At 39.2% G+C, this 105,819-nt stretch carries 83 protein-coding genes (1 of these 83 only partly in view); 50 read left to right on the plus strand and 33 right to left on the minus strand.

The window, feature by feature from the left end; all coding sequences use genetic code 11:
- The 3 genes in view from B3E00_RS05940 to B3E00_RS05950 are tightly spaced (at most 31 nt apart) and all read left to right on the plus strand, a layout consistent with a single transcriptional unit that may run on beyond the window.
- Positions 1 to 91, plus strand: partial view of an RluA family pseudouridine synthase gene (locus tag B3E00_RS05940; RefSeq protein WP_293937649.1) — the 3' end only. 611 nt of this gene lie to the left of the window's left edge; 91 of the gene's 702 nt are visible here — the last part of the coding sequence; its start codon lies beyond the left edge, outside the window; the stop codon is at positions 89 to 91.
- Positions 92 to 118: 27 nt separating this feature from the next.
- Positions 119 to 382 (plus strand): hypothetical protein, encoded by a 264-nt coding sequence (locus tag B3E00_RS05945; protein ID WP_293937652.1) that lies wholly within the window; start codon positions 119 to 121, stop codon positions 380 to 382.
- 31 nt (positions 383 to 413) lie between these two features.
- Entirely contained in the window at positions 414 to 842 is a 429-nt protein-coding gene (locus B3E00_RS05950; protein WP_310080943.1) for a DUF983 domain-containing protein, read from the plus strand.
- Between the two features lie 20 nt (positions 843 to 862).
- Here B3E00_RS05950 and B3E00_RS05955 read toward each other — a convergent pair whose 3' ends face one another.
- Entirely contained in the window at positions 863 to 1,153 is a 291-nt protein-coding gene (locus tag B3E00_RS05955) for a DUF4286 family protein (protein ID WP_209579067.1), read from the minus strand.
- Between the two features lie 171 nt (positions 1,154 to 1,324).
- Here B3E00_RS05955 and B3E00_RS05960 point away from each other — a divergent pair, with 171 nt between their 5' ends.
- From B3E00_RS05960 to B3E00_RS06000, 9 genes are all read left to right on the plus strand, one after another.
- The gene (locus B3E00_RS05960) at positions 1,325 to 3,211 is read left to right on the plus strand and encodes an alpha/beta hydrolase family protein (RefSeq protein ID WP_293937657.1); all 1,887 of its coding nucleotides are present in this window, start codon (positions 1,325 to 1,327) and stop codon (positions 3,209 to 3,211) included.
- Between the two features lie 12 nt (positions 3,212 to 3,223).
- A complete protein-coding gene (locus B3E00_RS05965) occupies positions 3,224 to 4,882 on the plus strand; it encodes a sensor histidine kinase (protein ID WP_209579069.1) in 1,659 nt (552 codons plus the stop codon).
- Between the two features lie 102 nt (positions 4,883 to 4,984).
- A complete protein-coding gene (locus B3E00_RS05970) occupies positions 4,985 to 5,683 on the plus strand; it encodes a response regulator transcription factor (RefSeq protein WP_046674214.1) in 699 nt (232 codons plus the stop codon).
- 144 nt (positions 5,684 to 5,827) lie between these two features.
- Positions 5,828 to 6,301 (plus strand): transcription elongation factor GreA, encoded by a 474-nt coding sequence (greA, locus tag B3E00_RS05975; protein ID WP_209579070.1) that lies wholly within the window; start codon positions 5,828 to 5,830, stop codon positions 6,299 to 6,301.
- Positions 6,302 to 6,541: 240 nt separating this feature from the next.
- Positions 6,542 to 6,958, plus strand: coding sequence for an HIT family protein (locus tag B3E00_RS05980; RefSeq protein WP_209579071.1), 417 nt, complete (start codon positions 6,542 to 6,544; stop codon positions 6,956 to 6,958).
- 142 nt (positions 6,959 to 7,100) lie between these two features.
- Complete coding sequence (locus B3E00_RS05985; RefSeq protein ID WP_209579072.1) at positions 7,101 to 7,751, plus strand: DedA family protein; 651 nt, start codon at positions 7,101 to 7,103, stop codon at positions 7,749 to 7,751.
- A gap of 7 nt (positions 7,752 to 7,758) precedes the next feature.
- Positions 7,759 to 8,301 (plus strand): inorganic diphosphatase, encoded by a 543-nt coding sequence (locus B3E00_RS05990; protein WP_209579073.1) that lies wholly within the window; start codon positions 7,759 to 7,761, stop codon positions 8,299 to 8,301.
- A gap of 8 nt (positions 8,302 to 8,309) precedes the next feature.
- Positions 8,310 to 9,623: a hemolysin family protein gene (locus B3E00_RS05995; RefSeq protein WP_209579074.1), complete on the plus strand. Its 1,314-nt coding sequence runs from the start codon at positions 8,310 to 8,312 to the stop codon at positions 9,621 to 9,623.
- A 17-nt stretch (positions 9,624 to 9,640) separates the two neighbouring features.
- Positions 9,641 to 10,357, plus strand: a complete 717-nt coding sequence (locus B3E00_RS06000; protein ID WP_209579075.1) for a 16S rRNA (uracil(1498)-N(3))-methyltransferase — start codon at positions 9,641 to 9,643, stop codon at positions 10,355 to 10,357.
- Positions 10,358 to 10,442: 85 nt separating this feature from the next.
- Here the strand turns inward: B3E00_RS06000 and B3E00_RS06005 are convergent, their stop codons facing one another.
- The 3 genes from B3E00_RS06005 to B3E00_RS06015 form a co-directional block, all read right to left on the minus strand.
- Positions 10,443 to 10,919 (minus strand): hypothetical protein, encoded by a 477-nt coding sequence (locus B3E00_RS06005; protein ID WP_293882459.1) that lies wholly within the window; start codon positions 10,917 to 10,919, stop codon positions 10,443 to 10,445.
- 176 nt (positions 10,920 to 11,095) lie between these two features.
- Positions 11,096 to 12,496, minus strand: a complete 1,401-nt coding sequence (locus B3E00_RS06010; protein ID WP_293886627.1) for an ABC transporter permease — start codon at positions 12,494 to 12,496, stop codon at positions 11,096 to 11,098.
- Positions 12,497 to 12,542: 46 nt separating this feature from the next.
- The gene (locus B3E00_RS06015) at positions 12,543 to 13,184 is read right to left on the minus strand and encodes an ABC transporter ATP-binding protein (protein ID WP_293886626.1); all 642 of its coding nucleotides are present in this window, start codon (positions 13,182 to 13,184) and stop codon (positions 12,543 to 12,545) included.
- A 437-nt stretch (positions 13,185 to 13,621) separates the two neighbouring features.
- Between B3E00_RS06015 and B3E00_RS06020 the strand changes: the two genes are divergently transcribed.
- The 4 genes from B3E00_RS06020 to B3E00_RS06035 all read left to right on the plus strand — a co-directional run bounded on the left by B3E00_RS06020 (position 13,622) and on the right by B3E00_RS06035 (position 20,350).
- Entirely contained in the window at positions 13,622 to 16,414 is a 2,793-nt protein-coding gene (locus B3E00_RS06020; RefSeq protein WP_209579079.1) for a TonB-dependent receptor, read from the plus strand.
- An 85-nt stretch (positions 16,415 to 16,499) separates the two neighbouring features.
- Entirely contained in the window at positions 16,500 to 17,888 is a 1,389-nt protein-coding gene (locus B3E00_RS06025) for a hypothetical protein (RefSeq protein ID WP_293937661.1), read from the plus strand.
- A 60-nt stretch (positions 17,889 to 17,948) separates the two neighbouring features.
- Entirely contained in the window at positions 17,949 to 19,814 is a 1,866-nt protein-coding gene (locus B3E00_RS06030) for a hypothetical protein (RefSeq protein ID WP_293937663.1), read from the plus strand.
- A 98-nt stretch (positions 19,815 to 19,912) separates the two neighbouring features.
- Positions 19,913 to 20,350, plus strand: a complete 438-nt coding sequence (locus B3E00_RS06035) for a hypothetical protein (RefSeq protein WP_209579081.1) — start codon at positions 19,913 to 19,915, stop codon at positions 20,348 to 20,350.
- A gap of 107 nt (positions 20,351 to 20,457) precedes the next feature.
- On the opposite strand, the gene B3E00_RS06040 is transcribed toward B3E00_RS06035, so the two are convergent.
- Together B3E00_RS06040 and B3E00_RS06045 are read right to left on the minus strand one after the other, a co-directional pair.
- Entirely contained in the window at positions 20,458 to 21,657 is a 1,200-nt protein-coding gene (locus B3E00_RS06040) for a hypothetical protein (protein ID WP_293937665.1), read from the minus strand.
- A 382-nt stretch (positions 21,658 to 22,039) separates the two neighbouring features.
- Positions 22,040 to 22,735: a hypothetical protein gene (locus B3E00_RS06045; protein WP_209579083.1), complete on the minus strand. Its 696-nt coding sequence runs from the start codon at positions 22,733 to 22,735 to the stop codon at positions 22,040 to 22,042.
- A 101-nt stretch (positions 22,736 to 22,836) separates the two neighbouring features.
- Here B3E00_RS06045 and B3E00_RS06050 point away from each other — a divergent pair, with 101 nt between their 5' ends.
- Together B3E00_RS06050 and rlmB are read left to right on the plus strand one after the other, a co-directional pair.
- Complete coding sequence (locus B3E00_RS06050; RefSeq protein WP_209579084.1) at positions 22,837 to 24,687, plus strand: DNA polymerase III subunit gamma/tau; 1,851 nt, start codon at positions 22,837 to 22,839, stop codon at positions 24,685 to 24,687.
- A 77-nt stretch (positions 24,688 to 24,764) separates the two neighbouring features.
- A complete protein-coding gene (rlmB, locus tag B3E00_RS06055; protein ID WP_209579085.1) occupies positions 24,765 to 25,553 on the plus strand; it encodes a 23S rRNA (guanosine(2251)-2'-O)-methyltransferase RlmB in 789 nt (262 codons plus the stop codon).
- Positions 25,554 to 25,613: 60 nt separating this feature from the next.
- Here rlmB and B3E00_RS06060 read toward each other — a convergent pair whose 3' ends face one another.
- Together B3E00_RS06060 and B3E00_RS06065 are read right to left on the minus strand one after the other, a co-directional pair.
- Complete coding sequence (locus B3E00_RS06060) at positions 25,614 to 27,377, minus strand: AMP-dependent synthetase/ligase (protein ID WP_293937668.1); 1,764 nt, start codon at positions 27,375 to 27,377, stop codon at positions 25,614 to 25,616.
- A 180-nt stretch (positions 27,378 to 27,557) separates the two neighbouring features.
- Entirely contained in the window at positions 27,558 to 29,429 is a 1,872-nt protein-coding gene (locus tag B3E00_RS06065) for a DEAD/DEAH box helicase (RefSeq protein WP_209579087.1), read from the minus strand.
- 263 nt (positions 29,430 to 29,692) lie between these two features.
- On the opposite strand from B3E00_RS06065, the gene B3E00_RS06070 reads away from it, so the two are divergent.
- The 6 genes from B3E00_RS06070 (at position 29,693) to B3E00_RS06095 (ending at position 37,591) form a co-directional block, all read left to right on the plus strand.
- A complete protein-coding gene (locus B3E00_RS06070) occupies positions 29,693 to 30,307 on the plus strand; it encodes an RNA polymerase sigma factor (RefSeq protein WP_209579088.1) in 615 nt (204 codons plus the stop codon).
- Positions 30,308 to 30,435: 128 nt separating this feature from the next.
- Positions 30,436 to 31,398: a FecR family protein gene (locus B3E00_RS06075; RefSeq protein WP_209579089.1), complete on the plus strand. Its 963-nt coding sequence runs from the start codon at positions 30,436 to 30,438 to the stop codon at positions 31,396 to 31,398.
- A gap of 120 nt (positions 31,399 to 31,518) precedes the next feature.
- Positions 31,519 to 34,914, plus strand: a complete 3,396-nt coding sequence (locus B3E00_RS06080) for a TonB-dependent receptor (protein WP_209579090.1) — start codon at positions 31,519 to 31,521, stop codon at positions 34,912 to 34,914.
- A 215-nt stretch (positions 34,915 to 35,129) separates the two neighbouring features.
- A complete protein-coding gene (locus B3E00_RS06085) occupies positions 35,130 to 36,485 on the plus strand; it encodes a hypothetical protein (RefSeq protein WP_209579091.1) in 1,356 nt (451 codons plus the stop codon).
- Positions 36,486 to 36,540: 55 nt separating this feature from the next.
- On the plus strand, positions 36,541 to 37,344 hold the full coding sequence (locus B3E00_RS06090; RefSeq protein WP_209579092.1) for a hypothetical protein: 804 nt from the start codon (positions 36,541 to 36,543) through the stop codon (positions 37,342 to 37,344).
- Positions 37,345 to 37,411: 67 nt separating this feature from the next.
- Entirely contained in the window at positions 37,412 to 37,591 is a 180-nt protein-coding gene (locus B3E00_RS06095; RefSeq protein ID WP_209579093.1) for a hypothetical protein, read from the plus strand.
- Between the two features lie 48 nt (positions 37,592 to 37,639).
- Here the strand turns inward: B3E00_RS06095 and B3E00_RS06100 are convergent, their stop codons facing one another.
- The 5 genes from B3E00_RS06100 to B3E00_RS06120 form a co-directional block, all read right to left on the minus strand.
- Positions 37,640 to 38,998 (minus strand): S41 family peptidase, encoded by a 1,359-nt coding sequence (locus tag B3E00_RS06100; protein ID WP_293882429.1) that lies wholly within the window; start codon positions 38,996 to 38,998, stop codon positions 37,640 to 37,642.
- A gap of 181 nt (positions 38,999 to 39,179) precedes the next feature.
- Complete coding sequence (locus B3E00_RS06105) at positions 39,180 to 40,505, minus strand: OmpA family protein (protein WP_293937672.1); 1,326 nt, start codon at positions 40,503 to 40,505, stop codon at positions 39,180 to 39,182.
- 134 nt (positions 40,506 to 40,639) lie between these two features.
- Positions 40,640 to 41,989, minus strand: a complete 1,350-nt coding sequence (locus tag B3E00_RS06110; RefSeq protein ID WP_209579096.1) for an OmpA family protein — start codon at positions 41,987 to 41,989, stop codon at positions 40,640 to 40,642.
- Positions 41,990 to 42,079: 90 nt separating this feature from the next.
- On the minus strand, positions 42,080 to 42,922 hold the full coding sequence (locus B3E00_RS06115) for a universal stress protein (RefSeq protein ID WP_209579097.1): 843 nt from the start codon (positions 42,920 to 42,922) through the stop codon (positions 42,080 to 42,082).
- Between the two features lie 12 nt (positions 42,923 to 42,934).
- The gene (locus B3E00_RS06120; protein WP_209579098.1) at positions 42,935 to 43,783 is read right to left on the minus strand and encodes a universal stress protein; all 849 of its coding nucleotides are present in this window, start codon (positions 43,781 to 43,783) and stop codon (positions 42,935 to 42,937) included.
- A 421-nt stretch (positions 43,784 to 44,204) separates the two neighbouring features.
- Here B3E00_RS06120 and alaS point away from each other — a divergent pair, with 421 nt between their 5' ends.
- The 6 genes from alaS (at position 44,205) to B3E00_RS06150 (ending at position 52,840) form a co-directional block, all read left to right on the plus strand.
- A complete protein-coding gene (alaS, locus tag B3E00_RS06125) occupies positions 44,205 to 46,820 on the plus strand; it encodes an alanine--tRNA ligase (protein ID WP_293882421.1) in 2,616 nt (871 codons plus the stop codon).
- Between the two features lie 59 nt (positions 46,821 to 46,879).
- Complete coding sequence (locus B3E00_RS06130; protein ID WP_293882419.1) at positions 46,880 to 47,977, plus strand: TlpA family protein disulfide reductase; 1,098 nt, start codon at positions 46,880 to 46,882, stop codon at positions 47,975 to 47,977.
- Between the two features lie 103 nt (positions 47,978 to 48,080).
- Positions 48,081 to 48,776: a response regulator transcription factor gene (locus tag B3E00_RS06135; protein WP_209579101.1), complete on the plus strand. Its 696-nt coding sequence runs from the start codon at positions 48,081 to 48,083 to the stop codon at positions 48,774 to 48,776.
- A gap of 254 nt (positions 48,777 to 49,030) precedes the next feature.
- Positions 49,031 to 50,368, plus strand: coding sequence for a dihydroorotase (locus tag B3E00_RS06140; RefSeq protein ID WP_293882417.1), 1,338 nt, complete (start codon positions 49,031 to 49,033; stop codon positions 50,366 to 50,368).
- Positions 50,369 to 50,376: 8 nt separating this feature from the next.
- Positions 50,377 to 51,435, plus strand: coding sequence for a S66 peptidase family protein (locus B3E00_RS06145; RefSeq protein ID WP_293882415.1), 1,059 nt, complete (start codon positions 50,377 to 50,379; stop codon positions 51,433 to 51,435).
- Between the two features lies 1 nt (position 51,436).
- Entirely contained in the window at positions 51,437 to 52,840 is a 1,404-nt protein-coding gene (locus B3E00_RS06150; RefSeq protein ID WP_209579104.1) for a M14 family zinc carboxypeptidase, read from the plus strand.
- A gap of 71 nt (positions 52,841 to 52,911) precedes the next feature.
- Here B3E00_RS06150 and B3E00_RS06155 read toward each other — a convergent pair whose 3' ends face one another.
- The 4 genes from B3E00_RS06155 to B3E00_RS06170 form a co-directional block, all read right to left on the minus strand.
- Positions 52,912 to 54,381, minus strand: coding sequence for a RagB/SusD family nutrient uptake outer membrane protein (locus tag B3E00_RS06155; protein WP_293882412.1), 1,470 nt, complete (start codon positions 54,379 to 54,381; stop codon positions 52,912 to 52,914).
- 17 nt (positions 54,382 to 54,398) lie between these two features.
- The gene (locus tag B3E00_RS06160) at positions 54,399 to 57,605 is read right to left on the minus strand and encodes a SusC/RagA family TonB-linked outer membrane protein (RefSeq protein ID WP_209579106.1); all 3,207 of its coding nucleotides are present in this window, start codon (positions 57,603 to 57,605) and stop codon (positions 54,399 to 54,401) included.
- A gap of 123 nt (positions 57,606 to 57,728) precedes the next feature.
- Positions 57,729 to 58,784, minus strand: coding sequence for a dipeptide epimerase (locus tag B3E00_RS06165; protein ID WP_293882409.1), 1,056 nt, complete (start codon positions 58,782 to 58,784; stop codon positions 57,729 to 57,731).
- A 7-nt stretch (positions 58,785 to 58,791) separates the two neighbouring features.
- Positions 58,792 to 60,018 (minus strand): NlpC/P60 family protein, encoded by a 1,227-nt coding sequence (locus B3E00_RS06170; protein WP_209579108.1) that lies wholly within the window; start codon positions 60,016 to 60,018, stop codon positions 58,792 to 58,794.
- 389 nt (positions 60,019 to 60,407) lie between these two features.
- Here B3E00_RS06170 and B3E00_RS06175 point away from each other — a divergent pair, with 389 nt between their 5' ends.
- Together B3E00_RS06175 and msrA are read left to right on the plus strand one after the other, a co-directional pair.
- Entirely contained in the window at positions 60,408 to 61,448 is a 1,041-nt protein-coding gene (locus B3E00_RS06175; protein ID WP_409050312.1) for a N(4)-(beta-N-acetylglucosaminyl)-L-asparaginase, read from the plus strand.
- Between the two features lie 148 nt (positions 61,449 to 61,596).
- A complete protein-coding gene (gene msrA, locus B3E00_RS06180) occupies positions 61,597 to 62,112 on the plus strand; it encodes a peptide-methionine (S)-S-oxide reductase MsrA (RefSeq protein WP_209579109.1) in 516 nt (171 codons plus the stop codon).
- 163 nt (positions 62,113 to 62,275) lie between these two features.
- On the opposite strand, the gene B3E00_RS06185 is transcribed toward msrA, so the two are convergent.
- The 6 genes from B3E00_RS06185 to B3E00_RS06210 form a co-directional block, all read right to left on the minus strand.
- Positions 62,276 to 65,017, minus strand: a complete 2,742-nt coding sequence (locus B3E00_RS06185; RefSeq protein WP_209579110.1) for a DNA gyrase/topoisomerase IV subunit A — start codon at positions 65,015 to 65,017, stop codon at positions 62,276 to 62,278.
- 149 nt (positions 65,018 to 65,166) lie between these two features.
- A complete protein-coding gene (locus B3E00_RS06190) occupies positions 65,167 to 65,709 on the minus strand; it encodes a GNAT family N-acetyltransferase (protein WP_209579111.1) in 543 nt (180 codons plus the stop codon).
- A 35-nt stretch (positions 65,710 to 65,744) separates the two neighbouring features.
- A complete protein-coding gene (locus B3E00_RS06195; RefSeq protein ID WP_209579112.1) occupies positions 65,745 to 66,422 on the minus strand; it encodes an ATP-binding cassette domain-containing protein in 678 nt (225 codons plus the stop codon).
- Positions 66,419 to 67,333, minus strand: a complete 915-nt coding sequence (locus tag B3E00_RS06200) for a hypothetical protein (RefSeq protein ID WP_293882405.1) — start codon at positions 67,331 to 67,333, stop codon at positions 66,419 to 66,421. Before B3E00_RS06200 ends, B3E00_RS06195 begins: the two co-directional genes overlap by 4 nt.
- A 199-nt stretch (positions 67,334 to 67,532) precedes the next feature.
- Positions 67,533 to 68,705, minus strand: coding sequence for an MFS transporter (locus B3E00_RS06205; RefSeq protein WP_209579114.1), 1,173 nt, complete (start codon positions 68,703 to 68,705; stop codon positions 67,533 to 67,535).
- 59 nt (positions 68,706 to 68,764) lie between these two features.
- The gene (locus B3E00_RS06210) at positions 68,765 to 69,514 is read right to left on the minus strand and encodes a TrmH family RNA methyltransferase (RefSeq protein WP_209579115.1); all 750 of its coding nucleotides are present in this window, start codon (positions 69,512 to 69,514) and stop codon (positions 68,765 to 68,767) included.
- Positions 69,515 to 69,522: 8 nt separating this feature from the next.
- Between B3E00_RS06210 and B3E00_RS06215 the strand changes: the two genes are divergently transcribed.
- The gene (locus tag B3E00_RS06215) at positions 69,523 to 71,874 is read left to right on the plus strand and encodes a BamA/TamA family outer membrane protein (protein ID WP_293937675.1); all 2,352 of its coding nucleotides are present in this window, start codon (positions 69,523 to 69,525) and stop codon (positions 71,872 to 71,874) included.
- 63 nt (positions 71,875 to 71,937) lie between these two features.
- On the opposite strand, the gene B3E00_RS06220 is transcribed toward B3E00_RS06215, so the two are convergent.
- Complete coding sequence (locus B3E00_RS06220) at positions 71,938 to 72,465, minus strand: hypothetical protein (protein WP_209579117.1); 528 nt, start codon at positions 72,463 to 72,465, stop codon at positions 71,938 to 71,940.
- A 323-nt stretch (positions 72,466 to 72,788) separates the two neighbouring features.
- Between B3E00_RS06220 and B3E00_RS06225 the strand changes: the two genes are divergently transcribed.
- From B3E00_RS06225 to B3E00_RS06250, 6 genes are all read left to right on the plus strand, one after another.
- Complete coding sequence (locus tag B3E00_RS06225) at positions 72,789 to 74,993, plus strand: TlpA family protein disulfide reductase (protein WP_209579118.1); 2,205 nt, start codon at positions 72,789 to 72,791, stop codon at positions 74,991 to 74,993.
- 144 nt (positions 74,994 to 75,137) lie between these two features.
- A complete protein-coding gene (locus B3E00_RS06230; RefSeq protein WP_209579119.1) occupies positions 75,138 to 78,248 on the plus strand; it encodes a DUF6493 family protein in 3,111 nt (1,036 codons plus the stop codon).
- A gap of 2 nt (positions 78,249 to 78,250) precedes the next feature.
- Positions 78,251 to 79,585 carry an SWIM zinc finger family protein gene (locus B3E00_RS06235; protein ID WP_209579120.1) on the plus strand — a complete coding sequence of 445 codons (1,335 nt, stop codon included), beginning with the start codon at positions 78,251 to 78,253 and terminating at the stop codon, positions 79,583 to 79,585.
- Between the two features lie 170 nt (positions 79,586 to 79,755).
- A complete protein-coding gene (locus B3E00_RS06240) occupies positions 79,756 to 81,936 on the plus strand; it encodes a S41 family peptidase (RefSeq protein WP_293937677.1) in 2,181 nt (726 codons plus the stop codon).
- Between the two features lie 162 nt (positions 81,937 to 82,098).
- Entirely contained in the window at positions 82,099 to 82,638 is a 540-nt protein-coding gene (locus B3E00_RS06245; protein ID WP_293937679.1) for a DUF1016 N-terminal domain-containing protein, read from the plus strand.
- A 2-nt stretch (positions 82,639 to 82,640) separates the two neighbouring features.
- Positions 82,641 to 83,111, plus strand: a complete 471-nt coding sequence (locus B3E00_RS06250) for a PDDEXK nuclease domain-containing protein (protein ID WP_293937681.1) — start codon at positions 82,641 to 82,643, stop codon at positions 83,109 to 83,111.
- 37 nt (positions 83,112 to 83,148) lie between these two features.
- Here the strand turns inward: B3E00_RS06250 and B3E00_RS06255 are convergent, their stop codons facing one another.
- From B3E00_RS06255 to B3E00_RS06270, 4 genes are all read right to left on the minus strand, one after another.
- A complete protein-coding gene (locus tag B3E00_RS06255; RefSeq protein ID WP_293937683.1) occupies positions 83,149 to 83,709 on the minus strand; it encodes a plasmid pRiA4b ORF-3 family protein in 561 nt (186 codons plus the stop codon).
- A 95-nt stretch (positions 83,710 to 83,804) separates the two neighbouring features.
- The gene (locus B3E00_RS06260; RefSeq protein ID WP_293937685.1) at positions 83,805 to 85,073 is read right to left on the minus strand and encodes a MutS-related protein; all 1,269 of its coding nucleotides are present in this window, start codon (positions 85,071 to 85,073) and stop codon (positions 83,805 to 83,807) included.
- A 38-nt stretch (positions 85,074 to 85,111) separates the two neighbouring features.
- On the minus strand, positions 85,112 to 85,987 hold the full coding sequence (locus B3E00_RS06265) for a hypothetical protein (protein ID WP_293937687.1): 876 nt from the start codon (positions 85,985 to 85,987) through the stop codon (positions 85,112 to 85,114).
- Positions 85,988 to 86,107: 120 nt separating this feature from the next.
- A complete protein-coding gene (locus B3E00_RS06270; protein ID WP_293937689.1) occupies positions 86,108 to 86,515 on the minus strand; it encodes a hypothetical protein in 408 nt (135 codons plus the stop codon).
- A gap of 277 nt (positions 86,516 to 86,792) precedes the next feature.
- On the opposite strand from B3E00_RS06270, the gene B3E00_RS06275 reads away from it, so the two are divergent.
- Positions 86,793 to 87,053, plus strand: a complete 261-nt coding sequence (locus B3E00_RS06275) for a hypothetical protein (protein WP_209579127.1) — start codon at positions 86,793 to 86,795, stop codon at positions 87,051 to 87,053.
- A gap of 172 nt (positions 87,054 to 87,225) precedes the next feature.
- Here B3E00_RS06275 and B3E00_RS06280 read toward each other — a convergent pair whose 3' ends face one another.
- Entirely contained in the window at positions 87,226 to 87,639 is a 414-nt protein-coding gene (locus B3E00_RS06280; RefSeq protein WP_209579128.1) for a hypothetical protein, read from the minus strand.
- A gap of 67 nt (positions 87,640 to 87,706) precedes the next feature.
- Positions 87,707 to 88,321 (minus strand): sprT domain-containing protein, encoded by a 615-nt coding sequence (locus B3E00_RS06285; protein ID WP_293937691.1) that lies wholly within the window; start codon positions 88,319 to 88,321, stop codon positions 87,707 to 87,709.
- Between the two features lie 300 nt (positions 88,322 to 88,621).
- Between B3E00_RS06285 and recN the strand changes: the two genes are divergently transcribed.
- Complete coding sequence (gene recN / locus B3E00_RS06290; RefSeq protein ID WP_293937693.1) at positions 88,622 to 90,283, plus strand: DNA repair protein RecN; 1,662 nt, start codon at positions 88,622 to 88,624, stop codon at positions 90,281 to 90,283.
- Between the two features lie 63 nt (positions 90,284 to 90,346).
- Here the strand turns inward: recN and B3E00_RS06295 are convergent, their stop codons facing one another.
- Together B3E00_RS06295 and B3E00_RS06300 are read right to left on the minus strand one after the other, a co-directional pair.
- Positions 90,347 to 90,754: a hypothetical protein gene (locus B3E00_RS06295; RefSeq protein ID WP_293882375.1), complete on the minus strand. Its 408-nt coding sequence runs from the start codon at positions 90,752 to 90,754 to the stop codon at positions 90,347 to 90,349.
- A 137-nt stretch (positions 90,755 to 90,891) separates the two neighbouring features.
- Positions 90,892 to 93,417 carry an ATP-dependent Clp protease ATP-binding subunit gene (locus B3E00_RS06300; RefSeq protein ID WP_293937695.1) on the minus strand — a complete coding sequence of 842 codons (2,526 nt, stop codon included), beginning with the start codon at positions 93,415 to 93,417 and terminating at the stop codon, positions 90,892 to 90,894.
- 185 nt (positions 93,418 to 93,602) lie between these two features.
- Here B3E00_RS06300 and ettA point away from each other — a divergent pair, with 185 nt between their 5' ends.
- From ettA to uxuA, 9 genes are all read left to right on the plus strand, one after another.
- Positions 93,603 to 95,285, plus strand: coding sequence for an energy-dependent translational throttle protein EttA (gene ettA / locus B3E00_RS06305; protein WP_209579133.1), 1,683 nt, complete (start codon positions 93,603 to 93,605; stop codon positions 95,283 to 95,285).
- A gap of 9 nt (positions 95,286 to 95,294) precedes the next feature.
- On the plus strand, positions 95,295 to 96,479 hold the full coding sequence (locus B3E00_RS06310; protein WP_293886580.1) for a PAS domain-containing sensor histidine kinase: 1,185 nt from the start codon (positions 95,295 to 95,297) through the stop codon (positions 96,477 to 96,479).
- A gap of 68 nt (positions 96,480 to 96,547) precedes the next feature.
- The gene (locus B3E00_RS06315) at positions 96,548 to 97,615 is read left to right on the plus strand and encodes a response regulator (protein WP_293882368.1); all 1,068 of its coding nucleotides are present in this window, start codon (positions 96,548 to 96,550) and stop codon (positions 97,613 to 97,615) included.
- 245 nt (positions 97,616 to 97,860) lie between these two features.
- Positions 97,861 to 98,277, plus strand: coding sequence for a lactate dehydrogenase (locus tag B3E00_RS06320; protein ID WP_293886579.1), 417 nt, complete (start codon positions 97,861 to 97,863; stop codon positions 98,275 to 98,277).
- 1 nt (position 98,278) lies between these two features.
- On the plus strand, positions 98,279 to 99,649 hold the full coding sequence (gene hemN / locus B3E00_RS06325; protein ID WP_293937697.1) for an oxygen-independent coproporphyrinogen III oxidase: 1,371 nt from the start codon (positions 98,279 to 98,281) through the stop codon (positions 99,647 to 99,649).
- A 9-nt stretch (positions 99,650 to 99,658) separates the two neighbouring features.
- The gene (locus B3E00_RS06330; RefSeq protein ID WP_293937699.1) at positions 99,659 to 102,052 is read left to right on the plus strand and encodes a heavy metal translocating P-type ATPase; all 2,394 of its coding nucleotides are present in this window, start codon (positions 99,659 to 99,661) and stop codon (positions 102,050 to 102,052) included.
- 5 nt (positions 102,053 to 102,057) lie between these two features.
- Complete coding sequence (ccoS, locus tag B3E00_RS06335; RefSeq protein WP_209579138.1) at positions 102,058 to 102,219, plus strand: cbb3-type cytochrome oxidase assembly protein CcoS; 162 nt, start codon at positions 102,058 to 102,060, stop codon at positions 102,217 to 102,219.
- Between the two features lie 105 nt (positions 102,220 to 102,324).
- Entirely contained in the window at positions 102,325 to 103,143 is an 819-nt protein-coding gene (locus B3E00_RS06340) for an SDR family oxidoreductase (protein WP_293886576.1), read from the plus strand.
- Between the two features lie 12 nt (positions 103,144 to 103,155).
- Positions 103,156 to 104,316 (plus strand): mannonate dehydratase, encoded by a 1,161-nt coding sequence (gene uxuA, locus B3E00_RS06345; RefSeq protein ID WP_293937701.1) that lies wholly within the window; start codon positions 103,156 to 103,158, stop codon positions 104,314 to 104,316.
- A 140-nt stretch (positions 104,317 to 104,456) separates the two neighbouring features.
- Here the strand turns inward: uxuA and B3E00_RS06350 are convergent, their stop codons facing one another.
- The gene (locus B3E00_RS06350) at positions 104,457 to 105,479 is read right to left on the minus strand and encodes a LacI family DNA-binding transcriptional regulator (RefSeq protein ID WP_293886574.1); all 1,023 of its coding nucleotides are present in this window, start codon (positions 105,477 to 105,479) and stop codon (positions 104,457 to 104,459) included.
- Between the last annotated feature and the right edge of the window lie 340 nt (positions 105,480 to 105,819).

Raw genomic sequence — 105,819 nt, forward strand, 5'->3', positions numbered from 1 at the left:
TACGCATCCAATCAAGAAAGATAAGATGGAATTGGTTGCTTCATTGCCTAAAGATGGCTTTTGGGATAAATTTGAATCTTTGGCGGGGTAGTGGTTAAAATTTCAGTATCTTTGTACTATGAAATGGTTTAAATATTTACTCCTGATATTTACCTTAAGCTGCTCAGCTGCATCTGTTTCTTATGGACAATGTGCCATGTGTACGTTGAACGCTGAGAACGGAACGAAGGAAGGAAATATGCAAGGAAAGGGGCTGAATGATGGTATTTTGTTTCTGCTGGTCATACCTTATCTGGCAGCTGCAGGACTTGGCTATTTATGGTATAAAAAATACCGCAAGAAGAATCCTGTAACAAAAAAATTTTTAAACGAAATAAAATAGATTTTTAATGCCTACATCTAAATTCCATGCAATGATACATTCCAAATGTCCTAAGTGTCATATTGGTGATGTATTTGTAGGAAAGGTATACAGCTTGCGCAAGCAGCACATGAATGATATATGCCCCTATTGTGGTGTTAAATACGAGGTCGAGCCTGGTTATTTTTATGCTGCAATGTATGTGAGCTATGCTTTATCAGTCGCTGAGATTGTTACTGTATCGGTTGCTATTGCAATTCTGACAGGAAGCGAATCTCCCTGGTTTTATCTGATTGGCCTTGCGGTAACCATTTTGATCTTTGCACCTTTTAATTTTAGATATGCGCGCTTAATTTTGCTTCATTTTTTAACGCCAAAAATTAGTTATGACCCGAGATATGAATTGGAGCTGGAGATACGTGAAAGGAATGAAGCGAACCTCGGTGAAGATGGTCATGGTGTTAACGAAGAAAAAAAATAAAAGAGCTCGCAAGAGCTCTTTTATTTTTTTAGGTATTTCATCGTACTATCGAAAAGGAAAACCTTGTCTTTATATACTTCCGAAATAAGGTGTTGCAATGGGATGAGATGCACTTGCTGGAAGTTTACTATGTGTTCTTCTGTTGGGAGTACAACCTGTATACAGTAGGTCATACCTTCGTGTGGAGACTGAAGCATTTCCAGAAAATGCACTTCAAATTTTTGGGATTGCACGATATTATCCTGAATCCATGAAACAACCTCCTGATGGATTGTTTCTTCTGCTATAACAGAGACATTGTATAAAAACATAGACAAAAATACGCTATTTTTCTACTATAAAAAAGATTCTTAGCGGAGGAAGCGCGAGAAGTTTGAAAATTACATTTAATTGGTATATCTTGTAAAAATAAGGTTGCATTGAATGAAAATTCGTATTTAATTGCAATATTTGGAATATATGATAAGGATGCATTTGGGATTATGAGGATGAAATTTTGGATAGGTTTACTTTTTTCCACCATGATCATGTTGGGGTGTCAACACCATAATGTTGAGCCTATTCCAATAAATCAATTTTTTTCTAAGCCTGAAAAATCAAACTTTAAGATTTCTCCAAATGGTCGCTTTATAGCCTATATCGGTCTCGACAATCATTGCAAAAATATTTACTTGATAGATTTGATTCATCAGGATAGCTCGAAGCAGCTTACTTATCAAAATGATATTAATGTAAAATCTTTTGCATGGAACGATAACTCTAAAATTTCGTTTTTGACAGAGCAATCCGCACAGGACAGTTTACGTTTGTATGCGGTCGATATCAATACAGAGAAGATTTGGCCATTGATCAAGCCGATTCGTGGTCGGTTTCGATGGATTCATGCCATGACTACCGGGGGCAATAGTTTTATAGGGGCGATGAATGATCGAGATTCTTCATTTTTTGATCTTTATCGGATTTATTTAGACGGAAGACCCCGGGAGTTGATTTTGCAAAATCCAGGAAATATGAGTTCTTGGGTGGTATCTAATGATGGTCAGGTACGAATGGCTGTAGCCAACGATTCTGTTCAACAGTCGCTACTGTACCGAAGCTCCGATAACGAACCATTTAAGGAGATTATACGCTGTGATGTTGAAAGTAGTTTTACACCATTGGGTTATAAGGATAATTCGAATGCTATCATCTATGCGTTATCGAATGTCGACCGCGATAAACTGGCTTTGATAAGCTATGATTTGGCAAATCACAAAGAATTAGGTGAACTTTTTAGCCACAAGGATGTTGACGTGAGCTCTGGGGGATATTTTACTGAACAGAATAAGCTGTTGTTTGTAAATTATACCACTTCGAGACAGCACAGACATTTCTTCGATGAGACTACCAAACAAAAGTACGATCAATTAGCGAAGCAGATTGATGGCTTTGAATATCAGGTATTGAGTACTGACAGTTCAGGCAATAAGATTATCATTAAAACCTACACCGATGTCAACCCTGGAGGGATTTACTTTTATGATTTTTCGACACAAAAGTTGACAAAGTTAGCGGATAATAATTCTGATTTAAAAGATAAGGAGCTCTCTCCAAATGAATATATCACTTATACTGCGAGGGACGGTATTCAGATTTCGGGTTATTTAACTTATCCTATACATTCCAATCGCAAAAACCTGCCTATGGTTGTCCTTCCTCATGATGGGCCTAACGGACGTGAAGTTTGGGGCTTCGATAATGAGGCACAGTTTTTAGCGAATAGGGGCTATTTGGTTTTTCAAATGAACTATAGGGGATCCACAGGTTTCGGTAAGAAGTTTTGGACTGCTGGATTTAAAGAATGGGGGGGGAAGATTCAGGATGATATTACCGATGGGGTGAAATGGTTAATTAAGGAGGGGATTGCTGATCGCGAACGTGTCGCTATCGTAGGGAAAGGTTTTGGAGGTTATTCGGCGTTGCATGCCGCTTGCTTTAATTCTGATTTATATAAATGCGCCGTGTCTTATTCGGGTTATACCAATCTATTTACGTACTTCAGAGATATACCGCCCTATTTTAAATCTTATGTACAGAAAATGTATCAAATCGTTGGAAATCCGATCCGGGAGGCTGAATTATTCAAAAATATATCACCCGTCTTTCATTCAGACAAAGTAAAGATACCGGTACTATTGGTACAAGGAGGAAAGGACAGGTTTAGTTCGGTGACAGATGCAAATCAATTTGTACAGAAATTAAAGAATAATAACATTCCAGTGCAATACATCCTGAAAGAGGATGAAGATAGAACTTTTAAGCGCGATGAGAATGTCTTTGGTTATTATAATGAGTTGGAGCGATTTTTGGCGAAAAATCTTGTGGACTAAAGGCTGGCGATTATGAAAGCAGAGAAATATAGCTATCGAAAGAACTACGGATTACTGTTGATGTTTTTCATCGTAATCAGTGGCTTGTATATATTTGCCTTATTTCTTTCTCGTAGCTATACAGAATCGCATATCAAAAACGAATTTACGAATAGAAAATCGGAGATATTTGATCAGACTTTGGTTCCTTTCAATGATTTTTTTCAAAATAGAATTCCTGAAGTTTCTTTTTATCAAGGTTTTTTGGACTCTGTTCAGGCGGGTAAATATGCTTACAGCATATTAAGTTCTTATCCGTTTGTCAGAGAGATTGGTTTTTTTGATTTACAATTCAATAATGATCATAATTTAAATTATGGCTTTATCGTTAATAACCTCAGAATTCAACCGAAAACGATTACTTTTTTTACTGTTTCCAGATCTGGGCTGCATAAAAATACCATACGAGATCGCGGTCAAATGGGGTTACATTCTGAAGAGATCAATAATATCGGCGTAAAGTTGGCAACGTATATTGATAAATTGCAACCGAATGCCAAACTTTCTGATAAAGATATCTTAAAGGTTTTTTATACCATAAGACCTGGTCAGATTACCTATCTCAATATTCCGAGGGTCAACGATTTAATTGTCTATAAGTCAATTATGGAAGGTAATTTGGATCATACCGTTGGCTACGAACAGGATATGTTTAATTTTCAGATCGATCCAATGTTCCTGGAGGTGAAAAATAGCTATTCTAATCTTTATGAGAAAGTGGAGATTGTTCCTTTGGTAGGTGCACCTATCACACCTGAAAATGACGAGATTTCAACAGAGATGCCTTTACCTGGAGCACTGGCCGACTATAAGCTCCTTTTTAGATCGAGCAAGAACTTTCTTTCCAAAGAAATAAATCGTAGTTTTTGGCCTGTTTTAGGTGGCGTATCGTTGATTTACATCATTTTAATTGCTATACTATATTTAATTTATAGAAATTTAGAAATTAACGGAAGACTTTTTAAATTGCAATACGATTTCATCAATAATCTTACCCACGAGTTTAAGACACCAGTGAGTGTGATTAAGATTGCTGGAAATAACATTAAGAGTGCGCAGGTGCTCTCTGATGAAGAACGTAAAATGTATGGAAATATACTGGATCAGGAGGCAGATCGTTTAAATAACTTGATGAATAAGCTATTATCTTTTAGCCAGATCGAAAATAAAACGATAAAATTAAATAAAGAAGAGGTTGACTTGAAGATGTTTACGGAAAATCTAGTAGCTTCGTCAAGAATAAAATATCCAGATTTCAAGATTAGCACAAAAATTGATGTAAGGACATCAATGCTTGCTGATCCGGTGTTATTAAGTAGTGTGTTTCAAAATATGATTGATAATGCCTATAAATATTCTAAAGCGGGGCATAAAATATTGGATATTGCGATACAACAAAATAAGAAGAATTTTGTTATCACTTTTAAGGATGAAGGAATAGGAATAGAGAAGGCGGAGTTTAACAACATCTTCAAAAAGTTTTATAGAATAAAAAGTCAATATAATCAGCAAGGAAGTATTGGTTTGGGATTGGCTTTCTGTAAAGAGATTACTGAATTTATAGGCGGTGATATTACAGTAAAAAGCCAATTGGGACAGGGAACCACCTTTACCTTGGTATTTCCGGTTTAAAAAATAAATTTAAATATGAAATATCCATGTTTAGAAAGCATGAAAACTTATCGTTATAAACTGGATATTACATAAGACATTTAAAAGACAAATTATTTACTTATGAATAAAGACATCACTGTTGCTGTTATTGAAGATGATGAGAACTTACGGTTCTTGGTAAAACATCGATTGGAATCCGAAGGCTATCAGGTCATTCAAAGCGGAAATGGGAATGAAGCTGAAAGTTTGATTTTGGAAAAAAGGCCCGATGTTGTTTTGCTGGACTGGATGCTTCCAGGAAAAGAAGGCAACGAGATCTGTGAAGATGTGCGCAAAGCGGGGTTTGAGAATATTATCATCATGATGACAGCTAAATCTCAAGATGTGGACAAAATTGAAGCTTACAGTTTTGGCGTGACTGATTACATTAGTAAGCCTTTCAATATGGATGTGCTTATTGCGATGATCGATAACAAGGTGAAATTTTTCTTACCGAAAAACAGTCCCGAAGTGTACAAGTTTGGTCAGACGGAACATCATCCGAATATTCATTCCTTGATACGTGACGGAAGGAAAGTTGAATTGACCATTTTGGAAAACCGCATTTTACTTCATTTCCTACAGAATTTAGGGCGGGAGATTACACGTGAAGAATTAATGGAGGTTGTGTGGGGGTATAGCTCAAATGTCAACACGCGTACTTTAGATATGCATGTGGTTCGTTTACGGAAAAAGATCGAGACAAATCCGGACAAGCCACATTATCTACAGACTGTGCGTGGACTCGGCTATAAATTTGTTGACGAGGAGGAGATTTGATTATAATTAGCGGGTAAGAGTTTGTTTTGTTAAAAACAATTATTATCTTCGTATAGATTCGAAACAAGACCATGTTTCCCGAAGAGGGAAATATGGTCTTGTTTCTTTTTTAAAAAGTATAAAATAAGAAAAAAAAATAAAATTATGGCAGAAGTAACTTATTTTACGGAAGAAGGATTGCGTAAGCTTAAAGAGGAATTGGCTTATCTGAAGACGGAAGGAAGATCAAAAATTGCCAATGCTATTGCAGAGGCAAGAGACAAGGGGGATTTGTCTGAAAATGCAGAGTATGATGCGGCCAAAGAGGCTCAGGGGCTTCATGAGGCTAAAATTGCCAATTTAGAGAATACATTGGCTACGGCACGTTTAATTGATGAGTCCAAATTGGATACATCTAAAGTTTTGGCCTTATCGATTGTTAAGATAAAGAACAAAAAGAATGGTGCTGAAATGACTTATCAATTGGTCGCAGAGTCAGAGGCAGATCTGAAGTCAGGTAAGATTTCTGTTAAATCTCCTATTGCCCAAGGTTTGTTGGGTAAATCTAAAGGCGATACAGCTGTTATAGAAGTACCAGCGGGTAAAATTGAATTCGAAATCGTAGATATTTCAAGGTAATATATGTCGGTTATGTGCGGTATGCCATAACCGCACATCTACAAATTAACTTTATATTAAGAAGGTCGTGATGTAGCAATCGCGACCTTTTTTGTTTATATTTGTTGAACAGTGGAATTACAGGGTGTGAAAAAGCGGTAGTTAGATTTCTTTAATCGCCGACATACCAAGGGCTTAGTAGATTAAGTCTGTTGTTTGCTGATTGTTTTTTAAAAAGATTTATTCCAAGATTAGAATAATATGTCGACAATTTTTTCAAAAATCGTTTCCGGAGAGATCCCAGCTTACAAAGTTGCTGAGAGTAATGATTTTCTAGCTTTTTTGGATATCAGCCCATTAGCTAAAGGGCATGTATTAGTGATACCCAAGAAAGAGACAGATTACATTTTTGATATCGAAGATGACGAATACATGGCGCTTTGGGTCTTTGCTAAGATTGTTGCTCAAGGTATTAAAAAAGTAATTCCATGTGTAAAAGTTGGTGTAGCTGTCGTGGGTTTAGAGGTAGCTCATGCACACATACATTTGGTTCCTATTAATAAAATTAGTGATTTAAACTTTGCTGGACCTAAATTGAGCTTAACTGAGGACGAACTCCATCAGATTGCGACCACTATCCGCGAGTCTATCGTGAGTATAACTGCTCAAAATCAATAATTAGAAAGATTATATTACACTTGATTTACGTTGGTTTTTTAGAAGAATGCTATATTTGTACTTTGTTGTTTCAAAATTGTGCAGAAATAAGCGTGGGATTTGTTCTAAATAATGAACGCAACATTGATTTTTACTAAAGGTTATGCATGAACTTTTGTTGTCATTTCAACAATTATTGAACCCAGAGGAGCTATTGAGTTCAGGAGGGTTTTATTTAGTTATCCTCATTGTATTTGCTGAGACTGGTCTATTTTTTGGATTTTTTCTACCTGGTGATTATTTATTATTTCTTGCTGGATTATTCTGCGCGCTGAATAAAATTGACGTGAATATATTCACGCTTTGTTTGGGCTTGTTTACCGCTGGGGTATTAGGTAATTTTACAGGATATTGGTTTGGCTATCGAGCGGGACCGATGTTATTTAAGCGAAAGGATAGTTTCATCTTTAAGCGCAAATATGTGGTCATGGCTGAGGAATTTTACCACAAATATGGTGGAACCGCTTTAATTATAGGAAGATTTGTTCCAATAGTTCGTACTTTTGCGCCTATCTTTGCCGGTGTCGTAAAATTAGATTTTAAAAAATTTGTGCTATATAATGTTTCAGGGGCTGCCATCTGGGTGGTAGTTTTGACGCTTTCAGGTTATTTCCTAGGTATCGAATTCCCTGGTATTATTCATTATGTAGAATATGTGATAGTTGGTATGATTGTCATTGCATTTTTGCCAATTGCCATAACGTTATTGAAAAAACGTATTAAGGATAAAAGAAACAAACAAAATATACAGTAAATAAAAAATGAGTAAACAAAATCCTTGGCACATGGTTTCTCCAGGTGAGAATGTGCCAAATGCCGTAAATGCTATCATTGAGATTACAAACGGATCCAAAGGAAAGTATGAATTAGACAAAGAAACTGGTTTGTTGCTTTTGGACAGAGTGATGAGTTCTTCTGTCGTTTATCCTGCCAATTATGGTTTTATCCCACAAACTTATTGCGATGACAAAGATCCGTTGGATATTTTGGTCATCTGTTCGGTGGATATTTTACCATTGACATTAGTTGAGGCACAGGTTATTGGCGTAATGAATATGGTAGATGGTGGAGAGCAAGATGATAAAATTATTGCGGTAGCTAAAAATGATCCTATTTTTAATTACATTAAAGATATTGATCAGTTGCCTCCGCATACAATGAAAGAAATTGTACAATTCTTTGAGAGTTATAAAGCGCTTGAAAAGAAGCATGTCGTTGTTGAGGGTGTGAAGGGACGTGATGAAGCGCAAAGAATCTTGATTGAGGCTATCGAATTGTACAAAACAGAATTTGTTAACAAATAACCCCCAGCATGGCGCTCGATTTATTTTGGACATTGTTTTTAGTACTTGCAAACGGCTTTTTTGTCGCCGCAGAGTTTGCTATTGTCAAGGTCCGAGTCTCCCAAATTGAAGTTCAGGCAAAAACAGGTAGCAAAGTTGCTACCATAGCCAAGAGTATAACGGAACATTTGGATGGTTATTTGGCTGCTACACAATTGGGTATTACACTCTCGTCATTAGCTTTAGGCTGGGTTGGCGAGGCTGTAATGACCCAAATTGTGCAGGGTGCACTGGGTTTTTTCGGTGTTGAATTGACTGGGTCGATTGCTACCAATGCAGGACATGTGTTGGCTTTTTCGATTATTACTGTGTTACACATTGTATTTGGAGAGCTTGCTCCTAAATCGATAGCGATTCAAAAACCTGTTGCAACAACGATGAAAATTGCGGTTCCGCTGCAATTTTTCTACTTTATCTTTCGACCAATTATTTGGGTTTTAAACGGTTTTGCTAATTTCCTGTTAAAGATTTTGGGATTTGAAGTTACCAAAGGAGAATCTGCCCACTCGTCGGAAGAATTACAGTATCTTTTAGATAAAGGTAAAGAATCGGGTGCTTTGGATATTTCCGAGCACGAATTGATTAAAAACGTATTCGATTTTAACGAACGTATCGTTAAGAATATTATGGTACCGCGTACTAGAATTGTGGCGGTGGAAGTGACCGCTGATGCTTCTGAATTGATTGAAACGATGACGGAAGAAGGGTACTCCCGTCTTCCAATCTATGATGATAATATTGACCAAATCGTGGGTATTGTTCATACAAAAGATATTCTACCGCTTTTAGCGAAAGGAAAAGAGGTTGTCATGAAAAATATTATGCGCAAACCCTATTTTATTCCTGAAACGAAGAAGATCAATGATTTGATGGCTGAATTTCAGCTGAAGCGGATTCAGTTGGCGATCGTATTGGATGAATTTGGTGGAACGGCAGGTATGGTTACATTGGAAGATATCGTAGAGGAGTTGGTGGGTGAAATCCAGGATGAATACGATGAAGAAACTCCGGTTGTGGAGCGTATTTCCGAAACAGAGTATATGGTGGATGCTGGAGCCAGTATTCATGATGTGAATGAGTTTCTTCCAATAGAGTTACCTGAGAGTCAGGATTACGATACGATGTCTGGTCTTGTGAGTGAAATCTTCGATAAGATACCGGAAGTCGGCGAGCGGAAAGAAGAGTATGGTTACATATTCACCATCATTCGAAAAGCGCAGCAGAATATCGAATTTGTCAAATTGGAATTGGTCGAGTCTGCTGAAGATGATACCGAAGAATAAATAGTAGCGAGTAGCACATGCAGTTATTTTTTACACCGGATTTAAATCCTTCATCAGAAAATTTTATCCTTAGTGAGGAAGAAAGTAAGCACGCTATTCGTGTGCTTCGTATGGATTCCGGAGATCGTTTACATCTTATAGATGGTCGCGGAGGTTTGTACGAAGCTCAAATTATTGACCCACATCCTAAACGCACAGTTCTTGCTATTTTAAATGTGGAGGAGGACTTTCAACATCCTCGCTACCATTTACATATTGCGGTGGGGCCAACAAAGAATATCGATCGTATCGAATGGTTTTTAGAGAAGGCAACGGAGGTAGGGATTCAGGAAATCACGCCCCTTATTTGCGAGCATTCTGAGCGAAAAGAGGTTAAATTAGATCGCTTAAACAAGGTGGTTGTTGCAGCGATGAAACAATCGTTGAAAGCTTATCTACCCAAACTTAATGCTGCTGTTTCGTTTAAACAGTTTTTGAAAAATATTCCAACTGAAGGCGTACAAAAAGCAATTGCACATTGTGTGGATGCGGAAAAGAAGTATTTAAACCAAATTTTTGAGCCAGCCAAACATTATATTATCCTTATCGGTCCAGAAGGTGATTTTTCGGACGAGGAAATAAAGCTGGCGATACAGATGGGTTTTCATCCAATCTCGCTAGGAGAGTCGCGTTTGAGGACCGAAACCGCTGCTTTAGCGGCCTGTATGGAAGTTTCCTTACTGAATAGACAGTAAAAATAATAGGGGATCCTGATCCATTAAATGGACTTTGATAGCTTTGTAAAGTCCATTTTTTAATTGTGTAGTAGTAAGCGTTAGTTTACTTTATCGGTTCAGCATCTACAATCTGAATTTCAGCATTTCCTTTCAGCGGATCCTTGGTAAAGATCATCTTTCCTTTTAATTTAATCGGATCTTCTGAGAACTTAATTGCACTACCCTTTAGGGTTACTTCGACCATAGGAGGGATACCATTAGAGCCACAGAATTGACATTGCATAACTGGCAATACCGACATCATAAAGTTTTTATGATTACGGCCACTATGAAGCGGAACCATGTAACCGGGCAGTTCTACTATTTTATTTTCAAGTGCTTTAAGTTCCTTCGGATAGAAAGGAGTATACACTTTCTTTGCACCGTTGTACGTGACTTTGTAGGCCATTTTATCAATCGCTTCCCACGTTTTGTTCATCATGGGCGTATGGTCGGGAATATCCGGATTGCTGCCAATCTGTGCCTGTAACTGTATGATGCCGAAGAATATGAAGAAGAATGCAGTGATAAGTTTTTTCATCTGTTTAATTTTTTCTTGTTGGGATGAAGCTATCCGATTTGTGCTGTTTGATGAATACATCTGATAGCTTCATCGCGGTTAATATTACATATATCGTATTGCTATTTTTTTATTGCAATTCCAGGAGTTACCAGCTCTGTACCCCTATTTTTCATTTTAGTTCAATTGCCATTATTCTATTTGTTTGACAAAGTACCGGCTATACTTGTCCGATACGCTTTCACAGCAGGAATTAATGCTGCGAGCACACCAATTAGACAAGCGACAGACAAAAATACCAATTCTTTTGGATGTAGCCTAAAAGCTTCGATAAAGTCGGCACTCTGGCTCGTTTGGTTGCTGATATAGTATAAGGCCAAATGTGCCAATAAAAGTCCCACCAATCCACCAATGATTGTTATTGTCAGGCCTTCTAATAAAACAATGTTGAATAACTTTCCTTTAGAGGCTCCGAGTGTACGCATAATGGCTAGATCATATTTACGTTGTTTCAACGCATTGTAGAGATTAATAAATACACTCAGGCCCGCAATGAGCATGATCACATACGCTAGGATAGCTAGAGAATCCATTCCTACTCCTAACAGTGAAAACAAGCGAGTACTTTCCATCGCTGGAGAAGCAGCTTGCATATCCGTTTGTTGGTCGATCATTTTAGGTAATATACCGATAGCTGCGGGAGATTGATATTTAATCAAAATAGCAGTTATTTCCAGTCCATTTTGCTTCACCATATCCGCGCCAATAGATTTTACAAATATACCTTCCTCTTCGTGTTGGTCTTGCTCATCGTGATCGTGGTCGTGATGATCTTTTCCGCTGGTTCCTAAAGCTGCGTTAGAGTTTTCTTCTAAATCTTCACCATGATGGTGGAGATGGGCTTTGACGGTTTCCTCCCTGTCTTCTTCGCGTTCACGGAGTTCTTTTTGTAGTGCAGTTTCTTCGTGATCATGTGCGTGTGCGATTCCATGGACATCCCAGACACTTTCTAAGTTGGTTAATATCAGGTTATCAGTAACATTGTTATTGTGCTTTAAAATGCCGACAATAGTAAAAGGATGTTCATCATGATGATGGCCATCTTTGCTCAAGCCGTGTGAACTATGTATTTGATCACCGATTTTCAGTTGCTGTTTTTTTGCAACCTGGTCACCAATGACTACTTCAAAATTATTTTGCCAAATGCGGCCTTCACGAATAGAAGTCTCATAGATGGACAGGAAAGAGGAATCGGTTCCAACGATGCGATGCCCTTTGAAGTTATCACCTAGCGATAAGGGAACTGCTAGCTGCACAAGCGGATTTTGGCGTAATGGGTCCAGTTCGTCCAATGGAATGTTACCTGTTGGATTGTCGATGTGATAAACACTCGATAAGATCAATTGCAGCGGACTTCCTTTAGCGCCAACGACTAAATCAATATTTTTGCTGTTATTGTCAAGCTGCTTTTCAAAAGATTCTCCAGTAATTGAAAGCACGGCAAGGATTGAAATTCCAAATGCCGTTAGCAAGATGCTTAGAAAGACCGAGCCAAACTGTCTACTTAAATTTTTCCAAACCAATTGTATCGTGTTCATAGCAAATTTTAATATCTAAAGGGTGACGCGTAAATAAAGTAAAAAATTATTTTAAAAGGTACATTTTGGAGAATTGATCTTTTATTCTCTTGTCGTGCGTAGTTATCAGTAGGGTCGATCCAGCAGTTTCAGCTATCGATAATAGGAGTTCTAATACCCTATGGGTATTGTTGTCATCCAATGCAGCTGTCGGTTCATCCGCAATCAATAGGGCTGGCTTATTGATAATGCTCCGCGCTATAGCGGCACGTTGCAGCTGTCCACGACTCAATTCGTTTGGGTAGGCATTACTTTTTTGATCTAATTGCAGCTGTTTTAGGATGAGTTCAATAGCGCTTATATCCACTTTTTTTCCGGCTAAAGACTGCGCCAATTTGATATTTTCAACTAACGTTAAATTTTTTAGGAGGTGGGCCTCTTGAAATATGAAACCAATATATTGAGACCTGAACTGATCCAGTTTGCTGTTGGATAACAACGATAAATTTTGACTATATATGTTGACCTGACCTGTTTCTGGTCGTGACAAACCACCTAATATATTTAATAGTGTTGTTTTTCCAGAACCTGAATCGCCTAACAATAGTGTATGTTGACCTTTTTCGATGTAAATATCTGGAAATTCAATTGGTGCTGAATTTGGATACTGGAATGATAACTGTGTAGTCGATACGATTGGAGTGTTCATGGGAATCAGATATTGAAATATATTCAAACTTAGATAAATTGCTTTTTATATGCAATNNTATTGCATATAAAAAGCAATTCGTATTAGCGGGCTTAGTATTTTCGATGGAAAGGCTACTGATCTATTGGTTATCCTATTGTATCATCGATCTTTAGGTGAACTCGCTAGGGGCTGTACAACGATGTCAAGGATAAAAAGAACCAATTGTGTTAATAAATGTAGTGCTTAATAATTTACTTACACTTCATTAATATCATTTCCTTATAACAGGCTCAAATATGACGCTAATTCGCTATAAAAGCTCTTTTTTACTGAAAATCGAAAAATAACAACGATAGGTAACATTAAATTAACAGCGGATTGATGTAATGGTAATTTGTTGTTAATGTTAACCTAATATTCTGCTAATAGATTTGCAGAAACAAAAAACAAATAAATTGGAACCACAATTACAACTTAAAAGAATCGCTGCTGTCGTAACGCTAGCAGTAGCTGCGTCAACAACAGTTTATGCACAGGGCAGTGGAAAGGTGGCGGGTAAAGTAACAAATGTCAAAACAGGTGAAACAATTACAGGGGTGACAGTTAAGGTGCTCGGGACGGCGAGAGTGGGAAGTTCGGATGTGACTGGTAATTATAATATTCCCGCAGTACCTGCGGGTAAGTATACATTAGAATTTAGCTATGTAGGATTTGCTACTAAGCAAATTACAGATGTAGAGATAAAAGATAAAGATGTTACGACACTAGATGTAGTACTTGATAATACTGGGGGAACAGTATTGGATCAGGTTGTCGTAACAGGAACTTTTAAAAGAGAGTCGATCAATGCTTTGTACTCCCAACAAAAGAATAGTGCTAGAATTTCCAGTGGTATTTCGACTGAACAAATTAAGAGAAGCCCAGATAGAAATACTTCTGAGGCCATTAAGCGCGTAAGTGGTGCTAGTATTCAAGATAATAAATATGTTATTGTAAGAGGGTTGAGCGATCGCTATAATTCAGCTATGTTGAATAATGCGATTTTACCTAATACCGAAGTAGATAAACGTGCATTTTCATTTGATATTATTCCTTCGAATTTAATTGAATCGATCATTATCAACAAAACTGCAACACCAGATATTCCTGCTGATTTCTCTGGGGGTGTGGTTCAGGTGAATACGAAAGATTTTCCGGAGAAAAATTTCCTTGATGCATCAATTGGAACATCTTATAACACGCAATCTACATTTAAAAATTTCACTTCAGCAAAAAGAGCTGGAGGCGAAGTTTTTGGTTTTGCGAGCAGTGATCGTGAAATTCCTAAGAGTTTCCCTTCAACAAAAGATTTTCAAGCTTTACAAAATAATTCAAATGAAATTTTTGAGTATTCTAAATTATTTAAAAACAATTGGGGATATGATACGAAGAAATCAACACTCACTCCGAATTTTCAGTTAAACTACGGTTCTACTAAAAATTTCAAAGATGATTCTAAATTCGGAACTATTCTTTCCTTGACTTATCGCTATGACCAACGAAAAAGAGAAGCCGATCAAAAAGCGTATGTTGGGCAATCATTGCCGGAAGTATTCCATGATGATCAATATAGTTACAATACAAATTTAGGTGCTCTTGCAAATTTCTCATATTCTTGGAAATCAAATAAGATTTCATTTAAAAATTTATACAATAGGATCTTAGAGAATCAATTTACATTCCGAGAAGGGAAAGATGATTCTGGTAGTGAATTTTATCGTACAGGGGATTATTTATTGCAACGTTCTATTTTAACCAATCAGTTGTCTGGTGAGCATGTTCTTTTAGAGAAGAGTAAATTGAAATTAGATTGGTCATTGAATTACGGACGTACAGATAGAGATGAACCTGGTTACAAACGTATGGAATATTCTAAAGATGGTATTGCATCGATTTCAGCTACAAGTTCCTCCACAGCGGACAGGGCTGGTAATTTCAACTCTACAATGACTGAGAATTCTTACGGAGGAGCTTTAAATTTGACCTTGCCAATACGTTTGTTCTCGGAAAATGACAAATTGAAAGCAGGCTATTTCAACCAGTTACGTGACAGAAATTTTAATGCCAGGGTGATTGGATTTATTCGAAATGGAAACTTCGACGCGAGCTTACTAAAACTTCCACAAGATAAAATTTTTGATCAAGCTAATATTCGTCCAAATGGATTTATACTGAATGAAATAACTAATGGCGGTGATCATTATGATGCGAAAGCATTTTTGAATGCTGGTTATTTGATGTATGATGGAATTGTAATGGAGAAATTAAGGGTAATAGCAGGCGCTCGTCTTGAATCATACAATCTAAAGTTGAATAGTGAGGACAATGGTAATCCAGTAGGTGTTGATACAACGACAATCTCTTTATTACCATCACTGAATTTGATCTATAATTTGGATAGCAAACAGAGTTTTCGTTTTGCGGCGTCACAGACAGTAGGTAGACAAGAGTTTAGAGAGATGGCTCCCTTTCCATTTTATGACTTTAATAAGAATATGAATGTTAGAGGAAATCCTAATCTGAAACAATCGAAGACGTCAAATTTTGATTTGGGGTATGCATATTATCCGACTGCTGGAGAAGTACTATCGATAGGGGCATTTTATAAGTATTTTGAAAACCCGATCGAGCAAGCATTACAGTTAGGTAATTCGGGCCGTTCATTCAATTATACCAATTCAAAATCTGCAGATGTATTTGGTGTGGAAGCTGAGATACGTAAGAATCTGAAATTTATTGATGAGCGATTGGATAATTTTGTTATCAACGCTAACGGGTCATATATATATTCGAAAGTTATCGTTCCAACTACTGTAAACTCGACCGGTAAACGAAAATTACAAGGACAATCGCCCTATTTAATCAATGCTGGACTGTCATATACGACCAAAAATCCAAACACTACAGCTATTACACTATTATATAATAGAGTAGGACCAAGAATATGGGCAATTGGTAATGCGGAAGATCCAGATATTTACGAATATTCTAGGAATATTCTTGATTTGCAGCTGGCGCAAAAATTTGCGAACTCTAGGGCCGAAGTAAAATTAAACTACAGTGATATTTTAAACAATAAAGCCTATTTCTATCAAAAGCCAAAAGGATCAGATCCGAACGCAGCATTCAATAAAAACACAGATAATATCAATAGAGCGGAGCAATATGGATCAACTGTTTCTCTTACTCTTTCTTATAAATTTTGGTAGTATATTGTTAATTCATAAATCCTTAACATAGTGTTAATTGTATCGTTAAATTAAATTATTCTTTTTGTATAAATAAAACATGAAAATGAAAACGAATTTAAACTTAAATCTTTTAGCTGTTTTAGCAGCAGGATTGACTGCATTTGCAAGCTGTAGAAAGAGTGATCCTGCAGTAATAGATCCTCCTGTTAAACCTGGTGATTCAAATGAATCACTTGCAGATTCATTCTTTGAGAAGGTAGCCTACAAAGGAGCGTTCGGTACTACTGACTGGACATCTTTATGGGTTAATTATGAGCCAAACAAAACGGCATATTCTACTGCTACAGAAGAGCTTTCAGGTGAAATAGCTACGGACAGAACTTTAGATGCTTCAAAAACATATTTGTTGAAAGGTTTTGTATATATTAAAAGTGGTGTTACATTAACAATTCCTGCAGGAACAGTTATTAGAGGCGATAAAAATACCAAAGCAACGCTGGTTGTCACGATGGGTGGTAAAATAAATGCTGAAGGAACTGCAGCAAAGCCAATTGTATTTACTTCAAATCAACCGGCTGGTACAAGAGCTCCCGGCGATTGGGGTGGGATAATTATCTTAGGTAAAGCTCCTAACAATATCCCTGGCGGCACGGGGCTGATCGAAGGTGGCTTGACAGCTCCATACGGAAACCACGGTGGGACTGCTGCGGACGATAACTCAGGTGTTCTTAAATATGTACGTGTAGAATTTCCTGGTATCGCTTATACGACCAATAATGAAATTAACGGAGTTACGTTTGGTTCAGTTGGTTCTAAGACAACCGTTGAATATGTTCAAGTTGCCTATTCTGGTGATGATTCTTTTGAGTGGTTTGGCGGTACAGTAAATGCTAAGCACCTTGTTTCTACAGCAAATATCGATGATATCTTTGATTTCGATAATGGTTACTCAGGAAAACTTCAATTCTTAGTAGGTCTTAGAGATCCGAAATTAGCGGATCAAGCGGGGCAATCAAATGGAATTGAATCCGATAATTCAGAGAAAGTTTTTGATTCTTCTCCAAGAACGCGTCCCGTAATTTCAAATATGACTTTGATAGGTCCAGGAAATACAGAGGTTGATGCAAAGCATGAGTACGCGAACTTGTGGAGAAGAGGAAGTAAGATGATCCTTGCTAACTCAATCTTTATCAACATGCGTTATGGAATTGATATACGTGATAAAGAAACTGGTGATGCATTGACAGATAAAACATCTTTGATCAAAAATAATATCTACCAATCATTTACGGCAGAAAGGGCTGTGATAGCCGATGGTTCAATACCTTCATTTGCTACCGTTGATTTATTAAAAACGTATTTGACAACAAATAACAATACATTCTTGGATGATGCGGCTGCTAAAAATCTTTTGGTTAACCCATATAGTTTAACAGCGCCAAACTTCATCCTGAAATCAGCATCAGTAGCTGCTACTGGAGCTTCTTTCTAAAAAGCAATTTTAAACTTAAGAGCCCATTTCTCAATGGGCTTTTTTTATCAATTATAAATTATGAGAAGAAAAATATTTAAAAATAGAAGTGGTTTTGTTAACTTTCAACGACCATTGCTATTAGTAGCTTTGTTTTTATGCTTATCGTGTTCAAAAAAAGATAAGCTTGAAAATTTACAAGAAATAAAAGAAGAAACCACGGTTCGAAAAACAAAAGCTACTGCGATTACAGATCTAAATGAGCAAAATGCTAATAAAAATTGGAAATGGGATGATCCAGCTTTAACAACAGTGAAATTATATTTTAAGCCAAAGATTAATAATCAACCTAGTCCATCTATTGAACGACCATTGCCTTGGTTTATCGCTGGTAATCCTATAAATAATAGTGATAAAGATTATCGTTCCGAACTTGGTTGGGTGTTATATTTGAAAGACTTTGGAACTCCTGATAGACCAGCTCAAACACCATTTTTTGCTTTATATAATAGATACTCAGGTGTTTTAAGATTCTTTGTTTACAATTATAGAACACAAGATCTTAATGAAGGATCAAAAACTTATTATATCGGAAAACTTAGCTATACTGATCCAGATAAACATAATGGGACATTGTCGTTTTTGGCTCCCCCTGAACAATTTGTTGTTGATAAGGAAAATAAAAATACATCGTTAATAAGTATTACAAAAAAAACCGCAAGTGATATTTGGATGAATTTTGATTTTCTACTTGCTAAACCTGCAGAACTGGCTGAACTTCCTGCTGAAAGTGTGAATTTGAATTTAAATATATTCGGAGCCAATGAGACGGAGTTAAATCTTGGGTCGGATTTTTCTAATATTACAGCAAAATCTGTCATTGGTGGTGCAGGTACAACATCGGATTTTTCCAAGTTTATCAATGGCGGAGTGGAATATACTACTTCTGGTGGCGCTTTGTTGGAGTCGATAAATAAACTACAAACATTGACTGCTACAAAAGTCCAATCTAAAGCTGATTTATCAGTAAAAGCAGGAAATGGTTTAGAAACTCCTAAGGTTCGAGCTGCAATCCCCGTTGCAACTATTGCCGCAGCAGTTAGTGTAGTTAAAGGAGTATTTGGATTTGTTAAGTCTTTTGTAGGCGGATCAAAATCTGGAACCAATACGCAAAGTTCTTTACAATATAATGGCATTGTCAACACAACGGGAACTGCGATTCTATCCAATAATTTGTATAATATTCAATTTAGCCTAGATAACCGTAGCCCTATTTCTCCAAGTTATTATATTCCTCTATATGAATATCCAATTGGAATTTTGAGGGCTCTTCCTCCAATTTCGGATACATATGGAACGGGAATTTATTTTGAAGAAAACCAATACTATTGTGGCAAGCCAATGCCGATGGATGTTTTAAAACAAGCTACATATGCCATTAAGCGTACCGCCATGCAGAATATCTATAGAGATTTTACAAATGAGTATCGGGGACTGGAGCCATATATCCGACTAGATAGTATAAACTTAACTTTGATAAATCGTAAGTATTCAGGGGATGGAGTATTACCGAATTCATTTGAATATTTTCCGAAGGGGTCTACTCCTATAGAGCCAAGAAATTTTGATGTGATGAATGAATTTACATTTCCAGATAGTAGGAATTCTGGTTGGAGACAATATTATCCATTCACTCAGTTAGGACAAGAATACTTTTACGTAAAAAAATGGTATTATCCCAATTCCCAGTTTGCATTTAATATATTTAATGATCCGTATCAATTCCATAAACCTTCATTAGGAATATATATAAAATTTACAATTACTGATCCTAATTATCCAAATAATGAGTCAAGAGAAAGGGTCATTTTTAAAGTTGTGGATTTATACAGATCTACCAAACAAAATTTGAATATTAGAGGATGTCCTGTTACCGATTATAATTGACAATCTTAATAACTGAAAATCCTGCCTTGAGCAGGATTTTTTTGTAGCATATGTATGAGCTAATTCGTTGTAAAGAGAAATAAAATAAATCTTAAAATATGAAAAATGCGATCTACTTGGTTTTAATGGGTATTTTACTCCTTTTGGGCTGTAAGAAATCTGATAATACAACTGATTCAGAAACGACAGGGCTGAAAGTCGAAATAAAAGGAATTTCTGGCTGGGGTGAGTTTGTAAATATCAGTGTAGATCAAATTAATACAGCGGTAAAGTATCCTGCAGAGACTAATGGAAGTCCTCAAACGGCAAGAGATAAAAGCTATAGAACCAGTGAAGAAACTTTTAGAAAGCTGTCGTCATATGTCGAAACTTACGACTTATTGGATGCTAAAATCCAAGAGTGTGCACGTTGTGTAGACGGGATGGATTATGTAATCACAGTAAGATCTGGAAGCGTGGAAAACACCGTAACAATAGCCGTAAACCGTACGGATGGTAAATATGCTGATGTGCTTGATTTTATAAGTAAGCTTTAGAAAGCGCAAAAGCGCTGTCGAGAATCATTTATTGTTCAGCAAAATATTGATTTTAGCTAAATCATATACTATAAAGCCAATATCGAACTGCGATTTAAAAAGTAATATTATCTGGGCTCATAATGATAGACAATCTGATAAGACTGATTTTTAAGCTCCTCAGACAGTTGACCTATATCTAGTGTTTGCGCTTGTGGTGTAGGCTCACAGACCGAATAATATTTTCCATTGTACAAAATAGCGTCACCAATAGGATGTTCAAATTGAACGGCCATCGTCACATGTGTGGGATATAACAGGGTAATCATGGGTAGATTGTAAATTTCCTTCACCAGATAAAAAAATAAGGCTACCCGATCATCACAGTCACTGTATTTATTTAATAGGGTTTGTTCAGCCGAAAGACGTTTTTCAGCTCCAAAATTCTCTTCATCATTTTCATACAAAAAGGCATACCGGGTAAACCGCATTAAATAATCCACTCCTTCCTGTTGGCTCTTTCCACTTAAATTGTCCTTAAGCGCCGGAATAAGCGATTGATAGGTTTCTTTGCTTAGCGGAATATTGAAATAAGTTTCAAAATCCACACCAGGATAGTTTTTAAAAAGGTCACTGATATCGTCATTCAACTTGATGTTAAAATGGTAGGCTTTATGGCCATAATTGAACGCGATCTGCTTTTCTTTATAGTTTGCGGGTACAAAATCAGGCAATTTTGTGATTTTATAACTGAAATCTTCGATAGCTTCCGGAATCTTTATGTTGACTGGAATGTAGGTGTCAGCTCGTTGAAACAATTTTCCGTAGTCATGGAAATTTAGACAGGTATATTTCTTGCCGTCAATTTCAAAAAATGGAATATCAGAAATATCTTCTTTGTTCTGGATGAAAAATATGATTTGATTATTACCAACAGCCAAGCGGGCGTCATAACCAGATTTACACATTAAAAACCATTTGTATAACGTGTAGCGTGTATAATTTTCAGCTTTCGGAGCAATCTGTTGCGCGGTACGGCGAATCAACTGATAATATACCCAATCATTCAAATGATGTTCATCCTTGTATTCAAGCAAACTGTTTACAAGTTGTATATAATCTGTCTGATCCGCTGTTTGATAGAATTTTTGTACATGCGCTATCGTCAAGCTGTCTTTGAATGGAATGTTAAAGGAAGTCGGAACATCAATGGATACCTTTCCGTCATAAAAATCGAAATCATGATGTTGCGCCCACAGCTGTTGTGAAGCGCAGGTCAACCATACGATGATGGTGAATAACACCCGATATATTTTTCTTGATCTCAATTCTTAACAATTTGATAACATTAGTGTAATATAAATTTAACAAATTGTAATTGCTTTTAGAAAAAATTGTAGAAAATATTTTTAGCCTACCGCAAATTGATAGTATATGTAAACTTATTTCAGTGTAAGACATAATCGTTTGCCAGTGCATGTTAGGGAGACTTTGTTCGCTAGTTTTTCGGGACTGATTCGTACCATCTTCGGAGTTCCCCCACTGCCTGCCCACTGATTCTCCACCTCGGGCCCACATAAACAGTGGGGAAAGAGTGGGGGATCAGTGGAGCGCGAGTGGACGCACGGCGAACAAAGGGCGAATCAAGGGCGAAGGAATTGCGAAGAAGCTATAGTTTAAAGACTCAGCTTTTCGATATAAATTACGCGATTAGTAGGTGACTTTAGGTTTATTATTTTCACAAATTACACCCTTAGCTGGTTTGTCATTTGTCGTACTGCAATTTAAGTTTTTATCCAGCGTTCTTTTGGCATTGTCCAAATGGTTATATTGTTCTGCCATATTCCCAAACTCAGCAAAGTTCTCTTTGTCTGTATACAATATGGAAATAAACTCGCAGTCTTTACGAAAGGGGGCAATGTGCCATTTACTGGGGTCGTTGCAGGGAATGTCATCAAAAAAGGTCTGTAGCTTGGGGAGCAGATCTGCCAGTCGTTGGTTGATCTCTGATAGTTCCAAATCTCTAGCTGAGGCGACTTTCAGTTTGCCGGCGATGCAACGTATTCCAAAATGAGGAGGAAGATAGTTGGGCGAAACACTGGTGTCGTAAACAATAGGTCCTTTATATACTTTCTGTGCCCTTTCTCTGAGCGCTGCAGCTTCGGTAATTAATTTATTATAGGCTTGTTCAAAGCTCGGGTGTACGGGTACATAGGTGTAATAAAGCGTGTCAACTCGGCATTCCTTTAAATCACTGCAGGAAATATTTTCGGTTAGTTTAACCGCTTGTTGGATTTTAGCTGCTGCCAGACTTGTGAGTTCGTCGTAGCTGTCTTCTTTTTTACAGCCTACAAATAGAAGTGTACTACATAAAAAAGCGTAGAATAGGTGTTTTAAGTGCTTCATAAATTGGTTTTTTTAAGCTTAACGAAAGCTTTCAGCTATCCGCTACAGTTGCAAATCAATGTGACGTGGAAAAATAGTATTAAAATTCGTATCTTCGTGCAATGGATAATTTTATTGTTTCTGCACGTAAATACCGCCCGATTACCTTTGATTCGGTTGTAGGTCAGCAACACATTACGGGTACCTTAAAGAATGCGATACACAACAACCAGTTGGCGCAGGCATTTTTGTTTTGTGGTCCTCGTGGTGTGGGTAAAACTACCTGTGCACGCATTTTAGCTAAAACAATAAATTGTGAAAATATCTTAGAGGGTACTGAGCCATGTGGCGAATGCGACAGCTGTAAATCTTTCCAAAACGGTAATTCATTTAGTATTCATGAACTGGATGCTGCATCGAATAACTCGGTCGATGATATCCGTAATCTTATTGAGCAAGTGCGGATACCTCCACAGGCAGGAAAATATAAAATCTATATCATAGACGAGGTACATATGTTGTCTCAGGCGGCTTTCAATGCATTTTTGAAGACCCTCGAGGAACCGCCTTCTTATGCAATATTTATTCTGGCAACGACAGAGAAACATAAGATTTTACCGACGATACTTTCGCGTTGTCAGATTTTCGATTTTAACCGCATCAAAGTGGAAGATATGGCTAACCATTTGGCTAGTATCGCAGATCGGGAAAGTATCGCTTATGATCAGGATGGATTGCATATCATTGCACAAAAGGCAGACGGTGGGCTTCGAGATGCGCTGTCGATGTTTGATCAGATCGTCAGCTTCTCCAATAAAAATGTCACCTACCAAGCTGTCATTGATAATCTAAATATTTTAGATTACGACTATTATTTCAAGTTAACAGATGCTATTTTAACCGAAGACGCAGCACAATCCTTACTGCTTTTCAATGAAATTTTGAACCACGGATTTGATGGCAGTCATTTCGTTGCAGGTCTGTCATCGCATTTCAGAAACTTGCTCGTTGCCAAAGAACCGTCAACTTTAAAATTGCTAGAAGTTAGTGATAGTATTCGTCAAAAATATCTGCAGCAAGCTCAAAAGGCTTCTCCGGGATTTTTGTTATCAGCATTGAATATTTCCAATCAATGTGAAATTAACTATAAGACGAGTAAAAATCAACGTTTACAGGTCGAACTTTCACTTCTCAAGACCTGCCATATAGCACATGCGATCAAATTGAGCCAGCTTGGATCCGTCCAGATGTCTTCGGCCAGCGAGGAAGTAAAAAAAAAACTTCCTGAGCCAATAGCAGCACAGCCAAAACAAGGGGCTTCGGCTGTCGTTACACCTCCGATAATTTCATCAAGCAATGTTCCTGTTATTGAAAAACAGGTTGCGCCGCCACCTCCACAAGCTACCCCTGTAAATTATCAGGCTTCGGACGCAAAGGCCGAACCGAAAAAGGATCCTGTTTCGAATGTTCCTCCAAAAGTGAAAAAAGGAGGGTGGGGGGCTTCCGCTTCGGCAATTATTCCTTCTTTGCCCGACTTGAATACCATATACGATAACAATACGGTTGCCAAAGAAGGGGACGAACCAGAATTGATACGTGGAAGCGAACAACGTGAGGTTTCATTCGATCAATTTATTGCAGTTTGGAACAGTTATGCTGAACAGCTTAAAGCAGAAAACAAGATTAACCTATACACCATGATGACGGCCATGCAGCCCCGATTAAATGGTGTATTGATTGAAATTGATGTTGAAAATGGAGTTCAGATGGATGTATTGCAAAGTGCAAAGGTCGATGTACTGAATTATCTGCGTGTGAAGCTCCAGAATTTTTCGTTGGATCTAAAGGGGGTGATGATGGAGCACACTATTTCGCGCAAACCCTATACCTCACAGGAGAAGTATCAAGCCATGGTCAATAAAAACCCACTATTGGATACGTTGCGGAAGGAGTTCAACTTGGGGCTAAGCTAATTCGGAGACTTTAATTGTTGTTTATTTTTGTACATTTGCAATCTCTTCTATGAAGAGCAGAATATTTAGTTTTTATTATGCAAGGAAATTTTCAGAGACGTGATCGCGACCACGGCGAAAGACGTGAGGTGAATCAGATGGTATTTGGTATTCGTGCTGTTATGGAAGCAATCGATAGCGGTAAAGAGATCGAGTCATTGTTTATACAGCGTGGTTTGAGTGGTAGTTTGATTCTAGAATTGAAAGCCTTGCTAAAAGAGCATAATATCGCTTTTCAACAGGTGCCGATCGAGAAGTTAAACCGGATAACACGTAAAAACCATCAAGGTGTAATCGCTGTCATTTCGCCAATCACCTATCACGATATTGAAGATCTTCTACCACAGATTTATGAAAAGGGTGAAACACCTTTACTTTTGATGTTGGATGGAGTAACAGACGTGCGTAATTTAGGCGCTATCGCGCGGACAGCTGAATGTTCGGGTGTTCATGCGATCATTGTTCCCAAAAAAGGCTCTGCTGAAGTTAATCCTGACGCGATAAAAACATCCGCGGGCGCACTTTATAAAATCCCTGTTTGCCGCCACGACAGCCTTTCAAAAGTAGGTAAATTTTTGATTGATTCTGGTGTACAGTTAGTCGCTAGTACAGAGAAAACGACGACGAGTATATACGATGTCGATTATACGGCCCCTACCTGTGTGGTTATGGGGGCGGAGGATATCGGTGTATCCAATGACCTAATCCGTATTGCGGACAACCTTGCAAAGATTCCAATGTATGGTGAAATCAGTTCATTAAATGTATCAGTTTCTGCGGCAGTTGTGATCTACGAAGCAATTCGCCAACGGATTGCTAAAAAGTAGCACCATACTTTATTGATAATAAAAAATCCTTTGTATTTTAACAAAGGATTTTTTTGTAAGCTAGATTTGATAAATTTGCTCGATCTCTCGTTCGTATTTTTGTAGGATAACTTTTCTTTTCATCTTTAAAGTAGGGGTCAATTCACCGGTCTCAATCGTCATTTCATTAGGGATGATGGCAAATTTTTTGATTTGTTCCCAGTTTCCAAAATTTTTATTGATACGGTTTAGTTCCGACTCGATTTTCTGCTTCAATTCAGGGCTGTTTAGAAAATCTCGTCTAGAAAGATCTGCCAGGGTGGGAAATGCTGTTTTCGACCATTCTAAGAGATTTTTATAGTTGGAAAAAATCAAAGCTGCAGGAAACTTACGGCCTTCTCCAAGTACCATGGCCTGTTCGATAAATGGAGATTCTACCAGCTTCGATTCAATCTGCTGAGGAACAATATATTTTCCTCCAGAGGTCTTGAACATCTCTTTCTTTCGATCGATAATTTTAAGGAATTTGCCATCTACCCATTCGCCAATGTCTCCTGTGTACAACCAACCATCTTTAATTGCTTCTGCTGTAGCCTCCGGATTTTTATAATAACCGATCATATTATTTTCTCCTTTCGTCAATATTTCACCATCGGGCGCAAGCTTAATTTCGATATGAATTAATGGCAAGCCAACTGTTCCAATTTTCATACCTCTTCTATAACAGTTTACGGCGATACATGGTCCGGCTTCAGTAAGACCATAGCCTTCATAGATCGGAATTCCTGCAGCCATGTATAGACGGATTAACCTTTGCTGTAGTGCAGCGCTTCCAGAAGCAATTCCCTTGATATCATCACCGAAGGCCTTGCGCCATTTTGAAAAAACTAATTTACGGGCAATTTTCAACTGAAGATCATACCACCATGAGCGCCCCTCGAGTTTGTATTTTTCGCCGAGGTTTATAGACCAGAAGAATAGTTTCCGCTTAATCCCTGTTAGCTGTTCTCCCGTTGCCATAATCTTTTCATAAACTTTCTCCAAAACCCGAGGAACAGCAGAGAAAATATGTGGCTTTACAGATTTAAAGTCTTCACCTATTGTATCCATGGATTGAGCAAAGAAGATTGTCAAGCCTTTGTACATATACACATATTGGAACACGCGCTCATAGGCATGGCAAACTGGAAGAAAGGAGAGTGCCCGGTCGCCACGTTGAACAGGAAAGGAATATTCGCTACTATAAGTATCTGCCAATAAATTTTTATGAGACAACATAACGCCTTTTGGGTTTCCTGTTGTTCCAGAGGTATAAATGATGGACGCCAAAGCATCGGGTTTTATATGATCACGTAGCTGGTTTAGCGTTTCATCTGTAATAATCTTCCCACTTGCAACGAAATCCTTCCAATGGTTGAGATCATCTTCTTTTTCGAAGCTGTAGATCGCATTTAATTGAGGACAATCATCTTTTATCGTTAATATCTTTGTATAGAGTTCTTTTGAACTGACAATGCAGGTTTTAATTTCGGCATGATTGAAAATATAGGTATAATCCAACGTCGAAATATTGGGGTAAATCGCGACAACAACAGCGCCAATTTGTTGGATAGCAAAGTCAAGTATATTCCATTCGACACGGTTTTCACTAATCAAGGCCACCTTTTCTCCAGGTTGCACCCCTAGTGCGATCAGACCTTTCGATGTCTGGTTAACTTGCTCAATAAATTCAGTATTGCTCAGTTTTACCCATTTGTTATCTTTTTTAAATGAAAACATAGGAAAGTCTGATGCAATATCATATTGAAGATATGCTAAATCAAATAATCTCGTTGCTGTTGGCATAGTGAAAATCCAGTTCTTATAATACAGCTAATTTACGTTTTTTTATAGAGACCGCCGTATTCAATTCATGGATTAATGCGTATGTAAGAGGAGATGGTGGTATACAGAAAAAGACTCTGGTATATCAAGCTATGAGCTTTTATACCAGAGTCTTTAAACTCTATTTTAAATACTGTTTACTTAGTATTTACTTTTTGATTCTTTACGTTTTCCAGAGAAATCACGGAAGCCACCGCCATTGTTGCTGCTACGCTCACGTCTCTCGCCGCTGAATCCGCCTTCACGTCTTCCGCTGCGCTCGCCGCCACCATATCCACCTTCACGTCTTCCACCGCGATCACCGCCACGATATCCACCTTCACGTCTTCCGCCACGTTCACCACCACGGCTTCTTCCGCCACGGTCGCTACGGCCTTCACTTTTTCCTTCACCAGATACTTCGATGCGTACTTGACGACCGTTGTAATCTACGTTCTGGAATCCTTGGAATACTTTCTCAACTTCAGCATCTTGAACTTCAAAGAATGTAAATACACCCTTTAAATCAATTTTACCAATAGATTTTCCTGAAATGTTCGCATTGTTACAGATAAAGCCCAACATGTCTCCACGAGAGAATTCATCTACTGAGCCTAAGTTCATAAATAAACGCGTGTAACCTTTTGAACCTTCACGAGAACGACCATCACGTCTATCACCGCGGTCTTCACGAGAACCGTCACGCGCTTCGATATTTAAATCTGGTGCGTTTTTGTAATAATCCAAGAAACGGTTGAATTCAAGAGAAGCAAATCTTTTGATGATATCTTCTTTGGAAAGAGATTCCAAATTTTCCATAATTGCTGGCAAGAATGGGCTAATTTGTTCATCGTTCACTTCAACATTTTCAATCTTTTTAACGATCGAAAATAATTGTTTTTCGCAAACTTCAGCACCTTGAGGGACTTGCTTTTTCTCAAAAGGCTTACCAATGATCTTTTCAAGATGACGGATTTTACTCAATTCTTTCACATTAACTAACGAAAGAGAAATACCAGTTTTACCTGCACGGGCGGTACGGCCCGAGCGGTGTGTATAGTTTTCTGTTTCATCCGGTAACGAGAAGTTGATTACGTGCGTTACGTCACTAACATCAATACCACGGGCAGCTACATCTGTTGCAATCAAGAGTTGTAAGCTACGGTCACGGTAACGTTTCATTACCTTGTCACGTTGTTGTTGAGATAAGTCACCATGCAGCGAGTCTGCATTGTAACCATCTTTAATCAACGCTTCAGCAATGTCTTGCGTCTCGATTTTTGTACGACAAAATACGATACCAAAGATATCAGGATTTGAATCTACAATACGTTTGAACGCCGCATATTTATCTTTTGCTTTGATCAAATAGTAATGGTGTTCAATGTTGGCATTACCCGTATTTTTTGTACCTACAGTAAGCTCAACAGGATCGGTCATATAATTCTTTGCAATACGACGCACTTCAGAAGGCATCGTTGCCGAAAATAACCAAGTTTTTTTCTCGTCAGGGGTTTCTGACAAAATGTTGTTGATGTCTTCTTTGAAGCCCATATTGAGCATCTCGTCCGCTTCATCTAATACAACATACTTTACATTTGAGAAATCAATCGCATTTCTGCCAATGATATCCAACATACGACCTGGGGTCGCTACTACAATTTGCACTCCACGTCTAATTTGACGTAGCTGGTCTGAGATATTTGCACCTCCATATACAGCAACAACATGTACGTTGTTAACGTATTTAGCAAATTTTTCTAAATCTTTTGAGATTTGTAAACATAATTCCCGAGTAGGGCAAAGGATTAATGCCTGTGGGTGTTTTTGAGAAAAGTCTAATTGCTCTAATAATGGAAGACCAAATGCCGCGGTCTTTCCTGTGCCAGTTTGGGCTAATCCGACAAAATCGTCGTTACCAGTCAATAAAACAGGAATGGCTTTTTCCTGAATTTCAGAAGGTTTTTCGAAACCTAATTCTGAGATGGCATTAACAACTTCCTCACGGATTCCCAGTTCTAAAAATGGGTTCATGAAATATTATATACAATAGGCACTATTGCCTAAGGCGTTGCAAAGATAAGAATAAAATCGGAATAAACAAATAATTTAAATAATTGATTTTTAATGAGATTGAAAAATCTCAAATCAACGTGTGAAATTTGACCAACGGGATAGAGATAATTAAGGGTTGAAAAGTATTGTTTTCATGGTAAACTATTTTGCTTTTTTTTTGTGCGTTCTTTATTCATTTATTAATAAAAACTTAATATCCCAACCTTATTTTTGATGTTAGTATGGATCAAATACCAATTATATATCAGCAGTGGCTAAGGGCTATTAAAGAACGGGATGATACTACTGCGTACGCTGCGTTATATCAATATTGTTGGAAAGATCTTTACCAGCACGCTGCCCGGCGTATTCGCGATTCCCAGGATGTGGAAGATATTCTTCAAGAACTGTTTGTTCAATTTTGGGAAAAGCGTCATACGATCGATATCCAGATGAACCTTCCTGCTTATCTCAAGGGAATGCTCAAATATAAAATTATAGATTTTTTCAATTCCAATAAAGCAAAAGATAGCCTACTGGATCATTGGAGCAAACATATTTTTGATTATGTACAGCATCATCCCGAAGAACTTGAAACTTACCTCCTACTAGAAAAGATGCTGGAAGATGAATTGGAAATTATGCCGCATAATATGCGGCAGGTACTTTTGCTAAAGTGGGAGCATTTATCAATTCGTGAGATCGCTTTACGCGTGGGACTTTCGGAGCAAACTGTGAAAAATAACCTTACCGAAGCATCCAAAAGACTTAGAAAAGCGATAGTTGATTATCAAAACGTTCAAAATGGTAGTTTTACTCTCTTGCTAATTTTTGTTTTGGACGAAATTTCCAGGTAAATAGCAGTTGTTTGTAAGTGATTGTGGACTAAAAATCGACTTAACAATTCTTTTATAAAACATTAACCATTTATTGAAGTACGTTCTGACATTTTTGAAGACTTGTATATAAACAGCAAGTAAAAAAAGTGAAAAGAAGAATTTTTGAATCCTTAATCTATAAATACCAGCAGAATAAAGCCGATAAGGCCGAAAGGTCCTTGATTGATCACTGGTATGATACGCTCGATCGACAGGAAATCCCTGAAGGAGAGGTTGATGAGGATCGGTTGTGGAATCGAATAGAGCAATGTATTATACAGACTAAGCCTAAGAAATCAGTCATTCGGAAGCTAAGCTATTGGAGCGGAGCAGTTGCCGCTAGCATGCTGTTGTGTTTTGGTGTTTTATTTTGGAAAAAGCAGCAAGATCTGAATTTCTCCCGAAACGAATTGAATTTAAAGCCGGGGTACAGAATTTTTGAAACCGGTGCGTCACAGCGTAAACGGGTGCTTTTAGTTGATGGATCTATTGTTGTGATGAATGCGTATTCCAAAATTAAATTGGATACGGTCTCCTACGACAGGAAGGATCGCGTTGTCGAACTTCTAGCTGGAGAGGCTTATTTTGAGGTCAAGAAAGATTCCACAAAAGCTTTTATTGTGAATGCCCGACAAATACAGACCAAGGTGCTGGGGACCTCTTTTACCGTGAAAAACTATGCGGAACTGGATGATATATCGGTGTCTGTATTTACAGGTAAAGTGCAGGTCATTGCCAATAATAATCCGCTGGGTGTGCTGACCCGTGGCGAACAGATCCGTTATACCAAAAATAACCACAATAGTAATCAGGAGACTTTTGATCTGACGACACGTAATAGCTGGATGGAGGGGAGAGTTTATCTTAAGCAAAGCAGTTTTGCAGAATTGGCACTGGCGGTCAAAAATATCTATGATGTGGATATTAAAACCGACGACCAGCGCATTGCCCAACAACGGTATAGCATGCCTATATCAAAGCAGCTGTCCTGGACGTCAACCCTAGAAAGTATCAAAGCAATTCATTACAACAAATCCAGGAAGGAGGGCAGGATAGTGCATATTTACTAGTTTGGGGATAAAAAAAGAGCTGACGACGGCCATCGTCAACTCTACATGATACACCATTTAGCGATGGTATAAATAACATATACAACAACTTATAGAGATATTATATACGCATACAAAATTATGAAATTTAAGCAATACGTTACGCAAAACGATATTAAGTTTATGATAAGGACATCGTTGGTAGGTTTACTTCTTTCGATCGTGTCTGCCGAAATGCTTTTAGCTTCGGGTGCATACGGCCAGTTACTCAATAAAAAGATTACAGTTTCTTTTAGTGAATCCACTATTCCGGCGGCTTTCGAACGTTTGGAATCCCAAAATATACATATCGCTTTCGATGCAGCGAAATATAATCTGGCAAAGAAAAAGGTAAATGCCAAAATCTTTAAAAGTAATAGTGTCCGCGATGTCATGCGTTATCTGCTCAGGGAGACTGACCTGATGGCTCATGACAACGGTGTCTATATTACATTGATCGAAAAACCAGTACAGCAGAATGGGTATATTTCAGGTAAAGTTATTGATGATCGCGGTCAGCCTTTGGCCAATGCCAGCATCAAACTGATCGGGGCCAATAAATCAACCCAGAGCGGTATCGATGGGAGCTATCTTTTAAATGCTGCACCAGGAACCTACATGTTGGAAGTCAGCTACCTGTCTTACCAGACTCAACGTGTTGAGGGGGTTAAAATACAGGGCGGACAACGGACGGGGTTAAACATTGCCATGAAGACGCAGGTAAATGCGCTAGAAACGGCTATTGTCAGTGTCTCGTTTAAAAAAGCTTCCGTAGCCGGATTGTACGCGGCGCAAAAAAATGCAGCGTCGGTGACGGACGGAATATCCGCCGAACAGATTGCCCGGACACCGGACAATGATATGGGGCAGGTTTTAAAACGTGTTACCGGATTGACCACCGTCAATAACCGGAACGTCATTGTGCGGGGGATGTCCGACCGCTACAATCAGGCCATGTTGGACGGTGTGGTGATTCCGAGTACTTCGCAGAATAGACGTGATTTTTCTTTTGATATTATACCGACGGAGATGGTGAGCTCGGTGGTGGTCAATAAAACGGCAACCCCGGATGTATCCGCTGAATTTTCCGGCGGACAGGTTTCGGTGAATACGATTGATATTCCTGAAGAGAATTTTACAACAATACAAATTGGATCAGGAAGTAATAGTCAAACTTTGGGGAAAGATTTTTACCGACTTGGAGAGCGACATACAAGTGAATATTTCGGTTTCTTTGACAAATCTTCAAAAATGCCCGATGGAATAAGAACCTGGCAATGGAACAGTAGGTCTTTACTATTAGATGCGCCCCCAGGTTATATTTTGACAGACGAGGAATTAAATAATACCCCTTTAAATCCAACTGAATTTGGCGATGCTGTGAAGTACAACGATTTGGACGCTATCGCACAGTCCAAACGCTTTAACAGTGATGCCATGAAGCAATATAAATATAAAGCTTACCCTAATCAGAATATGCGTTTGTCGCTTGGTCGCTTGTATCAGTTAAATAACGGAAATCGATTCGGCTTTGCAGCTTCGGTAAACTTTAGAAACGAGCAGAATATTGTTGCTTTCAATAATACGAGGGGGTCTGCATTAATTGGAGCGCACTATATAGATAGTACTGGTATCGGAGACAATGGTGCCGGCACCTCTTATCGCTTTAACAGTAACGCTGGATTGGTTGCAAATATGGGGTATCAAGCGGATGGATTTAAAGTTTCTTTACGAAATATATATGCACGTACATACGCTAATAATTACAATGAAAGTATTCGAAAAGTATACACTGACCCTGATCCAAAAGCAAATAGGCTGACGTATCAATTACCTGAGGCGATGTCGTTGCAGCAGCATCAGTTGATCGGAGAATATCAGCTGCCCTGGCAGGTAAAAGCGGAGGGAATGTTTACCATCAATAAGATTAAACAGCAAATATTAGATGAACGAAAGCTCTCCTATAGGATAACCACCACGATAGACGATCAACCTTATTTTCAAACACCTAATTTATTGACAACTGCTGGATTTTCTAATAAAGGGGCGGTAACTGATTGGCGAATGTGGACTAGTATAGATGAAACCGATTATAATTGGAGCGCTGCATTTTCTCGGAAATTTCAACGGGGGACAGGAGTATCAACTCTTGTAAAATTAGGTTACCAGGCTTGGACCAAAAAAAGAGCGTTGGATTTGTTTAAATTTTTACCTATGACACGATCGACCTTGGTTGGCAATGTTAGCATACCTGCCCCTCCAATTGAGTCGAGTTATGATAGATTATTTTCAAATGAAAATATCGGAAATGGAGATGGACAGGCATATTATTATGCAGAAGGTCTTGGCGGTAGATATTATAATGGAGAAATGAGTTCCCATGCACTTTTTTTAATGGCTGATCAAAGGCTATGGCAAAAATTGCGATTGGTGTATGGCGTAAGGGCTGAATATTTTGATCTTAATAGTAGACAGGAAGAACTATATAAAAGAAAGTATCAAAAGGGAGATACAAATGGTGCTGAAGCCTATGAACTTGGTGTAAAAGAAAATAACTGGCGGTTTTTACCATCTATTAATGCCACATTCAGTTTAACCAATACATTCAATATTCGAGGAAGTTATGCGCGTACGGTAATTCGTCCGGATTTTAGAGAGGTAGGTATGTTTGCGATGTATGATTTTGAATTAGATGGTTATGTGTCGGGAGAACAAGTGCAGAGTACTGTGATTGATAATCTGGATATGCGTTTTGAATGGTATCCGTCTTCCGGTGAAATAATATCCCTCACGGGCTATTATAAGTATTTAGACAAACCGATAGAGCTAGTACATCGAGGAGACGATAAGCGGAATTATACTTTTGCAAATATGGAATCTGCAAGGAATTTAGGATTAGAATTAGAAATTCGAAAAAACTTTGCCTTTATAGGCGATGAAGAATGGCTAAAAGATCTATTTATATCAGCTAATGGCACGCTTCTGAAATCAAAAGTCAATGTGTTATCCCATTGGGAAACTATTGATGGCGCCACCCCCGATGGACCTAAACGTCGCCAGTCGCGTTATCCGGGTCAAGATAGACCTTTGATGGGACAATCGCCATGGCTGTTAAATCTCGGGGTTGGTTATTGGGGCGATAATTTCGGAATTACGACAAGTTATAACCATAGGGGGTACCGGACAAATATCGGGAATTTTAACCTCTCAGCAGTTGAATATGAATTGGCTCCAAAGCAGTTGGATGCACAATTTTATGCACGTTTTTTAAATAAAAAAATGGAAGTCAAACTTAATTTAGCTAATCTGCTTGATGATTGGACACGCTATTATGAAAACACTGAAGGGTTTACGACTGCCAATGATCCTCAGACAGGTGACTATGTCACCACAAAAGTAAAGGGAGATAATAAATATAATAAAGCGGATGGGGATATAATAACCTATCGTAAAAAGGATGGAAGAAGATTTAATCTTTCAGTTACTTATAATTTTTAAATAAAATACCTGCGCGAGGCAGTTTCATATCACTCCTCAATAATGTACATAAGTTCCGCGTTTGTCCACGCCGCACAACAGGGAAATAAGACAGAAAAATACAGAAAACGGGTGATTGAAAACAACTATGCAACCTTATGAAATGCTATCCCATAGGGAAGCATAGTCTAAAAAATGATCTTGTGATGGCAAAACTAGTGATTATTTAACACAAAATGAAAAAAATCTTAACAGTAGCAAGCGTATGCGCAATCGCATTGGCTTCTTGTAACAAAGACAATGTAGGACCTAATTCAGATTTGAATGCTGGTTTGCCAAACAAACCTCAGGCAACGATCCCAACAGATGCTGCCGGTATTATTACGAAGACTACGCTATCTGCGGATACCGTATGGAAAATTGATGGAGTTGCTTTCGTAAGACCGGGTGCGACATTGACGATTCAAGCGGGGACTTACATTACTTCTGGTTTAACTAAAGCTTACGATGACCAAATCACCGGAATAACACAAAATATCAAAGGTGTTTTGGTTGTGCCTAAAACAGCGAAATTAATCGCTAACGGTACTGCTTCCGCACCAATCGTATTCACTTCTCCAAATGCGGCAGGATCTCGTAACCCTGGTGATTTCGGAGGGGTCGTATTGTTGGGTAGCGCAACGACCAATCAAGCTGCCACAAGGAGAATCGAAGGGATTCCTCAACCTGTGGGTGTAGACGTTACTTATGGTGGTACCAATGCTGCAGATAATTCAGGTTCATTGAAATATGTACGCATTGAATTTGCTGGTTATAACTTAACTGCTGATAACGAGATTAACGGACTAACATTGGGCGGTGTCGGTACTGGGACTACCTTGGAAAATATTCAGGTATCTTGGGGTAAAGATGATGCGTTCGAGTTTTTTGGGGGTACTGTTAATGCGAAATACTTAGTTGCATTATCAAATGACGATGACGATTTTGATTTTGATCATGGCTACACAGGAACAATTCAATATGCGTTGTCATTAAAAGATCCTAATTCGACGAATAGCACCTCTAGTGGTAGCTCGGATTCAAATGGTCTGGAGTCTGATAACGAGGGAACAGCACCATATTCTGCTACTCCTAAAACTCGCCCAGTATTGAAAAACTTTACTTTCTTAGGTATTAAGGATGCGACTGTGGCGAATACAAAACTGAAATTTGGTAACCGTTGGAGAAGAGCGTCAGAATACGATATCCAAAACTCAATTATCGCCGGTTATTCAACAGGTGCTGCATTCGAGGGTGGTGCAACAGGTACGTTTACGGGTAACGTTGTACACGCTTATACTGCAGCTTTTAGTGGCGGTACTCCTACAGGAAACCAAACAAATGTTTCAACCGATGCAACAACGTATTTGAAACTGGCGGGTGCTGGAAATATCTTTTATCCTACAACAACTTTATTTAACCCGGCTTCCTTAAGGCCGCTGTCGACTTCGCCAGCATATGGTGACGGCACGACGACTTATAAAGGTGCTTTCCATCCGACAACTGCTCCTTGGACAGCTACTTGGACTCAATTTAATCCAAAAAATTATTAATATTTATTTGTTGAGTGAGCCATTTTTATGGCTCACTTTTTTAAGTTGCTTCTATATGATAAAAAATATATTTCTATATTTTGGCGCCCTTTGGATCGGGTGTATGTTATCCTCCTGTCAAAAAGGCGAGATGGTTCAAATGCAGGATGAAATCGCACGCATTGCTTTTAGATCCTATAGTTCTGCGTCTGTGGATGTAAAAAGAGTAACGGTAGATGGAAAAGTTGCTAATCCAAGCGATGCTAATTTTATTTTTATACGAAATAAAGATGCCGATTCTTCATTGGTCGTTGCATTTAATAACAAGGATCAGGTGGTCTTAGCGCAACGACTGCCCCTCAAATCAGGATTAAATACCTTTGGTGTTCATAGTAAAAGTCCCATTGATCCTTCCTTGGTTGTTGGACCGAACCCTTTAGGTGATGATGTAAAGCCGATTCCGGGTGTGATACAGGTAAAGATATTGAATTATAACAGGACGATTTCACCAAAAGGCGAGCCGATTCGATTGGCGGTTTATCAAGGTAAACCTGTTTATGATGAAAGTTGGGGAATGGATTTGGTCAAATATGACGAAACTCCGATCCTGACTACTGGGTTGATATCGGATAAAATCACCGAAGAATTTATCAAGATACCAATTGATCCCCTTTTTGTAGCAAAGGCGCAGGTTTTGGATAGCGATTTAAAGCCAATCCTTGTGGATGGGCAAAATGTCTATTTGTTCTTTAATTTTTCGGTAGATGTAGGTATTGTATATCTTCCTCAAAAAGAATCCGATGCTTACTTAGATGTTGATGCAGTTTCTGAAATTGGCGGTATAGGCTATAGCTTGGAGAATATCTGGTTAAGAAAATAGGAGATTTGAAGAAATACAGCGAAGTCAATAATGAGGTTATAGGTAAATCAATTAGCATAAATTCATCATGAGAGGCATCAGCGATTTAAAACATCGAAAACTATTGGCGATCTCCTTGGAAATCCAGGGAGATCTGAAGCAGGTTGTAGATTCGGAAGTCCTTTACAAATTGCGTCGGGAATTTACCAATCTTAATGAACTCTCTTCCTCTTCGCAAGTTAGCCAAAAATGGGCAGACTGGAGCTGATCTACGTATGGTCATTACCTCATTGAATTCCTGCGCACACTGATAAAACTATTGTCCGGTCTTGTCCTGTGCACTCACGTCAATAGGTATTGTCTGATAACTACTGCCCATATATTTTGGAGTTAAAATATTCATTTTTTCTGTTGCATTGGCAAAACCCTTGGCTCCTGTAGTCTTATTGCTGATTGTTCGTAGTGCTTCCCGAATCAATGGATCTCTGGAATCACCTATCGGCACCAAAGGTAAAAAGGCAAACTCATCCGTTACTTTCTGCGGAGAAATTCCATTACTGTAATTTCCTTGTCCTGCTTTATTATATATTTTATAAATCATTGGGATCAAATGCCAGGCACGTTCAGCGCCATGAATTTCCTGGGGTGTAGTTAGTGTGGTCGATGCCATATCTTTTCCATAGGTTTTATTGCCAACCTGAACAACCTCCACATACGGAGCTAATCCATTCATTAACATTTCAGACGCAGATGCCGTGTTTGGCCCTGTAAGCATATAAATTCTTTTTAAATGTAAACCTTGTTTTAAAATGTCTTTCGCTGAAAATGAATAGCCATCAGGCTGACCTTGCAGTGCTGCTGCGAAGCTGTCTTCTCTATTTTTGATGTTTCTGTTACCTTGGTATCTGGCAAAAATGTCATTTTCTTTGATATCTGCTAATAAAAGTGCACAAAATGCAGCAAAAGCAACTTGTCCGCCTGGGTTGTAACGTAAATCGACAACCAGCTCCTGGACCTGTTGTGACTTGAAATGTTGGACAACTTCCAATAGTGAATAAGCGCCACTAAAGTCAAATTGGCTTAAAAAGATATAACCTACAGTGGGGGAGGTGGAGATAAGTTTAGCTGCATAGAGGACCGGTTGCGAAATATAGGAAGAGGGCAGATTGAATAGTTTACCATCGTTCCGCTTTAATTGCATCGTTGGTAACGGTAAGGATTTGTCTAGCAGTAATTGCATATTGCCTTGGTTTATGCGCTCATTGTTGATATGGCTTATGCTGTCGCCTCGCTGGAGACCCATTAAATATCCTTCGCTAAACGGAACAACTTGAGTAACCAGTTGGATGGTTTGATCAGTGGTTTGGACTTGTACCATATCGAATCCAAAGGTGTTTGTCAAGGTATTGCCATAGGTGTCGCTGTTAAGTGTCTGTAATATGCGGGAGTAATGGTCTTCTTGAAATAGGAGATTTTTAAAAAATAGATCGGGAGCTTGCTGATGATCATTTGTTTTCCCGATTTTATCGTTCCAATAATAGTATTGTTGCATCTGCTTTAACGTCCATTGATTGATCGTTGCATTTGACCCCGGATCGTTCAGCGATGGATCCTTTTCACAGGCGGAAAGAAGTAGTGAAAAAAGGGTTAAAACAAAAACGGTTGGTTTACGCATTTTTTAAGACTTAGCTTCATAAAAATACATATAATGTATGTATTGTTGGTGTTATCTTTTTGTTGTTCAGATGTTTATTTGTTATGAACACGAGGGAGATTTCAGGTTTAGTCCGTTAATGCCATAAAAAAAGGCATCCCTGGAGAGGGATGCCTTTGGGCTATATATCGAAGAATACCGATTAATAAAGTGTAAACTCTACGCGGCGGTTTTGTTGACGACCATCAGCAGTTTTATTGGATGCGATAGGTTGGTCAGGACCGTAGCCTGTAGCTTCAATGCGAGATGCATTAGCGCCTTGTGATACAAGATATGCTTTCACCGATTCAGCTCGTTCTTTTGATAGACGCATGTTCAATTCACGGGAACCTGTATTATCGGTGTGTCCAGCTAGTTTTAGACTGAAGTTTTTCTCGATTAACAGTTCTGCAACTTTATTCAATGTAGCGTATGAAGTAGGGCGTATTGTCGATTTTCCCAAATCGAATTCCAAGTTCTTAATGGCATCAGCAACTACTTTTCGGTCAGCTTCTGTCACAACAACCTTTTCTACAACTCTAGTTTCGTTTTTCACCACAATTGGACATCCAGAACCATCTACTTGTACACCTGAAGGAGTACCCGGGCATTTGTCATATTTGTTGGCAACACCGTCACCATCATCATCCTTCAAGTCACTGTTCAAACCATCCAATTGATTTTGTAGCGCTTGGTTCTTAGCCTTTAAAGCATCATTTTGTGCTTTAAGGTCATCATACTTCATGGTGTAGTCGTTGACTAATGTCGCGACAGGATTTGAATTGTTTAAAGCAGGTTTGCTACCACTACCCAATGCAAATTCTAAACCACCATGGATGTAAGTAAACAAGTCATTTTTATATTGACCGCCTTGAATGCCATCAAAGTTTTGGTTAACCCAGTTTAATTGATAACCTAGCTCGAAGTTAATACCTTTAGCGACAGCAAATTTAAATCCCATATCCAATGGTACGTAAATTTTAGAAATGCCATCCGCTTCCTGAGAAGTTGATCCAGTTGTTAAGGTAGTTTTGCTATTCATCACACCCACACCGATCGATGCATAAGGCTTGATGAAACTGTTGAAAAATCTCCAGTTGGTGTTGGCCGCTTGGAATTCTCCCGACAAGGCCGCTGACCAAGGTGTTTTAGCTTCAAAAGATTGTGTTCCATCTTTAAACGCTCCACCAGTTTTACCACCAAAGTAGCTCGCTTTGATGCCAAAAGAAGGAGAAATTTGCTTTTTAATGTAGGCACTATATCCCAAGTTCCACGCTAAATCCTCGTAGTTTGCACGGTTGAAGCCAGCAATGTTCGTTTGATTTGTCACCCCGGCACCAATACCGATGGACCATGTTCTATATTGTGCAGCTGGTCCAAATGGTGTTGTTCCTTCAATGGATGATACTTTCGCATTTTGAGCATTTGCATTAGTCGCAAATAAACCCGCTGATGCGAGCGCGAGTACGAATTGTAATTTTAGTTTCATATAATTTGTGTTTGTATAAACCGCTGCAAAAATAATAGTTTGAAAATTAAATTTGCTAAACGCTTGTAGTTGAAATATGACAATCAGATAAATAAAAAGGTGNNCACCTTTTTATTTATCTGATTTATTAGTTATTAATAAAGGGTGAACTCAACACGGCGGTTTTGTTGACGGCCAGCTGCATTTTTATTCGTTGCAATTGGTTGATCAGGACCATATCCGGTGGCCTCAATACGTGAAGCATTTGCGCCTTGCGATACTAAATACGCCTTTACAGCTTCTGCACGTTCTTTAGACAAACGCATGTTTAATTCGCGTGAGCCTGTATTATCGGTGTGACCAGCGAGCTTTAAGCTGAAATTCTTTTCGATTAATAATGCGGCAACTCTATTCAATGTTGCGTAAGAGCTTGAGCGAATAGTTGCTTTACCTAAATCAAACTCCAAGTTTTTGATCGCGTCAGCAACAACTTTTTTATCTGCTTCTGTAACGACAACTTTCTCTACGACTTTGGTTTCGTTTTTAACAACAATTGGACAACCCGATCCGTCCACTTGAACACCTGAAGGTGTGTCTGGGCATTTATCATATTTGTTAGCCACACCGTCGCCGTCGTCATCTTTCAGATCATTGTTAAGACCATCCAACTGTCCTTGTAATGCTTGATTTTTAGCATTCAACGCATCATTTTGAGCCTTTAAGTCATCATATTTAACCGTGTAGTCATTGACAAGGGTTGCGACAGGGTTAGAATTGTTTAAAGCAGGTTTGCTACCACTACCCAATGCAAATTCTAGGCCTGCGTGAGCATAAGTGAATAAGTCATTTTTGTATTGTTGACCCACTGGGTTAGCGGTACCCATTCTGTTGTCAAAACGTTGGTTCGCCCAATTCAATTGGTATCCGAGTTCAAAGTTGATACCTTTTGCTACGGCGAATTTAAAACCAAAATCTGCTGGTACATAAATCTTAGAATATGAGTCACCATATTCTCCTCTGTCCCCGTTAGCGATTGCAGCGGTCTCGGCGTTCATTACACCAACACCAATGGATGCGTACGGTTTAATAAAGCTGTTGAAAAATCTCCAGTTGGTATTTGCTGCTAAAAACTCGCCCGACAACGCTACAGACCAAGGTGTTTTAGTTTCAAATCCTGTTTGTTTATCGCTGTTATCGTAGCCTGATGTTTTTCCACCAAAATAAGTAGCTTTCAATCCAAAGGAAGGGGAGATTTGCTTCTTGATGTAAGCACTATAACCCAAATTCCAATCCAATTTATCGTAACCACCGTTGTTAAACTTGGCGATATTTTGCAAGCTCGTTACACCTGCTCCCACACCGATCGACCACGTTCTATATTGTGTTGCCGAGCCTAACGGTGTTGTGCCTTCAATTGATGCGTCTTTTGTGCTTTGCGCAAAGGATGCGGTGGATAAAATTCCTGCCGCAACAAGTAATCCTGATTTTTTAAGGCTAATTTTCATAATGCGTGTTTGTAAAATTATCTACTATAATACTGTTGTTAAATTAACTCACTGAACACTCTTGCAATAAATTTGCCAAAAATTATTTGGTTACTCTACACGTCCAAAGAAGTTTGGCACTTCAATTTCAAAAGCCAGATGCTTAACAATATTTTCAGTAAAAATGTTTTGAAAAAAAGTTTTCCTGCTTTTGGTAATCAAAATAACATCAATGTCTTCGTCCCGGATAATGGTATGAATACCGTTAGCAATATTCTCTCGAGAACCGGCAAAATAACTTGGGGATTTGACAATGTATGAAATGTCTTCAATGCCAGTTTCAGTAATAATCTCTTCGATCCAGTTTTCTAGTTTTTTTCCTAACACTTTGATTTCTAATTCATTTTTGTTGATGTGAATCAATTGAAGATGAAAGTCTTTTCCATATAATGGAATTGCTTGTTTAAGCACTTCAAGTTCGCCAGGTTTGAAATTTGTTAACAACCCAATGGTATCTTTTTTTAGCTTTATCGCATTTTTTGGAACAGCTAAAACAGGTATTTTGGACTCTTTAATAACATCATAAGTATTACTTCCGATCAAAACAGATTCGAGCCCTGTGACTCCTTTTGTACCCATAATAATCGTTTGGTATGTCTCTTTTATCTCTTGTTTTTCCAGCGTTTCGGCCAAAATGCCGTTGTCAAATAATGTAGAAATTTTAAGTGAAGGATATTCTTGTAGAAGTTCGGCTACAAGCTTCTCCATTTTCTGATGAGCTTCCACCTCCGTAGGGTCTACTAAATGCTTCGCATTTGCAAATTTATTGCTGTGGGATGTGAACGAATGAAAGAGTGTGATCTCATTATTTGACATCGCAGCCACTTGCGCGGCATAAAATGCGGCTACTCGTGCATTTTCGGAATAATCGACAGGTATTAATAGTTTAGACATGGCTATAAGGTATTATGCTTTTGTGAAAAATATCGGGATTAACGGATGGCTAAATAATGCTTTTGCGACCGAACGCGAAAAGACACGTTCAAAGAATGATTTTCTCGATCTTGTCACTAATAGAATTTTAATCTTTTCGTTATGGATCATCTCGTTAATGACTTCTGGAACTGTATCTAGATCCTCAATATCACCTTGGATCGAATCAACTTCTATTGCAATATTGGTTACGCCGATATGTTTTTTGATCTTATATTTCCATACTTCAAGCTTATCCTCGATTCTATTTTCTGATGAGTGATCGTAGTGTACATGCATAAGTTTTAACTCAAAATCTTTACCGATAATATTGACAAAGTCTTTTACTGTATGGATCTCTTCTTCTTTAAAATTGGACAGTAGGCCGACAGTATCTATAGGTGTATAATATGCTTCGTTTGGAATGGCTAATACGGGTATTTTGGCTTTTTTGCTAATGACATACGTGGTGCTGCCAATAAGCTTACTGTCCTCATTGGTGATGCCCTTAGTGCCCATAACTAGAAAATCAAACTGATCCGGAGTAGCAAGTTCAGGTAGCGTTTCTGTAATCATACCTCGCTCGCATTGTGTCGATATTTGAAGTGTAGGATGTTGTAGCTTTATTGATTCTGCCAGATCTTTGATAAGGATATCTGCTTTAAAAATTGGAGAGTTTGCGTCATTAGGGCTGTTTTCTTCCTCGAACACCGCAGAAGCAGAGGTGTAATTGTGATAAAGGTGGAGCGCATAACCCTTTTCCAGGGATAGGTTCACCGCATAATTAACAGCATTGATAGCATGAGCCGAAAAATCTACCGGTAGTAGAATGTTTTTTTTCATTAGAAGGAATTTAATCTACAAAATCTAATCTTATTTATTTTGCACTAGGGAATGTGCTTGAAAGTATACCCAATTCCCTATTTTACTATCAAATGTAATAAAACAAATGTAATTGTGGATGACCTCAGGTCAAATAGTTTTTATCGTTTTACATGTGAAAGCTGAGAAGCTTTGCACAAATATGAATAACGAATAACACTTTTAGAATGTTATATTTAATATCAATTTGTGATTGCTGTCACCAATAAAATTGGTATGTCTTAACTGGCTGAATGTTAGCATCTGAATTTTTTGTTTGAAAAGTCAAAGTCGCACTTTTCGTTGTTTAGAGAAAACGGTCGTTTCAAGGTCAATATATGGAATTCCACATTGCATAACCTATCAATTTTGAGTAAGTTTGCACATATTTTTAGATAATTAAATGACAAGTAGAGAAATTCGTCAGGCCTTTTTGGACTTTTTTAAAAGTAAGGGGCATCAAATAGTACCATCAGCACCAGTAGTTGTAAAAAATGACCCAACTTTAATGTTTACCAATGCGGGAATGAATCAATTCAAAGATTTATTTCTGGGTGAAGCACCCATTAAATTTCCTCGCGTTGCCGATACTCAACGCTGTTTACGTGTTTCTGGAAAGCACAATGATCTGGAAGAAGTCGGCATTGACACCTATCATCACACGTTGTTTGAGATGTTAGGAAACTGGAGTTTCGGTGATTACTTTAAGAAAGAAGCGATTGCTTGGGCTTGGGAACTATTGACAGTTGTATATAAGTTAGACAAAGACCGTCTGTATGTAACTATTTTTGAAGGAGATGCCAAAGAAGGCTTGGAGCGTGATATGGAAGCTTTCAATTTCTGGAAAGAATGGATTAGCGAAGATAGAATTCTCCTTGGGAACAAGAAAGATAATTTTTGGGAAATGGGGGAGACAGGACCTTGTGGGCCTTGTTCCGAAATCCATTTTGATATGCGCAGCACAGAAGAGCGTGAACAAACTTCCGGACAGAGTTTGGTGAATGCAGACCACCCTCAAGTCATTGAGATCTGGAATCTCGTATTCATGCAATTTAATCGATTGAAAGATGGCTCGCTTCAGTCGCTACCAGCTAAACATGTTGATACTGGAATGGGCTTTGAGCGTTTGGTGCGATGCATACAGGGTAAGACTTCCAATTATGATACCGACGTATTTACACCTACTATCGATTTTATCGCTGAAAAATCAGGTATAAAATATGGTATAGATGAAAAGGCTGACATTGCCATGCGCGTAGTTTCCGATCATATCCGTGCAGTAAGTTTTGCAATTGCCGATGGCCAACTGCCATCCAACAATAAAGCAGGCTACGTGATTCGCCGTATTTTACGCCGCGCGGTACGTTATGCTTATACATTTTTAGGCTTTAAAACCCCTTTTATTAACGAAATTGTGCCTGTATTGGCGTCTCAGTTCGCAGGCGTATTTGATGAATTGATTCAACAACAGGATTTTGTACAGAAAGTGATCTTAGAAGAGGAGGTTTCGTTCCTTAGAACCTTGTCCACTGGCGTACAGCGATTTGAAAATTATGTGGAGAATAACGTTGTCATTAAGGGGGATTTTGCTTTCGAACTCTATGATACTTACGGATTCCCGATCGACTTAACGGAATTGTTAGCACGTGAAAAAGGTTTAACTGTCGATATGGAAGGTTTCAGCCAAGCACTTCAAATTCAGAAAGATCGTTCTCGTGCTGCCACAGCGATTGATACAGGTGATTGGATTGAAGTAAATGAAGATGAAGGGTTTGAATTCGTCGGCTATGATACATTAACTGCCGTTACTGAGGTTGTTAAATACCGTAAAGTTGTAGCAAAAAATAAAGAGCAATTCCAATTGGTGCTTTCAGTTAGCCCCTTTTACGCTGAGGGTGGTGGCCAAGTGGGCGATTCTGGGGAATTGATTTCGGAATCAACAGGTGAGAAGATCTATATCACAGATACTAAAAAGGAAAATGGGCTATTTGTTCACTTTACAAACAAATTGCCGCTTGAATTGAAAGGTACATTTATAGCGCAGGTTGATAAAACCAAAAGAACCGATACCGAAAACAATCACTCAGCAACCCATTTATTACATGCAGCTTTGAAACAGGTATTGGGAAATCACGTGAACCAAAAGGGATCATTGGTTAACGCCGATACTTTACGTTTTGATATCTCTCATTTTGCGAAAATGACCGACGAGGAGATTAAACTGGTAGAGGATATTGTCAATGCTAAGATTCGCGAAAATATACCCTTGAAGGAAGAACGAAATGTTCCGTACCAACAGGCCCTTAATTCGGGTGTTACAGCCCTATTTGGGGAAAAATATGGCGATTTTGTGCGTGTGATTACTTTTGAAGATCAATATTCCAAAGAACTCTGTGGGGGTACACATGTCAAAGCAACGGGTCAGATCGGGTTTTTCAAAATTGTTTCCGAATCTGCTGTCGCCGCTGGTGTCCGTCGTATCGAAGCAATTACAGGAACGCGCTCAGCATCGGTTATCCGTGAACATTTCGAATTGGTTCATCACCTGAAAGAGCTCATGAATAATCCAAAGGATTTTGTGTCTGCGTTAGGTAAAATCATCGATGAGAATGGTGCCTTGAAGAAAGAAGTCGAGAAAAGTATCACAGAAAAATCGTTAGCCTTGAAGTCTGATTTAGAAGCAAAGATCCAGCAGGTTGGACCGATTAATTTCTTGTCTACCATTGTTGATCTTCCAAATGCTGAAGCTGTGAAAACATTGGCGTATGCTTTAAAAGGTGCTGTCACTAACTTGTTTTTAGTAATAGGTGCTGAATTTGATGGTAAGCCAAGCTTGACTGTTGTTTTATCCGACGAATTGGCTAAAGAAAAAGGATTAAATGCAAGTACAATTGTTCGAGAATTAGCTAAGGATATCCAAGGAGGGGGCGGTGGTCAGCCATTCTTCGCGACAGCTGGAGGTAAAAATCCTGCGGGATTAAAGGTCGCAATTGGGCGCGCAATAGACTTCTTGAAATAAACTCACGAGCAGTTAAATAAGGCTATTAAGGATAGGTATTAACAACTAAAAATAAACGGATGAAAAAGGCAGTGTTTTTTGCGGTAGGAATTGTTGGTTTGATGATGAGTTGCCAAAATAAGGAGCAGTTTACCATTGCAGGAAATGTCGAAAATCCTGGCAATGTCAAAGTTATTTCGTTATATGAAGGGGATACAAAACTCGATTCTATGTTTTTTGGCGACAATAACAAATTTCAGTTTGTAAGACCTGCTAGCCAATCCAGATTATTATCTTTGCGGGTAGGTAAAAATCGGTATGATTTGATCGCCTCTCCTGGGGAGACCATTACTTTTAATACAGACCTTCATAAGGATGTCAATGATTACCAGGTGGAAGGTTCTGAATTGTCAAAAACGATACAGCCCTTTGCCAAAGAACGGAACTATCGCGATTATGTGCAGGATTCCTTGCAAACGGTATTTTCTAAGCTAACTTCAAACTCGACAGCAGATGAGATTGAAAAGATTCGTGCAGAATATAAAGCCAAATTTGCAGCAGTACTACGTACATATACGAAGAAAGCGGTCGATTTTTCGAATAAACACAATGATTTGGCTGGATTTTATGCCATCTCCACCTTAGATCCCGAAGTGGCCGAAAGTGAAATTATTGCTTATGCCGATAAAATAAAGGATGAATTTACGGAGAATAGGTACGTGACCCAATTTAAAGAGGAAACCCAAAAGCTAAAAAAAATGGCGATTGGGCAGCCTGCTCCTGAACTGATATCCTTTACACCATCCAATAAAGAAGTGAAGTTGTCTAGTTTTAAAGGTAAATATACATTGGTCGACTTTTGGGCTTCGTGGTGTATGCCTTGTCGTCAAGAGAACCCTAATCTTGTTCGGTTGTATAATGCCTTTCATGGTAAAGGATTTGAAATACTATCTGTTTCATTTGACGACAATCCTGGTTCATGGATGCGGGCTATCGAGGATGATAAGTTGACTTGGACACATGTATCTGATTTGAAAGCTTGGAGCTCGCCTGTTGTTATCGATTACCGGGTTAAAGCCTTGCCTACTTCCTACATCTTAGATCCGAACGGTTTTATTATAGCGAAAAATCTACGTGGAGAGGAGCTGGAGACGTTTTTGAAGAAAACAATTAAGTAATCCTTGTGTTATTGTTAAATAGCATATTACTTAATAATTTGGTAACATAGGGTTAACTGATTGTTATCATTTTGTTTATAATTTAGCAAAAAAAATAAGACAAATGAGTTCTTCGAAACAAAAGATTTTAATTGTTGATGACGAAAAGGATATCTTGGATTTAATTGCATTCAACTTAAATCGTGAAGGTTATCAGGTCTCTACAGCGCAAAATGGGGAAGAGGCGATCAACGTTGCCAAACAGGTAAATCCTGACCTGATCATTTTGGATGTGATGATGCCCAAGATGGATGGAATTGAAGCTTGTCGCATTATGCGGGCAATGCCTGAATTTAAAAGCACATTCATGGTATTTTTAACTGCTAGAAGCGAAGAGTATTCGGAAATTGCTGGATTTCACGTTGGTGCAGATGATTATATTGCAAAGCCAATTAAGCCCCGTGCTTTAATGAGTCGCATCAATGCTATCTTGAGGAGAAATGCCACTGAAGAATCGGATGCCTCTGTTCAGGATAAAATTGAAATTTCCGACTTGGTTATTGATAGGGATTCATTCTTGGTCTACAAAGGAGAACAAAAGATTGTTCTAGCGAAGAAAGAGTTTGAGTTATTATATCTATTGGCATCAAAACCAAATAAGGTGTTTACACGCGAGCAGATCTTAAAGAGTATTTGGGAAGATTCTGTTGTAGTAACCAATCGCACGATTGACGTCCATATCCGCAAGCTGCGCGAAAAGATAGGTGACGATTATGTAACCACTGTAAAAGGTGTGGGATACAAATTCGATAAAGAATAAAGGAAGAGGCTCAGGCCTCTTCTTTGTTTTTCAAATCCTTGGGAAAGAAATCCCAATTTAGGCAAGACCTTTAAGATCTGACAGGCAAAGGTTATTCGACACTTTTCTTGCGCAGGATGCCTAAATCGTATTGGCACAATACGATTTAGGAGTTTGATGAAACTACAGTTGCGGTATCGAACTCTTTCGCAAGATCATTTGATATCACGGTTACAAATCTTTACTTTTGACCTAAAGCAAAGTAAAAAATCAACATGTCATCTATTCTTATAAAATCTGCACAACTTGTTAATGAAGGTAAAGTTGAGGTTGCTGACGTATATATCAGCAATGGTCGAATCGAAATGATTGCTCAGGAAATTAACCATCCTGCTGATCAAGAAATCAATGCGGAGGGACTACATTTATTCCCTGGGCTTATTGATGATCAAGTTCATTTCAGGGAACCAGGATTAACATATAAAGCGGATATATGGCATGAAAGCCGCGCAGCAGTGGCTGGAGGCACCACCTCCTTTATGGAAATGCCTAATACGGTTCCAAACACATTAACGCAGGAGTTACTTCAAGATAAGTATGATATTGCAGCTAGAAATTCGCTGGCCAATTATTCATTCTTTATGGGAGCGGCGAACGATAATCTTGAGGAGGTCCTCAAAACGAATCCGAAGAATGTATGTGGCATAAAAGTTTTTATGGGTTCCTCTACTGGAAATATGTTGGTGGATAATGAAAAAGCATTGGAAGGGATCTTTGCGAATGCTCCAACCTTAGTAGCTACGCATTGTGAAGATGAGGCGACGATAAAGGCCAATCTGGCTTTATTTAAAGAGAAATATGGCGAAAGTGGACTGAAAATTGAGATGCATCCCCTAATTCGTTCTGAAGAGGCTTGTTACTTATCATCCTCAAAAGCTGTCGAACTCGCAAAAAAATACCATACGCGCTTGCATATTCTTCATATATCAACTGCCAGAGAAATTGCACTATTTACGAATGATATTCCATTAAAAGATAAAAAAATTACCGCTGAAGCTTGTATTCATCACCTGTGGTTTTCTGACCAGGATTACGCCTCAAAAGGTAACTTTATCAAATGGAATCCAGCGGTGAAAACAGCGAATGATCGCGACCAGATTCTAAAAGCTGTACTGGATGGTCATATCGATGTGATAGCGACAGATCACGCTCCGCATACCATGGAGGAAAAATCTCAGGCCTACGCTTCCGCGCCAAGTGGAGGGCCTCTTGTGCAGCACGCATTGCAAGCTTTGCTCGATATGGTCAAAGCCGATAAAATGACCTTGGAACAATTGGTGCAAAAGTCTGCACATAATACGGCTACATTGTTCGAAATTGAAGATAGAGGTTACATTCGTGAGGGATATTGGGCAGACCTTGTGTTGGTCGATCTGAATAAACCTTATACGGTATCGAAAGCGAATATCCTGTCGAAATGCGGCTGGTCGCCTTTTGAAGGACATACATTTAGTTCAACAATCGAGCATACTTTCGTATCGGGTAAACTTGCTTTCTCTAATGGACAGCTGATTGAAAAAGGTGCTGGAGAACGTCTGTTGTTCAACCGATAGTAATTAACATGATGAAGAAAAGGGCCTTTATAAAGTCGATCGCTTTAGGCGGATTGTCAATTCCTATGTTAGGGATGACAAAGTCAGGGAAAGATCAAACTGAATTGTTCGGTCAAGCTACTTTACTTGCGACGAAACTAAAACTGGGTGATACCATAGGATTAATAACGCCAGCTGGTGTGTTGGATGATGAGGAGTCAATTCGCATTGCAGGTGAAGTATTTACAACGCTAGGTTTTAACATTAAAGAGGGGAAGCATATACGCAGTCGATACGGTAATTTGGCGGGTACAGATCAGGAGCGTATTGCAGATATACACGATATGTTTGCAGATAAAAGCGTCAATGCGATTGTCTGCATCAGAGGAGGTTCGGGGACATCCCGTCTTTTGGATAGATTAGATTATAAGCTGATCGCCAGTAACCCAAAAATTCTATTGGGATATTCGGACATTACAGCCTTAATTTTGGCATTATATGCCAAAACGGGACTTGTGACATTTCATGGTGCGGTGGGTATCAGCACCTGGACAAAGAAGCTGGCAGAAGCTTTCAATGCACAATTTGTAGCCAATAAGCCGTCGATATTTGAGAATCCTAAATCGAAAGGTGATAACATTGTACAGACCAAAGACCGAATTGCCACCATTCATCCTGGTATAGTAGAAGGAATATTGCTGGGTGGAAATATGACCGTACTGACCGGCTTATGTGGTTCATCCTATCTGCCAAGCTTTAAAGACGCCATTCTTTTTATCGAAGAGGTGGACGAAGATATGGAACGTGTTGATCGCATGTTTTGCCAGTTGAAAAATGCTGGTATACTGGGGCTAATCAAGGGGTTTATTTTTGGCAAGTGTACCGATTGTAAACCATCTGGTGGCTATGGATCCGTAACACTTGACCAATTGTTCAATGATTATATCAAACCGTTAAAAATACCCGCTTATACAGGGGCTGTCGTTGGGCATATCGCCGAACAGTTTATTTTGCCCGTAGGAGCAAAAGTCCGTGTAGATGCTTCGCAAGGAACGATTGCTTTAATGGAGCCTGCATTAAAAGATTAATATGAAATTAGTAAAAGTTGATTTCATCAAAGCCTTTTCTTTATATGAAGAAAAGGCTTTGATGCATAGAAGATTTAAACATGCTGATATTTTACCATTATTAGAAAATATCAGGAGCACTGGACGTTTTGCTGTATCGGAAATTGGGAAGTCCACTGAAGATCGTTCGATCTTTCGACTACAATACGGACAAGGGCCAATCAAGATACTTTTATGGTCACAAATGCATGGTGATGAACCTACGGCGACAATGGCCTTGTTTGATCTATTTAATTTTTTCAACGGAAAAGATGATGGTTTAGATGCCTTTAGAGATCACATAGCATCAAAAGTGACCTTGTATTTTATTCCGATGCTAAATCCTGATGGAACCGAACGGTTTCAGCGTAGGACAGCCATGGATGTGGATATGAACAGAGATGCAAGGGCAACAGCAACAGTGGAAGGGGCCTTATTGAAGGCGCAAGCCATGTTGCTAAAACCTGATTTTGCCTTTAACCTGCATAACCAAAACAATTACTACAACATTCCTGGAACAAATATGCCAGTGACAATTTCCCTATTGGCACCTGCCTATGACTATGCGCGGAGTATTAATGAAACTCGGGGAGATGCGATGCGGGTGATTGTCGGAATAAATAAAGTCCTTCAGGAATTTGTTCCAAAGGCGGTTGCAAGGTATGACGATGAGCATACACCGCGCGGTTTCGGTGATAATTTTCAAAAATGGGGCGCCAGGACGATCTTGATTGAATCAGGAGCTTATGTTGGTGATACCGAAAAAATGATGGTCCGAAAATGTAATTTCGTGGCTTTGTTAAAAGCATTTGAGGAAATTGCTGATCAATCCTTTAAACAGCATTCGGTTACCGATTATGATACAATTCCCTTCAATGATGAAAAGCTCCATGATGTGTTGCTGAGAAATTTGACCATTGAGCGGAGTGGTAAACCATTGCTTGTCGATGTTGCTATCCGGCAGAATGAAAAGACTATAGGCTCTGACTACTACGTAGAGGGTATTGTTGAAGATATTGGCGATTTGCAGGATTTTTATGGTTATGTAGATATTGATGTTGCAGGAACGGAGTTTGCTCCAGCCAAGATGTATATGGAGCCATTTGCTTCCCTGACCGATTTAGATGATACCATCGTGATGGGATTACTTGAAAAAGGCTATGCCGCTATTATTATTGAAAATGTGATCCCGGGAGAATTTTTGCATAACCTTCCAATTCGTGTATTAACTAAAAAAGCTATAGAATTTTCACAACAATTAGCTCTCGGAGCTCAAGCGGATTTTTTTCTTCGTAAAGAAGGCAAGAACATTTACGCCGTAGTTAATGGTTATGCGATCGATTTGAAAAAAACAATGCAACAGCAGTATAAAAATCAGATAAGTTAGGAATGCTTAATATAGCTCAAAAAAGAAAAAAGGTCACAGCCTGTGCTGTGACCTTTTTCTTTTTGAAACTACTAGTAGCCGGTATTCTGTTGATTTGCTATAGCTGGGTTTGCATTCATCTCATCCAGTGAAATAGGAAGAATGGTTTTAAAGAAGGTTCTATCGATCGTTTTTTGCCTATTTGTTGTGCTTATATTTCCTAAATCATCATCAAAAGTTATCGATTTGTTCCAGCGCATCATATCAAAGAAGCGGTGACCTTCTCCAAGGAGCTCTTTGCTTCTCTCATCGGCAATCATATCTAAAGTAATCGTGCCTGAGGTCGCAACATCTAATTTGGGAGAGCGTTGGCGTATTGCATTCAGGTAATTTGCTGCAAGGGCCTTGTCAGGAGATGATTTTAGTAGAGCAGCTTCAGCAGCGATAAGATATACTTCGGACAAACGGATGACCTTAATATTGACAGCGGTACTATTTGCTGTTGAATTTTTATCGCCAGCAAGCGTTGTGCTACCGCTATATTTATAGACCGCTCCTAAATGGGTGGTGCCGACTTCATCGTACGCCATAACACCCCATCTGACATCTGTCTCGTCTTTCTTAAATTTGGCCAAGAATGGATCTGCGGCTATAAAGTTTCCCAATATGGCTGTACTGCCATGTCCTTTTCTGCGGAACATCGCACCCAGTGAACTAGTCCCTGCGTCAGCTTCATTCGGATAGACACCCAATTCTAGAATAGATTCAGTTCCAAACATACCTGTCCAGGATTTTACCCAGTTTTCATTGCTATACAATGTGTAGACTTTGGAGTCTATGACCTCCTGCGCTGATTTTAACGAATTATCATAATCATTCATATAGAGATACACACGAGCTTGCAGTGCTTTATTGGCGAAAAAATTGAAATATCCATCCGATTTGGATTTTGGCAATAAGCTCTCTGCATCCTTTAAATCCTGTACTATTTGTTTGTAGTTTTCCTCCACGGAGATACGTTTTTCCTGCGCGCTATATTCGAGTACTTTCGTTACATTAGGGATACCAAGGGCAGATTTTTCCATGTTGTAGGGTTTTCCGTACAACCTGACAAGATCAAAATTGATGAGGGCTCTTGCGGTCAATGCTTGTCCTTTATACGTATTAAAATTTTCTGTCGAGCCGGCAGCGATTAGTTTATCGATATTTGTCAAAAGATTATTGATCTGCACGAGTGTATGAAACCCTTGTGTCCAGATGCTTGAATAGGGATTAGAAGAGGCCGAATGATTAAATACATAAAGATAGTCATAACCGCGGCCCTGGGATGCAATCGTAAAGTCACCCCCTTTGGCATCAGCATAGAGCGGGAAATTTCGTCCATAGTAGGCGACATTTGCCATTTTACTCATTAATCCATTCATAATAACCTTTGCGTCAGCAGCAGTTTGGATGGAGGTATTGGAGTCCCCCATATTGGTCGGTGTGACATCCAAAAAATTGCTACATGAGCTGATTGCTAATGATATTGTTATGCACGAGGCAATAAAAAGCTTTTTCATAATACTGTTTTTTTTCGTTAAAAACTAAATTCAACACCGAAAGTGTACGTTTTTGCCAATGGTGTTTCCCAGCCCCGCGTACCAAATTGGTTAACTTCCGGATCCATATACTTGTATTTCGAAACGGTCAACAAATTGCTTCCATTGAAAAATACCCTTGCATTGGAGATACCAGCTCGTTTTAAAAAATCATTTGGTAATCTATAGCTCAACGAAATGTTTTTTAATCTAAGATATGACGCGTCAAACAGTTGTCTACTGCTGATCTGGTTCACATCTTCCAGATCTCTTCCGGTAACCATTGGGTAAGTTCCATCCGTATTTGAAGGTGACCAGCTATTTTCTGTAAAATAAGCGGCATGAATTCGTTCCCAATAATAGCCGTCATCGGCAACATCTTTGGATGTAGCATCATAAAGTTTGCCGCCAATTTTATAAGCAAAGTTCAATCCCAATGAAAAGTTTTTATAATCGATGTCAGAATTTATACCGCCATATAGTTTAGGATTAGCATTTCCGATGATGGTTTGTTTAGCTTTTTTGTAATCATAACTTGCCGCTTTTCCGTTAAAGATAAAATCGCCATCAGTGCCATCGTTTGTATACCAGACGTTTTTGCCATTGGTTTGATCTGTACCTGCCCATTCTAGACCAAAGAATGATAAGGACGATTCTCCTTCGCGATAAATAAATCGAGCTCTATCGTCTCCACCAGTGGGATCATACCAGACGATATCTCGTCCACCATATAATTTTGTAATCTTGGATCTGATGATTGCGGCATTTGCACTTAATGTCCATTTCCAATTTTCATTTTTAATGATATCTGAACCTAATTCAATCTCTATACCTTTATTGTTCATTTCGCCAACATTTCGCAATATGGAGCCGAAACCAGTAATTGTGGAGATCGGAACATTCTGTAAGAGATCCTTCGAGTCTCTGTTAAAATATTCAATTGTACCAAATAGTTTATTGTGGAATAGGCCAAATTCTAATGCGACGTTTGTGGAGTAATTTTTCTCCCAAGCTACGTCCGGATTGCCTAAATTATTTAGCCCACCACCTGGCTGCGTCATATATTTGTTGGAATAACTTGTTAAATTGCGCCAGGCAAAAAGATCCGTAGGTAATGTTCCATTTACCCCATAGGAACCTCTAATTCTTAGGTTATTGATTTCCTCAATCTGTTTAATAAAAGATTCCTTGGCCAAATTCCAGGAAGCAGCTAAAGACCAAAAGTTGCCCCAACGAGGACCTGGTGCCAAGCGGGATGAACCGTCCCTTCTAAAAGATGCCGAGGCAAAATAGCGTTCATCGTAGTTATATTCCGCCCGCGATAGTACAGACATCATATTATTGCCCCAAGAATAGGCGGACGCATCCAATATACCTGCAGTGGCGACTGTATGAAGTGATGAGGATGGTAAATCTTTACCTGTAGCACGGATAAAATCAGTCGTGTTTTTTTCAGCTTCGAAACCAGCTAATAACCCAATATTATGCAAGCCAAAGCTTTTGTTGTAATTGGCGGTTGTGGATGATACCAATTTTTCAATGGACGTAGACACCTCTGTGACCCGGCCATTGTCTGCCATACCGTTATAATGTTTAGCGCTATAATAGATGTGATCTTTGACCTCGGTTCTGTCATAGGAGAAAATGGTCTTCAATGTAAGTTCAGGTAACAGCTTTAATGATAAAGATTCTATAGCTGATAATTTACTTGTTTTCGAAGAGTTTTCCCATTCCTTGTTGTAATACAACGGATTATAAGCGAGACTACCATAACGTGCTGTATATTCGTTACCTGTTTTATAATCAGTTGGCCAATACATCTGCCATAATAAATTACTCGCTTGATACAGGTAATTTGTTCCTGTATTCCTGGTGTCATTCATCCCAATAAGCTTGTTTTTAGCGTAGTTGACGTTTGAACCAAATTCGAGATATTTCCCAATCTTTTGCGTTAAATTAATCCGACCATTGATTCTGTCGAAGTTATTCTCAATAATCCTGCTTTTGTCTTGCGTGTATCCTAAAGACGCATAGTAATTGGTTTTTTCTGTTGCTCCGCTTACCGAGATATCGTTGCTGTTGAATATCCCGGTTCTAAACAATGCTTTGTTCCAGTCATAATACTTACCATCTCGATTCTCTACACCATCTGTTTTTCCTGAGATATGTACATTTTCCCATTGTGAGGTTCCATCTGTGCTGAATTGATAGCCATGAATACCAAAACCATAAGAAGAAGTTGGTTTACCGTAATTTGCCGAATTTGGATTCCAGTCCAAAGAATTTAAGCGGAATAAGGTGTTTTTATTCGCCTGTTCAGCCGTTTGACCAGCTGCTATTCTAGAGTCGTATAAAACACTATAGAGCATATTGATTTGATCCTGTACCGAAGCAGGTTCATTATTTTTGGTTGCCCAGGAAGGACTAATGCCGATAGAGGACTTGACATTGATCTTTGGATCTCCGTTTTTCCCCTTTTTTGTGGTGATGATGATGACACCGTTTGCCGCGCGGGAACCATAAAGGGAAGAAGCGGCAGCATCCTTAAGCACAGAAATAGATTCGATATCGCTGGGATTTAATGTGCTCATGACGTTGTTCGTATTGACAATATAGTCGCCCATCTGTCCGACACTACCCGAAATGACTGGAACACCGTCAATGACATAGAGTGGCTCGTTCGACGCGTTCATAGAGCCTATGCCTCGAATGCGTATAGCTGAAGTTGCACCTGCCTGACCAGATCCATTTGACATTTGCAGACCTGCAACACGGCCAGTAAGAGCTTTTTCAAACGAAGTGACAGGTTGTTTATCAATGGCATCTGATTTTACTTGTGCTGCCGAACCTGTATAGGTACTCTTTTTAGCCGTTCCATAGGCAATGACAATGACTTCGTCCAATGCCTGTTCATCACTGCTGAGTGAAATACTAATGGTTTTTCGGCCATTGACCTGAATTTCTTGTGGACTATAACCTACTGCAGAGATACTTAATATCGCGTTGGTGTTTGCGTTTAGCGTAAACAGGCCATTTTCGTTTGTTGAGGTTCCTTGGTTAGCGCTTTTTATAGTTATTGTAACTCCGCTAATTGGTTTTCCGTTGCTGTCTGTTATTTTACCAGCAATTTGGATCTGTTGCGCATATAAAGACTGCATCGAACTACAGGCTATGAGACACAACGTTGTGAGCACATGTTGTTTCATAAAAGTGTGAATTGATTAATTTAGTTTGTTAATATTTTGGTGCTGTCGGATGTTGGTCAAACTTGCGAAAGCAATTCAGTGCAATCTTTTTTTTAAGAAAAAAACATTGCACTGAATATAGGGTTATTTCCTTAAAATTCCAATTCCAGGACGGTCGGGAAGAAGGCAATTGCCATTGACAACGGTCATACCGTCATAAATGTCATTTCCGATCAATAAAGCACCATCTAAATCAGCCCAGTCTGTTAGGGGAGCGAGTTGTGCTGCTGCACTGATTGCACAGGATGTTTCGGTCATGCAACCGATCATAACTTTCATTTCCAGAGAACGCGCAAGCTCGGCCATACGTTTGGCCTCCCGCATGCCAGTACATTTCATCAATTTGATATTAATTCCTGAATACACGCCCTTTAGTGCAGGAACATCTACAAGTCGTTGACATCCTTCATCGGCAATTGTTGGTATCGGGCTGTTTTCGGTCAACCAGGCATTGTCATCTATCTGTTCCTTGGGCATCGGTTGCTCTAAGAAGTAAACGTTTCTTTCTGCAAGCCAGTGCGCCATCTCCAAGGCCTCTTCGCGCGTTTTCCAACCTTGATTGACGTCCGCGCACAGCGGGCGGTCTGTCACCTGCCGGATGGTATCAATAATCATTTTATCAGTATCCAGCCCAAGCTTTACTTTTAAAATTTTAAACTGATCCGCTTCGGCTACTTTTTTCCGTATCATTTCTTCGGAATCGATGCCTATTGTATACGATGTCGGCGGAATAAGATCAGGATTTAGTCCCCATATCTTATAATAAGGTTGGTTCATAATTTTCCCAAGGACATCATGCAGGGCGATATCAATTGCGGCTTTTGCGGCTGTATTTTTCAACGCAATCTGATCGATGTAATGTAAAATATCTTCGGTTTGAAAAGGAGAGTTGAACCCTGTCAGATCGATTTGATTGAGGAACGATAGGACACTTTCTTGCGATTCGCCAAGATAAGGAGGCATACTCGCTTCACCATAACCGACAATGCCGTCATACTCTAGTTCGGTCAATACAACCGGTGTTGTGCTTCTGCTGAAAGAAGCGACTGTAAAGACATGGTTCAGTGTTAGTGTATACGGGCGGAATCTTAATTTAAAGGCTCCAAAATCTTTATTGATCCATTGAGATTGGTTGCTCATCGTTATCTTATTTGTTGGTGTAATAATTGCTTTCAGCGACTTTTTGTATAGCGCTATCCTTCGTGCCGAGGTAACGGCGTGCAGCAACTACAGTACGGGTTTGGAAATCATCGTAGTTGGTGGCGTCCTTGAGCATGCTATTGATCCGAACCAAACCTGCCGCGTGAATAAAAGTGCCATTACCCATATAAAGCGCCACATGCGTCACTCGAGCATTTGGATTGTTATTTTTTCCTGCAGCAAAAAACAGTAAGTCGGCTGGTTTTAAGTTTTTAAGTGCTTTCTCAGGGTCAAAATGTCCTTCTTCGTCTAAAATATCAATTTTTTCTCCGGCTAGAACTTGTTGCGATGCATCTCTCGGTATCACAAAGCCGTTCATAAAGAAACTTGTTTTGGTAAAACCACTGCAGTCGACACCTTTTACCGAAGTTCCACCCCATAAATAGGGAAGACCCAACATGGTTTTCGCACTGGCGATAATATTTTCTGCTGTCGGATTGCGCGTTTCAAACCAATTTTTCAGTGTCAGGCTTTCTGACTTTTTAATATAGCCCAAACGTCCATCGGGATAGGCGATCTGATAAAAATTACCTTTCTGCCCTTTTAATTGTAGAATGTCACCATACACCAGGTCAGAAACGCGTTGACTCTTTTCATTTGGTTCGGAATATGATTTCCCGAATTCTGCAGTATAGATAACTTTTTCTGCTTGCCGCCAATGTTCCAATGCAATGTTGTCCATCACTTCAATGGACGAGGCCGGTACCCATGCAATATAACCGTCGGGTGTGCGGACACGATAGTCTCCACTTTTTTTCTGCAGAAGATCCACCTGTGTACCTAATAAAACCTGACTCGTTAACTCGGCCGCATTATCTGGAAATGTCCGCATATTGGCAACCGAAAGCCGAATCACTCCAGAAGTTTTTTCGCCTACACTGGCGTCAGGCAGGAACTGTACCTGAATATTAGCCGCTATTTCTTTTGCTTTTTGTTCCAAAACGAATTGAGCATCTTTCTCTGTTGTTTCAATCACATATTGGTTTTGTACGACATCCGCTTTTTGGATGGCCACGATTTTGGTTCTTTTATCAGGAGCAAATTGACTTTTTACGTTTTCTTGCAACTCTTTAACCTTAAAATACGTGGTGGAATCTAGCTGTTGTGCATAGCTGCTGCCGGTGCCAATAAGGCATGTATAGGCTAAAATAGCGAATTTTAGAGTGTTTTTCATGCGAATTAGTTTGTTTCTAAAGATAGGATTAATTCATAATATAAGGCAATTTTTAATGTCGATTTTTGAGTGATTTTGATGTTATGTTGCTAAAAAACGAATGGTTGGGTTTAATTTTAATAAAATTATCTAATTGCTAAAACCATTTTGTAATATTGCTTATTGATTGTGAAATCATAGGTTCTAGCGTGGTTTGACGCCTTTAAAATGCGAAATCCTGTGCTTTGGCGCAGGTCGCTTAAGTGGATTGAGGCGGATTTGGATGTAGTAGAATGCAGCGAAATCATACGTGCTCCTGATGTCAATGGGAGATTTGTTGTATTTGGGAGGCTAAAACCAGCTTTCAGCAATTGTTTGCCGCAAGGTTAAACCAAGATTTTATATAAAAGATGAATAAGAAAATGAGTTCAAGACGTAATTTCATTAAGCAAGGTTTGATGGCTGCTACGACAATGGGGGCCTTGACAGCATTTGATGCAAAAGGATTGACGGGTGCAGCAAATGGCAATTTGAAAAAATATCCTATTGTTATTTCCACGTGGGATTTCGGCATTGCAGCAAATAAAGCCGCTTGGGAAATATTGTCAAAGGGAGGGAAGGCATTAGATGCCGTAGAACAAGGCGTCCGTGTGCCCGAAGCCGATCTGAAAAATATGACCGTTGGTAAGGGGGGCTATCCCGATCGCGATGGGCATGTCACACTTGATGCCTGCATCATGGATTCGGACGGAAATTGCGGCGCTGTTGCCGGAATGGAAAAAATTGGACATCCAATATCTGTCGCACGCTTGGTTATGGAAAAAACACCTCATGTGATGCTTGTCGGCGAGGGTGCGTTGCAATTTGCTTTGGAAAATGGTTTTAAAGAAGAAAATCTATTGACTCCAGAAGGTGAAAAGGCTTGGAAGGAGTGGTTAAAAGAGAAGAAATACAAGCCGGTAGCCAATATCGAAAACCAGTCTTTTGCAGCGGAGCGCTTGCCTGGCAACCAGTATAACCACGATACGATCGGGATGTTGGCATTGGATGCCAGCGGGAATATATCTGGCGCCTGTACCACAAGTGGGATGGCTTTCAAAATGCATGGGCGTGTGGGAGATAGTCCGATTATTGGTGCTGGGCTGTATGTCGATAATGAAGTTGGAGGGGCCACATCTACGGGAGTGGGTGAAGAAGTGATACGCAATGTAGGTAGTTTTTTGGTTGTCGAATTGATGCGGCAGGGATATACGCCTGAAGATGCCTGTAAAGAAGCTGTTATGCGTATCGTGAAGAAAAAACCTGCGATTGCCAAAGAAATCCAAGTTGGATTCTTAGCCATCAATAAAAAAGGTGAATATGGTGCATATGCTTTACAACAAGGTTTTTCCTATGCAGTTTGCGACGGTGAACAGCAAGATTTACTCATCAAGGGAAAGCATTACTATTAAGATGAGGCGTGTCTGAATATGAGATCTTAGTGTTCAGAGATCATATAACGTAGACATTTATTTTGCAGTGATAGTAGGAGAAGTCATTGTATCATCAGCATTTAGGTGTTTGAATAATTAAATTAAAATACACAATAATATAAAAAGTATGAAAGCAACATTTGGAGGAGGATGTTTTTGGTGTACAGAAGTTATTTTCCAAAACACGGAAGGCGTGACATCAGTTTTGCCGGGATATATGGGCGGACACATAGATAACCCTACTTATGAGCAGGTTTGTACCGGTACTACGGATCATGTTGAGGTTGTTGAATTAGAGTATGATGAGGAATTGGTTAATTACGAGGATCTGTTGAAAATATTCTTTAAGACACATAATCCAACGACATTAAACCGTCAGGGCAACGATGTGGGTACACAGTATCGATCAGTTGTATTTTATCATAACGAAGAACAGGAGATCTTAGCAAAGAATTTCATTGATGAGTTGGACAATGAAGACGTGTATGAAGATCCTATCGTTACTGCAGTTGAGCCCGCTTCAACATTTTGGCTTGCCGAGGATTATCACCACAATTATTTCAACACCCATCCTGAAAATCCCTTCTGTTCGGTTGTTATTGCGCCGAAACTTCAAAAATTCTTTAAAGAATTTAAAGCATAAAAAGACAACATCAAAGTAACAGGAAGAGTTTCAAATGAAATAAAGGTGTAAAATAGGTTTTTGATATGCCGCAAATGTACAAACGAAGTATAGGATAAAAAATTGATAAGCATAAAAAAGGCTCGAACTGATCTTCGAGCCTTTTTTACGTACAGTATATGATTTAGAACATTTCCATCTGTCCTTTATCGTCGATTTGGATATCGTTTGGATTGGTTATTTCCAAGGTGATATCATCATTTTTGTCTGCTGGCTCATCCCCTTTTTGAGGAGTTGCTGTTGCGGTAGCTGTTGTTTCTACAGCAGCTTCAGTTGGTTGCGCTGTAGTTGTAGTATTTGCAGAAGTCGCCGTTGCTTTTTCTTTTTGACTTAAATCTTCGTCAGCAGTCAAGAGGACAACTGATTTTACGGTATGAAACGACAGACGATTTCCTTGCGCTTTTATTCCTTTTACATCGATGATTTCAGTCAAAGGTTGATCAAGAGTTTCTTCCGTTTGGGATTTGCCTTTTAAAATATCCAATTTGACGATGGGTTCAGTCGCATTACTCATTAAGATCAGTTTTGAACCTGCGTCTTCATTGATAAAGGAAATGCGCTTTCCAATAGGTTGATCGTCAAATTTAAAACGTTTGACAAAATATGTTCCGCTTTTTCCATCCTGATGGATTACAGTATAGACGTGGTCTGGATAATATTTTTCGATGCGGATCATTTTCTCATCAAAGTGGTTACTCAAATCAAAGTTTGATAATTCGTAGCTACCGTCCGAGAGTACTATTAATATCTTGTCATCGCCATCGAACTCACCCAAATACTGACCACGTTCATCAGCATTTAGCCGTTTCATAATGGTGTCGTACCATATTTTTCGTCCGGCCAATGTGGATACACCGGAGCTTTTAAAGCTGATTTTTTTAACAGGATATTTGGATACAATATTTCCTTGCGAAGCACGCCCTTTGATCGCTATTTCAGCAAAGTCCATATCAAAATTTAACTTGCGCAATTTTGTATGCGGTTTAAGCTGTATGTTGACTACCTCAGCTTCACCGTTCGGATTGGCTGTGAAATACAGAATTTTAGATCCTTTGGAACCTTTGGATACATCATATTCCTTATCCCGAGTGACACCCACCACAGCGAAACGTTTGATAAAACTGGTGCCCGTTTCACCTTCTTTATAGATGGCGTTATAGATTGTCCGCTCATCGCCTTTTTTGAACACAGCAACGTGGATAATTCCCTTTCCGACAAACACTTTATCCTGGATTTTACTGACAACGTATTTACCGTCCTCACGGAATACAATAATATCGTCTATATCAGAACAATCGCATACAAACTCATCTTTCTTCATGCCCGATCCAATAAATCCTTCTTCACGATTGACATAGAGTTTGGTGTTTGCCAAGGCAACTTGGGTAGCTTCTACTTTGTCGAATATGCGCAGTTCGGTTTTGCGTTCACGGTCTTTACTATATTTTTCACGTAACTTTTCAAACCATGCAATGGCATATTCTGTCAGTTGGCGTAAATGACGTTTGACTTCTTTGATCTCATTTTCGAGCGTCTTCATCATTTCGTCCGATTTTTTAACATCGAAACGTGTAATGCTGCTCATGGGTTTATCGATCAATTTCTTGTAATCTTCGGGGCGTATGTCCCGATAAAATTGATCAAAGAATGGTTCAAACAAGCGATTTAGAACTTGCACAACGGTATCGAAGTCACCTGCATTTTCGTAATCCGGATGTTTGTACATCCCATTCTGGATAAATATTTTTAATAGACTACTGAAGAATATTTTCTCTTGAAGATCGTTCAAACGAATCTCCAATTCTCTTTTCAATAGGTTTTTAGTGTTTATGGTATTCTCGATGAGAATATCATTGACACTCATAAAATGAGGTTTCTCATCCTTGATCACACAGGTATTGGGCGATATGGAGACCTCACAGGCTGTAAAGGCGTACAGGGCATCGATCGTTACATCCGGAGATATTCCGGGTGCTAAATGCACAATGATCTCGACATTTCCCGCGGTATTGTCCTCTATTTTTTTAATCTTAATCTTCCCTTTATCGTTGGCTGTAACGACACTTTCAATAAGACCGCCGGTTGTGGTTCCGAAGGGAATTTCTGTAATGGCGAGCGTCTTTTTGTCACGTTCCTCAATCTTTGCCCGTACACGGATTTTACCGCCACGTTGACCTTCATTATAATTTGAGACGTCGGCCATACCACCAGTAGGAAAGTCTGGGAATATATTTGGACGTTCACCGTTTAATACCTGAATTGACCCGTCAATAAGCTCAATGAAATTATGCGGCATGATCTTCGTCGCCAGCCCTACTGCGATCCCTTCGGCTCCTTGAGCCAATAATAGCGGGAATTTTACCGGTAAGGTAACAGGTTCGCGATTACGGCCATCGTAACTCAATTGCCACTCTGTTGTTTCGGGGTTAAAAACCACGTCATTGGCAAATTTGGATAGTCTTCCCTCGATGTAACGAGGAGCAGCCGCAGAATCGCCCGTAATGGGGAAGCCCCAATTCCCCTGACAGTCGATCAAAAGGTCTTTCTGTCCCAATTGTACCATGGCATCGCCAATAGAAGCATCACCATGTGGGTGATATTTCATCGTATTTCCGATGACGTTAGCAGCTTTATTATATCTACCATCATCCATTTCCTTTAGGGAATGGAGGATACGACGTTGTACGGGTTTTAAACCGTCATTAATATGTGGTACGGCTCTGTCCAAGATAACATAGGAGGCATAGTCCAAAAACCAGTTTTCGTAGAGACCCGATAAAGGTATCGTCTGACTTCCGCTTTCTGTTTTTCCTGATCCCAGGTCGTCTTGATTATCTTCCTTTGGGAAGTTTGTTTCGTCACTCATTTACTCAGCAATAGATTAAATTGTACAATACAGAAATGTTCGAAATATTATTTTATTCGAACGTGTAAAAATACAAAACCATTTTGTTTTATCACAGTGAAACTATGAAAAGTTAAAAAAATTAGCTTTTGAAACTAATATAATTAGTTTTATGGGGTGTCGGGAACCAAATCATACCAATAACAGGGGATATTCCATGGATCGAGATGAAATTGCTCTGTCACCTGAAAACCTGTTTTCTCCAACACATTTCGCGACCCCTTGTTTTGGATATGTGTGATGGCATGTACATCAAAATGGGTCAGGTGTTCTCGATAGTACTGCATACAGGCTAGCGCCGCTTCTGTCGCATAGCCTTTGCCCCAGGACTCCGTTCTGAAACGATAGCCGAGATCTAGAAATCCAATCCGCCCATTTTCCAATTCGTCAATATATTTGAATCCCGTCCAGCCTATCCAGTCGTTGCTTGATTTCTCAACGACCCCTAGACGACCTATACCGTATCGCTCATATTGTTGCTGAATATGGGTGATTACTTTTTTTATTTCTTCAATGGATTGTACAGGTTCGTTATTCAGAAAAGTATGAACCTCCGGCTGTGAATCCATTGCGAAAAAATAAGCAGCATCATCCAGCTGTATCGGGCGGATAATTAAACGTTCGGTTTCCAGTATTGGTAGGTATTTTTCCATAGTTTTTTATTCATGTTGAATGACTTGATCCTTAGTTATAGCCAAAGCTTATCGATATCTTTCTTCAGTATTTTTTCTTTCATTTCTTCCTCAAAGTCTCCAAATTGATCACTTTTGACGGATTTACTGATTCTGCCAGCTTCGAGTACCAAGATTTCATCGCAGGTATCTTTTAAAGTGGAAAAGATATGGGAGGAAATCAATATGATCTTTCCCATTGCTTTTAGACGGAGAATAATTTCTGTAAGAATGATACTGCTCTGCAGATCAATACCATTAAATGGTTCGTCCAGAATATAGTAATTATTGTTCTGCAGTAACGTTGCCGTCAGCGCAAGCTTTTTTTTCATCCCTGTGGAATAAGAGCTTGCATATTCCTTCAGCGGCAATTCGAAAATATTTCTTTCACTAAGATTTTTGATCTTCTTTCCACGCGCATCTGTTAGCAGATAAATATACTCTTCACCTGTCAGCTTCGACATGAAATAAGGATCCGAGGTTAAGTAGCCTAAATTATTCTTTAACGGTTGCAGAGCAGATGTTATAGTGCCTGTGGCCGTTTCAAGTCCTGCAAGACAACGAAATAGGGTTGTTTTTCCTGCACCATTTTCGCCAACAATGCCATATACCTTTCCACCGCTAAATGTATAAGAGATCTCGCGGAGTACCTGATGTTGTCCAAAGGATTTACTGAGATTCGTAAGCTCGATCATAAATGATTTTTAAGGTTGTTGATGGCTTTAATGTAATAAAAGGGCAATAGCGCAAGTATCAATGGATAAAAGCTAAAACAAAGCACTAAAGCAAAGCCTTCCGGGAAATTGATTTCTCTTGGGTAAGCGACATATTTTAATGTAATTGCAAAAGGAAGCAGAAAAAGTATACCTCCCAGCACAATGCAGGCATTGAATAACGCTGAGGGAAAGAGAAGGACGTAAACAAGGAGGAGAGGAAATGCAACTAGAAGACATTGCAAAATTCCCCGTCGAAATTTTCGCATGAGAAAGCCTCTTGGTGTATGATTATCATTCCAAAGGTAAAAAATCGGCTCCGGTAATTGATAATATAAAACGCAGGTGAGCCCAATGCATGCAACACAAAACAAGACAAGATTGGGATTGGCAGCATAAAAACCTATTCCAGCCAATAGATATAAAACGATTAAAAGAAGGTAACTCCGACGGAATCCGATAATAAATTCAAAAGGTTTTTTTGCGAATGGCGTCGGAATGGACTTGCCAAAAGCCTTAAATGTCAAAAATGCAAAAAGTGCAGCTAATACAATCAAAAAAAGTACATATGGCCAATGATTATGAAGGAGAAGAATGACAAACGAAGGGATAACGACCAAGGCATTTTCCCATAGTCTGATTTTGTGAAAATCTCTTCTGCTGAATATGTTTTTGAGAAAATCATTCCTGTTTTTTTCCGTGAGTAGAAAAAGCAGTTGAAAATTACCCAGTATCAGGGCATAATAGCCAAAAATAGGGTATTGAAACAAAGCATAATAGACTAAGTAGCATAACCCAACCAATAGGAGATATGCGATCGGAACAGGTAGTCCTGTAGCTTTGATATGACGAACGAGTAATTTGTATTGGAGCTTTAAATAATTGCTTACCATGATAATTCAAACTTAGATAAATTACCTTTTATATGCAATATAATTGCATAGCATATAACGGCAAGTATTCGGTCCGATCTGTTCTTTTCGGCACTCCTGTTCGCTAAGCAATTTACCGATCTTTCACGTTGTCCATTGAAAAACTGATGATAGCGGAAATCCCTGTTTGCCTCGCATGCGTTTTCGAGACCTTTAAAGGCTAGTTGGCCTTGTGCCTTCGTTGCCAGCTCAGCATATAGGCCAGTGCAAGCAGCAAAACCACTGCATTGCCATACATAATGACGGGAATTCGAAGAATAACATCACTATAGTACAGGCCAGCAAGCAGTGCGCCAAGGCCTATTCCCGCTTCGAGCGAGATATACATGGTTGCTACGGCCTTGCCACGATGCTCGGGTAAGCTGAGGTCAATTGTCCAAGCATTGACAGCAGGCGAGAGTATGCCGGTGCCTGCCCCATAGATGCTTGCACCGATCATCATTCCAACAAAGCTATTGCCCATTCCGATAGCAACAAGTGCAATGGCAATAATGATTATTCCAACAACAATGACTTTCGGTCTTCCGTAACGGTCCGAGACTTTGCCGGATACAAAACGTATCAGTACCGATGCAATCGTAAAGGCCAGGAAAAATAGTCCTTTGTTTTTAATTCCTAAATATTCACTCCAGTCAGGAATTAAGGTTAGAATAACTCCATAAGCTGTGTAGGATAAAAAGGTGACGATTCCAGCGGGTAGCGCGCGCCATTCGATGATATCCTTGCGGTTTATTTTGAGCATCGAAAGATTAAATTTCTGTTTTTTTGCCAGTGTCTCCTTCATGTTAATGACGATAATAATGGAGAGAAGTGCCATGAGAGATGAACAGTAGAACATGATATTGATGCCAAAGGCCTCAAAGATGGCGCTGCCAATCGCTGGGCCAACAGCTGTACCGATGCTAAAAGCGAGTCCATGCATACCCAATGCTTCACCCCATCTTTTTTGGGGCACTAAATCAGCTACGTAAGCAGACGTTGAAGTCGGTTTAAAACCCGTAGAAAAGCCATGTATCAATCGTAGGAATAAAAAACCGGCGACAGACGTCAAGATAGGATAGAGAAATCCACAGATGAAACAGACGATGGATCCAATTGCCATGACCGGCACCCGCCCCCATCGGTCGGTCAATTTTCCACTGAAAGGCCGCGAAATTCCTGCGGTCAATGTAAACAAAGCGATGATTAAACCTTTGTATTCTGCTCCGCCCAAACTGCTCAGGTAATTAGGGAGCTCGGGGATAATCATATTGAAACTCGAAGAGAATAAGAGCGAGCTTAAGCAGAGTAAAATAAATTGTAACGTGTAGATGGATTTCTGTTCAGCTGGCATGGCGGAATTTTATTGTGGAATGTGGCAAATGTACAGTTTTCGGAGCGATGAATGGATTCTTAAACCAATTTTTGTCTAGAAATCTCACTACAGAAGATCGTTGTTGCTACAGCAACATTTAAGGACTCCGCCTGCCCTAAGCGTGGGATGGTAATGGCTTGATCGATCAATGCTGTTATTTCTTTGCTAATACCGTTTCCCTCATTGCCCATAACAATCAAGCCTTCATCGGTCCATTGGGTTTGATAGATGGATTGACCATGCAGTAGTGCACCATACACCTTCAGACCACTTGACTGTATAAATTCCCCTAAATCGGTATAATAGATCCGAAGTCTTGCCAGTGAGCCCATAGTTGCCTGTACTACTTTAGGATTGTAGGCGTCCACGGTACCTATAGAGCATATAATATGTTTGATGCCAAACCACTCCGCGGTGCGGATAATAGTGCCTAAATTGCCCGGATCCTGTATATCATCAAGCACAAGACTAAATTTATTTTTTAAGTTGTCTGATACAATCGTTTGTTGAGAGGGTAGTTTGACCAAAGCGAGAATTCCCTGCGGCGATTTCAACGCACTAATCTTTTGAAATTCAGTCTCCGTCAGTTCCTGGCATTTTATATTATGCGAGATTTTACCCACTTTTGTGCTGGCGTCGCCCGTATAGAAAATGGACTCAACCTGATAGCGAGAAGAGATAAATTCCATGACGGACTTTATACCCTCCACGATAAAAAGGCCCTGCTGTTTTCTAAACTTTTTATTTTGCAGAGACGTTATTAGACTGATTTGCGCTTTTGACAACATTTTTATTGATGATTAATTACCCTCGTTTTATCGGATTTGCAAGTATAACCTTTTTAGTGGCACTTTTTGCATCCTGCCGGTCTTCAAAATACCTTGACGATGACCAAGCTTTGGTTACAAAAGTACAGATTTCTGGTGTTACCCCTGCATTGAAAGAATCATCCGAAACATATATTTCCAATCAAATAAGACCTAATTCAATGGTAAATCTCTTTATTTACAATACGTTCAATACTACAAACGGCCGCTATAAAACCAAGAAAATTCGGAATGTCGGTGAACCACCTCATTTGTTAGATTCGGCAATGGTCGATTTGTCCGCTAATCAAATCCGGCGATTTTTGTTTTCAAAAGGATATTTTAAAGCCAAAGTAACACCCGAAATCGCTGTTTCTAAGAAGCGCGCGCATATAGACTTTAAGGTTGATGCTGGTGCTCCTTATCAAATTAGAGGTGTAGATCGTAACTTTGAAGAAGCAGATATAAAAGATATCTTTGAGCGTGAGGTGCTGCCAAAGACTGCCGTCAAGCCAAATACGCAATATGATGCAGCAAAATTACTCGATGAAAGAGAGAAACTTTATGTTTCGATGCGGAACAACGGATATTACGATTATTTGCGGCAGTATATGCGTGCAGGTATTGATTCGGCTATAGCGGGTAATTTGATCGACCTCAAAATCAATGTCGAAAATCCATCGGATTCTACGATACATAAAAAGTATCAGATTGACAGTGTTTATATGACCATAAGGAATTATGGTACAATGTCGAAGAAGTCGCCGCGTCGCATTCAAGATTCAGCTAAACGACTCTTATTTGTTGATGAAACGAATAGCTTTCGTTGGAAACCGTTAGAGCGTTATATGTATTTGCGGTCAGGGAATTACTATTCGTTACAAGAGGAAAATAAATCCTATGACCGATTGTATGAGATGAATGGATTTCGTTCTGTCAAAATACAGTTTGTCAAGAAGGATTCCAATAAGCTTAATGTGCATTATGATTTTGTTCCAAGACCTCGAATGGGAAACCAGATAGAAGGTGAGTATACCTTTAGTTCGGGTATGAGTGGGTTCAATATCGGAAATACTTTTTCGCAACGTAATATTTTTGGAGGGTCAGAGCAATTGGAGGTTAAATTGCGCTACGGAGTTTTGTTTGACCCGCGATTGGCAGGAGGGCTTTCCAGTAAGATCTTTAACAATGATTTTCAGGCAGGGGTCAACTTGGTTATTCCGCGCTTGATGGTTCCTTTTCATATAAATCCGGGAGGGAAATTTGGCTTGCCTAAAACGACCTATTCCATGACATTGCAATTATTTGATCAGGATAAAACCTATTCAAACCGTTATTTTATTACGTCCTTAAATTATTCCTGGTATGAAACGGAGAACAAGTACCACAGCTTCACACCCATCGTATTGGAGTACCGGGATGGGCGCCTAGATTCCAATTTCCGGAACAAGCTCGTGCAAGAAGGCTATCAGCTGTATGTGCGGAGTAACGACCGCCAGTATTTCGGTCTGGGGACCCAGTATACCTTTGTGTTGAATGGAAAAAAATTGAATAGCAAGGAAGATTTTCAATATTTCAGAGGGACATTGGATGTTAGTGGAAACTTTTTGGATCTTATTAGTTCTTTGGCAAAATTGCCTAAGAATGCCGACGGAGAGAAAAAAATCTTTGGTGTGCCTTTTCTCCAGTATGCCAAAACTGAACTCGATTATCGTTTATATCGAAATCTTGGAGGAAATAGACAGTTTGTCTTCCGTTTTAATCCAGGGATAGCAATTCCATATGGTAACAACTCCAAATTGTTGATTTTTGAGAAGAGTTTCTATAGTGGCGGAATGAACGGTATCCGTGCTTGGCAGGCACGTACGTTGGGACCGGGTGCTTACAACCGCCAGAGTTTAAGTGAAGACCTGCGTTTAAATCTGCGTAATCTGGATCAACTCGGCGAAATTAAATTGGAAGCGAACGCAGAGTATCGTTTCCGGTTGCTCAATAATTTTTTGGGAGCCAAAATGAACGGAGCGACATTCGTAGATATGGGGAATGTTTGGCGTCTCAAGAAAGATGAAGAATTGAACCCCGGAGGAGAGTTTAAAATCAATAAATTTCTTGGGCAAGTCGCGATTGGTACCGGTTTTGGACTTCGTTTCGATTCAGACTATTTTGTGATCCGTTTAGATGCCGGACTTAAACTTAAAGACCCTCAGTTTTCAGGGGCCGATCAATGGGTTATTAAGCACTTTTTTGATTCTAAAGAATTTAAGGCACAGTACTATGAAACCCACAAACCAGACCGATACAATTTTATTCAATATAATTTTGGTATTGGTATGCCGTTTTAAAGCACCACGCTTCATTTATTTTGACTTGCTTTCATTGATACGAAATCTAGGTAGACCTTGGCGCTAACCAATAAGATTTTTGAGACTTGAAAAAATGGATTCGAAAATTTTGCCTAAATCTAACCCCTGGGAATGATTGAATAAAAAGAAAACAATGGCAAGCGCAATGGCTGTCATAATCACTTTTTTAAACATATAAGCGATTCCTAGTACGATAGCAGGAATAACTAAAAACATCAATCCACTAATGGCAAATGGAGAAAGGCCGCTATCACTCTTGTAGATGTAAAATAGGCGCCCTTTAGATGTTTGCTGGTTTTTATGGCTAAAGAAAACGAATGTTGATGACTCAATTTTCTGATTTGGGACAGCAACACCATCGTGAAACTGTAAAGGCTGAGAGAAACCATTGATCGTAAATAAGTAATTGCCATTGATGGTCTCGTTGGTATTTCCCAAGGAATCCAATGCAATAACTGCTAACTTTCCGTTTTTTGAAAGATTTTCTTTGACGATAAAGTTTTGGATATTTTGCTCTTGAGCAGCAGCCCAAAAAGGTATCATTAATAGAAAAAATATAATCTTTTTCATTTTTTTATTTTATACAAGTCTACATTGACCCACGCTGAATTTATTCTCCTAGTGTCAAGATCGCCTGGAACGTCGGCAGGGATCAACAAGCTTTATCCAATTTCTTTGAATTAAGACTGCAATTTTAGGTATTTTAATTTTCTTTTGGAAATGTTTAAAGTTTCCGATATACCGACACTTTTTAGTCGTACTCAGTCTCCTTTTACGGCAACAAGATAATGGAGGAGCCAGAGAGGCTCAGACCATTTGCATTTTTTACTTAAATAATCTTGTGTTCAATTAAATTTTACTAATTTTGACGCTAACCATATAAACTGTTGTCAATGAGGAGTATATTATTATTTTTTGTTTTGGTGAACGCTGTGTGTTTCGGCCAAAAAAATGAAAGTTATCTTATAAAACAAGAGCTATTCCTAGGAAATAAGCTAGCAAACTCCAAATCGACTTATGTGACCGTGTCTTCCAATAAGACATTATCGAAGCAAGCTTTTCCGTTGGAAATAAATACGAAAGCCATCACGTATACAGATCCGGAAAGACAATTCATCTTTTCGAGTTTATACCCAGATAGTAGCCTTAATGTTTTGTATTCGAGCATGTTGGCTGATGTTTTAATGCAATTGCATCAACCTATTTATTTTAATTTTCAAGGCGAGCAGACGATTGTCGATACGACTTCGCTCAAGAAGGAGATTCGGGTAAAAGCCCAGCATTGGGAGCTAACAGACGATGTCGCTGCAATGGTAGCTAACAATATGGCTGGTGTGGGGGCTGCGTTAAGCCAAGAGCTAAATCATGCCTATATAAACAAAGATTTCTTGAAAAGACTCCAAGTTGAGTCACAATTGGTGGACAGTAAAAGGTATAGCATGACAAAAAGCGATAAGCAGAAAGTATATTTAACCTTCAAAGATACTTCCAAACAGTTGGAAGGGGAGCTTGTGATTGCTAAGAAAGGCTGTAAACTTATCAGTCTAAATCAACGACAAACCTATACGTTTGATAATCGCCCTGTCTTAAGTACAACAAACATACAGCAATTGGAGACCATTATGCATCCTACTTACGACGAAACATATGCCGAAATGCTATTATCAAGCAGTTTTGTGAGCAAGAAATTATTGACCGATGGCGCAGTCGATAGTGTGAAAGTAGTGGAGTACATCAAGAAATACGATGCTATTTTTCCCAATGATAAGTTTTTTGTGCAGAAAAAGTTAAATCTACTTCAACAGATTAAAGACGATAAACAATACGACTTAACGTTGAAAAATACACCAGTAAATTTGTTGGCAGGAACACACCATCTCTCTAATCTGCTTTATAGAGGCGAGCTATCGAAGGACAAATTTATGGCTTTGATTCCTTTGCTGGACAAGGAAAAGAAATATAACTGGATACAGAATAGTTTGTACCAAGGGTATGCACCTTCGAAGGAATACCTATCTGCTAGTGAACAGATCGAACTATTATTGAATGGCTTTTCCGAATTGGAAAAACAATACATCTATCCTATGGTATTGTGGCAACGAATCGAGGATCTGGACAACGATCTACCACAATCTCGGAACCTATTTAATGAGCTGATGGGATTGAATGCTGATTATTGGACCAATGGAAATGCCGGGCGGTATGCTTTGATGATATATCAGCGGATGGTGCCGATTGATGAGGTGTTTAGCAGGCAAATGTTAAATGATATCATTGCAAAATTAACAACACTTTATGATACGGATCAAACTAAGGATAGACATATAACACGGGCGCATCTTGCCACCGCCTATTATTTTGCTTACCAATTAGTTCATAAAAATGATAGAAGAGAGGCCTTGGCCTATTTGGAGAAAGCTGCACTATATTCTCCAAAAAAAGATGCTGAAATTGCCTATGATTCTTATTACGATACGAACTTTTTAAAGGCTAAAAACAACTATTCGGAAGATTATCTGACCGAACTGGCTTCGACGGGCCAGAAGGATGTTGCCTTATCAAAATACATTAAAGAGTTTTTGACTGTGCAGGGAACAAGCTACAGGGGCCTACGTGATTTTTATCAACATTACTATTCAGATCAGAAGTTTAGCGAATTTTTTATGCAAAAAGTTGTTTCGCAGTTACCGGAAGCCCCTAATTTTATTTTAAAGAACTTACAAAATGGTCAAACAACAAATGATGATTTGAAAGGTAAATGGACATTGGTGGATTTTTGGGGTACCTGGTGTGGACCATGTGTTGCAGAAATGCCGAAACTCAATGATTTTTATGACCAGCTCAGGATAAATAAAGAAAGGTCGCAAAGAATTGGTTTTGTCAGTATTGCGTGTAGTGATACAGAAGATAAAGTGAAAAATTTTATTGCCAAAAACAATTATACGATACCCGTACTCATGTCGGACAATCGGGTGGAACGAGATTTTAATGTGCAGGGTTATCCGAGCAAGTATATTCTAACACCGGAGGGGAAGTTGATAGCGATGCCATTTGGTTTTGACTGGCAGCAGTTGTTAGAAGAAATAGCGTTTTTTTAACATAGTTCTCGCTATTTTATAATGTTTTTATCTAATCCCTATGAAATGAATAGCTAGTCATTGACCTTTTCATATACTTTTTTTTGTGCTACTTTCGTTATATTTAAACAGAAAGGGAATTAATTGATATTATAGCTAGAAATAATGTTAAAGCATTTAAAGTATATAGACGGCACATCAGATAAATTTTGGAAAATTCAAACAACTGGAGTAAGACATACCGTAACCTACGGTCGAAACGGAACGGCCGGACAAAGTAAAAGTAAAACATTCGACTCGGAAGCAGCCTGTCTAAAGGATGCCGAAAAGCTAATTGCTGAGAAGATAAAAAAAGGCTATTCTGAAGACGGTACTTTAGGCGTCGATCGTAGTGAAAAAGATTCAGCTGTTCGACCGCTTTCGGTTGCTAGCCGACGGAAAGAAGAAGCGGTAGAGTCACTGAGACTACTTATCAAAGAGGCAAGGATTGAAAATATCATCCCATTTTTGGAAGAATACGCTAGTGGCAACCTCGAAGTTTTAAAAAAAGAAATTCGTGCTGCCAAGCGCTACTGGGTTGATTATAGTGATCTCTCCAAAGATCCTGAATTTAAAAGTAAAGCCCAATACAACTGGGGTATACGAGGTACGAAGACACAGCAACGAGCGGTGAAGTTGCTGGCTCTGGCCACATTTTCCGGCTCAGATGCGGGTAGCTGGGATATTTTTCATGAGCTTTTAAATCAAGCGAAGAGCCATGACGTGATGCAAATCCTAAACTATGCCAAACCCAATTGGTTGGGCGGTTATTTATTGCAGTTAGTTCGTAAAAATGATTGGCAACGCATTACATATGATAATCTTCGCTTACTGGAGCAAATGGGACATATCGATTTTGAACCAGAGCTCTATGCAAGCTCCATTTCTGGTTTTAATCATTATGAATCAAAAAGGTTTTTTGAACAACTCACCACCGATGAATTGACAATCCAAAGAGATATTCCATTGGTGTTTGCTTACGAAACAGGGATTCAAAATGCCTATTGGAATTATGATTATCAGCATGCCGTCAATGAACTCTTATGGGATAAGGTGTTCGACACATTATTGGCCAATGGGAAAATTGATCCAGAACTTATCATCACCGGAGCGCTTGAAGCTCAAACCAAAAACTGGAATATTAATCTCAAAAGCTATTTCAGAAAGCTTATTGAACGGATGAAGCTTTCTGAAGATAAAGTGATCGAATACCAGCAAAAATTCTTTTCCTTATTGCATGCTGAATCTAGTGCCGTGATCAATTTTGTAGTTGATTATCTGAAGCCATTCCTCTCGCATAAGGATTTTCATTTACAGGAGTTTTTGGATTGGGCAGAATGTATCTTTATGCGGAGCGATGTTAAGTCAAGCCTGAAGACCCTTTTGATTCAATTTGATAAGCTATTGAAGCAAAAGCCAGCGTGGCGCGAACGATTTGTTTTACTGGCTGCAGATCTATTTATGATTTCGGACCTACAGTTGCAGGAAAGGGCAAGTAAGTTTATCTTAAAAAATCAGCATGAGCCTTTGGAAGCGTTATCTGACAAGCTTCAATTATATCAAACGCAAATGATGGGAACAATAGCGGTTGACCTAAAGCATCTTTTTCAAAAAGAGGGTTATTCAGAAGCTGAAATCTTGGCTGAGCTGAGCGGCCGTTCCGCCGAACGATATGTCTATCAGCCGACAGAATTTCGTTGCCTGAACGAAGCTTATGAATATCCGCAGACCTGGAACGAATTGTTTTTCAAGGTGGGAGAGGTCATCGGAGGCTCGGATCCTATTCAGGTGGAAATACTAATGAATGCCTGGGTGCAACAGACGGCCGTTTTTCCCCCCGACTATCAGATACAATTGGAGCCTTACATTAAGCAGCTAACAGGATCTTATCGTGAATCATCTTGGTACAACCATTTTTCAGGCGCCTTTATAAATATGTATTATAAGCCGACTGTAGTATATAAAGATAAAGATCGATACCACAATTACTCCAAATGGGTGAGTTTGATGGGCAGCCAATTGGAGTTACTGCAACGTTATCGGATTGATGGCATCTGCTTACCGCTGTTGAGTCTGCCGACGCATAAGCCGTTTTGGATTGCACCCTCCATACTCGTGCAGCGCATTTTGGCTTATCAGGAAGCAGACGTGAAAATTAATTTATTGGACTTATCCATTGCGCTAAGCCGTACAGTTCGTGAAGATTTAGAGGGTATCGAAGTACTGATAAAGCAAATTAAGGAACAGCAATTCCAAGATGTGATCAGTTATGCCCTAGGCCTGGATTCGATGAAACTATATCAACAATCCTGGCTGAAGAATTTATTGTCTTTCAAAGATTCCGATCAGGCAAGCTGGATTGGCGTATGGGCAACCGTGGCCCGTACGCATCATCGCGATACTTATTTTGAAGAATTTACCAAAGAGCCTTTGGCAGACATCCCCTTTGCTGCGGAGCCATTTCGTCCGGTATTGCAAATAGAACCAACGTATTATAACGGTTACAATTACACGACTAAAAAATCGGAAAAGGTATACAATGGTGATAAGCTGACGTATTATTTTCCGTCTTTCAAACACGGAGCTGAGACTTTTTTGTATCATAAAGATCTTTTTAATCGTGGCAATGATACGCTGTTGGCTTATTATTTGTATAGGGCGGATGTCCCTTTTATGCATAGCTTAATGCCGCAGAATACAGAAAGTCTTTCCATGTTCTTAACGGTGGGATTGAATGGTAAAAGTGATATTGGCGGAAAATCTTCAGCAGCTTATCTGCAGGAGATGTTGTACGATTTTTTCCGCTTTGATCAACAGTCCAATCTGTATCTGGCAACTTCGTTTTTCAATAAAGAGAAAGAAGTGCGTGCGATGGCGGTTGAAGTCATTTTGGCTGCAATTAACGAAAATAGATTGGACACCGCGGAATTAGGTGTGCAACTGGGACTGCTGCTCGGTAACGGCTATGGGCCAATTGGGCGATGCGTGGAAGTTCTGGAGCAATGTCGCGATATATCTTCGAAGCATAACAATGCGTTATTGCAGTTGCTGGAGATGGCTTTTATTCATTATAACATTGCCGAAAAGATGCCCACGAATTTTAAAAAGCTCATCGAATACTATTACGATTTGATGAATAAGGAACAATACAGTTTTTCAGCTGAACTGCAAGAGGTTTTTGGGAAGCTAGAGATATACAAGAGTTTACAACCCATTTTGAAAAAAATAAGACAATAAATATGGCCGAGCAAGATATAGCGATTAGCTATGCAAGAAATTCACAACTGACCCACCAATCGGGTATTCAGCAATTAGTATTAGCTCATCAGTCCGAATTGACAGAAGTCGCCAACGTGCCTTGTTTCTTTTGGGGGAGTTTGACGGATCCTCTGTTGACTTCTAAATGTTTGTTGACCTTGTCGAAAGTTGTGCGATCGAGTTTTGGACCCGTACCTCCGAGTTTACGGGATCCTATCGTTTCAGCTGGTACAAACCAGATTCGTTTCGAGGGATTTTCTTCCTGTAACGGTGTTTACGCACGTTTAGATTTATTGGAAGATGCTATTGATGGTGAGTTTATTACCAGTGGTACAACCAATGTAGATTTCAATGAACCGATGCTCAATGCATTAAACGCTGTCAAGAAGACCGAAAAGATGGTGTTGGGAGTAGGAAGCAATGAGGTTTCTATTCGTACTGATAAAGCCAAAGTGACTGAGAAGAAAGTAAGTTTGCCACCACGCTGGATCAAAGGGCTGACTTCCGTTCAATTATATCTGGCGGGTATGGAGCTTCAGTTTGAATTAAATAAAATTCAGCTTATCCAATTATTTCAGGGCATTCCCAAAGGGAATGTGAAAGGGGAGTTCTATTTGACGAAAAGGGCTAACCGATTTGTCTTTTCACCCATAAGTACAGGCGATGCGGTACGTATTGGTGGTATTCAGCGATTGCGCCTATTGGAGGGGTTGGTGACCTATGCCGACAGGTTACTTGTTTATCAGGAAAAAGGAGGTGAGAGCGCGGCTTTTGTTGCCGACTTTGGTAAAATGAGACTGACTCTGGCTTTGTCACCGGATAGCTATCGCGGATTCTCGGGTGAAGGTAATGTGTTGGAAAATATGATTAAGGCCGTTCCTGATGAATGGGTTCACGCCGTGAATGGATTGCTTAAATCCAACGAGCTATTCGACCCAACAATGCTTTCCATTGAGCATGATGTCGACTTCGATACGATGGATACGCTCTCTGCTTCATTATCTTCCATCGGGTTGTTAGGTTATGATTTACATAGTCATCAGCATTATTATAGACGATTGCCTTTTAAGATGGAACGTATTTTAGCGTTGAATCCGCGGTTAAAAAATGCGAAAAAACTTGTTGCGACAGCAGGTGTACAGTTTGTCAAGAATACAACGGATTATATCGAGGCGAGAGTGGATGGATCCGGTGTGCAACATACTGTCATTATACAGGGCGATAAGTTTCAATGTACCTGTAACTGGTTTACTAATCATCAGGGAAAGAGGGGGCTATGTAAACATATACTCGCGGTAAAGATGCTGAATGGGTAGCGAAGAGCGCATCATGTTTTTCCCCTTTATGGTAAAACATGATGCAAAATACATTACGAACTGAACATCTAAAAATGTCGCAAGGAAAATAGAAAAATAGTGTCGTGCAAAAGTTAGAAAGGTTTTGTTAATAATTCATTAATTGATTAATTTAAGGAAAATTTTCAATTATGAAATCTAACAGCCTATTTATTTTCCTTATTGTTTTTCTAACAGCAGTAGCCACTCCTGTCTTTAGTCAACAAAATTTTAACTTTTCATTTGATCAACCGATTAATGCTCCATGGTTCAAGATAGGCGATACGACGGTTTTTAAAAGTAGTATAGACCAAAATACATATTATAGTGCAAAAGGAGCGCTTCGGATTGAAAGTCTAAAAAAGAACAGCGCTTTCGGAGGAATTATGATGTGGTTACCATCAAATTTAAAGGGCGATTCCATTGAAGTGTCTGCGATGATTAAGCGCGAGAACATCATCGCGGGGTCTTATGCGTCGATGATGTTACGGATAGATCCCGAAATCTTTTTCGATAATATGGCTAACCGCCAAATGAATGGGACAAAAAACTGGGAAAATATTAAGCTGAAAACTAAATTGGTGCCAAACCAGACGGAAGGGATCTCCATTGCGTTTTTTCTTTCTGGAGAAGGTAAGATGTGGGTTGATGATGTGCTCATTACTGTAGATGGTAAGGATATTACCAAGGAAGCGGGAATGTTTGTGCCATTTGCGAAAGAAATCAGTGAACCTGCAAGTTCGGGGATATCTGACTTTAATAGTACGCCCAAGATTGATCAACGCTTAGTGGATCTGGGACGAATATGGGGTTTTCTGAAATATAGGCATCCGGCGATAGCGCAAGGGAAGTATGATTGGGATCAACAGTTATTTAAGTCTATAAATGCTGTTATTATGGCAAAAGATAATAAATCTGTTGAGGCACATTATGCTGCGCTGTTAGACAGTCTCGGCACAACGGTCAATTATGCCAAGCCACTGCTTGAAAACGTCGTTCACGAAATAGATTATAGCTGGATCGATGAGCTTCTATTTAATGATGCTCTTAAAGATAAACTGAAGCGTATTCGTTACAGTAGTTTTGATCAACACCATTATTTTGGTTTTGTTGAAGGTATCGGCAATGTCCTTTTCAAGAATGAAAAAAAATATGACAATGTATTATCAGCGGACGTAGGATTTCGTTTGTTGACGCTTTTTCGCTTCTGGAATATGATCGAGTATTTTTCTCCTTATAAACACCTGACGGATCCGAAATGGGAAGCGGTTTTAAAAGCCGCTGTGCCCGAAATGATCCTTAGTCGGGATGATCGATCTTATGGACTTTCACTTCTCAAGATGATATCCCAAGTAAAAGATGCACATACCGGACTTTGGAGCACGCCTAAAGGGCTGATAAATTATTATGGCAAGTACCGTATGCCAATAGAGATCCGAATAATAGAGGGAAAAGCCGTGGTAACTAAAATCCTTGATCCTGAGATATTCGGAGATAAACTGCGAATAGGAGATGTGCTTATCAGTAAGGAACATAAAAAGATTGAAGAAATCAGAGATTCACTATGGGCTTATATGAGCACACCGAATGAAGCTGTGGCCAACCGTGATCTGGCAAGAAAGCTTGTGACAAGCAATAGCGAGCTTGTACCCTGTGAAATATTGCGTGATGGCGAGCCTATTACAGTAAATATTGTTGCGATGTCTGCTAGCCAAATTAAACCTGCGCCAAAAGATACTGTGGCTTTTAAGATGCTGGATAATAATATTCTATATATTAATCATAGTTTACTGCGTGGTAAAATGATTACAGATAATAGGTTAAACTGGAGTAAGGTAAAAGGTATTGTGATTGATGACCGCAATTATCCCGGTGATTTTTTAGTGTTCAAGCTTACACCCTTGTTGTTGACCAAGCCTACTGATTTCGTTCGTTTTACCAGTACGAGTCTTCAATATCCTGGAACTTTTGTAATGAGCAGCCCATTACAAGTTGGGGAGAATGCCAATGATTGTTATCAGGGTAAAGTGGCTATTCTGGTCAATGAGGATACGCAGAGTTCTGCGGAATATCATGTGATGGCTTATCAGGCAGCTGGCAATGTGAAGGTTTTTGGATCTCAAACTGCAGGTGCTGATGGCAATGTCAGTTCCATTGATTTACCAGGTAATCAAAGGACAATGCTTTCGGGACTGGGTGTATATTACCCTGATCAGCGTGAAACTCAGCGTGTCGGTATTAAAATTGATGAAATTGTCAAGCCGAGTATAAAGGGGATTCGCGAAGGTAAGGATGAGGTGATGGAAAAAGCATTGGAGTATTTAAATAAATGAGTTTGGTCTTACGATTGATCGTTGCGGAGAGGTGAGGACTTAAAGTCGGATAACATAAGGTGATTTGTTTTAAAATAAATACTAAAATATTTAGTATTTTAATAAGGTTTAGCTACCTTTGTATTGTTACTTACAGAAGTCGTACCAATTAAACAGGCAATTATGTTAACAGATCAAACTTTAGTATCCGATATAAAAGCGATTATTTCCCAGTCCAAAGACAATGCCATTCGTGCTGTCGACCATCAGCGTACGTTGATGTACTGGCATATCGGCCAACGTATTTTTGAACAGGAGCAGGAAGGTAAGGATAGAGCGGACTATGGGAAATACATCATAAAATATCTTTCAGCGGAGTTGCAGCCTGAGTTTGGTAGTGGTTTTTCGTATAGACAGCTAAATTGGTGCCGCCAATTTTATCGCACATTTCCAATTGTGTCTACACTGTGGACGCAATTGAGTTGGAGCCAGTATAAGCTGCTTTTAAGTCTTAATAGCGAGGAACAACGGGAGTTTTATATTGCCGAAACCATAAAGAATAATTGGACAGTCCGCCAGCTTGAGCGGCAGATCAATACCAGTCTATATGAACGCCTGCTGCTTAGTAACGATAAGGAAAGTGTATTGGCTGTAGCCAAAAAGGAAAAGATGCCTTCTGATGCCAAGGAAATTATCAAAGATCCAATGGTACTGGAGTTTTAGGGTTGAAACGGGAAAGCGCTTATTATGAAAAAGATCTTGAAGGCGCCATTATTGTTCATCTTCAAGAATTCCTTCTCGAATTAGGGAATGGCTTCTCCTTCGTGGCCAGACAAAAACGCATCCATATAGAAGGTGATGAGTTTTTTGTTGATCTGGTCTTTTACAACCGTCTATTGCAAAGTTTTGTGATCATTGAGATCAAGACTCACAAATTAACCCATCAGGACATTGGTCAATTGCAGATTTATGTCAATTACTATGATAGCATTGAAAGGCTTCCATATGAACATCCCACGATCGGCATTTTAATCTGTGCGAGTAAAAACGATGCGGTTGCGAAATTTACCCTTCCCGAAGACCAAAAACAAATTGTTGCCAGTCAATATGAGCTTTACTTACCTACAGAGCAACAGTTGCTGGATGAGGTGAACAAAGAACTGGAAAGTTTTGTGAGTAAGGTTGGCGATGAGTAAATTTACAACGAGCATTATATATTTTTAAAATGCAACACTATACCGCTGCTACTTTCTTCTTTGCAGCTTGGAGATCAAAGTAGTTCGGATCCCATTTTTCACCTTTTTCTAAGCCGAGCCAGGTTCGCATCTCATCATGTTCTTCATGGTGTATATCTTTCATGACATCCTTTACATTTTTATATCCCCAAGTACTTCCGCAATCTTCCGGTGGGCAAGCACCTTTTCCCTCCAGTAACTCCGCTTTTAATACATGCTTGTCTAGAATGTCCTCGACCACAATTTGATGTGTCCAGCTATCACCAAAATCATAGATGTAGGTGAACTTTTGCTCTGGCTGATTTAAAATGTCTTTCAATATTAGCAATTCGGCATCTTCGGTATTTCCTTCGTCCCACTCTTCGTCAATTATGGCAATCTCAGGATATGATCCAAAACCTTTCGGCGAAAACTGATAAAGGTGATAGTTTTGCCAACCAAATGCTTCTTGTATCACTTGATGTAAGCGATCAAACGTGAAATAATCGGGAACTAATAACTTTCGCCACACTGGTGGTTTTGTTATCCCTTTAATCTGTATTTTTAATTGTAATAACATCTGTATTTATTTTATTCCTCTTCACTATTAAAACAACTCATAATAGCTGTAATTTTTGTAATCCCTCACTCTCTGTCGATCAATGGATGTTCTTGTCAATCTAAAAGACTATTTAGTCCTTCTTTGTTGAATAATAATTGACCTATTTGCAGATTAGACCATCCTGTTTTCAATACATAAGAAAAAGCTGGCGTCTCTTCGACAATCTTGCAGTCTATATAGTTTGGGCTCACTTGGACGTTGGCTTCTGCAATTTTTTGCCGTAATTCAATTATATGAGTAGAGATAATGAATGTAGAAGTAGCAAACTTTTGAAGACCCTTGATCGTTTTTACACTTATAACCAATGCATCTTCATAGTTGGTCCCCTTAAATAGCTCGTCGAAAATGGCGAAACATCGTTTACCCTCATGCGCTTGATGAACAACGTTTTTCAATTTGATAATTTCTTGCATAAAATGACTATAACCATTTTTTAGATCATCGCTGTGATTAATTTGAATCGATACATTATCATAAAAAGGAATGGTTCCCGCGCTGGCAGGCATAGCTAATCCCAAATGAGTCAAGTAAACGCATAAGCCGATGGATTTAAGCAGTGTTGATTTTCCGGACATGTTTGCACCTGTAATAAGTACTATATTGTTGTTTATAACGATATCATTTTTTACAGGATTAGATAGCAATGGGTGATATAGTTCTGTGAGTTGAAAACAATATTCATTCATTGTAGCGAACTGAAAATTGTTTTTATAAATTGCTTTCCCGATTGAAAAATAAGCTTCTAAAAGAGCTAGTTTCTCAAAAAATAAAAGCGTATCACCATTTTTACGGTTTTCAGAAACAATAGCGTTTAGCTCCTGGATGGAAATATAGCCTAGTGTACCTTTACGGATTTTGGATATATAGTGTCGAAGTTTGAAGGAGTGGAGATAGTTTATGACAAACCTAAGATCCTCTTGATATTTATGGGGAAATTCATTCAGTTCAATATTTCCTGTGAGATCATTTTCAAGCTTGGATAAGAAGTTAATTAGTTGCGCATACTCGCCAAGTAAGATGTTGCTCTTACGTTTTTTGACTTTGTAAGCCAGAAAATCAACTTTTTTTAGGTACTCTAGTGGGAAATGACATAAGAACTTATGTGAATCTGCATACTCAATTTTAGTGTAATAGTAGTCATTCCCGCGTGATATGGACAAAATAATTTGTTTTAGGATTGTTTGTCTATCGTTGATTTGGGAGATAGATGATAATGGATTTTGTAGAAGTTTGTCGAGCGCCGAATGACTATCTGAGTTTAATGTATAATCAAATATGGGTAAAATGTCTTTTGATAAATATAAATCTTGTGTATCATTCATAATTGCTTTTAGGTTTATTGAAATTGTTTATGCTGACTTTACTCCTGTATTAAATCTTCGATTAGCTGAAGTTTTACAGTTTCCAAAATACCTTTTGGATCATCCATAATTACTATTCCAAAGATATCCTTTTTTATGGACGCATGGTTTCCATTGTTATCGCTGGCTTCATAATTTCCAAATATATCCTTTCTTACAGAAACACGGCTCCCTTTGTTGTCTTCAATTGTTTTGCCGCCCAATATGTCTGTTATAATGGATGTGCTTTTACCCGTGTTATTTTCAATTGTCAGGTTTCCTAGAACATCCTTTGATATACGACTACTATTTCCTTGGCTGTCATGAATGTCTAAGCCACCTATAACATTTTTAGATACAGTGGCGTGGTTGCCACTCGCATCACTGATATCTAAACCGCCGAAGATGTTTTTTGAAATAGTAGTGAGGTTGCCGTGGCTGTCACGGATCTTCAAATTATCAAGGGTATTTATGAAGTTAGTGGATGGACTCCAATCTGGAATATCAAAATCTCCACTTATATTTTTCCTGACCGTTTTTTCCTTTCCTTCGTTATATTTTACGACTATATTGGCGGAAAGATCCTGTTTTACTGATGTTTTAAGTCCGTTGTTATCCGTTTTTGTATATCCGTTCCAGTGGTCTTTGCTGTATTTAATACTTTTACCCCAGTTGTCTGAAACGGTTACCTCTCCCCAGCTATCAGTTTTTATTTTAATGGAGCCTTTATCTAAGCCTTCCGAAACAGCTAATTGTGTAATATACTTTCGGATATCATCAGAAAGTGTATCAGTTAAATGGTTAGGATAGTTTCTATGCTGGGAAATCCTTGCTTTTACTGGCACTGTTATAGAAAATAAAAATAACAAATTAAATAAGATATATAGGCGTTTCATGGGGCTGTAATTTATGATTAAAATACAATTTTTTGATAAGAAAATAAAGTAAATGATTTTAATTCGCTTAATTCTAGCCGATAAAATGGTATTGTAAATTGAACTGTCACATCACTTCTTTTAGAGTTCTTCCTTCCAATACCTCTGCACTCCATCAATAGAATCTTTCTGCAGTAGAGCTTGACGGCTACCACATAGAATCTTCATGCACTTTTCAATGTCGCTAACTCTAAATTTAATGCTTGATTCTGCTTTAAGCCTTTTGAAAATTTCCAAGGCATTAACTTGTCTGTCAAAATAGCTTTGTTCTATCCAAGTTTTAAGAAGTTCGAGCAGAGGTCTGTTAGTTTTTCGGGTGCTGCCTTTCGGCGCATTTTTCTTTTTCCATATGATGCGTGTGCCTTCTCCTTTTTCAGAATAAATGATATGGGAAAATTTGAAATCAATAGCTTGATTGAGCGACGTAAATGTCGCGCAACCGGAAAGGTGCGTTTGAATAGTAGGAGCGAAGCAAGCTTTTCTATTCATTGGTTAAAATGGCGCTATAATAAGTGGCTACGGGGAAAAAATCGAAGGAAGCACCGATATGGCAGTGGGGCAGGAAAGCCAAAGCAATGCTATACGTACGGTTACATCCACTGTGGTGGATATCATATTACGAAAGAGCATCCGCATGATTACAGGCGAAAAAAAGAAAAATATGAACAGAAATATACTGAATAATTGATGATCGCTGCTTTTTTCAAATTTATTTTTCAAACATAGAATATTTTGTACATTTGTATCGAATAAAATCGAAATTGAAATGGCAGAAACTGTACAACCAAGAGGTCCAAAGACAACTGATAATAATGCGAATCAAACACATTACTACAAAACATTGGTAGTAGCGATCGCTTTAGGTTTAATAGGTACATTTATCCGTTTTGTACCGGATGTTTGTACGTCTATGGGTCAACAAACATTTTTGTTTTCCGCGATAGCTAACATCTCCATGATCGTAGGCGCGCTTATCGCTTTCAAAACCGTGTTCGGAATTTTGGGATTTGGAAAAAACCGTGACTAATTACTACTCAGCGAAGATATCTAAAGCCTCAGTTTACTGAGGCTTTTTTTGTGACGTATAAAGCGAATGATCTAGAACGTTAACAATACAGGTGGATTGTCAAATACAACTATCATATATAAAAAAAGCCTTCCAATTGGAAGGTTTTTTTTATATCGTGTGTCGCGTGCTATTAAGCGAAAAGAGACCAGGTAGACCAAGGAATACGAGCAAGCATCAAGATTAAACCGATGATGAAGAAAATCAAAACGGTTTGATTTGCTTTTTTTGCATTTTCAATCTTTTTAGCTTTAGAATAACCAATGGTGATCAATACAATAGCAATAATCATGGTCAATGGGTGTTCGATGATTTTAAATCGTAACGAAGGATCTTTCATTACAGCACCAGAGATCATCGAAGGGTACTTTAAATAAAAGAATAAAATCAATCCCACCACTAATTGAATATGCGATGCGATGAAACCCAATAAAGCAATTTTACGGTTGTACGGTTTGTTGCCTAGATAGTTTGATAGGGTGATCACGATCGATATCACCAGGGCTAGCAATAAGACAATTGCTATAGTCGAGTGTAAATGTAACATAAAAGCTCTCTTTAATTATTTCCTAAGTTAGCAAAGATAAAAATATATTGAATGTATTTGTTAAAAATCATTGTTCCAACAGAAATACCTCCGCAATTGGATGGAATAGGTACATACGCTTGCTGGTCAATTCCATGCATTTATAACGTTTCCTTATCTTTTCAATACGCTGAAATGAACGCCCATTTTTTAATTTAAAGAAGTGCCCATCCTCTAAGGATTCTACCGTAAGGGCGCTGCTTTTGACGGTGTCATATAACTTTAAGGTACGAAACAGGTGGAGGTCTGTGCAGCTCGATGCTGCCGGGTTTTCCATATAGTGTTGAATCGCCTGGCTGATATCGGTTGGGAAAATATTCAGTTCAAGAAATGGTCTCATTAGTTCCTTAAAATTATTTTTCCACTCCGTACCGTGTGGCTTGACACGATGCTGGTGTTTATTCCATGTTTGTAAATGTGCAAATTCGTGAATCGTCGTAATCAAAAATGAATAAGAGTTTAAGTCATGGTTAACCGAGATACGGTGCGGGCTTCCTTTATACGGAGCGCGGTAATCTCCTAGCTTGGTACTCCTGGAACGAGAGATCTTAAATAAACACTGCGTATGATTAATCCACTTGGAAATGATTGGAGCAGCTTCTTCGGGCATGTATTTTCTTAGTGTAGCACTATAATCTTGCATGACATAAAAATAGGAATTTATTCATGTTAATAAAGCGCATGTCGACATTCTTTTGTCAAAAATAGAATTGTTTTACTAAAAAAAGTAGTTTTAAATTTGGAAAAATGATATTATTTTTAGTATTTAGTATTTGTAAATGTTACGTGCCGATATGTCAATAGATCAGAGGAGCTATGTTTTTAATAAAATGTATTGAAATCGTCTGATTTTTAGGTAAATTACCTGTAGAAAAAGTCATGTTAACATGCAAAATGATGAGGAAAGGTATTTCCTCCAAACTGTAATAAGACCTTTAAAAATATGCTGGATACCTTACATATTAAAAATTATGCGCTTATAAACGAGTTGGAAATCCAGTTCGATAAAGGTTTGAATATGATTACCGGGGAGACTGGGGCTGGTAAATCCATTATTATGGGAGCCCTATCGTTAATTTTGGGAAATAGAGTAGAGGGAAAGTACTTTTTCGATCCAACGAAAAAGTGTGTGATTGAGGGAGAATTTAAAATAGGTTCCTATAAATTACTCAATTTTTTCGAAGAAAATGACCTAGACTATGCAGATCATACCATTATTCGAAGAGAAATCACTCCCGATGGTAAATCTCGAGCATTTATTAATGATTCTCCCGTTACCCTAACTATTCTCAAGCAGTTGGGTGAACAATTGATCGATGTACATTCTCAACATGCAACATTGCAGATCAATACAGAACAGTTCCAATTTTTAGTGGTCGACAGTGTCGCGGGCACATTTTCATTAAAGCAAGATTATCGAGATAGTTTCTTTGCTTATAAGAAAGCCAAAAAGGAACTCGAAGAATTTAAGGAGCTGGTAAAAAAGGCTGCATTAGAACAAGATTATTTTCAGTTCCAATTTGATGAACTTGATGCAGCGCAATTGGTGTCCGATGAACAGGGGCAGCTCGAAATACAACAGCGCCAATTGGAAAATGCAGAAGATATTAAGCGCGCGCTAACCGGTGCATCGCAGCTATTGGAAAATGATGATACGGCTGTTTTAAGCCGTTTGAAGGACGCTATGAGCCAAGTGGAAGGTATCACTTCATTTCTTCCTGAAACAGCAGATTTGGCTGCGCGGTTAAAGAGCGCATGGATTGAGCTCAAGGACGTTGCCGCAGAGATAAGTGCTCTTGAAGAAGAGACACAAATCGACGAGGGTACTTTGTTGGAAATTAACGAGCGCCTGAGCTTACTCTATTCATTACAGAAGAAACATCATATGGACTCCGTTGAGGAGCTTATTCGACTGAGGGATGAGCTTGAGTCCAAGTTGATGGCCATAAATTCTTCTGATGAGCAATTGGAGCGGCTGGAAAAAGAGGTAGTCGTTAAGTTGAACATTGCTCAGAAAAATGGTAAGGAACTATCAGTAGGCAGGAGCAAAGTGTTGGCGTTAATCGCAAAAGAAGTGCAAGCTACCTTAGCAAATGTGGGAATGCCCAATGCACGTCTTCAAATTAATTTAGAGCTCTTAAAGGAAGGAGAGATGCGGGAATCCGGAATGGATGCTATCCAATTTTTGTTCTCTGCCAATAAAGGGCAGGAAATGCAATTCATCCATAAAGTGGCCTCTGGAGGTGAGCTTTCACGGGTAATGTTAGCCATAAAATCTTTAGTTGCCAAAACTTCTGCCCTGCCGACTATTATTTTTGATGAAATCGATACCGGGATCTCTGGTGAGGTGGCGTTGCGTGTAGGTGAAGTAATGGAAAGTTTAGCTGAGAATATGCAGGTCATTGCTATTTCACATTTACCCCAGATTGCTGCTAAAGGTGCTGCGCATTATAAAGTGTACAAAGAAGATAAAGCCAATCGGACAATATCCAACATTGTTCGATTAGACAATGCGGGTAGGGTTACTGAAATAGCACAGATGCTCAGCGGAGCCAATCCAACGGATGCTGCGCTGGAACATGCGGAGTTGTTGTTGAAGGGGTAATGAATACAACAATGCCTCAAAAAGGATTTAACTATTGAGGCATTGTTATTTTCATATTTTTTACTAGTTTCCGATAGTAGCGTCAGTTAGAACGACCTTAACAATCATGTTTTCGGGTGGACTTGTTAGACCATTAGCGTATATACGTACTACGCCGATGGAATAGTTGTACGAAAACTTGTAGCCCTTTAATTCAGAAGGGATCGCTACATACCGATCAGGTGTAGCATCCACATTGATTGCTACACTTACGTGACCGTCTTCATAATAACGTTTATCAAGATCTGAGATCTGAATGTCTTTTCTATACGTATTATTGCCTTCTCTATCCCAATCCGCCGATTTTACAGGAAATACGTAACTTGTGCCGTCTAAAACGTTCACCTCTTGTGTGATATACTCCTTCTTACAAGAAGAAAATGAAACCAAAGCTGCGGTTCCAAGTAATGCTGCGAATAAAAGTCTTTTCATATTGTGTGTGTTATTTGTGATATTTTTTATTATATGACGATAAAATAGTTCGAAAGTTTAACGTCAACTTTGTTTATAACAAAAAATGCACCATAAAGGTGCATTTTTATAAAATTATTTTTAGATACGACTATGGCTTACTTCTCAGCAGTATCTTTTGAAGACTTAGAATCTGAACTAGATACCTCAATATCTTTCGTTTCAGGATTAATGCTCACCGTCAACACCGAACCAGTTTTTACAGTTCCTTTTAGGATTTCTTCCGCAATTGGGTCTTCCAAATACTTTTGTATTGCCCGTTTTAATGGACGTGCTCCAAAATTACTGTCATAACCTTTATCCGCAATGAAATCTTTTGCTTCATCCGTCAAATTGATGGTATAACCTAAATCTGCGATACGCTTGAATAATGACTTCAATTCAATATCGATGATTTTGAAGATATTTTCCTTCGTCAATGAGTTAAATACAATCACATCATCAATACGGTTCAAGAATTCTGGAGCAAAGGCTCTTTTCAGAGCTGTTTCAATTACTCCACGAGAATGTGCATCCGACTGTTGTGACTTTGCAGCAGTAGTGAAACCCACACCTTGACCAAATTCCTTCAATTGGCGTGCACCAATATTAGACGTCATAATAATAATGGTATTTCGAAAGTCCACTTTGCGGCCTAAGCTGTCGGTTAATTGGCCTTCGTCCAATACCTGTAACAAAAGGTTAAAAACATCGGGGTGCGCTTTCTCAATCTCATCCAGTAAGACGACTGCATAAGGTTTACGACGTACCTTTTCCGTTAATTGTCCACCTTCTTCATATCCAACATATCCTGGAGGCGCTCCAACTAAGCGGGAGACTGCAAATTTCTCCATGTATTCACTCATGTCGATTTGAATAAGCGCATCCTCCGTATCGAACATAAAGCGGGCTAATTCTTTAGCCAATTCTGTTTTACCAACACCAGTAGGACCTAAGAAGATAAAGGAGCCAATTGGTTTTTTAGGATCTTTCAAGCCTGCACGTGTACGTTGGATTGCTTTCACCAATTTTCCTACAGCATCATCCTGACCAATAATTCTTCCCTTCATCAGCTCCGCCATATTCAACAGTTTCTGACCGTCAGACTGACTAACACGTTGCACAGGAATACCGGTCATCATCGCCACTACTTCAGCAACATTTTCCTCTGAAACAGTATAACGTTTAGATTTTGTTTCTTCTTCCCAAGCTATTTTCTCTTTCTCAAGCTCTTCGATCAATTTCTTTTCTGTATCACGCAACTTCGCTGCCTCTTCGTATTTTTGACTCCGAACAACCTTGTTTTTCTCTAATTTGACCTCTTCAATTTTATTTTCAATGTCGATAATAGATTGTGGTACATGTATGTTATTCAAATGCACACGAGAGCCAGCTTCGTCTAAAGCATCGATTGCCTTGTCTGGTAAAAACCTATCCGTAATATAACGGGTTGTTAACGATACACAGGCTTCAATAGCTTCGGGCGTGTAAGTCACATTGTGGTGATCTTCATATTTCTCTTTGATACGGTTCAATATCTCAACCGTTTCGTCATGTGTAGCCGGCTCAATGGTTACGCGTTGGAAACGACGGTCCAAAGCACCATCTTTTTCAATGTATTGACGGTATTCGTCTAATGTTGTTGCACCGATACATTGAATTTCGCCTCTTGCCAAAGCCGGTTTAAACATGTTGGAAGCATCTAACGATCCTGAAGCTCCACCTGCACCTACTATCGTGTGAATCTCATCGATAAATAAAATGACATCCGGTGATTTTTCCAGTTCGTTCATGACCGCTTTCATACGCTCTTCAAACTGACCACGATATTTTGTGCCAGCAACCAAGGATGCGAGATCCAATGTGACGACCCGCTTGTTGAATAATACACGTGATACCTTTCGTTGAACGATCCGAAGAGCAAGACCTTCCGCAATCGCCGATTTACCTACTCCGGGTTCACCGATCAATAGGGGATTGTTCTTTTTGCGTCGGGATAAAATTTGAGAAACACGCTCAATTTCTTTTTCGCGACCTACAATAGGATCTAATTTACCCTCTTCGGCAGCTTTGGTCAAGTCGCGGCCAAAGTTGTCCAATACTGGAGTTTTAGATTTGATATCCGAAACCTTTTTAGGTTGGACATACTGATCATCCTCAGCAAAATCATCATCGCCTGTAGGAGAGCCCGGAGCCTCATCCTTAATGGTGGTTCTATTTTGCTCCACTTCAGATTTGAAGATGTCGTAAGTCACATTGTATTGTTGTAAAATCTGAGAAGCGATATTATCTTCATCTCGTAAGATAGCCAATAATAGGTGCTCCGTTCCGATGATATCCGATTTGAATATTTTAGCCTCCAAATAAGTAATCTTCAAAACTTTTTCAGCCTGTTTTGTTAATGGCATGTTGCCAATAGGAGCGCGTGAAACTGATGCTCCCTTCACTGCGTCTTCCACAGATTGACGTAGTGCTGTCGTGTCAATGCCTATGTTTTTAAGGATTTTTATCGCCATTCCATCGCCTTCACGAATTAAACCGAGCAATAAATGCTCTGTTCCTATATAATCGTGACGCAATCTCAAAGCTTCCTCTCTACTGTACGATATGACATCCTTTACGCGCGGTGAAAATTTTGCTTCCATTGAATACCTTTCTGTTTTATATTAAGGATATATAAATGTAGTAAATTCTGCATTTTAAACCTTAAATTTATTTTAAATAATGTCATCAACAATTAAGCCATGACCGTTATACGTCCAAAATGTCAGTATAAAAGATTACATTTGTATGTTAATATAACAAGAGTTTTCGAATTTTTTTAAATTTTATGTCAGACGAGAAAATCATTTTTTCGATGGCGGGTGTCAACAAAATCTATCCGCCTCAAAAACAAGTGTTAAAAAATATCTATTTATCTTTTTTCTATGGTGCCAAGATTGGCGTGATTGGTTTGAACGGATCAGGTAAATCTTCCCTATTGAAAATAATCGCTGGATTGGATAAATCTTATCAGGGCGAGGTGGTATTCTCCCCCGGGTATTCTGTGGGTTATTTGGCACAAGAGCCGCAATTGGATCTAGAAAAAACTGTGCTTGAAGTGGTACAGGAAGGTGTTGCCGAAATTACAGCAATATTACAAGAATACGAAGATATCAATGAGAAATTTGGCCTACCAGAGGTGTATGAAAATGCCGATGAGATGGACAGGTTATTGACGAGACAAGGAGAACTTCAAGATAAAATTGATGCCACCAACGCTTGGGAAATTGATTCAAAATTGGAAAGAGCTATGGATGCCTTACGTTGTCCTGAACCCGATGCGAAGATTGTCAATTTGTCAGGTGGTGAACGTAGACGTGTAGCGTTATGTCGTTTATTGTTGCAGGAACCGGATGTGCTGTTACTGGACGAGCCGACCAACCACTTGGATGCGGAATCAATCGATTGGTTAGAACAACACTTAAAACAATATAAAGGAACTGTTATTGCCGTTACCCACGACCGCTATTTCTTGGATAATGTTGCCGGATGGATCCTTGAATTGGATCGTGGCGAAGGAATTCCTTGGAAAGGAAATTATTCTTCTTGGCTAGATCAAAAAGCAAAACGTCTGGCGCAGGAGGAAAAACAAGAAACAAAACGGCAAAAAACGCTCGAACGTGAGCTTGAATGGGTTCGTATGGCACCAAAAGCTCGTCATGCCAAATCAAAAGCTAGATTGCATAACTATGAAAAATTAGCCTCCGAAGAGACCAAAGAACGTGAAGAAAAATTGGAATTGTTTATTCCTCCAGGACCACGTCTGGGTAACTCGGTCATTGAGGCAACGAATATCTCTAAAGCTTATGGTGATCGTATTTTATTTGAAAATTTAAGTTTTATGTTGCCGCCCGCGGGTATTGTTGGGATTATTGGACCAAATGGAGCGGGTAAAACGACCTTGTTCCGCCTCATTACAGGACAGGAAACGCCAGATACGGGTTCTTTCAAGGTGGGAGAAACAGTGAAATTGGGCTATGTGGACCAAATGCACCACGACCTCGACCCTGAAAAATCAGTTTGGGAAAATATTACAGGAGGCAGCGACAATATGATGTTGGGTAACCGCCCCGTGAATTCGAGAGCTTATGTTTCGAAATTTAATTTTAATGGTGCTGATCAGCAGAAGAAAGTAGGTGTGCTCTCTGGTGGGGAAAGGAATCGTGTACATTTGGCGATCACATTAAAAGAAGGATCCAATGTACTCTTGCTCGATGAGCCTACGAACGATATCGATGTGAATACACTGCGTGCCTTAGAGGAAGGATTAGAGAACTTTGGCGGCTGTGCGGTAGTGATTTCACACGATAGATGGTTTCTGGATCGTATTTGTACTCATATTCTCGCTTTTGAAGGTGATTCACAGGTATATTTCTTTGAGGGTAACTACACCGAGTATGAAGAAAACCGGAAAAAACGTATCGGTGACGTGACACCACACCGCATTAAATACAAAAAACTGGTAAAGTAATATAAAATCATGGAAAGCGGAAGGCTGTTAGCTGCTATAATTGATCATGCAATTGATGGCATTATTACCATAGACAACAGGGGAAATATAGAAAGCATTAACCCTGCTGCCCTGGAACTGTTTGGATATCAGGCAGACGAGGTGATTGGCCACAATGTCTCCATGCTGATGCCCGAGCCAGATCGCGGTAATCATGATACCTATATTCATAACTATCAGACTACCGGCCACAAAAAAATTATTGGGATTGGGCGCGAAGTGATGGGGCTTAAAAAGAATGGCGAAACATTTCCATTCCGATTGGCTGTCAGTGAAGTCTGGTTGAAGGATAAAAATATCTTTACTGGATTTATTCATGACCTAACGCGTGAGAAAGCTGCCGAGGATATGCTTAGACAGCATGCGGTTGAACTTGAGAATAAAGTTAGCGAACGTACGAGTGATCTGATATCTTTAGTTTCCGAACTGGAAAAGGCCAAAGCAGAAGTTTCTAAATCGCTGGAAAAAGAAATTGAACTAAGTCAGCTAAAATCTCGCTTTGTGTCAATGGCTTCGCATGAGTTTCGAACACCTTTGAGTTCCGTTCAACTGTCGGCTTCTCTGATCGAAAAATATGCCGAAAGACCGGATGATAAAGTTAATATCATTAAACATACGAATAAGATCAAAGGGGCCGTACAATTGCTGACCAGTATTCTGAATGATTTTCTTTCCCTTGAAAAGCTCGAAACTGGTATTGTTGTGGTAAATAAGCAGTATATTAATTTGGTCGAATTAGCTGAGGAAATCACCGAAGAAATGCAGTTGATCTGTAAAAAAAATCAGCATATTGTATATCAGCATACCGGAGAAATCGGGCACTTTACCTTAGACTCTAATTTGTTGAAAAATGCTTTGGTCAACCTCATTTCCAATGCGATCAAATATTCAGGAGAGGATACATTAATTGAGTTTACAACGTGTATCGACGAGGAAGGTTGCTTAATATCAGTAAAGGACAACGGTATTGGAATACCCGAAGAAGATCAGGTTCATTTGTTTGAGCCATTTTTTCGAGCACATAACACAGGTAACATCCCGGGAACCGGATTAGGACTGAATATCGTAAAAAGGTATATAGAACTCATGGAAGGTCAGATGGAATTTGAGTCTGAAGTGCATAAGGGAACCTCATTCCGGGTGAGTTTTAGGTAAAGTGGAGTTGGTAATAAAACGAGGCATAAACGTTTCAAACATAAAGACGATAGAATAATTAATTGCAGATGAGAAATAAAAAGACAATTCTAATTATTGAAGATAATATTGACATCCGGGAGGGAACTACCGAAATATTGGAGTTGACAGGTAGGTATGATGTCATTACGGCCGAAAATGGACGTATTGGAGTTGACCTGGCGACCAGGCATATTCCTGATTTGATTCTCTGCGACATCATGATGCCCGAGCTGGATGGATATGGGGTGTTATTTATGCTAAGTAAAATTGAAAGTACAGCTAAAATCCCATTCATTTTTTTAACTGCAAAAGCGGAGCGTGCAGATATGCGTAAAGCGATGGAAATGGGAGCAGACGATTATTTGACGAAACCTTTTGATGATGTCGAATTGATGAACGCTATAGATGTACGCCTTAAAAGACATGAACAGCTCGCGGCAGATATCCCTCAAGAGGGAGATTTTAGTTTGAACGCCGAAGAGCAAGTCCTGTTGCTGCAGGAGCTCATTGTTAATTCACGTGTAAAGACAGTGAAGAAAAAACAATCTATTTATGAAAAAGATGATTCGCCAACATATGTCTATTTTGTGAAATCTGGTCAGGTGCGTAGCTTTAAGTCATATAAAGATGGAAGAGAACTGTCTACAGGTATTTTTATTGAGGGAAATTACTTTGGTTATGCCTCTATCTTGTTGAATGATAATTACGAAGACTATGCTGAAGCGGTTGAACCAAGCGAAATTGTACTGATCCCAAAAGATAGTTTTTTGGAGTTGCTTTGGAAAAAACCAGCAATAGCCAGTAAGTTTATAAAGCTTCTTTCTGTCGATTTACGTGAAAAGGAAGAGCAATTACTCGGGTTTGCCTATCACTCTGTTCGTAAACGTGTCGCCAATGCGCTACTCAGTGTTGCCGAGAAAAGTGGTATCAATATCAATGCCGTCAATACGTGTTCGATAGATGTGACAAGGGATGGTTTGGCGTCAATCGCAGGCACTGCAAATGAAACAGTTTCCCGTATGCTTTCAGATTTTAAAGAAGAAAAATTGATATCGAAAGAGAAAGGTAAAATATATATCAATTCGATCAGGAACCTTCGAGATGTGAAACAGTAGGTAAAGAAACGGAGATTTAAAAATAATATTTTAAAGGCGTGTTCAGTTTTTCTGAACACGCCTTTTTTCTGAAAGGGCAGGTCGTTGCTCTGAATGAAGCTTTATAACCAGCGCCTATAGTCAGAGGCATTTGCAAATTGTGATAAATATCATTTTAAGGTGTGGTGCTGTATCATGGTTTTGCGCTTATGCATGATTTACTTTTGTTCTTAGGATAAACCTTAATTGGTGATTGTAGAATCAGGATGAAAGTAGTAGTATATAATGTAAGATCATTTGAAAAAGAGTTTTGGGCACTAGCGAATGCCAAACAACATGATTTGACTTTGATTTCAAATGGGTTAAATGCGGAAACACAGAACTATGCGCGTGGAAAGGATGCGGTAGTGATTTCCGTGAGCGATATTTTGGACGAGAGCATGCTACTTAATTTAAAAGGGTTAGGAATCAGTAAGATTATGACCAGAAGTAAGGATACTACTCATATTGATCTCGCTAAGGCTGGCGATCTGAATATACAGATTGCCAATGCCCCATTTGAAGATCAAAGTCCAAAAGGATTGGCTGAGCAAACTGTTCGGAATCTCAACCTATGGGGGATAGAAAAATGTGTGGGAAAAGCCTGTTGTTGTTTAGACGACTGTGCCAAAAAACTAAAATAAAATGATGACAACGCAGGTTAAAATGGAAGAATTGGTGCGGAAATATAACGTAGCGGCACCGCGCTATACAAGCTATCCTACTGTTCCTTTTTGGGATAACGAAACATTTTCTAGAGTGGCTTGGACAGCTCAAGTGTACCAGACATTTCAGCAGTCGAAAGAAAAAGGGATTAGTTTATATATCCATCTTCCTTTTTGTGAAAGCCTATGTACCTATTGCGGCTGTAACACCCGTATCACAAAAAATCATCGTGTTGAAGAACCCTATATCGCATCTCTTTTGAAGGAATGGGAAATGTATGTCGCTCTATTTAATGGCGAAAGGCCAGTGTTGGCAGAGATACATTTGGGAGGAGGGACACCAACCTTTTTTCACCCGGATAATCTGAAGATGCTTATCGAAGGAATTCTCAAACTCGCAGATGTGGCCCCAGACAGTTCATTCTCCTTTGAAGCTCATCCTGCCAACACAACTGTCACTCATTTAGAAACTTTATTTAGTTTGGGATTCCGTCGGCTCAGTTTGGGTATACAGGATTTTGATCCTCTTGTCCAGTTTGTGATTAACAGACAACAAACATTGGAAGAAGTGGAGTTGGTTATGTTGAATGCGCGAAAAATTGGATTTGACTCCATTAACTTCGACTTGATCTATGGATTGCCTAAGCAAACACTGTTTACAGTGGAAGATACGATACAAAAAGCGATGCAGCTAAGCCCTGATCGGATTTCCTTCTATAGCTATGCGCACGTGCCTTGGATAAAACCTGGTCAACGGCATTATACCGAAGCTGACCTGCCCAGTGGTGCTGCCAAATTAGCCCTTTATAATCTTGGGAAAAAAATGATTTTGGCGCATGGCTATGAAGATGTCGGTATGGATCATTTTGCGAAAAAAGAAGATGAGTTATTTGTCGCCTTTCAACAGGAAAGATTGCACCGTAATTTTATGGGCTATGCAGATCGATTTAGCCCCTTGCTCATCGGTATAGGGGTTTCTTCAATCAGTGACGCCTGGGGTGCATTTGCTCAAAACGTAAAGACGGTAGAGGAGTATTATAAGCTCATTGAAACAGGCGATTTGCCCGTTGTAAAGGGGCATTTACTCCATGAAGAGGACCTCATTATAAGACGTTATATCTTAGATATGATGTGTAAAGGTAAAGTGCAGTTGCAGGAAGGTGGGCCGTTAAACGGACAAATTAAAGACGAATTATCCGAGCTCGTAGCGGACGGTTTGGTAACGATAACGGGCGACCTTATAGCCTGTACTGTTGTCGGCCGATCTTTTTTAAGAAATATCTGCATGGCCTTTGACCAGCGATTATTGCGCTCAAGGACACGAAATCAATTATTTAGTCAAGCAATTTAGAACAAAGGAATGGGAGAGCTTAGGGAAGAAGTACAACTTGCAGAAAAATGTTTCCATTGTGGTGATAAAATCGAAGAAACTGGCTATCGGTTAGATCATCATGACTTTTGCTGCCTGGGATGTCAGACTGTATATCAGGTGCTGAACGATAGTGGCATGCAACAATACTATCGCTATAATCAGCATCCTGGTAAATCCAACAAATCTACGCATGAAGATTTTTCTTATCTGGATGAACCCGAAATTGCCAGTAAATTAGTGGATTATAAAGATGATAGGATGACCATCATCACTTTTTATATTCCAGCTATTCACTGTAGCTCCTGCATCTGGCTGCTGGAAAACTTATATAAACTCAACCCTCATGTGTTGCAATCGCGTGTGGACTTTATGAAAAAGCAGGCGAGCATTACATTCAATCACAATGAACTACCACTGAAAGATTTAGTCTATCTTTTGGTGAATATAGGTTATGATCCTAAAATCACTTTACAGGATGTTGTTAAAGAAGGAAATAAGAATAATCTAAATCCTTTGGTCGCAAAAATTGCTGTTGCCGGTTTCTGTTTTGGAAATTCAATGCTCTTCAGCTTTCCCGATTATTTTGGAATGGGGAGTTTTGAAAAGGAATATGCCAATTTCTTTGGTTATATAAACCTTGCCTTTGGTATTCCTGTCTTATTGTATTGTGCATGGGACTATTTTAAATCGGCTTACCTGAGCTTGAAACAAAGACGTTTGAATTTGGATGTGCCGTTGGCCCTCGGGATTCTTGTATTGTTTTTGCGTTCTGCTTTTGAAGTGGTTACACAGACGGGCGCAGGTTTTACGGATACGCTGTGCAGCTTGGTGTTTTTTATATTGATCGGAAAATGGGTACAACAACGTACCTATTATCATATCTCGTTTGAACGGGATTATCGCAGTTATTTTCCCGTCGCAGTAACCGTATTGACCGAATCTGGCGACAGACCCGTACAACTGGCAGACGTCAGTGTAGGTGATCGTATCTTGGTTCGCAACAACGAAATTATCCCTGCCGATGCGATGCTTTTAAAAGGGGATGCTGCGATCGATTTCAGTTTCGTGACCGGAGAATCGAGCCCGATGAGCAAAACCTTGGGCGAAATTATCTATGCAGGCGGACGTCAAACCGGCGAAGCGATAGAACTTGAAGTAGTCAAACCTATTTCACAATCTTATTTGACAAAATTGTGGAATAACGATAATTATAAAGATTATGACAAACATTTTCAAACTTTTGTCAACTTTATAAGTAAATATTTTACTGTTGTTTTATTGGCTATTGCATTATTGGCAGCGCTATTTTGGGCTGTTGATGGAAATGCAAGCAGGGCTTGGGGAGCTTTTACGGCGGTATTGATTATCGCATGTCCATGTGCGTTGGCGTTGAGCTCTCCATTTACCCTTTCTGCGGCGTTAAGTATTTTTGATCGAAATAAGTTCTATGTAAAAAATACTGCTGCCATTGAACAGATGGCAACGATTGATACCTTGGTGTTCGATAAGACTGGTACAATATCATCACCCAAGGCAACCTCAATTTATTTCGAAGGTAGCCTCTCAGCAGTCGACAAAGAGGTGCTGAATGCTGTTTGTAGAAATTCCAGCCATCCATTGAGCCGCGAAATTGTCAAGTGGCTCAACGTCTCTTCTATTAGTGCAGTGCAGGAATTTAAGGAATTTCCTGGAAAGGGGATGCAGGCCAAGGTAAATGGTAATGAAGTTAGAATCGGTAGCGGAGGTTTTCTTGATATTGGACATATTAAAACAGATGGGTCGGTGGTTTTTGTTCGCATAGGCGGCGAGCTAAAAGGATACTTTACTATGGAGCAATCCTGGCGGGATGGTCTTTCGGCGTTGATTGAAGATTTTAAAGTAAATTATCACCTCCATTTAATCTCTGGTGATAACGATAGACGCCTGGATGCGTTGCAGCTCATTTTTCCTTCAAATGCAAGTTTGCTTTTCAATCAATCACCTATGGAAAAGCTTGAGACAATTCAAAATTTTCAGGAGGTTGGAAAGCATGTCTGCATGATTGGTGACGGACTTAACGATGCAGGAGCATTGCGCAAGGCTGATCTTGGAATCGCTGTAAGCGATGATATCAATAACTTTTCACCGGGCTGCGATGCGATACTCGATGGGGAGTCATTTTCAAAAATGCCGGATTTCTTCGCTTTTAGCAAGGATGCGGTAAAAGTAATACATATGAGCTTTGGCATTTCACTATTATATAACGTAATTGGGTTGAGCTTTGCAGTGCAGGGTATTATGTCGCCGTTATTTGCAGCGATTCTAATGCCAATAAGTACGGTAACCATCATCTCCTTTACAAGTCTTATGACAAGGTGGTATGCCAAACGCCGTAAACTCTAGTTCTTATGGAAATAATATATATTCTTATCGGTTGTAGTGTGTTGTTGGCCCTGGTTTTTCTATGCGCTTTTTTTTGGGCAAATAAGACTGGTCAGCATAACGATACCTATACACCTGCTATTCGGATTCTGTTTGATGACGAAATGACAGAAGGAGATGAAAAATAGGTGGTGTAACTAAAACGTTATCGTAATTAAATCAATTACTTTTCTTTGTATTTAAGGTTATTATCAATAAAATTGGGGGTAAATACCAATTTGAATCAAAAATTTATGCATAATAATCCATTTACATTAAAAGATAAGGTAGTCGTAATTACGGGCGGTACAGGAATTTTAGGTGAGGCATTTGTGGAGGCATTAGCCGAGGCAGAGGCCAAGGTCGCAATCCTGGGACGTAATGGACAGATCGGTGTAGCGCGTGTTCAGCAAGTGGAGTCCCTAGGCGGCGAAGCTATATTTGTGGAAGTAGATATCATGAACGAACAGGATGTCACCAGGGCGAAGGATGAAGTGTTGCAAAAGTGGGGGAGAATAGACGCCTTAGTTAACGCGGTTGGCGGTAATATTCCAGGTGCAACAATCGGTGCCGATCAAGATCTGTTTGCCAGCAATATTCAGGATACCATCAAAGCCATTGAGCTTAACCTGTATGGTACGATGATTCCTACCCATATTATTGGCCGGGTGATTGCAGAAAGCGGAAAGGGGGTCATTGTTAATATATCTTCCCTTACTGCTAGTCGTCCCTTCACGCGTGTTTTGGGTTATACCGTAGCAAAACACGGAATCGATGGTTATACAAAGTGGATGGCAACAGAACTTGCGCAGCGTTACGGTGATCAGGTTCGTGTCAATGCGATTGCGCCAGGAGTATTCTTAACCAAGCAAAACAAAAACTTATTGATCAATCCCGACGGTACACATAGTGATCGTACTAAACGTATTCTTAATGCAACGCCCTATAACCGCTTGGGTGACCCGCGTGAGTTAAAAGGGACTTTAATCTATTTATTGAGCGATGCATCGGCTTTTGTGACAGGCGAAACTGTTTTTGTAGATGGCGGCTTTAATGCATGGTGCGGCGTATAATTAAGTTTTAAGATGAGAAAACTAGAACAAACATGGCGTTGGTATGGTCCAAATGACCCCGTATCTTTACAGGATATTAAACAGGCTGGAGCAACTGGTATTGTGACAGCGTTACATCACATTCCACACGGTGAGGTATGGCCACTTGCGGATATTCAAGAAAGGAAACGCATTATTGGAGACGCTGGCCTTACTTGGTCTGTGGTGGAAAGTGTGACGGTACATGAGGAGATTAAGACAAAAGGGGCAAAGGTGGATGAGTATATTCAAAAATATAATATGACGTTAATTAATCTGGCGAAATGTGGTATCAAGACGATTTGCTATAATTTTATGCCAGTGCTGGATTGGACACGTACCCAATTGGATTTAACCATGGTAGATGGCTCAAAAGCCTTATATTTTGATTGGATTGATCTGGCTCTCTTTGATATATTTATATTAAAACGTGATGAAGCTAGGTCAGCATATCCAGAAGCTGTTGTCAAACAGGCGACTTTACGTTATGATGAAATTTCTGAACAGCAAAAGCAGGAATTGGCAAATGTTGTTTTGATGGGAATCCCCGGAGAAAAGAGTGTGGAATTGGACGCATTGAAAGCGAGCCTTAATACCTATAAACATATTGGAAAAGACGGTTTACGCGATAATCTGATCTATTTCCTTCAGGGGATTGCATCGACTTGTGAGGAGAACGGTATATGTATGACCATTCATCCAGATGATCCACCGTATCCTATTTTAGGTTTACCCCGCATTGCCAGTAACGGCGAAGATTTTGACTACTTTCTAAATGCAGTTCCACAGCAATTCAATGGTGTTTGTTTCTGCACAGGATCATTGGGTGCCAGTCAGACAAACGATTTGCCAGCTATCCTAGAAAAAATCAAAGGGCGTGTAAACTTTGTTCACTTACGTAATGTGAAGAAGGATGCGATCGGGAGTTTTTACGAAGCAGACCACTTGGATGGTGATGTCAATATGTATAAAATTATGAAGATATTGGTTGCTGAAAATCAATTGAGATCGATAGCTATTCCATTCAGGCCCGATCATGGCCATCAGATGTTGGATGACCTAAATAAGGTGACAAATCCAGGATACTCTGCGATTGGAAGACTGAGAGGGCTAGCTGAATTGCGGGGTTTAGAATATGGTATTATTGGTGAATGATGCCAATAATTCACGTAAAGATTAGGGATCTTATGCGGTAATTTAGATCAGACGCAATGATAGTCGGAAAATAGGGGCGCTTACTTCTTATTTTCCGACTTTTATTTTAATTATGTGGACAAACACTATAATGGCAAACATTATAGGGAAGATTTGCGAATAATAAGCTGTGTCGGGAGCTCAATCGTTTCAAATTCATGTATTGGTCTTGTTTGATTAATGGTGGCGATTAGTTTGTTTGTCGCTAGTTCCCCAATTTCTATTGCTGGCTGTACAACTGTGGATAGTGCCGGATTTAATGAAGCTGCAATTTGTGTATTTGAAAAGCCAATTACAGCTACCTCAGAAGGAACCTGGATCTGAAGATCGGCCAAAATACCCAGCGTCCGGGTTGTAATAACATCTGTAGCACCGAAAATTGCATCGATATTTTTGTTTTCAATACATTCTTTTAGCAAAACTTCTCGAATTGTTTGGTCTATATCTTTGGTGTTATTCAAACTACATTCAATATAGTGTTTATTATCAAAAGGAATTCCCGCGTCTGATAAAGCAGATATAAAGCCATTTAACCTTTCGGTTGCCACACCCAAGTTCTTTCCCGTAATATGCAATATACTTTTTTTACCCTGCTCGGTGAGATGCTTTGTGGCATTGTAGGCGCCTTGAAAATTATTGACACCCACCTTAAATGTATCAAGCTGGTGGTTGATACGATCAAAGATAACAACTGGTATCTGAGATTTTATCAATGCTTTTAGTTCATCAATATTTGAATCTGAAGATACCGGAGCTATCATTAAGCCATCAATTCCACGCATACGCAAGACGTCAATACAATTTTTCTCAATCCGTTCGTCTTCCCGGCTTTGCATGAAAATAACATCATACACGGTTTGCTGAGAGGCTATTTGGATCCCATCCAAAATTTGTGAAACGAATGTATTGCTGATATTGGATACGATAACTCCTATGGTGTTGGACTTTCCTATTTTTAAGCTTCTTGCCAACTTATTTGGTTGGAAATTATGCTTTTTGGCATATTCCTGAACGATCTTTTTAGTGGCTTCACTTATTTCATAACTGTCCGATAATGCTTTGGAAACCGTAGAAACAGAAATATTGAGTGCCAATGCTATATCTTTCAGGGTAGTTCTGCTCATCGCTTTGTTGGTTATTTTAAGAAGATAAATCTACATAAAAAAATATATATAAGCATTTTTATATGCTTGCATTGTTACTCTGTAGCAGGCATGTTACGCAATACACCGTTACCACCCTCTTATCCCTTAGTGTAGTTTTTGTTTACCTATAGTTTAGCCTTAAGTTAGGTTTAGTATAGCTTTTACCTATACTAAACCTAAACTAACCCTAACTAAACCCTAACTAAACCCTAAACTAACGCATGATATGATGTAGCTTTAAATGACCTCCATTGGCCGCCCGACACGACCATGTTTGCAGCCGTTTACGTCCAGCTCGGCGCTGCCTGCTGCATGCAAT

The sequence above is a fragment of the Sphingobacterium sp. UBA5996 genome (assembly GCF_002429765.1).
In the GTDB taxonomy this organism is placed as follows: Bacteria; Bacteroidota; Bacteroidia; order Sphingobacteriales; family Sphingobacteriaceae; genus Sphingobacterium.

What these genes read in the sequence shown, in the direction of transcription:
- B3E00_RS05945 (WP_293937652.1), top strand. Translation starts at nt 119, where the DNA reads ATGAAATGGTTTAAATATTTACTCCTGATATTTACCTTAAGCTGCTCA.
- B3E00_RS05950 (WP_310080943.1), top strand. Translation starts at nt 414, where the DNA reads ATGATACATTCCAAATGTCCTAAGTGTCATATTGGTGATGTATTTGTA.
- B3E00_RS05955 (WP_209579067.1), bottom strand. Translation starts at nt 1,153, where the DNA reads ATGTTTTTATACAATGTCTCTGTTATAGCAGAAGAAACAATCCATCAG.
- B3E00_RS05960 (WP_293937657.1), top strand. Translation starts at nt 1,325, where the DNA reads ATGAGGATGAAATTTTGGATAGGTTTACTTTTTTCCACCATGATCATG.
- B3E00_RS05965 (WP_209579069.1), top strand. Translation starts at nt 3,224, where the DNA reads ATGAAAGCAGAGAAATATAGCTATCGAAAGAACTACGGATTACTGTTG.
- B3E00_RS05970 (WP_046674214.1), top strand. Translation starts at nt 4,985, where the DNA reads ATGAATAAAGACATCACTGTTGCTGTTATTGAAGATGATGAGAACTTA.
- greA (WP_209579070.1), top strand. Translation starts at nt 5,828, where the DNA reads ATGGCAGAAGTAACTTATTTTACGGAAGAAGGATTGCGTAAGCTTAAA.
- B3E00_RS05980 (WP_209579071.1), top strand. Translation starts at nt 6,542, where the DNA reads ATGTCGACAATTTTTTCAAAAATCGTTTCCGGAGAGATCCCAGCTTAC.
- B3E00_RS05985 (WP_209579072.1), top strand. Translation starts at nt 7,101, where the DNA reads ATGCATGAACTTTTGTTGTCATTTCAACAATTATTGAACCCAGAGGAG.
- B3E00_RS05990 (WP_209579073.1), top strand. Translation starts at nt 7,759, where the DNA reads ATGAGTAAACAAAATCCTTGGCACATGGTTTCTCCAGGTGAGAATGTG.
- B3E00_RS05995 (WP_209579074.1), top strand. Translation starts at nt 8,310, where the DNA reads ATGGCGCTCGATTTATTTTGGACATTGTTTTTAGTACTTGCAAACGGC.
- B3E00_RS06000 (WP_209579075.1), top strand. Translation starts at nt 9,641, where the DNA reads ATGCAGTTATTTTTTACACCGGATTTAAATCCTTCATCAGAAAATTTT.
- B3E00_RS06005 (WP_293882459.1), bottom strand. Translation starts at nt 10,919, where the DNA reads ATGAAAAAACTTATCACTGCATTCTTCTTCATATTCTTCGGCATCATA.
- B3E00_RS06010 (WP_293886627.1), bottom strand. Translation starts at nt 12,496, where the DNA reads ATGAACACGATACAATTGGTTTGGAAAAATTTAAGTAGACAGTTTGGC.
- B3E00_RS06015 (WP_293886626.1), bottom strand. Translation starts at nt 13,184, where the DNA reads ATGAACACTCCAATCGTATCGACTACACAGTTATCATTCCAGTATCCA.
- B3E00_RS06025 (WP_293937661.1), top strand. Translation starts at nt 16,500, where the DNA reads ATGAAAACGAATTTAAACTTAAATCTTTTAGCTGTTTTAGCAGCAGGA.
- B3E00_RS06030 (WP_293937663.1), top strand. Translation starts at nt 17,949, where the DNA reads ATGAGAAGAAAAATATTTAAAAATAGAAGTGGTTTTGTTAACTTTCAA.
- B3E00_RS06035 (WP_209579081.1), top strand. Translation starts at nt 19,913, where the DNA reads ATGAAAAATGCGATCTACTTGGTTTTAATGGGTATTTTACTCCTTTTG.
- B3E00_RS06045 (WP_209579083.1), bottom strand. Translation starts at nt 22,735, where the DNA reads ATGAAGCACTTAAAACACCTATTCTACGCTTTTTTATGTAGTACACTT.
- B3E00_RS06050 (WP_209579084.1), top strand. Translation starts at nt 22,837, where the DNA reads ATGGATAATTTTATTGTTTCTGCACGTAAATACCGCCCGATTACCTTT.
- rlmB (WP_209579085.1), top strand. Translation starts at nt 24,765, where the DNA reads ATGCAAGGAAATTTTCAGAGACGTGATCGCGACCACGGCGAAAGACGT.
- B3E00_RS06060 (WP_293937668.1), bottom strand. Translation starts at nt 27,377, where the DNA reads ATGCCAACAGCAACGAGATTATTTGATTTAGCATATCTTCAATATGAT.
- B3E00_RS06065 (WP_209579087.1), bottom strand. Translation starts at nt 29,429, where the DNA reads ATGAACCCATTTTTAGAACTGGGAATCCGTGAGGAAGTTGTTAATGCC.
- B3E00_RS06070 (WP_209579088.1), top strand. Translation starts at nt 29,693, where the DNA reads ATGGATCAAATACCAATTATATATCAGCAGTGGCTAAGGGCTATTAAA.
- B3E00_RS06080 (WP_209579090.1), top strand. Translation starts at nt 31,519, where the DNA reads ATGAAATTTAAGCAATACGTTACGCAAAACGATATTAAGTTTATGATA.
- B3E00_RS06085 (WP_209579091.1), top strand. Translation starts at nt 35,130, where the DNA reads ATGAAAAAAATCTTAACAGTAGCAAGCGTATGCGCAATCGCATTGGCT.
- B3E00_RS06090 (WP_209579092.1), top strand. Translation starts at nt 36,541, where the DNA reads ATGATAAAAAATATATTTCTATATTTTGGCGCCCTTTGGATCGGGTGT.
- B3E00_RS06095 (WP_209579093.1), top strand. Translation starts at nt 37,412, where the DNA reads ATGAGAGGCATCAGCGATTTAAAACATCGAAAACTATTGGCGATCTCC.
- B3E00_RS06100 (WP_293882429.1), bottom strand. Translation starts at nt 38,998, where the DNA reads ATGCGTAAACCAACCGTTTTTGTTTTAACCCTTTTTTCACTACTTCTT.
- B3E00_RS06105 (WP_293937672.1), bottom strand. Translation starts at nt 40,505, where the DNA reads ATGAAACTAAAATTACAATTCGTACTCGCGCTCGCATCAGCGGGTTTA.
- B3E00_RS06110 (WP_209579096.1), bottom strand. Translation starts at nt 41,989, where the DNA reads ATGAAAATTAGCCTTAAAAAATCAGGATTACTTGTTGCGGCAGGAATT.
- B3E00_RS06115 (WP_209579097.1), bottom strand. Translation starts at nt 42,922, where the DNA reads ATGTCTAAACTATTAATACCTGTCGATTATTCCGAAAATGCACGAGTA.
- B3E00_RS06120 (WP_209579098.1), bottom strand. Translation starts at nt 43,783, where the DNA reads ATGAAAAAAAACATTCTACTACCGGTAGATTTTTCGGCTCATGCTATC.
- alaS (WP_293882421.1), top strand. Translation starts at nt 44,205, where the DNA reads ATGACAAGTAGAGAAATTCGTCAGGCCTTTTTGGACTTTTTTAAAAGT.
- B3E00_RS06130 (WP_293882419.1), top strand. Translation starts at nt 46,880, where the DNA reads ATGAAAAAGGCAGTGTTTTTTGCGGTAGGAATTGTTGGTTTGATGATG.
- B3E00_RS06135 (WP_209579101.1), top strand. Translation starts at nt 48,081, where the DNA reads ATGAGTTCTTCGAAACAAAAGATTTTAATTGTTGATGACGAAAAGGAT.
- B3E00_RS06140 (WP_293882417.1), top strand. Translation starts at nt 49,031, where the DNA reads ATGTCATCTATTCTTATAAAATCTGCACAACTTGTTAATGAAGGTAAA.
- B3E00_RS06145 (WP_293882415.1), top strand. Translation starts at nt 50,377, where the DNA reads ATGATGAAGAAAAGGGCCTTTATAAAGTCGATCGCTTTAGGCGGATTG.
- B3E00_RS06150 (WP_209579104.1), top strand. Translation starts at nt 51,437, where the DNA reads ATGAAATTAGTAAAAGTTGATTTCATCAAAGCCTTTTCTTTATATGAA.
- B3E00_RS06155 (WP_293882412.1), bottom strand. Translation starts at nt 54,381, where the DNA reads ATGAAAAAGCTTTTTATTGCCTCGTGCATAACAATATCATTAGCAATC.
- B3E00_RS06160 (WP_209579106.1), bottom strand. Translation starts at nt 57,605, where the DNA reads ATGAAACAACATGTGCTCACAACGTTGTGTCTCATAGCCTGTAGTTCG.
- B3E00_RS06165 (WP_293882409.1), bottom strand. Translation starts at nt 58,784, where the DNA reads ATGAGCAACCAATCTCAATGGATCAATAAAGATTTTGGAGCCTTTAAA.
- B3E00_RS06170 (WP_209579108.1), bottom strand. Translation starts at nt 60,018, where the DNA reads ATGAAAAACACTCTAAAATTCGCTATTTTAGCCTATACATGCCTTATT.
- B3E00_RS06175 (WP_409050312.1), top strand. Translation starts at nt 60,408, where the DNA reads ATGAATAAGAAAATGAGTTCAAGACGTAATTTCATTAAGCAAGGTTTG.
- msrA (WP_209579109.1), top strand. Translation starts at nt 61,597, where the DNA reads ATGAAAGCAACATTTGGAGGAGGATGTTTTTGGTGTACAGAAGTTATT.
- B3E00_RS06185 (WP_209579110.1), bottom strand. Translation starts at nt 65,017, where the DNA reads ATGAGTGACGAAACAAACTTCCCAAAGGAAGATAATCAAGACGACCTG.
- B3E00_RS06190 (WP_209579111.1), bottom strand. Translation starts at nt 65,709, where the DNA reads ATGGAAAAATACCTACCAATACTGGAAACCGAACGTTTAATTATCCGC.
- B3E00_RS06195 (WP_209579112.1), bottom strand. Translation starts at nt 66,422, where the DNA reads ATGATCGAGCTTACGAATCTCAGTAAATCCTTTGGACAACATCAGGTA.
- B3E00_RS06200 (WP_293882405.1), bottom strand. Translation starts at nt 67,333, where the DNA reads ATGGTAAGCAATTATTTAAAGCTCCAATACAAATTACTCGTTCGTCAT.
- B3E00_RS06205 (WP_209579114.1), bottom strand. Translation starts at nt 68,705, where the DNA reads ATGCCAGCTGAACAGAAATCCATCTACACGTTACAATTTATTTTACTC.
- B3E00_RS06210 (WP_209579115.1), bottom strand. Translation starts at nt 69,514, where the DNA reads ATGTTGTCAAAAGCGCAAATCAGTCTAATAACGTCTCTGCAAAATAAA.
- B3E00_RS06215 (WP_293937675.1), top strand. Translation starts at nt 69,523, where the DNA reads ATGATTAATTACCCTCGTTTTATCGGATTTGCAAGTATAACCTTTTTA.
- B3E00_RS06220 (WP_209579117.1), bottom strand. Translation starts at nt 72,465, where the DNA reads ATGAAAAAGATTATATTTTTTCTATTAATGATACCTTTTTGGGCTGCT.
- B3E00_RS06225 (WP_209579118.1), top strand. Translation starts at nt 72,789, where the DNA reads ATGAGGAGTATATTATTATTTTTTGTTTTGGTGAACGCTGTGTGTTTC.
- B3E00_RS06230 (WP_209579119.1), top strand. Translation starts at nt 75,138, where the DNA reads ATGTTAAAGCATTTAAAGTATATAGACGGCACATCAGATAAATTTTGG.
- B3E00_RS06235 (WP_209579120.1), top strand. Translation starts at nt 78,251, where the DNA reads ATGGCCGAGCAAGATATAGCGATTAGCTATGCAAGAAATTCACAACTG.
- B3E00_RS06240 (WP_293937677.1), top strand. Translation starts at nt 79,756, where the DNA reads ATGAAATCTAACAGCCTATTTATTTTCCTTATTGTTTTTCTAACAGCA.
- B3E00_RS06245 (WP_293937679.1), top strand. Translation starts at nt 82,099, where the DNA reads ATGTTAACAGATCAAACTTTAGTATCCGATATAAAAGCGATTATTTCC.
- B3E00_RS06255 (WP_293937683.1), bottom strand. Translation starts at nt 83,709, where the DNA reads ATGTTATTACAATTAAAAATACAGATTAAAGGGATAACAAAACCACCA.
- B3E00_RS06260 (WP_293937685.1), bottom strand. Translation starts at nt 85,073, where the DNA reads ATGAATGATACACAAGATTTATATTTATCAAAAGACATTTTACCCATA.
- B3E00_RS06265 (WP_293937687.1), bottom strand. Translation starts at nt 85,987, where the DNA reads ATGAAACGCCTATATATCTTATTTAATTTGTTATTTTTATTTTCTATA.
- B3E00_RS06270 (WP_293937689.1), bottom strand. Translation starts at nt 86,515, where the DNA reads ATGAATAGAAAAGCTTGCTTCGCTCCTACTATTCAAACGCACCTTTCC.
- B3E00_RS06275 (WP_209579127.1), top strand. Translation starts at nt 86,793, where the DNA reads ATGGCAGAAACTGTACAACCAAGAGGTCCAAAGACAACTGATAATAAT.
- B3E00_RS06280 (WP_209579128.1), bottom strand. Translation starts at nt 87,639, where the DNA reads ATGTTACATTTACACTCGACTATAGCAATTGTCTTATTGCTAGCCCTG.
- B3E00_RS06285 (WP_293937691.1), bottom strand. Translation starts at nt 88,321, where the DNA reads ATGCAAGATTATAGTGCTACACTAAGAAAATACATGCCCGAAGAAGCT.
- recN (WP_293937693.1), top strand. Translation starts at nt 88,622, where the DNA reads ATGCTGGATACCTTACATATTAAAAATTATGCGCTTATAAACGAGTTG.
- B3E00_RS06295 (WP_293882375.1), bottom strand. Translation starts at nt 90,754, where the DNA reads ATGAAAAGACTTTTATTCGCAGCATTACTTGGAACCGCAGCTTTGGTT.
- B3E00_RS06300 (WP_293937695.1), bottom strand. Translation starts at nt 93,417, where the DNA reads ATGGAAGCAAAATTTTCACCGCGCGTAAAGGATGTCATATCGTACAGT.
- ettA (WP_209579133.1), top strand. Translation starts at nt 93,603, where the DNA reads ATGTCAGACGAGAAAATCATTTTTTCGATGGCGGGTGTCAACAAAATC.
- B3E00_RS06310 (WP_293886580.1), top strand. Translation starts at nt 95,295, where the DNA reads ATGGAAAGCGGAAGGCTGTTAGCTGCTATAATTGATCATGCAATTGAT.
- B3E00_RS06315 (WP_293882368.1), top strand. Translation starts at nt 96,548, where the DNA reads ATGAGAAATAAAAAGACAATTCTAATTATTGAAGATAATATTGACATC.
- B3E00_RS06320 (WP_293886579.1), top strand. Translation starts at nt 97,861, where the DNA reads ATGAAAGTAGTAGTATATAATGTAAGATCATTTGAAAAAGAGTTTTGG.
- hemN (WP_293937697.1), top strand. Translation starts at nt 98,279, where the DNA reads ATGATGACAACGCAGGTTAAAATGGAAGAATTGGTGCGGAAATATAAC.
- B3E00_RS06330 (WP_293937699.1), top strand. Translation starts at nt 99,659, where the DNA reads ATGGGAGAGCTTAGGGAAGAAGTACAACTTGCAGAAAAATGTTTCCAT.
- ccoS (WP_209579138.1), top strand. Translation starts at nt 102,058, where the DNA reads ATGGAAATAATATATATTCTTATCGGTTGTAGTGTGTTGTTGGCCCTG.
- B3E00_RS06340 (WP_293886576.1), top strand. Translation starts at nt 102,325, where the DNA reads ATGCATAATAATCCATTTACATTAAAAGATAAGGTAGTCGTAATTACG.
- uxuA (WP_293937701.1), top strand. Translation starts at nt 103,156, where the DNA reads ATGAGAAAACTAGAACAAACATGGCGTTGGTATGGTCCAAATGACCCC.
- B3E00_RS06350 (WP_293886574.1), bottom strand. Translation starts at nt 105,479, where the DNA reads ATGAGCAGAACTACCCTGAAAGATATAGCATTGGCACTCAATATTTCT.